Origin of the sequence: Bacillus mojavensis (assembly GCF_012648005.1) — a bacterium.
Lineage (GTDB): Bacteria > Bacillota > Bacilli > Bacillales > Bacillaceae > Bacillus > Bacillus mojavensis.
The window spans coordinates 1,746,808-1,861,035 of record NZ_CP051464.1; the positions used below are offsets into that span (position 1 = coordinate 1,746,808).

128 protein-coding genes and 7 pseudogenes (2 of these 135 cut by a window edge) are annotated in these 114,228 nt (G+C 41.1%); 101 read left to right on the plus strand and 34 right to left on the minus strand.

Features of this window, described 5'->3' with window-relative positions; genetic code table 11:
* The 42 genes and pseudogenes from HC660_RS09050 to HC660_RS21025 form a co-directional block, all read left to right on the plus strand.
* Positions 1-1,179: the 3' portion of a M16 family metallopeptidase gene (locus HC660_RS09050; protein WP_010334290.1), read on the plus strand. Its footprint begins 51 nt before the window's first position; the window shows 1,179 of its 1,230 coding nt (coding positions 52-1,230); the start codon falls outside the window, past its left edge; its stop codon occupies positions 1,177-1,179.
* 77 nt (positions 1,180-1,256) lie between these two features.
* Positions 1,257-1,514 carry a YlmC/YmxH family sporulation protein gene (locus tag HC660_RS09055; RefSeq protein WP_010334291.1) on the plus strand — a complete coding sequence of 86 codons (258 nt, stop codon included), beginning with the start codon at positions 1,257-1,259 and terminating at the stop codon, positions 1,512-1,514.
* 191 nt (positions 1,515-1,705) lie between these two features.
* Positions 1,706-2,599 (plus strand): dipicolinic acid synthetase subunit A, encoded by an 894-nt coding sequence (gene dpaA / locus HC660_RS09060; protein ID WP_029441268.1) that lies wholly within the window; start codon positions 1,706-1,708, stop codon positions 2,597-2,599.
* A 2-nt stretch (positions 2,600-2,601) separates the two neighbouring features.
* Positions 2,602-3,204 (plus strand): dipicolinate synthase subunit B, encoded by a 603-nt coding sequence (gene dpaB, locus HC660_RS09065; RefSeq protein WP_168747861.1) that lies wholly within the window; start codon positions 2,602-2,604, stop codon positions 3,202-3,204.
* 125 nt (positions 3,205-3,329) lie between these two features.
* The gene (gene asd / locus HC660_RS09070; protein ID WP_010334294.1) at positions 3,330-4,370 is read left to right on the plus strand and encodes an aspartate-semialdehyde dehydrogenase; all 1,041 of its coding nucleotides are present in this window, start codon (positions 3,330-3,332) and stop codon (positions 4,368-4,370) included.
* A gap of 91 nt (positions 4,371-4,461) precedes the next feature.
* A complete protein-coding gene (gene dapG / locus HC660_RS09075; protein WP_010334295.1) occupies positions 4,462-5,676 on the plus strand; it encodes an aspartate kinase in 1,215 nt (404 codons plus the stop codon).
* A 30-nt stretch (positions 5,677-5,706) separates the two neighbouring features.
* On the plus strand, positions 5,707-6,579 hold the full coding sequence (dapA, locus tag HC660_RS09080; RefSeq protein WP_010334296.1) for a 4-hydroxy-tetrahydrodipicolinate synthase: 873 nt from the start codon (positions 5,707-5,709) through the stop codon (positions 6,577-6,579).
* 177 nt (positions 6,580-6,756) lie between these two features.
* Positions 6,757-8,424, plus strand: a complete 1,668-nt coding sequence (gene rnjB, locus HC660_RS09085) for a ribonuclease J2 (protein WP_010334297.1) — start codon at positions 6,757-6,759, stop codon at positions 8,422-8,424.
* Positions 8,425-8,539: 115 nt separating this feature from the next.
* Positions 8,540-9,277, plus strand: coding sequence for a translocation-enhancing protein TepA (tepA, locus tag HC660_RS09090; protein ID WP_029441270.1), 738 nt, complete (start codon positions 8,540-8,542; stop codon positions 9,275-9,277).
* A complete protein-coding gene (locus tag HC660_RS09095) occupies positions 9,274-9,486 on the plus strand; it encodes a YlzJ-like family protein (protein WP_029441271.1) in 213 nt (70 codons plus the stop codon). The genes tepA and HC660_RS09095 overlap by 4 nt, the downstream gene beginning before the upstream one ends.
* Before the next feature lie 130 nt (positions 9,487-9,616).
* A complete protein-coding gene (locus tag HC660_RS09100; protein WP_168747863.1) occupies positions 9,617-11,986 on the plus strand; it encodes an FtsK/SpoIIIE family DNA translocase in 2,370 nt (789 codons plus the stop codon).
* 133 nt (positions 11,987-12,119) lie between these two features.
* A complete protein-coding gene (locus HC660_RS09105) occupies positions 12,120-12,845 on the plus strand; it encodes a GntR family transcriptional regulator (RefSeq protein ID WP_010334301.1) in 726 nt (241 codons plus the stop codon).
* Between the two features lie 133 nt (positions 12,846-12,978).
* On the plus strand, positions 12,979-14,187 hold the full coding sequence (gene bcbE / locus HC660_RS09110; RefSeq protein WP_244956499.1) for a bacillibactin exporter BcbE: 1,209 nt from the start codon (positions 12,979-12,981) through the stop codon (positions 14,185-14,187).
* 259 nt (positions 14,188-14,446) lie between these two features.
* Positions 14,447-15,724 (plus strand): EF-P 5-aminopentanol modification-associated protein YfmF, encoded by a 1,278-nt coding sequence (gene yfmF / locus HC660_RS09115; RefSeq protein WP_168747865.1) that lies wholly within the window; start codon positions 14,447-14,449, stop codon positions 15,722-15,724.
* Positions 15,721-17,007 (plus strand): EF-P 5-aminopentanol modification-associated protein YfmH, encoded by a 1,287-nt coding sequence (gene yfmH / locus HC660_RS09120; RefSeq protein WP_168747866.1) that lies wholly within the window; start codon positions 15,721-15,723, stop codon positions 17,005-17,007. The genes yfmF and yfmH overlap by 4 nt, the downstream gene beginning before the upstream one ends.
* 52 nt (positions 17,008-17,059) lie before the next feature.
* Positions 17,060-17,788: an elongation factor P 5-aminopentanone reductase gene (gene ymfI, locus HC660_RS09125; RefSeq protein ID WP_168747868.1), complete on the plus strand. Its 729-nt coding sequence runs from the start codon at positions 17,060-17,062 to the stop codon at positions 17,786-17,788.
* 79 nt (positions 17,789-17,867) lie between these two features.
* Complete coding sequence (locus HC660_RS09130; RefSeq protein WP_029441274.1) at positions 17,868-18,125, plus strand: DUF3243 domain-containing protein; 258 nt, start codon at positions 17,868-17,870, stop codon at positions 18,123-18,125.
* Positions 18,126-18,254: 129 nt separating this feature from the next.
* Positions 18,255-19,046, plus strand: a complete 792-nt coding sequence (locus HC660_RS09135; RefSeq protein WP_168747870.1) for a DUF3388 domain-containing protein — start codon at positions 18,255-18,257, stop codon at positions 19,044-19,046.
* An 18-nt stretch (positions 19,047-19,064) separates the two neighbouring features.
* Positions 19,065-19,979 carry a cell shape determination protein RodZ gene (rodZ, locus tag HC660_RS09140; RefSeq protein WP_168747871.1) on the plus strand — a complete coding sequence of 305 codons (915 nt, stop codon included), beginning with the start codon at positions 19,065-19,067 and terminating at the stop codon, positions 19,977-19,979.
* Positions 19,980-20,028: 49 nt separating this feature from the next.
* Positions 20,029-20,610, plus strand: coding sequence for a CDP-diacylglycerol--glycerol-3-phosphate 3-phosphatidyltransferase (gene pgsA, locus HC660_RS09145; RefSeq protein WP_168747873.1), 582 nt, complete (start codon positions 20,029-20,031; stop codon positions 20,608-20,610).
* Positions 20,611-20,628: 18 nt separating this feature from the next.
* Positions 20,629-21,879: a competence/damage-inducible protein A gene (locus tag HC660_RS09150; protein ID WP_029441276.1), complete on the plus strand. Its 1,251-nt coding sequence runs from the start codon at positions 20,629-20,631 to the stop codon at positions 21,877-21,879.
* A 172-nt stretch (positions 21,880-22,051) separates the two neighbouring features.
* Positions 22,052-23,098 carry a recombinase RecA gene (gene recA / locus HC660_RS09155; RefSeq protein ID WP_010334307.1) on the plus strand — a complete coding sequence of 349 codons (1,047 nt, stop codon included), beginning with the start codon at positions 22,052-22,054 and terminating at the stop codon, positions 23,096-23,098.
* Positions 23,099-23,271: 173 nt separating this feature from the next.
* A complete protein-coding gene (locus tag HC660_RS09160) occupies positions 23,272-24,450 on the plus strand; it encodes a serine hydrolase domain-containing protein (protein WP_168747875.1) in 1,179 nt (392 codons plus the stop codon).
* Between the two features lie 286 nt (positions 24,451-24,736).
* Positions 24,737-26,299 (plus strand): ribonuclease Y, encoded by a 1,563-nt coding sequence (gene rny / locus HC660_RS09165; RefSeq protein ID WP_010334309.1) that lies wholly within the window; start codon positions 24,737-24,739, stop codon positions 26,297-26,299.
* Positions 26,300-26,360: 61 nt separating this feature from the next.
* On the plus strand, positions 26,361-27,155 hold the full coding sequence (gene ymdB, locus HC660_RS09170) for a 2',3'-cyclic-nucleotide 2'-phosphodiesterase (RefSeq protein ID WP_029441277.1): 795 nt from the start codon (positions 26,361-26,363) through the stop codon (positions 27,153-27,155).
* Between the two features lie 199 nt (positions 27,156-27,354).
* Positions 27,355-27,615, plus strand: a complete 261-nt coding sequence (gene spoVS / locus HC660_RS09175) for a stage V sporulation protein SpoVS (protein ID WP_003154135.1) — start codon at positions 27,355-27,357, stop codon at positions 27,613-27,615.
* A 264-nt stretch (positions 27,616-27,879) separates the two neighbouring features.
* Positions 27,880-28,923 carry an L-threonine 3-dehydrogenase gene (gene tdh, locus HC660_RS09180; protein ID WP_168747876.1) on the plus strand — a complete coding sequence of 348 codons (1,044 nt, stop codon included), beginning with the start codon at positions 27,880-27,882 and terminating at the stop codon, positions 28,921-28,923.
* A 13-nt stretch (positions 28,924-28,936) separates the two neighbouring features.
* Positions 28,937-30,115: a glycine C-acetyltransferase gene (locus HC660_RS09185; RefSeq protein WP_168747878.1), complete on the plus strand. Its 1,179-nt coding sequence runs from the start codon at positions 28,937-28,939 to the stop codon at positions 30,113-30,115.
* A 143-nt stretch (positions 30,116-30,258) separates the two neighbouring features.
* Positions 30,259-31,788 (plus strand): tRNA (N6-isopentenyl adenosine(37)-C2)-methylthiotransferase MiaB, encoded by a 1,530-nt coding sequence (gene miaB, locus HC660_RS09190; protein ID WP_168747880.1) that lies wholly within the window; start codon positions 30,259-30,261, stop codon positions 31,786-31,788.
* A 1-nt stretch (position 31,789) separates the two neighbouring features.
* Positions 31,790-32,221, plus strand: coding sequence for a regulatory iron-sulfur-containing complex subunit RicA (gene ricA, locus HC660_RS09195; RefSeq protein ID WP_010334317.1), 432 nt, complete (start codon positions 31,790-31,792; stop codon positions 32,219-32,221).
* 255 nt (positions 32,222-32,476) lie between these two features.
* On the plus strand, positions 32,477-33,022 hold the full coding sequence (cotE, locus tag HC660_RS09200) for an outer spore coat protein CotE (protein ID WP_003231833.1): 546 nt from the start codon (positions 32,477-32,479) through the stop codon (positions 33,020-33,022).
* A 132-nt stretch (positions 33,023-33,154) separates the two neighbouring features.
* Entirely contained in the window at positions 33,155-35,731 is a 2,577-nt protein-coding gene (gene mutS / locus HC660_RS09205; RefSeq protein ID WP_168747882.1) for a DNA mismatch repair protein MutS, read from the plus strand.
* 15 nt (positions 35,732-35,746) lie between these two features.
* Positions 35,747-37,630, plus strand: coding sequence for a DNA mismatch repair endonuclease MutL (mutL, locus tag HC660_RS09210; protein ID WP_168747884.1), 1,884 nt, complete (start codon positions 35,747-35,749; stop codon positions 37,628-37,630).
* Between the two features lie 421 nt (positions 37,631-38,051).
* Positions 38,052-38,501, plus strand: a pseudogene (locus tag HC660_RS09215) (ArpU family phage packaging/lysis transcriptional regulator).
* Positions 38,501-39,043: a tyrosine-type recombinase/integrase gene (locus tag HC660_RS09220; protein WP_168747886.1), complete on the plus strand. Its 543-nt coding sequence runs from the start codon at positions 38,501-38,503 to the stop codon at positions 39,041-39,043. The pseudogene HC660_RS09215 and the gene HC660_RS09220 overlap by 1 nt, the downstream one beginning before the upstream one ends.
* 236 nt (positions 39,044-39,279) lie before the next feature.
* On the plus strand, positions 39,280-39,663 hold the full coding sequence (locus HC660_RS09225) for a hypothetical protein (protein WP_168747888.1): 384 nt from the start codon (positions 39,280-39,282) through the stop codon (positions 39,661-39,663).
* 186 nt (positions 39,664-39,849) lie between these two features.
* Positions 39,850-40,758, plus strand: coding sequence for a DUF2971 domain-containing protein (locus tag HC660_RS09230; protein WP_168747889.1), 909 nt, complete (start codon positions 39,850-39,852; stop codon positions 40,756-40,758).
* 157 nt (positions 40,759-40,915) lie between these two features.
* A complete protein-coding gene (locus HC660_RS09235; RefSeq protein WP_168747891.1) occupies positions 40,916-41,290 on the plus strand; it encodes an HNH endonuclease signature motif containing protein in 375 nt (124 codons plus the stop codon).
* A 381-nt stretch (positions 41,291-41,671) separates the two neighbouring features.
* A complete protein-coding gene (locus HC660_RS09240; RefSeq protein WP_017697674.1) occupies positions 41,672-42,205 on the plus strand; it encodes a phage terminase small subunit P27 family in 534 nt (177 codons plus the stop codon).
* Positions 42,205-43,028, plus strand: a pseudogene (locus HC660_RS09245) (terminase large subunit domain-containing protein); the annotation flags it as partial. The gene HC660_RS09240 and the pseudogene HC660_RS09245, both read left to right, overlap by 1 nt.
* Positions 43,017-43,161: pseudogene (locus HC660_RS09250) on the plus strand (phage holin family protein); the annotation flags it as partial. The pseudogenes HC660_RS09245 and HC660_RS09250, both read left to right, overlap by 12 nt.
* Before the next feature lie 246 nt (positions 43,162-43,407).
* Positions 43,408-43,688 (plus strand): annotated as a pseudogene (locus tag HC660_RS21025) (peptidoglycan-binding domain-containing protein); the annotation flags it as partial.
* Between the two features lie 37 nt (positions 43,689-43,725).
* On the opposite strand, the gene HC660_RS09260 reads toward HC660_RS21025, so the two are convergent.
* Together HC660_RS09260 and HC660_RS09265 are read right to left on the minus strand one after the other, a co-directional pair.
* Positions 43,726-44,025, minus strand: coding sequence for a contact-dependent growth inhibition system immunity protein (locus HC660_RS09260; RefSeq protein WP_168747892.1), 300 nt, complete (start codon positions 44,023-44,025; stop codon positions 43,726-43,728).
* 4 nt (positions 44,026-44,029) lie between these two features.
* Positions 44,030-45,910: a ribonuclease YeeF family protein gene (locus HC660_RS09265; RefSeq protein ID WP_168747893.1), complete on the minus strand. Its 1,881-nt coding sequence runs from the start codon at positions 45,908-45,910 to the stop codon at positions 44,030-44,032.
* 288 nt (positions 45,911-46,198) lie between these two features.
* On the opposite strand from HC660_RS09265, the gene HC660_RS09270 reads away from it, so the two are divergent.
* The gene (locus HC660_RS09270; RefSeq protein WP_168747894.1) at positions 46,199-46,627 is read left to right on the plus strand and encodes a hypothetical protein; all 429 of its coding nucleotides are present in this window, start codon (positions 46,199-46,201) and stop codon (positions 46,625-46,627) included.
* A 207-nt stretch (positions 46,628-46,834) separates the two neighbouring features.
* Here the strand turns inward: HC660_RS09270 and HC660_RS09275 are convergent, their stop codons facing one another.
* Together HC660_RS09275 and HC660_RS09280 are read right to left on the minus strand one after the other, a co-directional pair.
* On the minus strand, positions 46,835-47,281 hold the full coding sequence (locus tag HC660_RS09275; protein WP_168747895.1) for a YrvL family regulatory protein: 447 nt from the start codon (positions 47,279-47,281) through the stop codon (positions 46,835-46,837).
* Positions 47,282-47,536: 255 nt separating this feature from the next.
* Positions 47,537-48,094 carry a hypothetical protein gene (locus HC660_RS09280; protein ID WP_168747896.1) on the minus strand — a complete coding sequence of 186 codons (558 nt, stop codon included), beginning with the start codon at positions 48,092-48,094 and terminating at the stop codon, positions 47,537-47,539.
* A gap of 119 nt (positions 48,095-48,213) precedes the next feature.
* Here HC660_RS09280 and HC660_RS09285 point away from each other — a divergent pair, with 119 nt between their 5' ends.
* Positions 48,214-48,819, plus strand: a complete 606-nt coding sequence (locus HC660_RS09285) for a TetR/AcrR family transcriptional regulator (RefSeq protein ID WP_168747897.1) — start codon at positions 48,214-48,216, stop codon at positions 48,817-48,819.
* A 266-nt stretch (positions 48,820-49,085) separates the two neighbouring features.
* On the opposite strand, the gene ymzB is transcribed toward HC660_RS09285, so the two are convergent.
* Both ymzB and HC660_RS09295 read right to left on the minus strand, forming a co-directional pair.
* Positions 49,086-49,445, minus strand: coding sequence for a protein YmzB (gene ymzB, locus HC660_RS09290; protein ID WP_010334324.1), 360 nt, complete (start codon positions 49,443-49,445; stop codon positions 49,086-49,088).
* A 148-nt stretch (positions 49,446-49,593) separates the two neighbouring features.
* A complete protein-coding gene (locus HC660_RS09295) occupies positions 49,594-50,922 on the minus strand; it encodes a serine protease AprX (protein WP_168747898.1) in 1,329 nt (442 codons plus the stop codon).
* 223 nt (positions 50,923-51,145) lie between these two features.
* Here HC660_RS09295 and HC660_RS21030 point away from each other — a divergent pair, with 223 nt between their 5' ends.
* The 3 genes from HC660_RS21030 to HC660_RS09310 all read left to right on the plus strand — a co-directional run bounded on the left by HC660_RS21030 (position 51,146) and on the right by HC660_RS09310 (position 52,899).
* Positions 51,146-51,379 carry a WYL domain-containing protein gene (locus HC660_RS21030; RefSeq protein WP_168747899.1) on the plus strand — a complete coding sequence of 78 codons (234 nt, stop codon included), beginning with the start codon at positions 51,146-51,148 and terminating at the stop codon, positions 51,377-51,379.
* 285 nt (positions 51,380-51,664) lie between these two features.
* Positions 51,665-52,372: a poly-gamma-glutamate hydrolase family protein gene (locus HC660_RS09305; protein WP_010334326.1), complete on the plus strand. Its 708-nt coding sequence runs from the start codon at positions 51,665-51,667 to the stop codon at positions 52,370-52,372.
* Positions 52,373-52,443: 71 nt separating this feature from the next.
* Positions 52,444-52,899 carry an OsmC family protein gene (locus HC660_RS09310; protein WP_168747900.1) on the plus strand — a complete coding sequence of 152 codons (456 nt, stop codon included), beginning with the start codon at positions 52,444-52,446 and terminating at the stop codon, positions 52,897-52,899.
* Positions 52,900-52,911: 12 nt separating this feature from the next.
* Here the strand turns inward: HC660_RS09310 and erbB are convergent, their stop codons facing one another.
* From erbB to HC660_RS09325, 3 genes are all read right to left on the minus strand, one after another.
* Positions 52,912-53,265 (minus strand): SMR family multidrug efflux transporter EbrB, encoded by a 354-nt coding sequence (gene erbB / locus HC660_RS09315; protein WP_168747902.1) that lies wholly within the window; start codon positions 53,263-53,265, stop codon positions 52,912-52,914.
* A 13-nt stretch (positions 53,266-53,278) separates the two neighbouring features.
* Positions 53,279-53,596 carry a multidrug efflux SMR transporter subunit EbrA gene (gene ebrA / locus HC660_RS09320; protein ID WP_168747904.1) on the minus strand — a complete coding sequence of 106 codons (318 nt, stop codon included), beginning with the start codon at positions 53,594-53,596 and terminating at the stop codon, positions 53,279-53,281.
* 155 nt (positions 53,597-53,751) lie between these two features.
* Entirely contained in the window at positions 53,752-53,994 is a 243-nt protein-coding gene (locus HC660_RS09325) for an inner spore coat protein YmaG (protein WP_010334330.1), read from the minus strand.
* Positions 53,995-54,093: 99 nt separating this feature from the next.
* Here HC660_RS09325 and HC660_RS09330 point away from each other — a divergent pair, with 99 nt between their 5' ends.
* The 10 genes from HC660_RS09330 (at position 54,094) to HC660_RS09375 (ending at position 62,609) form a co-directional block, all read left to right on the plus strand.
* Positions 54,094-54,498 (plus strand): YmaF family protein, encoded by a 405-nt coding sequence (locus HC660_RS09330; RefSeq protein ID WP_029441282.1) that lies wholly within the window; start codon positions 54,094-54,096, stop codon positions 54,496-54,498.
* Between the two features lie 100 nt (positions 54,499-54,598).
* Positions 54,599-55,543, plus strand: a complete 945-nt coding sequence (miaA, locus tag HC660_RS09335) for a tRNA (adenosine(37)-N6)-dimethylallyltransferase MiaA (protein WP_168747906.1) — start codon at positions 54,599-54,601, stop codon at positions 55,541-55,543.
* Between the two features lie 39 nt (positions 55,544-55,582).
* Complete coding sequence (gene hfq / locus HC660_RS09340; protein WP_003221097.1) at positions 55,583-55,804, plus strand: RNA chaperone Hfq; 222 nt, start codon at positions 55,583-55,585, stop codon at positions 55,802-55,804.
* Positions 55,805-55,973: 169 nt separating this feature from the next.
* Positions 55,974-57,524, plus strand: coding sequence for an alpha-amylase (gene amyS, locus HC660_RS09345; RefSeq protein WP_168747907.1), 1,551 nt, complete (start codon positions 55,974-55,976; stop codon positions 57,522-57,524).
* A 137-nt stretch (positions 57,525-57,661) separates the two neighbouring features.
* Positions 57,662-57,934, plus strand: a complete 273-nt coding sequence (locus HC660_RS09350; protein ID WP_168747909.1) for a YmzC family protein — start codon at positions 57,662-57,664, stop codon at positions 57,932-57,934.
* 81 nt (positions 57,935-58,015) lie between these two features.
* Positions 58,016-58,246 (plus strand): hypothetical protein, encoded by a 231-nt coding sequence (locus HC660_RS09355; RefSeq protein ID WP_010334335.1) that lies wholly within the window; start codon positions 58,016-58,018, stop codon positions 58,244-58,246.
* 232 nt (positions 58,247-58,478) lie between these two features.
* Positions 58,479-58,871: a class Ib ribonucleoside-diphosphate reductase assembly flavoprotein NrdI gene (nrdI, locus tag HC660_RS09360; RefSeq protein WP_168747910.1), complete on the plus strand. Its 393-nt coding sequence runs from the start codon at positions 58,479-58,481 to the stop codon at positions 58,869-58,871.
* A complete protein-coding gene (nrdE, locus tag HC660_RS09365; RefSeq protein WP_010334337.1) occupies positions 58,831-60,933 on the plus strand; it encodes a class 1b ribonucleoside-diphosphate reductase subunit alpha in 2,103 nt (700 codons plus the stop codon). Before nrdI ends, nrdE begins: the two co-directional genes overlap by 41 nt.
* Before the next feature lie 17 nt (positions 60,934-60,950).
* Entirely contained in the window at positions 60,951-61,940 is a 990-nt protein-coding gene (gene nrdF / locus HC660_RS09370) for a class 1b ribonucleoside-diphosphate reductase subunit beta (RefSeq protein ID WP_010334338.1), read from the plus strand.
* Between the two features lie 48 nt (positions 61,941-61,988).
* Positions 61,989-62,609 (plus strand): hypothetical protein, encoded by a 621-nt coding sequence (locus tag HC660_RS09375; protein WP_168747911.1) that lies wholly within the window; start codon positions 61,989-61,991, stop codon positions 62,607-62,609.
* 65 nt (positions 62,610-62,674) lie between these two features.
* Here the strand turns inward: HC660_RS09375 and HC660_RS09380 are convergent, their stop codons facing one another.
* On the minus strand, positions 62,675-63,442 hold the full coding sequence (locus HC660_RS09380; protein WP_168747912.1) for an N-acetylmuramoyl-L-alanine amidase: 768 nt from the start codon (positions 63,440-63,442) through the stop codon (positions 62,675-62,677).
* Positions 63,443-64,469: 1,027 nt separating this feature from the next.
* Between HC660_RS09380 and spoVK the strand changes: the two genes are divergently transcribed.
* The 5 genes from spoVK (at position 64,470) to glnA (ending at position 70,026) form a co-directional block, all read left to right on the plus strand.
* A complete protein-coding gene (spoVK, locus tag HC660_RS09385) occupies positions 64,470-65,438 on the plus strand; it encodes a stage V sporulation protein K (RefSeq protein ID WP_032731087.1) in 969 nt (322 codons plus the stop codon).
* 133 nt (positions 65,439-65,571) lie between these two features.
* On the plus strand, positions 65,572-66,834 hold the full coding sequence (gene hflX, locus HC660_RS09390; protein WP_168747913.1) for a GTPase HflX: 1,263 nt from the start codon (positions 65,572-65,574) through the stop codon (positions 66,832-66,834).
* 17 nt (positions 66,835-66,851) lie between these two features.
* Positions 66,852-68,117: a methionine gamma-lyase family protein gene (locus tag HC660_RS09395; RefSeq protein WP_168747914.1), complete on the plus strand. Its 1,266-nt coding sequence runs from the start codon at positions 66,852-66,854 to the stop codon at positions 68,115-68,117.
* Between the two features lie 109 nt (positions 68,118-68,226).
* Entirely contained in the window at positions 68,227-68,634 is a 408-nt protein-coding gene (glnR, locus tag HC660_RS09400) for a transcriptional repressor GlnR (RefSeq protein ID WP_010334345.1), read from the plus strand.
* A 57-nt stretch (positions 68,635-68,691) separates the two neighbouring features.
* A complete protein-coding gene (glnA, locus tag HC660_RS09405; protein ID WP_024121509.1) occupies positions 68,692-70,026 on the plus strand; it encodes a type I glutamate--ammonia ligase in 1,335 nt (444 codons plus the stop codon).
* A gap of 448 nt (positions 70,027-70,474) precedes the next feature.
* Here the strand turns inward: glnA and HC660_RS09410 are convergent, their stop codons facing one another.
* A complete protein-coding gene (locus HC660_RS09410; RefSeq protein ID WP_168747915.1) occupies positions 70,475-70,798 on the minus strand; it encodes a YjcN family protein in 324 nt (107 codons plus the stop codon).
* 442 nt (positions 70,799-71,240) lie between these two features.
* On the opposite strand from HC660_RS09410, the gene HC660_RS09415 reads away from it, so the two are divergent.
* From HC660_RS09415 to HC660_RS09445, 7 genes are all read left to right on the plus strand, one after another.
* Positions 71,241-72,080, plus strand: a complete 840-nt coding sequence (locus HC660_RS09415) for an SMI1/KNR4 family protein (RefSeq protein ID WP_168747916.1) — start codon at positions 71,241-71,243, stop codon at positions 72,078-72,080.
* Positions 72,081-72,632: 552 nt separating this feature from the next.
* Positions 72,633-73,166 (plus strand): GNAT family N-acetyltransferase, encoded by a 534-nt coding sequence (locus tag HC660_RS09420; protein ID WP_168747917.1) that lies wholly within the window; start codon positions 72,633-72,635, stop codon positions 73,164-73,166.
* 207 nt (positions 73,167-73,373) lie between these two features.
* Entirely contained in the window at positions 73,374-73,568 is a 195-nt protein-coding gene (locus HC660_RS09425; protein ID WP_168747918.1) for a hypothetical protein, read from the plus strand.
* 566 nt (positions 73,569-74,134) lie between these two features.
* A complete protein-coding gene (locus tag HC660_RS09430) occupies positions 74,135-75,424 on the plus strand; it encodes a Na+/H+ antiporter NhaC family protein (RefSeq protein ID WP_168747919.1) in 1,290 nt (429 codons plus the stop codon).
* A 357-nt stretch (positions 75,425-75,781) separates the two neighbouring features.
* Positions 75,782-76,075: a YolD-like family protein gene (locus tag HC660_RS09435; RefSeq protein WP_168749430.1), complete on the plus strand. Its 294-nt coding sequence runs from the start codon at positions 75,782-75,784 to the stop codon at positions 76,073-76,075.
* The gene (locus HC660_RS09440) at positions 76,068-77,318 is read left to right on the plus strand and encodes a Y-family DNA polymerase (RefSeq protein ID WP_168747920.1); all 1,251 of its coding nucleotides are present in this window, start codon (positions 76,068-76,070) and stop codon (positions 77,316-77,318) included. Before HC660_RS09435 ends, HC660_RS09440 begins: the two co-directional genes overlap by 8 nt.
* 174 nt (positions 77,319-77,492) lie before the next feature.
* Positions 77,493-78,248: a YqcI/YcgG family protein gene (locus tag HC660_RS09445; protein ID WP_168747921.1), complete on the plus strand. Its 756-nt coding sequence runs from the start codon at positions 77,493-77,495 to the stop codon at positions 78,246-78,248.
* Positions 78,249-78,458: 210 nt separating this feature from the next.
* On the opposite strand, the gene bglS is transcribed toward HC660_RS09445, so the two are convergent.
* From bglS to HC660_RS21370, 3 genes and pseudogenes are all read right to left on the minus strand, one after another.
* On the minus strand, positions 78,459-79,190 hold the full coding sequence (gene bglS, locus HC660_RS09450; RefSeq protein WP_168747922.1) for a beta-glucanase: 732 nt from the start codon (positions 79,188-79,190) through the stop codon (positions 78,459-78,461).
* A gap of 124 nt (positions 79,191-79,314) precedes the next feature.
* A pseudogene (locus tag HC660_RS09455) lies at positions 79,315-79,430 on the minus strand (response regulator aspartate phosphatase); the annotation flags it as partial.
* 270 nt (positions 79,431-79,700) lie between these two features.
* Positions 79,701-79,778: pseudogene (locus HC660_RS21370) on the minus strand (hypothetical protein); the annotation flags it as partial.
* Positions 79,779-80,544: 766 nt separating this feature from the next.
* Here HC660_RS21370 and HC660_RS09460 point away from each other — a divergent pair.
* Both HC660_RS09460 and HC660_RS09465 read left to right on the plus strand, forming a co-directional pair.
* On the plus strand, positions 80,545-80,715 hold the full coding sequence (locus HC660_RS09460; RefSeq protein WP_168747923.1) for a hypothetical protein: 171 nt from the start codon (positions 80,545-80,547) through the stop codon (positions 80,713-80,715).
* Positions 80,716-80,970: 255 nt separating this feature from the next.
* Complete coding sequence (locus HC660_RS09465) at positions 80,971-81,354, plus strand: UPF0715 family protein (protein WP_168749433.1); 384 nt, start codon at positions 80,971-80,973, stop codon at positions 81,352-81,354.
* A gap of 129 nt (positions 81,355-81,483) precedes the next feature.
* On the opposite strand, the gene alr is transcribed toward HC660_RS09465, so the two are convergent.
* Positions 81,484-82,665 carry an alanine racemase gene (alr, locus tag HC660_RS09470; protein ID WP_168747924.1) on the minus strand — a complete coding sequence of 394 codons (1,182 nt, stop codon included), beginning with the start codon at positions 82,663-82,665 and terminating at the stop codon, positions 81,484-81,486.
* Positions 82,666-83,218: 553 nt separating this feature from the next.
* Here alr and HC660_RS09475 point away from each other — a divergent pair.
* Entirely contained in the window at positions 83,219-84,130 is a 912-nt protein-coding gene (locus HC660_RS09475; protein WP_168747925.1) for a VanW family protein, read from the plus strand.
* Between the two features lie 298 nt (positions 84,131-84,428).
* Here the strand turns inward: HC660_RS09475 and HC660_RS09480 are convergent, their stop codons facing one another.
* The 4 genes from HC660_RS09480 to HC660_RS09495 all read right to left on the minus strand — a co-directional run bounded on the left by HC660_RS09480 (position 84,429) and on the right by HC660_RS09495 (position 87,027).
* A complete protein-coding gene (locus HC660_RS09480; RefSeq protein WP_168747926.1) occupies positions 84,429-85,220 on the minus strand; it encodes a DUF817 domain-containing protein in 792 nt (263 codons plus the stop codon).
* Positions 85,221-85,319: 99 nt separating this feature from the next.
* The gene (locus tag HC660_RS09485) at positions 85,320-85,541 is read right to left on the minus strand and encodes a helix-turn-helix domain-containing protein (protein WP_168747927.1); all 222 of its coding nucleotides are present in this window, start codon (positions 85,539-85,541) and stop codon (positions 85,320-85,322) included.
* Positions 85,542-85,551: 10 nt separating this feature from the next.
* On the minus strand, positions 85,552-86,034 hold the full coding sequence (locus tag HC660_RS09490) for a DUF2975 domain-containing protein (protein WP_168747928.1): 483 nt from the start codon (positions 86,032-86,034) through the stop codon (positions 85,552-85,554).
* A 318-nt stretch (positions 86,035-86,352) separates the two neighbouring features.
* Positions 86,353-87,027 (minus strand): SOS response-associated peptidase, encoded by a 675-nt coding sequence (locus HC660_RS09495; RefSeq protein ID WP_168747929.1) that lies wholly within the window; start codon positions 87,025-87,027, stop codon positions 86,353-86,355.
* A 44-nt stretch (positions 87,028-87,071) separates the two neighbouring features.
* On the opposite strand from HC660_RS09495, the gene HC660_RS09500 reads away from it, so the two are divergent.
* Positions 87,072-87,281: a hypothetical protein gene (locus tag HC660_RS09500; protein ID WP_168747930.1), complete on the plus strand. Its 210-nt coding sequence runs from the start codon at positions 87,072-87,074 to the stop codon at positions 87,279-87,281.
* Positions 87,282-87,457: 176 nt separating this feature from the next.
* Here HC660_RS09500 and HC660_RS09505 read toward each other — a convergent pair whose 3' ends face one another.
* The 3 genes from HC660_RS09505 to HC660_RS09515 all read right to left on the minus strand — a co-directional run bounded on the left by HC660_RS09505 (position 87,458) and on the right by HC660_RS09515 (position 89,076).
* Positions 87,458-88,180, minus strand: coding sequence for a YrpD family protein (locus tag HC660_RS09505; RefSeq protein ID WP_168747931.1), 723 nt, complete (start codon positions 88,178-88,180; stop codon positions 87,458-87,460).
* Positions 88,181-88,490: 310 nt separating this feature from the next.
* On the minus strand, positions 88,491-88,694 hold the full coding sequence (gene cotC, locus HC660_RS09510) for a spore coat protein CotC (RefSeq protein WP_168747932.1): 204 nt from the start codon (positions 88,692-88,694) through the stop codon (positions 88,491-88,493).
* Between the two features lie 193 nt (positions 88,695-88,887).
* On the minus strand, positions 88,888-89,076 hold the full coding sequence (locus HC660_RS09515) for a twin-arginine translocase TatAC (RefSeq protein WP_168747933.1): 189 nt from the start codon (positions 89,074-89,076) through the stop codon (positions 88,888-88,890).
* 258 nt (positions 89,077-89,334) lie between these two features.
* Here HC660_RS09515 and HC660_RS09520 point away from each other — a divergent pair, with 258 nt between their 5' ends.
* On the plus strand, positions 89,335-89,736 hold the full coding sequence (locus HC660_RS09520) for a YndA family protein (RefSeq protein ID WP_168749435.1): 402 nt from the start codon (positions 89,335-89,337) through the stop codon (positions 89,734-89,736).
* A gap of 65 nt (positions 89,737-89,801) precedes the next feature.
* Here the strand turns inward: HC660_RS09520 and HC660_RS21040 are convergent.
* Positions 89,802-90,233, minus strand: a pseudogene (locus HC660_RS21040) (SRPBCC family protein).
* Positions 90,234-90,421: 188 nt separating this feature from the next.
* Between HC660_RS21040 and HC660_RS09525 the strand changes: the two are divergent.
* The 7 genes from HC660_RS09525 (at position 90,422) to HC660_RS09555 (ending at position 95,428) form a co-directional block, all read left to right on the plus strand.
* Positions 90,422-90,691, plus strand: a complete 270-nt coding sequence (locus HC660_RS09525; RefSeq protein WP_010334393.1) for a hypothetical protein — start codon at positions 90,422-90,424, stop codon at positions 90,689-90,691.
* A 26-nt stretch (positions 90,692-90,717) separates the two neighbouring features.
* On the plus strand, positions 90,718-90,906 hold the full coding sequence (locus tag HC660_RS09530) for a hypothetical protein (RefSeq protein WP_010334394.1): 189 nt from the start codon (positions 90,718-90,720) through the stop codon (positions 90,904-90,906).
* Positions 90,907-90,972: 66 nt separating this feature from the next.
* Entirely contained in the window at positions 90,973-91,782 is an 810-nt protein-coding gene (locus tag HC660_RS09535; RefSeq protein ID WP_168747934.1) for a hypothetical protein, read from the plus strand.
* Positions 91,779-92,399: a DUF4166 domain-containing protein gene (locus HC660_RS09540; protein ID WP_168747935.1), complete on the plus strand. Its 621-nt coding sequence runs from the start codon at positions 91,779-91,781 to the stop codon at positions 92,397-92,399. The genes HC660_RS09535 and HC660_RS09540 overlap by 4 nt, the downstream gene beginning before the upstream one ends.
* Positions 92,393-94,021, plus strand: a complete 1,629-nt coding sequence (locus HC660_RS09545; protein ID WP_168747936.1) for a YndJ family protein — start codon at positions 92,393-92,395, stop codon at positions 94,019-94,021. The genes HC660_RS09540 and HC660_RS09545 overlap by 7 nt, the downstream gene beginning before the upstream one ends.
* A 109-nt stretch (positions 94,022-94,130) precedes the next feature.
* Positions 94,131-94,442 (plus strand): hypothetical protein, encoded by a 312-nt coding sequence (locus tag HC660_RS09550; protein ID WP_168747937.1) that lies wholly within the window; start codon positions 94,131-94,133, stop codon positions 94,440-94,442.
* Positions 94,443-94,669: 227 nt separating this feature from the next.
* Positions 94,670-95,428, plus strand: coding sequence for a gamma-polyglutamate hydrolase PghL (locus tag HC660_RS09555; RefSeq protein WP_168747938.1), 759 nt, complete (start codon positions 94,670-94,672; stop codon positions 95,426-95,428).
* 22 nt (positions 95,429-95,450) lie between these two features.
* Here the strand turns inward: HC660_RS09555 and HC660_RS09560 are convergent, their stop codons facing one another.
* Genes HC660_RS09560 through HC660_RS09570 form a run of 3 tightly spaced genes read right to left on the minus strand, consistent with a single transcriptional unit; the run spans position 95,451 to position 96,420 of the window.
* On the minus strand, positions 95,451-95,903 hold the full coding sequence (locus HC660_RS09560) for a YndM family protein (protein ID WP_168747939.1): 453 nt from the start codon (positions 95,901-95,903) through the stop codon (positions 95,451-95,453).
* A gap of 8 nt (positions 95,904-95,911) precedes the next feature.
* Positions 95,912-96,211, minus strand: a complete 300-nt coding sequence (locus HC660_RS09565; protein WP_168747940.1) for a spore coat protein — start codon at positions 96,209-96,211, stop codon at positions 95,912-95,914.
* Positions 96,212-96,213: 2 nt separating this feature from the next.
* Positions 96,214-96,420, minus strand: coding sequence for a DUF892 family protein (locus HC660_RS09570; protein WP_411802397.1), 207 nt, complete (start codon positions 96,418-96,420; stop codon positions 96,214-96,216).
* A gap of 292 nt (positions 96,421-96,712) precedes the next feature.
* Here HC660_RS09570 and fosM point away from each other — a divergent pair, with 292 nt between their 5' ends.
* Both fosM and HC660_RS09580 read left to right on the plus strand, forming a co-directional pair.
* Entirely contained in the window at positions 96,713-97,135 is a 423-nt protein-coding gene (gene fosM, locus HC660_RS09575; protein ID WP_168747941.1) for a FosM family fosfomycin resistance protein, read from the plus strand.
* Between the two features lie 81 nt (positions 97,136-97,216).
* Positions 97,217-97,645: a hypothetical protein gene (locus HC660_RS09580; RefSeq protein WP_168747942.1), complete on the plus strand. Its 429-nt coding sequence runs from the start codon at positions 97,217-97,219 to the stop codon at positions 97,643-97,645.
* A 394-nt stretch (positions 97,646-98,039) separates the two neighbouring features.
* On the opposite strand, the gene lexA is transcribed toward HC660_RS09580, so the two are convergent.
* Positions 98,040-98,657, minus strand: coding sequence for a transcriptional repressor LexA (gene lexA, locus HC660_RS09585; protein ID WP_010334405.1), 618 nt, complete (start codon positions 98,655-98,657; stop codon positions 98,040-98,042).
* A 155-nt stretch (positions 98,658-98,812) separates the two neighbouring features.
* On the opposite strand from lexA, the gene yneA reads away from it, so the two are divergent.
* The 6 genes from yneA (at position 98,813) to HC660_RS09615 (ending at position 103,173) form a co-directional block, all read left to right on the plus strand.
* Positions 98,813-99,124, plus strand: coding sequence for a cell division suppressor protein YneA (yneA, locus tag HC660_RS09590; RefSeq protein WP_168747943.1), 312 nt, complete (start codon positions 98,813-98,815; stop codon positions 99,122-99,124).
* A gap of 17 nt (positions 99,125-99,141) precedes the next feature.
* On the plus strand, positions 99,142-99,795 hold the full coding sequence (locus HC660_RS09595) for a YneB family resolvase-like protein (protein WP_010334407.1): 654 nt from the start codon (positions 99,142-99,144) through the stop codon (positions 99,793-99,795).
* 63 nt (positions 99,796-99,858) lie between these two features.
* A complete protein-coding gene (locus HC660_RS09600) occupies positions 99,859-100,092 on the plus strand; it encodes a DUF896 domain-containing protein (protein ID WP_029441406.1) in 234 nt (77 codons plus the stop codon).
* A 174-nt stretch (positions 100,093-100,266) separates the two neighbouring features.
* Positions 100,267-102,270 carry a transketolase gene (tkt, locus tag HC660_RS09605; RefSeq protein WP_168747944.1) on the plus strand — a complete coding sequence of 668 codons (2,004 nt, stop codon included), beginning with the start codon at positions 100,267-100,269 and terminating at the stop codon, positions 102,268-102,270.
* 152 nt (positions 102,271-102,422) lie between these two features.
* Positions 102,423-102,869, plus strand: a complete 447-nt coding sequence (gene sirA, locus HC660_RS09610) for a sporulation inhibitor of replication protein SirA (RefSeq protein WP_029441408.1) — start codon at positions 102,423-102,425, stop codon at positions 102,867-102,869.
* A gap of 85 nt (positions 102,870-102,954) precedes the next feature.
* Entirely contained in the window at positions 102,955-103,173 is a 219-nt protein-coding gene (locus HC660_RS09615; protein ID WP_003221221.1) for a YneF family protein, read from the plus strand.
* 73 nt (positions 103,174-103,246) lie between these two features.
* Here the strand turns inward: HC660_RS09615 and ynzD are convergent, their stop codons facing one another.
* A complete protein-coding gene (ynzD, locus tag HC660_RS09620) occupies positions 103,247-103,420 on the minus strand; it encodes an aspartyl-phosphate phosphatase YnzD (RefSeq protein ID WP_024121579.1) in 174 nt (57 codons plus the stop codon).
* A gap of 220 nt (positions 103,421-103,640) precedes the next feature.
* Here ynzD and HC660_RS09625 point away from each other — a divergent pair, with 220 nt between their 5' ends.
* The 3 genes from HC660_RS09625 (at position 103,641) to HC660_RS09635 (ending at position 105,371) form a co-directional block, all read left to right on the plus strand.
* Entirely contained in the window at positions 103,641-104,348 is a 708-nt protein-coding gene (locus HC660_RS09625) for a cytochrome c biogenesis protein CcdA (protein WP_168747945.1), read from the plus strand.
* Positions 104,349-104,437: 89 nt separating this feature from the next.
* The gene (locus tag HC660_RS09630) at positions 104,438-104,800 is read left to right on the plus strand and encodes a response regulator (protein WP_010334411.1); all 363 of its coding nucleotides are present in this window, start codon (positions 104,438-104,440) and stop codon (positions 104,798-104,800) included.
* Positions 104,801-104,879: 79 nt separating this feature from the next.
* Entirely contained in the window at positions 104,880-105,371 is a 492-nt protein-coding gene (locus HC660_RS09635; protein WP_081720869.1) for a CcdC family protein, read from the plus strand.
* A 30-nt stretch (positions 105,372-105,401) separates the two neighbouring features.
* Here the strand turns inward: HC660_RS09635 and HC660_RS09640 are convergent, their stop codons facing one another.
* From HC660_RS09640 to sspO, 4 genes are all read right to left on the minus strand, one after another.
* Positions 105,402-105,830 carry a DUF2621 domain-containing protein gene (locus HC660_RS09640; RefSeq protein ID WP_168747946.1) on the minus strand — a complete coding sequence of 143 codons (429 nt, stop codon included), beginning with the start codon at positions 105,828-105,830 and terminating at the stop codon, positions 105,402-105,404.
* A gap of 230 nt (positions 105,831-106,060) precedes the next feature.
* Positions 106,061-106,453 carry an outer spore coat protein CotM gene (gene cotM / locus HC660_RS09645; protein ID WP_168749439.1) on the minus strand — a complete coding sequence of 131 codons (393 nt, stop codon included), beginning with the start codon at positions 106,451-106,453 and terminating at the stop codon, positions 106,061-106,063.
* Positions 106,454-106,531: 78 nt separating this feature from the next.
* Positions 106,532-106,678, minus strand: coding sequence for a small acid-soluble spore protein P (locus HC660_RS09650; protein ID WP_003221237.1), 147 nt, complete (start codon positions 106,676-106,678; stop codon positions 106,532-106,534).
* Between the two features lie 31 nt (positions 106,679-106,709).
* The gene (gene sspO, locus HC660_RS09655) at positions 106,710-106,856 is read right to left on the minus strand and encodes a small acid-soluble spore protein SspO (RefSeq protein WP_003244839.1); all 147 of its coding nucleotides are present in this window, start codon (positions 106,854-106,856) and stop codon (positions 106,710-106,712) included.
* A 226-nt stretch (positions 106,857-107,082) separates the two neighbouring features.
* On the opposite strand from sspO, the gene acnA reads away from it, so the two are divergent.
* From acnA to HC660_RS09690, 7 genes are all read left to right on the plus strand, one after another.
* Complete coding sequence (acnA, locus tag HC660_RS09660) at positions 107,083-109,812, plus strand: aconitate hydratase AcnA (RefSeq protein ID WP_168747947.1); 2,730 nt, start codon at positions 107,083-107,085, stop codon at positions 109,810-109,812.
* 73 nt (positions 109,813-109,885) lie between these two features.
* Positions 109,886-110,395 (plus strand): redoxin domain-containing protein, encoded by a 510-nt coding sequence (locus tag HC660_RS09665; protein ID WP_168747948.1) that lies wholly within the window; start codon positions 109,886-109,888, stop codon positions 110,393-110,395.
* Between the two features lie 78 nt (positions 110,396-110,473).
* Positions 110,474-110,599 carry an FbpB family small basic protein gene (locus HC660_RS09670; RefSeq protein ID WP_003244964.1) on the plus strand — a complete coding sequence of 42 codons (126 nt, stop codon included), beginning with the start codon at positions 110,474-110,476 and terminating at the stop codon, positions 110,597-110,599.
* 64 nt (positions 110,600-110,663) lie between these two features.
* The gene (locus HC660_RS09675; RefSeq protein ID WP_010334417.1) at positions 110,664-110,810 is read left to right on the plus strand and encodes an acid-soluble spore protein N; all 147 of its coding nucleotides are present in this window, start codon (positions 110,664-110,666) and stop codon (positions 110,808-110,810) included.
* A 33-nt stretch (positions 110,811-110,843) separates the two neighbouring features.
* A complete protein-coding gene (tlp, locus tag HC660_RS09680; RefSeq protein ID WP_024121587.1) occupies positions 110,844-111,095 on the plus strand; it encodes a small acid-soluble spore protein Tlp in 252 nt (83 codons plus the stop codon).
* 80 nt (positions 111,096-111,175) lie between these two features.
* Positions 111,176-111,604, plus strand: coding sequence for a YbgC/FadM family acyl-CoA thioesterase (locus tag HC660_RS09685; RefSeq protein ID WP_168747949.1), 429 nt, complete (start codon positions 111,176-111,178; stop codon positions 111,602-111,604).
* Positions 111,605-111,607: 3 nt separating this feature from the next.
* Positions 111,608-111,907, plus strand: coding sequence for a hypothetical protein (locus HC660_RS09690; RefSeq protein ID WP_168747950.1), 300 nt, complete (start codon positions 111,608-111,610; stop codon positions 111,905-111,907).
* 32 nt (positions 111,908-111,939) lie between these two features.
* Here the strand turns inward: HC660_RS09690 and HC660_RS09695 are convergent, their stop codons facing one another.
* On the minus strand, positions 111,940-112,227 hold the full coding sequence (locus HC660_RS09695; protein WP_168747951.1) for a HesB/YadR/YfhF family protein: 288 nt from the start codon (positions 112,225-112,227) through the stop codon (positions 111,940-111,942).
* Positions 112,228-112,319: 92 nt separating this feature from the next.
* Positions 112,320-112,901 carry a glycerol-3-phosphate 1-O-acyltransferase PlsY gene (plsY, locus tag HC660_RS09700; protein WP_010334422.1) on the minus strand — a complete coding sequence of 194 codons (582 nt, stop codon included), beginning with the start codon at positions 112,899-112,901 and terminating at the stop codon, positions 112,320-112,322.
* 168 nt (positions 112,902-113,069) lie between these two features.
* Here plsY and HC660_RS09705 point away from each other — a divergent pair, with 168 nt between their 5' ends.
* A complete protein-coding gene (locus HC660_RS09705; protein WP_168747952.1) occupies positions 113,070-113,477 on the plus strand; it encodes a CoA-binding protein in 408 nt (135 codons plus the stop codon).
* Positions 113,478-113,867: 390 nt separating this feature from the next.
* A protein-coding gene (gene parE / locus HC660_RS09710) for a DNA topoisomerase IV subunit B (RefSeq protein ID WP_010334425.1) crosses the window boundary here: on the plus strand, positions 113,868-114,228 show its beginning. Its footprint extends 1,607 nt past the window's final position; only the first 361 of its 1,968 coding nucleotides appear in the window; it begins with the start codon at positions 113,868-113,870; the stop codon falls past the right edge of the window.

Sequence of the window (114,228 nt, forward strand, 5' to 3'; positions counted from 1 at the left end):
AACCCGACAGTCCGTTCTGTTGCGATCGGCGTTTGGATTGGTACAGGCTCGCGGCACGAAACGCCGGAGATAAATGGGATTTCCCACTTTTTGGAGCATATGTTCTTCAAAGGGACGAGCACAAGATCTGCACGTGAGATAGCAGAATCTTTTGATCGTATTGGCGGTCAGGTCAATGCGTTTACCTCAAAGGAATATACCTGCTATTATGCAAAGGTGCTTGATGAGCATGCGAATTACGCACTTGACGTATTAGCAGATATGTTTTTTCATTCAACTTTTGATGAAAACGAGCTGAAAAAAGAAAAAAATGTGGTTTACGAAGAAATAAAAATGTACGAAGACGCGCCCGATGATATTGTCCATGATTTACTGAGCAAAGCCACGTACGGGAATCATTCTTTAGGCTATCCGATTCTAGGCACAGAAGAAACGCTTGATTCCTTTAACGGCGACTCTCTCAGACAATACATGCATGATTATTATACGCCGGACCGTGTCGTTATTTCTGTAGCGGGTAATATTTCAGAAAGCTTTATAAAAGATGTAGAAAAATGGTTCGGATCATACGAGGCAAAAGGCAAAGCGACAGGTCTTCAGAAGCCTGGATTCCATACAGAAAAACTCACAAGAAAAAAAGAAACAGAACAAGCCCATTTATGTCTAGGCTTTAAAGGGCTGGAAGTCGGTCATGAAAAGATTTATGATTTGATCGTCCTTAATAATGTGCTCGGAGGCAGTATGAGCAGCCGCCTGTTCCAAGATGTTCGTGAAGATAAAGGGCTCGCTTATTCTGTTTACAGCTATCACAGCTCATATGAGGACAGCGGCATGCTCACCATTTATGGCGGAACAGGTGCAAATCAGCTTCAGCAGCTGTCAGAAACCATTCAAGAAACCCTTGCGACATTAAAACGCGACGGCATAACGGTGAAAGAGCTGGAAAACAGCAAGGAGCAAATGAAGGGAAGCTTGATGCTGAGCTTAGAAAGCACGAACAGCAAAATGAGCCGAAACGGTAAAAATGAACTGCTGCTCGGAAAACACAAAACATTAGACGAAATTATTAATGAATTAAACGCTGTAAACTTAGAACGCGTCAACGGTCTTGCCAGACAAATGTTTACGAATGACTATTCTCTGGCTCTTATCAGCCCTTCCGGCAACATGCCATCATAAACCGAAATGCCTGCCCCAAAACGGAGCAGGCATTTTTTTATCCTTTTGATCATACATAGTACAAGGGGGTGACAGAGATGCGGCTCAGTGAATTATCCGGGAAGGAAATTGTCGACATCAAAAGAGCTGAACGGCTGGGAGTACTGGGTCAGACCGATTTAGAAATCAATGAACAGGATGGTCAGATCACAGCGCTTCTCATTCCGACAGTCAAATGGTTTGGTTTGAGAAAACACGGTCAAGACATTCGTGTCCCCTGGAATCATATTCAAAAGATCGGATCAGATATGATCATTTTAGATGTCCCTGAGGAGATTTCTCCTCACCAAGAGTAACTATAGAAAAGGCCCAACTCTGCAGGTTATGGGCTCTCATGAAAACATCCAAACATCGGCTGAGTCAGCCGATGTTTTTTTGTGTGAAAAAAGCGTATGTTTTAATTCACCGCTATTTCCTTTTGATCATAAGATGAAGGGGAGCTTAACAACTAGGGATCCAGTATATACAAAGAAGGTGAACGTTTAACATGTTAACCGGATTGAAAATTGCAGTTATCGGCGGTGACGCAAGGCAGCTCGAAATTATTAGAAAGCTCACTGAACAGCAGACTGACATCTATCTCGTCGGTTTTGACCAATTGGATCACGGTTTTACCGGAGCTGTAAAATGCAACATTGATGAAATTCCTTATCAGCAAATAGACAGTATCATTCTTCCTGTGTCTGCAACAACAGGAGAAGGTGTCGTATCAACCGTATTTTCAAATGAAGAAGTTGTTTTAAAACAGGAGCACCTCGACCAAACGCCTGCACACTGTGTCATTTTCTCAGGGATTTCTAACGCCTATTTAGAAAACATTGCAGCTCAAGCAAACAGAAAACTTGTTAAGCTGTTTGAGCGGGATGACATTGCGATATATAATTCTATTCCGACAGTAGAAGGAACGATTATGCTGGCCATTCAGCACACAGATTATACGATACACGGATCTCAGGTGGCCGTTCTCGGGCTAGGGCGTACCGGAATGACGATCGCCCGTACATTTGCCGCGCTTGGGGCGAATGTAAAGGTAGGCGCAAGAAGTTCAGCGCATCTGGCGCGCATCACCGAAATGGGGCTCGTCCCGTTTCACACTGATGAACTCAAAGAGCATGTCAAAGATATAGATATTTGTATTAATACCATACCGAGCATGATTTTGAATCAAACTGTGCTTTCTTGCATGACACCGAAAACCTTAATATTGGATCTGGCTTCACGTCCCGGTGGAACCGATTTTAAATATGCTGAAAAACAAGGGATTAAGGCACTCCTTGCCCCTGGTTTGCCGGGGATTGTCGCTCCTAAAACAGCCGGGCAGATCCTCGCCAATGTCTTGAGCAAGCTTTTGGCTGAATTACATGCTGAGGAGGGGAAATAAGAATGTCGTCACTAAAAGGGAAAAGAATCGGATTTGGACTGACCGGCTCGCATTGCACATATGAAGCGGTGTTTCCGCAAATTGAGGCGCTAGTCAATGAAGGAGCGGAAGTCCGGCCGGTTGTCACATTTACCGTAAAATCCACAGATACACGCTTTGGAGAAGGAGCGGAATGGGTTAAAAAAATTGAAGATCTTACCGGATATGAGGTAATTGATTCAATTGTAAAGGCTGAACCCCTCGGGCCAAAGCTGCCATTGGACTGCATGGTAATAGCTCCTTTAACCGGAAACTCGATGAGCAAGCTGGCCAACGCCATGACAGACAGCCCAGTACTGATGGCTGCAAAAGCAACAATCAGAAACAATCGGCCGGTCGTTCTCGGTATCTCAACAAATGACGCTCTCGGTTTAAATGGCACCAACCTAATGAGGCTCATGTCTACCAAAAATATCTTCTTCATTCCTTTTGGGCAAGATGATCCATACAAAAAACCGAATTCAATGGTTGCCAAAATGGATCTGCTTCCTCAAACTGTTGAAAAGGCCCTGATGCATCAGCAGCTTCAGCCGATTCTCGTTGATCATTATCAGGGAAATGACTAAATATACAGAAAATCTTTCCTAAACAAAAAATTTCGGTCATCACCCGCATATTCTATGGTAAAATAAAACGTAAAATTATAGTCAAATCAATTCAATGAAGCTGATTGGCGGAAGGAGTTTTACAGATGGGAAGAGGTTTACACGTAGCTGTTGTCGGAGCGACAGGAGCTGTAGGACAACAAATGCTTAAAACACTTGAAGACAGAAATTTTGAAATGGATACACTTACATTGCTATCTTCAAAACGCTCTGCGGGTACCCAAGTCACATTTAAAGGCCAAGAGCTGACTGTACAGGAAGCTTCTCCCGAGAGCTTTGAAGGAGTAGATATTGCTTTGTTCAGCGCCGGCGGAAGCGTATCGCAGGCATTGGCACCCGAAGCTGTAAAACGCGGAGCTATTGTTATAGATAATACAAGTGCGTTCCGTATGGACGAAAATACGCCGCTTGTTGTGCCTGAAGTCAACGAGGCAGACTTGCATGAACACAACGGCATTATTGCCAACCCTAACTGCTCAACAATTCAAATGGTGGCTGCGCTGGAACCGATCCGCAAAGCTTACGGCTTAAACAAAGTTATCGTATCAACTTACCAAGCGGTATCAGGAGCGGGAAATGAAGCTGTAAAAGAGCTGCACAGCCAAACAGAGGCGATTTTAAACAACGAAGAAATCAAACCAGAGATTATGCCTGTAAAAGGTGATGAAAAACACTATCAAATCGCTTTCAATGCGATTCCGCAAATTGATAAATTCCAAGATAACGGCTATACGTTTGAGGAAATGAAAATGATAAATGAAACGAAAAAAATCATGCACATGCCTGAGCTTCAAGTAGCGGCTACATGTGTTAGACTTCCGATTGAAACCGGCCATTCAGAGTCCGTTTACATCGAGGTAGACCGAGATGACGCTACTGTGGAAGATATTAAAAATCTATTAAAAGAAGCTCCTGGCATTACACTTCAGGACGACCCGAGCCAGCAGCTTTATCCAATGCCTGCCGATGCAGTCGGCAAAAACGATGTGTTTGTAGGCCGCATCCGCAAAGACTTGGACAGAGCAAACGGTTTTCATTTATGGGTAGTTTCTGATAACCTATTAAAAGGCGCCGCATGGAACTCTGTTCAAATTGCAGAAAGCCTGAAAAAACTAAACCTCGTATAAAAGAGAGAATTTCCCAAGTGCGAATAGAAGAGAGTAAGGCGCAAATCGCCTGCTCTCTTCTGTTACGTCCGAATAATTTGGAGTGAAAACAGTGAAGATAATTGTTCAAAAGTTTGGCGGGACATCTGTAAAGGATGACAAAGGCCGTAAACTGGCTTTAGAGCACATTAAAGAAGCAATCAGTGAAGGATATAAGGTTGTCGTTGTCGTTTCTGCGATGGGCAGGAAGGGTGATCCGTACGCAACTGACTCTCTGTTGGGACTGCTTTACGGCGATCAGTCTGCGATTTCCCCAAGAGAGCAGGATTTGCTTTTATCATGTGGAGAGACGATTTCTTCTGTCGTCTTTACGAGCATGCTGCTGGATAACGGTGTAAAAGCATCTGCGCTGACTGGGGCTCAGGCCGGCTTCTTAACAAATGACCAGCATACAAATGCAAAAATCCTTGAAATGAAGCCTGAGCGTTTGTTCAGTGTGCTTGCGAATCATGACGCGGTAGTCGTCGCAGGATTCCAAGGCGCTACTGAAAAGGGCGATACAACAACGATCGGAAGAGGGGGCAGCGATACGTCTGCAGCCGCACTTGGGGCGGCAATTGACGCTGAATACATCGATATTTTCACAGATGTTGAAGGTGTGATGACTGCAGATCCGAGAGTAGTGGAAAACGCGAAACCGCTTCCTGTGGTAACATATACGGAAATCTGCAATTTGGCGTACCAGGGAGCGAAAGTGATTCATCCGCGAGCTGTGGAAATTGCGATGCAGGCTAAGGTTCCGATCCGCGTCCGCTCAACATATTCTAAAGATAAAGGCACATTGGTGACTTCACATCATTCTTCCAATGTCGGCAGTGATGTTTTTGAACGGCTGATTACGGGAATTGCCCATGTCAAAGATGTCACACAGTTCAAAGTGCCTTCAAAACTCGGTCAGTATAACGTTCAGACTGAAGTTTTTAAAGCGATGGCGAATGCAGGAATCAGCGTTGATTTCTTTAACATTACACCTAGTGAAATTGTTTATACGGTGGCTGGGAACAAGACGGAAACAGCTCAGCGCATCTTAATGGATATGGGCTATGACCCGATGGTGACGAGAGACTGTGCAAAAGTTTCGGCAGTCGGTGCCGGTATCATGGGCGTCCCGGGTGTAACGTCTAAAATTGTGACAGCCCTATCAGAGAAAGAGATTCCTATTCTGCAGTCGGCGGACAGCCACACGACCATCTGGGTGCTTGTCCATGAAAAGGACATGGTTCCTGCTGTAAACGCTTTGCATGAAGTGTTTGAACTTTCTAAGTAAATGTGATTGAATCATGATGAGGTGAAAAAAATGAATTTCGGAAATGTGTCTACAGCTATGATTACACCTTTTGACAATAAAGGGAATGTAGACTTTCAAAAATTGTCTACACTGATTGACTACTTGTTGAAAAACGGAACAGATTCTTTAGTAGTAGCGGGAACGACAGGAGAATCTCCAACCCTTTCAACAGAAGAAAAAATAGCGCTATTTGAATATACGGTCAAAGAAGTGAACGGCCGGGTGCCCGTTATTGCGGGTACTGGAAGCAACAACACGAAAGATTCCATTAAGCTCACAAAAAAAGCTGAGGAAGCGGGCGTAGACGCGGTCATGCTCGTTACACCGTATTATAATAAACCTTCACAAGAAGGCATGTACCAGCATTTTAAAGCTGTTGCTTCTGAAACGTCTCTTCCAGTTATGCTGTACAATGTGCCGGGCCGCACCGTTGCTTCTCTTGCTCCTGAGACGACTATCCGTTTGGCAGCAGATGTTCCGAATGTTGTTGCGATTAAAGAAGCGAGCGGAGACCTCGAAGCGATTACAAAAATTGTTGCGGAAACGCCTGAAGATTTCTCCGTTTATTCTGGAGATGACGCCTTGACGCTTCCTGTTCTGTCAGTAGGAGGAAGAGGTGTCGTTTCAGTCGCAAGCCATATCGTAGGCTCTGATATGCAGCAAATGATTAAAAATTATACAAATGGGCAAACAGCTAACGCGGCACTGATTCACCAGAAACTCCTGCCGATTATGAAGGAACTGTTTAAAGCGCCTAACCCGGCTCCTGTGAAAACAGCTCTTCAGCTGAAAGGCCTTGATGTCGGTTCAGTGCGTCTTCCTCTTATCCCGTTAAACGAAGATGAACGTCTGAGCTTAAGCAGCGCGATCAGCGAACTGTAAGAAAAATTTCATACAGTGAAACAAACGCGGTCATTCTCATTCCACCTGAGTTTGACCGTTTCTTATACATATTGGTTTTCCCTAAACCTTCTGCTTTATCTTGTTTTCTAAAATTACTTTCAGTTATAATAGGAACAAGTGATGATGGACGGGTATGAGACTAGGAGGATATAGATTTTGAAAAAGAAAAATACAGAAAACGTTAGAATTATCGCCCTTGGCGGTGTCGGAGAAATTGGGAAGAACCTTTATGTCATCGAAATTGATTCAGACATATTTGTCGTTGATGCCGGCCTTATGCACCCAGAAAATGAAATGCTTGGTATTGATGTGGTGATTCCTGACATATCATATTTGATTGAACGATCTGACCGCGTCAAGGCTATCTTTTTAACACATGGGCATGATGAGAATATCGGCGGCGTTTTTTACTTGTTAAACAAGCTGTCTGTTCCTGTATACGGAACTAAGCTGACGCTTGCACTGTTAAGAGAAAAATTAAAGCAATACGGACATAACCGAAAAGCTGATTTAAGAGAAATTCACTCAAAATCTGTCATTACATTTGAATCAACAAAGGTATCGTTCTTTAATACGATCCACAGTATCCCTGATTCAGTAGGCGTTAGTTTAAAAACATCACTTGGATCTATTGTATGCACGGGAGACTTCAAATTTGACCAAACACCCGCACTTAATCAATCGTGCGACATTGGCGAGATTGCCAAAATCGGCAACAGCGGCGTACTTGCTCTGCTTTCTGACAGTGCAAATGCAGAACGTCCGGGTTACACCCCTTCGGAAGCTGCTGTCAGCGGAGAGATTTCGGACGCGCTTTACAATTCAGAGAACCGGGTAATCATTGCTGTTTTCGCATCCAATATTAACCGGATTCAGCAAGTCATTCATGCAGCAGCTCAAAATGGCAGAAAGATTGCAGTTGCCGGAAAAAACCTTCAATCGATCCTTCAGCTGGCAAGAAAGCTTGGATATATTGAAGCAGATGATGAACTGTTTATTTCGGTTCAGGACGTCAAAAAATATCCGAAGCGTGAAGTAGCGATTGTAACTGCCGGCAGCCATGGTGAACCGTTGGCAGCTCTGACAAGAATGGGAAACAAAGCCCACAAGCAGCTGAATATCGAAGAAGGGGATACAGTTGTCATTGCATCCACACCGATCCCTGGACAGGAACTCATTTATTCTAAAACAGTAGATTTGCTTGCCAGAGCTGGCGCACAAGTCATTTTTGCCCAAAAGCGTGTGCATGTATCTGGACACGGCTCACAGGAAGAGTTAAAGCTGATGATCAATCTGCTTAAACCAAAATATTTAATTCCTGTAAACGGCGAATACAGAATGCAAAAGGCTCATTCAAAAATCGCTGAAGAAATCGGCATGAAGCGCAGTGATATCTTCTTAATTGAAAAAGGAGACGTTGTCGAGTTCCGCGGCCAAAACGTAAAGATCGGTGATAAAGTGCCATACGGCAATATTTTAATCGACGGTTTAGGTGTAGGCGACATCGGAAATATTGTGCTGAGAGACCGCCGCTTACTTTCACAAGACGGCATACTGATTGTTGTCATTACACTTGATAAACAAAAGAAACATCTTGTATCAGGTCCTGAGATTATCACACGCGGTTTTGTTTATGTAAGAGAGTCTGAAGGCCTTATCGTACAGGCTACTGAGCTTGTACGCTCAATCGTGACTGAAGCAACAGAAACATCAAATGTTGAATGGTCAACGCTTAAGCAGGCAATGCGAGATGCTTTGAACCAATTCCTATATGAAAAAACAAAACGTAAACCGATGATCATCCCAATTATTATGGAAGTCTAATGGAAACGTAAGACCGGAGCTGCTCCGGTCTTTATTTTTTTGCCTGTTATGCCGGGATTGAATCGAAGATCTTTGTTCATAATACAAAGAGAAACTCGGAAAGGGTGAAAGCGAAATGGATCATCGTATGGAAAATACAGAAGAAGAACGTCCTGAAAAAAATGATGCGAAAGACAGCATTATGAATAAAATACAGCAGCTAGGGGAAACGACACTTCCGCAGCTCCCGCAAGATACAAATATCCATTGTCTGACCATTATCGGACAAATAGAAGGCCATGTTCAGCTGCCTCCGCAAAACAAAACAACAAAATATGAACATGTAATCCCGCAAATCGTTGCCATTGAGCAGAATCCAAAAATTGAAGGCTTGCTTATTATATTAAATACAGTCGGCGGAGATGTGGAAGCAGGTCTTGCGATTGCTGAAATGCTCGCATCCTTGTCAAAACCGACCGTCTCCATCGTACTTGGCGGAGGGCATTCCATCGGTGTGCCAATTGCGGTATCTTGTGATTACAGCTATATCGCTGAAACAGCTACCATGACGATTCATCCCGTTCGGCTGACGGGACTGGTGATCGGTGTGCCTCAAACCTTTGAGTACTTGGATAAGATGCAAGAAAGAGTCGTTAAATTTGTAACAAGCCATTCAAATGTAAATGAAGATAAGTTTAAAGAGCTAATGTTTTCAAAAGGAAACTTAACACGCGATATTGGAACAAATGTCGTCGGCAAGGATGCCGTCGAGTATGGCCTGATTGATCACGTCGGCGGAGTCGGCCAAGCGATCAATAAATTAAATGAGCTGATCGAGGAAGCGAGAGAAGAAGAAGGACGGATGATTCAATGATTTTATATACCGTGATGCCGCAGGAAATTGTTTTCGCGGAACAGAACCAACAGCCAAGTGCTCACGAGCAAATCGAGTATAGGGGTGTTCCGCTTCTTGTCGAGATGAAAGGCAATGAAGCAGAGGTTATACAAGTCATGAGTACAAACCCCATGCACTTTCTGCATCCGGATATTTCTCCGGGACAAAAGCTAAAATTAAACGTATAAGATTCCTCCCCTTTTTTAAGGGCAAAATATGCTATAATAGGGGAATCCTACAGAAAAAATGCAGCCAGTTAACGGCTGCTTTCTTCATTATGTATGAACTTACATTTTTTAACGCAGTAAGGTGATGAGTGTGGCAAAGAAAAAAAGAAAATCGAGAAAAAAACAGGCAAAACAGCTCAACATAAAATACGAATTAAACGGATTGCTGTGCATTGCTATCTCAATTATCGCCATTTTGCAGCTTGGTGTAGTGGGACAAACCTTTATCTACTTGTTCCGTTTTTTCGCTGGTGAGTGGTTTATTTTATGCTTGTTAGGCTTATTTGTTTTAGGGGTTTCACTATTTTGGAAGAAAAAAACGCCGAGTCTTTTAACGAGACGAAAGGCGGGGCTGTACTGCATCATTGCAAGCATATTGCTGCTTTCTCATGTGCAGCTGTTTAAAAATTTGACGAACAGAGGGTCTATTGAGTCTGCCAGCGTGATCCGCAATACATGGGAATTATTTTTAATGGACATGAATGGGAGCTCAGCTTCACCTGATTTAGGCGGGGGGATGATCGGGGCGCTTCTGTTTGCGGCTTCACACTTTTTGTTTGCATCTACTGGTTCTCAAATTATGGCGATTGTAATGATTTTGATCGGATTGATTCTGGTCACAGGGCGCTCTCTTCAAGAAACGCTGAAAAAGTGGATGAGCCCGATCGGCCGTTTCATCAAAGAACAATGGTTTGCTTTTATTGATGACATGAAATCAGTCAAAACAAATATGAAATCATCGAAAAAGGCGAAAGCCAATACCAGCAAAAAACAAAAGCCGGCTCGCAGAAAACAGCAAATGGAGCCAGAGCCCACTGTTGAAGAAGAGGAGCAGGAGATGGTATCGCCTCTCATTCATTCAGAGCCGATTATCTCAAGCTTTTCAGACCGGAATGAATCGGAAGAGCCCCCGGCAGCTGCAGAAAAACAAATTGAACCGGTCACAGAACCGCTTCAGGAAAATCAGTCCGAGGCTGACCATAATGAAACGGCAGTTTCTCCGCCAATGACCTTTACAGAACTTGAAAATAAAGATTATCAGATGCCGTCATTAGATTTATTAGCCGATCCGATGCATACCGGCCAGCAGGCTGATAAAAAAAATATTTATGAGAATGCGAGAAAGCTCGAACGCACCTTCCAAAGCTTCGGCGTAAAGGCAAAAGTGACACAGGTTCATCTCGGGCCAGCTGTCACGAAATATGAAGTGTATCCGGATGTTGGGGTAAAGGTCAGTAAAATAGTCAACCTAAGTGATGATTTAGCGCTTGCGTTAGCTGCAAAAGACATCAGGATTGAGGCGCCTATCCCAGGGAAATCTGCCATTGGGATAGAAGTTCCAAACGCGGAAGTGGCTATGGTATCGCTGAAGGAAGTGCTTGAGTCAAAACTTAATGACCGACCTGATGCAAAACTGTTAATCGGACTTGGCCGTAATATTTCGGGCGAAGCCGTGCTTGCTGAATTAAACAAAATGCCTCATTTGCTTGTTGCAGGCGCGACCGGGAGCGGAAAAAGTGTCTGTGTCAACGGCATTATTACAAGTATTTTGATGCGCGCTAAACCGCATGAAGTGAAAATGATGATGATTGACCCAAAAATGGTTGAGCTGAATGTGTACAATGGAATTCCGCATTTGCTTGCTCCGGTGGTAACTGATCCGAAAAAAGCTTCACAAGCTTTGAAAAAAGTTGTCAATGAAATGGAACGGCGGTACGAACTGTTTTCTCATACAGGAACTAGAAATATTGAAGGGTACAATGATTATATTAAACGCTCCAATAATGAGGGAGAGGCAAAACAGCCAGAGCTGCCGTATATCGTGGTTATTGTGGACGAGCTAGCTGATCTTATGATGGTAGCTTCATCTGATGTTGAAGACTCGATTACGAGATTGTCCCAAATGGCGCGGGCTGCCGGCATCCATCTTATTATTGCGACACAGCGCCCGTCAGTTGACGTCATTACAGGGGTCATCAAGGCAAATATTCCGTCACGAATCGCATTTAGTGTCTCTTCACAGACGGATTCAAGGACCATTCTGGATATGGGGGGCGCTGAGAAGCTTCTGGGACGCGGAGATATGCTGTTTTTACCTGTAGGGGCTAATAAACCTGTCCGCGTACAAGGAGCATTTTTGTCAGACGAAGAAGTGGAGCAGGTCGTGGATCATGTCATTACGCAGCAAAAAGCTCAATATCAGGAAGAAATGATTCCTGAGGAAATAACGGAAACACATACTGAGGTTACCGATGACCTTTATGATGAAGCTGTCGAATTAATTGTCGGCATGCAGACTGCATCCGTATCGATGCTGCAAAGACGGTTCAGAATCGGGTATACAAGAGCGGCACGTCTGATAGATGCAATGGAAGAACGCGGTGTAGTTGGCCCGTATGAAGGCAGCAAACCAAGGGAAGTCTTAATATCAAAAGAAAAACATGATGAGCTCTCTTCTTAAAGAAAGAGAGCTCGGTAACAATAATAACATTATGTAAACTGTACACCTTGCTGTTTATTTTTTCGACAAAACATGATATAGTTGTCCCAATTGTTCAATAATTTTTATCGAAGGTGGTTTACGGAGGGGAAACATGTCTACAAAAGCTGATAATCGGCACTTGTATTTAAAAGTAATTGAACGAATTAAAGAGGATATTAAAAATGGAATCTACACTGAGAAAGAAAAGCTCCCTTCTGAATTTGAGCTTTCCAAAAAGCTTGGCGTCAGTCGGGCGACTTTGCGTGAAGCACTACGGATATTGGAAGAGGAGCATGTGATTATCAGAAGGCATGGTGTAGGAACTTTTGTCCATTCTAAGCCGTTATTTCTTTCGGGCATTGAACAGCTGAACAGTGTAACCAAAATGATTGAACAGGCTAATATGATCCCAGGAACAATCTTTCTTTCATCTCAAGTGCTTATGCCGACTGATGATGATATCAAGAGATTTCATCTGACATCAGGCCAGGAAGTTTTTTATCTTGAACGTGTCAGAACGGCAAACGGACAGCCGATTGTGTATTGTATTGACAAAATTCCGATGGATATATTGCCGGATTCTTTTTCTCACCAGCAAGAGTCTATGTTTGACCTGCTTGAGAAAAATTCAGGCTCTGTCATCAGCTATGCCGTAACCGATATCGAGCCGATCGGCTATCATGATACGATTTCTCCAGTGCTGGAATGTGATCCGGAAACAGCTCTTTTACTGTTAAAACAAACGCATTATGATCAGCATGATAAACCGGTGCTTTATTCATTAAATTATTTCAGAGCCGACAAATTCAGATTCCATGTTTTGCGTAAACGATTCTAAAACAGACGCCTGTGATGTGTCTGTTTTTTTATTGCCTGGTTTATGTTTCTTTGTACATACTTTCAATGTGGTTAACGCAAGATATAAAGGATGACAAAGTGAATGGGTGAAAATGTTGAAAGAAAAAATAGGAATGAAAAATATTATTGCTCTGGCTTCCGTACCGCTTGTTATGACATTAGGGAACTCCATGCTGATTCCCGTGCTTCCGATGATGGAGAAAAAGCTGTCGGTCAATTCATTTCAAGTATCATTAATTATCACTGTATATTCGGTGGTAGCGATCATTTGCATTCCGATCGCGGGGTACCTGTCGGATAGATTTGGCAGAAAAAAAGTACTGCTCCCATGCCTTCTTATTGCGGGAATAGGGGGAGCTGTGGCTGCTTTTGCTTCGACATATATAGACAATCCTTATGCTATGATTTTGGCTGGACGGGTTCTTCAAGGCATCGGATCAGCAGGCGCAGCTCCCATCGTCATGCCGTTTATCGGCGATCTGTTTAAGGGAGATGATGAAAAGGTCAGTGCCGGTCTTGGCGATATTGAAACCGCTAACACCTCGGGAAAAGTGCTGAGTCCCATACTGGGCGCTTTACTTGCATCCTGGTACTGGTTCGTCCCGTTTTGGTTTATTCCGTTTTTCTGTTTGATCAGCTTTTTGCTTGTATTGTTTTTGGTGGAGAAGCCTGAAGAAGATGAGGATGCACCTACAATTTCAGAGTTCCTCAAGAATGTGCGGAAAATCTTTAAACAGGATGGACGCTGGCTCTACACGGTTTTTATTATTGGATGCGTCATTATGTTTTTATTATTTGGCGTATTATTTTACTTATCAGACACGCTAGAGAATAAATATACAATTGACGGAGTGGCCAAAGGCGGGCTGCTGGCGATACCTCTTTTATTCCTGTCCAGCAGTTCTTTTATAGCGGGTAAAAAGATCGGCAAAGATAAAGCAAGAATGAAATTTTGCGTCGTTACAGGGATGATTATGTTAAGCCTGTCTTTTATCGGCTTGTGGTGGAACCACAGTTTTTATTTTTTATTTATCTTTTTAAGTTTTGGGGGAATTGGAATCGGAATGGCGCTTCCTGCTTTAGATGCGCTGATAACGGAAGGGATTGAAAGTGAGGAATGCGGAACAATTTCTTCATTTTACAATAGTATGCGCTTTATTGGAGTAGCTCTCGGGCCGCCTGTGTTTGCGGCATTGATGTCTAATGCAAGCTGGCTTATCTTCATTCTCTCTGCGTTTTGCGGGATTATTTCTTTATTTCTGGTGCTATTTAATGTAGATGCTAAAAAAAGTGAAGAAGAAAAAAACTTAGGGACGGTTTGACAAACCGTCTTTTTTTGCTGAGAAAAATCGGCAGAAAACTTGTGTAAGACAGACAAGTAATTGATTCGCATTTCGTAAAAGCATGAAGAGGCAACAAGGATTATGACATCACAAACAGCAGAAGAACAATTAATACGCAAAAGGTTATTGTTTCCTTATAAATCCTACAGTTGCTATAATTACATGAAAGAGTGTTTCTGCGAATGCTGAAATTTGGTCATAATACATACTAATAAGAAATGAACGAAGGAGGTTTCACATGTCATATGTCAATGAAGTCAAAACAAAGCACGGCGGTTTAACCGCACATATTGTAGAAACAGAAAAATTTAAAACCGTCTCGCTTATCTTTAAAATGCTGGCGCCCTTAACAAAGGAGCAAGTTACGAAAAGAGCGCTGTTCCCGCATGTGCTGCTTCGCGGAACAGAAAGTCGTCCGAAAACTGCAGATTTACGTTCTTATCTGGATGAACTGTACGGCACGTCTGTTTCGGCTGATCTCTCGAAAAAAGGTGAACAGCATGTGATTACATTTAGGCTTGAAATTCCGAATGAAAAATATTTAAAAGATCAGACGCCTCTCCTTGAAAAAGGGCTCCAGCTTCTCGCAGAAATCGTCTTTTCACCTGCTTTAGAAGCAGGCGTTTTTCAATCGCAATATGTGGATCAAGAAAAACGAACGCTGAAGCAGAGAATACAAGCGGTTTATGATGATAAAATGCGTTACTCTAATCTAAGGCTTATACAGGAAATGTGTAAAAATGAACCTTACTCGCTGCACGTTAATGGAGAGATCGACGATGTTGATGCCATTACGGCCGATCAATTATATGAAACATACCGAAACGCGATCCAAAAAGACCAGCTTGATCTATATGTCGTCGGCGATGTTGACAGGAAACAAGTGCAAGCTGCTATTGATCAATATTTTCACACAGAGGAACGCGCTCTGGAAACATTTGTGAACAACCATTCTGAACAACCTGAACCTAAAGAAGTCATTGATGAAGAAGACGTCAAACAAGGCAAGCTGAATATTGGCTATCGGACCAATATTACTTTTACGGATCAGGATTATTCGGCTTTACAAGTTTTTAACGGAATGTTCGGCGGCTTTTCTCATTCCAAGCTTTTCATTAATGTTCGGGAAAAAGCCAGTCTCGCTTATTACGCAGCCTCCCGTATCGATAGCTTTAAAGGCTTATTAATGGTGATGTCAGGAATAGAAGTGAAAAACTACAAACAAGCCGTTTCTATTATTGCCGAGCAATTTCAGGCTATGAAAAACGGGGAGTTCAGTGAGCAAGACATCTCTCAGACGAAAGCCATGATTCGGAATCAGGTGCTGGAAACCATTGATACTGCGTATGGTTTATCTGAATTTTTATATCAGCAGGCCGCTGCCCAAGTCGATATTCCGATCGAAGATTTCCTTGCCAATATTGAGCGGGTGACAAAAGAGGATATCATTAAAGTCGGCGAAAAAATTCAGCTTGATACGACTTACTTCTTAAAAGGGACGGAGGGTGCATCTTGATAAAACCAATCGAATTTGAACAGCTTCAGGAGACGCTGTATCATGAAAAAATGTCAAACGGCCTAGATGTATACGTTTTGCCGAAAAAAGGCTTCAACAAGACGTATGCGGTGTTCACAACAAAGTACGGGTCTATCGATAATCAGTTTGTCCCTCTTGGAAAAGACGAGATGGTTCATGTCCCCGACGGGATTGCCCATTTTCTTGAACATAAGCTGTTTGAAAAAGCTGATGGAGATGTTTTTCAAGATTTCAGTAAACAGGGCGCCTCTGCCAATGCGTTTACGTCATTTACAAGAACGGCTTATCTTTTCTCGAGCACGTCAAACGTGGAACGCAATTTGGAAACACTGATTGATTTTGTGCAGGACCCTTATTTTACAGAAAAAACAGTAGAAAAGGAAAAAGGGATTATCGGCCAGGAAATTAACATGTATGATGATAATCCTGACTGGAGGCTGTACTTCGGGGTGATTGAAAACATGTACAAAGATCATCCTGTCAAAATTGATATAGCCGGAACGGTAGAAAGTATATCCCATATCAATAAGGACCTTCTTTATGAATGTTATGAGACGTTTTACCATCCGAGCAACATGCTCCTCTTTATAGTCGGCCCTGTTGATCCTGAAGCGATCATTTCTCAGGTAAGAGAAAATCAGGGAAGAAAACCGTATACAGATCAGCCGGAAATTAAACGGGAAGAAGTAAAAGAGCAAGAAGCTGTTTTCCGGAAAGAAAAAGAAATTAAAATGAATGTTCAGGGACCGAAATGTCTCGTCGGACTGAAATCAAAGCATCCGTATAGATTAGGGAAAGAGCTGCTCAAGCATGAACTTGCAATGAACCTATTGCTAGAATCTTTGTTCGGCAAAAGCTCTGCTCAGTATGAATCCCTTTATGAAAAAGGGTATATTGATGAAACGTTCAGCTTTGATTTTACGGCTGAATATGGGTTCGGTTTTGCGGCCATCGGTGGGGACACGCCTGAACCGGATAAATTGGCTGAAGACATTTCAAGCAATCTGCTTCGTGCCGGTGAAATCATCACCGCTGAGAAGATTGAACTTGCCAGAAAGAAAAAAATCGGGTCATTTTTAAAGGCATTAAACTCACCTGAATACATCGCTAACCAATTCACTCGCTATGCATTTTTGGAGATGAGCCTGTTTGATATCGTAACTGTTCTCGAGCAGATCACCCTTGAGGATGTGCAGCAAATCATACAAGAGGAAATTGCTGAGGACAGACTGACTGTCTGCAAAGTGGTTCCTAAATCTTAACATGCATCCCTCCAATGTGAGGGGTGTTTTTCTGCGGAAAGAAGGAAAGAGGATGAAAAAAACAGCATTAGTCACCGGGGCGAGCGGCGGTATTGGCAAAAGCATAAGTGAATCGCTTGCAGCAGAGGGGTATGATCTGCTTTTGCACTACAATCAGAATGAAGACGCGGCAGCAGAGCTTGCTGAAAAACTGAAACGGGCGTTTGGCATAGATGCTGATATTTTGCAAGGAGATCTCTCCACTCCGACTGGCGCTGATGAACTAACAAAAGCAATTGTTCAGCCGGTTGATGCAATCGTTTTAAACAGTGGCAGAAGCCATTTCGGGCTGATTACTGATGTAGATAATGCTACGGTACAGGAAATGGTTCAGCTGCATGTGGCAAGTCCTTACATGCTGACGAGAAACCTTCTTCCAGGCATGATTCGGAACAAAACGGGAGCGATTGTGGCAGTCAGCTCTATTTGGGGAGAGACTGGGGCATCGTGTGAGGTGCTGTACAGCATGGCAAAGGGAGCACAGCACTCGTTTGTAAAAGGACTGGCTAAGGAGCTGGCTCCAAGCGGTATCAGGGTCAACGCAGTAGCGCCGGGTGCTGTAGATACCAACATGATGAATCAATTCAGTCCGGATGAATTGGAAGAGATCGCTGATGAGATCCCGATCGGCAGGCTTGCACAGCCGAAAGAAATTGCCGAGGCGGTAGCATTTCTCCTGTCTGAAAAAGCTTCCTATATTACTGGACAGATTCTGTCTGTTAACGGGGGCTGGCACTGCTGATGCAAAATAAAATGTGTATAGTTTCTTTTAAGAAGGACAAAATAATTTTGTAACTTCACATGAAATGGAGGAAACTCACATGTCAGTATTAGAAAACTGGGATAGTTGGAAGAATTTCCTTGGTGATCGTTTGAACTATGCGCAAGATAAAGGCATGAGTCAGGACACCATCACTGACCTTGCTACAGAAATCGGCGGTTACCTGGCTAATGAAGTGGATTCTAAGAACGAGCAGGAAAAAGTGCTGGCAGATCTTTGGAGCGTAGCATCTAAAGAAGAACAGCATGCCATTGCCAATATGATGGTTAAGCTTGTTGAAAATAACAGCACTCATTAAGAAGAGAGGAGATTCTTCCTCTCTTTTTTATGTTTTCCTCATCACAGCAACATTCTTCTTTCTAATTAGAGAAAAATGCTTTATGATAAAGGAAGGTAAAAATTTGCCACAATGAAGGGGGTATATCATTTGGCAAAGCTCGAATGGTATTTTGAATATGAAATTCAAGTGAACCGCCCCGGACTGCTCGGGGATATTTCATCTCTTCTCGGGATGCTTTCTATTAACATCGTAACGATAAACGGCGTCGATCTTTCCAGAAGGGGAATGCTGCTCAGGTGCCGCCATATAGATCAAATTAAACGATTAGAATCAATCTTAAAAACGATGGAAACAATTAAAGTAACGAAGCTGAGGGAACCAAGGCTTCGCGACCGTCTCGCCGTGCGACACGGCCGGTACATCCAGAGGGATGCCGATGATAAGAAAACATTCCGCTTTGAACGGGACGAGCTGGGCCTATTAGTCGATTTTATGGCCGAACTGTTCAAAAAAGAAGGCCACAAATTAATCGGAATCCGGGGAATGCCGCGCGTCGGGAAAACGGAGTCAATTGTAGCTTCCAGCGTATGCGCCAGCAAAAGGTGGCTGTTTGTATCATCTACCTTGCTGAAACAAACAATTAGAAGCCAGCTGATTGCCGATGAATACAGCACTGAAAATGTCTTTATCGTTGACGGGATTGTGTCGACAAGAAGAGGGTCTGAACGCCATCTGCAGCTGGTGAGGGAAATCATGAGGCTGCCTGCTACAAAAGTGGTGGAGCATCCGGACATATTCGTTCAAAATACAGAGTATACACTAGATGACTTTGATTATATTATTGAACTGAGAAATGATCCTGATGAGGTTATTACATATGAACATGCTGAAGAACCCCAACTGTTTGATCAATCCGGGTTTTCAAGCTTTGATTTTTAAAATTGGAAGGTGTTTGTTGTGACTGAACTAGGAATCCGGCTGAAAGAAGCCAGAGAGGAAAAAGCAATGTCATTGGATGATCTCCAAGCGGCAACTAAGATTCAAAAAAGGTATTTAACCGCCTTGGAGGAAGGAAATTATGACATTATTCCGGGTAAGTTTTATGTCCGGGCTTTCATCAAACAATATGCGGAAGCCGTCGGGCTTGATGCTGACCAATTGTTTGAAGAGTATAAAAAAGATATCCCGAATACGTATCATGACGATGTGTCTGAAAAAATCTCCGGCATGAATATGCAGAAGGAAATGCCAAAGCCTGCTTCTAAGGCGCTGGAATTGCTGCCTACAATACTTGTGATTCTCGGCGTGATTGTCGTGATTGCCATTGTTTACGCTATAATTCAGTTTGCGAATCATAAAAACGATGATAATAGCAACGCGGCATCAGAAAAATCAATCACGAAAAGTGAAAGCAAGTATGAGATCCCTAAGGATTCGACGCTGAAAGAGAATCAAACCAACAGCTCTGCAAAAGAGACAGACACAAAAAAAGAAACGAAAGACAAAGAAGATAAAAAAGAAGACAGTGAAAGTAACAAACTAGAGATGAAAGCAACTGGCACTGAAGGATCTGTAACAACGTATGAAGTGTCCGGCGCCGATAAAATCGAGCTTGAGCTGAAGGCTTCAGACAGCTCTTGGATTCGAGTGCGCGACGAAAACAGCAGCTCTCTCAAAGAGGGTACACTGAAAAAAGAAGAAACGTATAAAAAAGACATAACTGATCAGAAACAAGTTGAAATCCGCACAGGATATGCACCTAACCTGAAAATAAAAATCAACGGTGAGGTTCTGTCGTATAAACTTGATCCTAAAGAAGTGATGGCACAAACAATAAAGATTGTAAATAAAAAGGAAGAAAAGTCATCTTAATCACCAGATGACTTTTCTTCACGTCCGAGTATGAAACTGGAGGGGCTTTATGTTTAACTTACCGAATAAAATCACACTAGCAAGAATTGCATTAATCCCGATCTTCATGATTATCATGCTGGCGCCGTTTGACTGGGGCAGGCTCGATTTTGGAGACGAATCCATTCCGGTCACACACTTAGCGGGCGCTATTTTGTTTATTATTGCATCGACGACAGATTGGATAGATGGTTATTATGCCCGCAAACTGAACCTTGTTACAAACTTTGGGAAATTTCTCGATCCGCTTGCGGACAAACTTCTCGTATCGGCAGCGTTAATTATCCTTGTGCAATTTGATCTTGCTCCCGCTTGGATGGTCATTGTGATTATCAGCCGGGAGTTTGCCGTAACAGGTTTAAGGCTTGTATTAGCCGGAACGGGAGAAGTAGTAGCTGCGAATATGCTTGGTAAAATTAAAACATGGGCACAAATTATTGCAGTATCTGCATTGCTTCTTCACAATCTTCCGTTTGAGCTTGTGTCATTTCCGTTCGCTGACCTGGCGTTATGGGTAGCCGTATTCTTTACCGTTGTATCAGGGTGGGACTATTTCGCTAAAAACTGGGAAGCGCTAAAAACATCTAACTAAGAAAGAAGGACATACGTGATGGAATTTCCAAAAAAAGCAGAAATTATTGCAGTAGGTTCAGAACTCTTGCTTGGTCAGATTGCCAATACAAATGCTCAATTTATCAGCAAGCAGTTGGCAGAAATCGGAGTAAACGTATTCTACCATACAGCAGTCGGTGATAATCCGGAGCGGCTGAAGCAGGTCATCCGCATTGCTGAAGAGCGCTCTGATTTTATTATTTTTTCAGGAGGGCTCGGACCGACAAAAGATGATTTAACAAAAGAAACGATAGCTAATGTACTGGGACGCCCGCTCGTTTTAAATGATGAGGCGTTTCAATCCATTGAGGATTATTTCAAACGAACAAAACGCACGATGTCACCTAATAACCGAAAACAAGCGCTTGTCATCGAAGGATCTGACGTACTGGCAAATCACTTTGGAATGGCGCCGGGAATGCTTACAGAGCATGATTCACGCTTTTATATGCTTCTTCCCGGACCGCCGAGTGAATTGCGTCCGATGTTTGAAAATGAGGCTAAACCGCTTCTTCTTAAAAAGATGGGCTCAAATGAAAAAATTGTGTCAACGGTTCTTCGCTTCTTCGGTATCGGCGAATCTCAGCTAGAAGCTGATTTAGAAGATATCATTGATGCACAGACGAACCCGACGATTGCTCCATTGGCAGCGGATGGAGAGGTGACGCTGCGCCTGACAGCGAAACATGCTGATGAAAAAGAAACAGAGCGTTTGTTAAAAGAAACAGAAGCCGTTATTTTAGAACGTGTCGGTGAATTCTTCTATGGCTATGACGATACATCGCTTGTGAAAGAGCTATCTAAAGCATGTAAGGAAAAAGGCATCACGCTTTCTGCCGCAGAAAGCTTTACCGGCGGGCTGTTTTCTGAATGGCTGACAGATCTTAGCGGCGCTTCAGCGTTGTTTTCCGGCGGCGTCGTTTGCTATTCAAACGAAGTGAAGCAAAATGTGCTCGGCGTCAAAAAGGAAACACTGGACCGTTTCGGCGCAGTCAGCGAGCAATGCGCATCTGAGCTCGCAAAGGGTGTTCAGCAGCTCACTGGAAGCGATATTGGCATTAGCTTTACCGGTGTTGCCGGCCCTGATACTCAAGAAGGCCATGCACCTGGACATGTGTTTATCGGTATTTCTGCAAATGGAAAAGAAGAGGTTCACGAGTTTCACTTTGCGGGCTCCAGAACAGGAATTAGAAAACGTGCTGCTAAATATGGCTGCCATTTAATTTTAAAACTGTTAGAGCAAAAATAATGTTTTCAGCACACTATCCTCCTCAAAAAACATGATTTCTCCGGCTCATTATGATATTTTGGTAGAAATCAGGCCAAGAAAAAATCCGAATATGCGTTCGCTTTTTTCTTGGCAAATCCCTTCAAACAGGGTATAGTATATGTAGTGGTAACATAAAGGAGGAAAAAATAGAATGAGTGATCGTCAGGCAGCCTTAGATATGGCTCTTAAACAAATAGAAAAGCAGTTCGGCAAAGGTTCCATTATGAAACTGGGAGAAAAGACAGATACAAGAATTTCTACTGTTCCAAGCGGCTCCCTCGCTCTTGATACGGCACTGGGAATAGGCGGGTATCCCCGCGGACGGATTATTGAAGTATACGGTCCTGAAAGCTCAGGTAAAACAACTGTGGCGCTCCATGCCATTGCTGAGGTTCAGCAGCAGGGAGGACAAGCTGCGTTTATCGATGCGGAGCATGCGCTAGACCCGGTATACGCACAAAAACTCGGTGTCAATATCGAAGAGCTTTTACTGTCTCAGCCTGATACAGGCGAGCAGGCGCTTGAAATTGCAGAAGCATTGGTTCGAAGCGGTGCAGTTGACATCGTCGTTGTCGACTCTGTAGCGGCGCTCGTTCCGAAAGCGGAAATTGAAGGCGACATGGGAGATTCACATGTCGGTTTGCAGGCGCGTTTAATGTCTCAAGCGCTCCGTAAGCTTTCAGGGGCCATCAACAAATCGAAGACAATCGCGATTTTCATTAACCAAATTCGTGAAAAAGTCGGCGTTATGTTCGGAAACCCGGAAACGACTCCCGGCGGCCGTGCGCTGAAATTCTACTCTTCCGTTCGTCTTGAAGTACGCCGTGCTGAACAGCTGAAACAAGGCAACGACGTTATGGGGAATAAAACGAGAATCAAAGTCGTGAAAAACAAAGTAGCTCCTCCGTTCCGTACAGCTGAGGTTGATATTATGTATGGAGAAGGTATCTCAAAAGAAGGCGAAATCATTGATCTCGGAACTGAACTTGATATCGTGCAAAAAAGCGGTTCATGGTACTCTTATGAAGAAGAGCGTCTTGGCCAAGGCCGGGAAAATGCCAAACAATTCTTAAAAGAAAACAAAGATATCATGCTGATGATTCAGGAGCAAATTCGTGAACATTACGGCTTAGATAATAACGGAGTAGTACAGCAGCAGGCGGAAGAGACACAGGAAGAACTCGAATTTGAAGAATAAAAATAAAATGAATTTGAAATAATAAAAAAGGCAGAGTGCAAACTCTGCCTTTTTTTCTTTTGTATTTTCTGCAAAATAATGATAAATAAATTGGTTCATTTGACAACTTTTATAGTAGTTCATACGTCTAACAAAACGTGTGCATTTGAAATTAGATTGGGAGGATAAAATGGATGACAAGCCCCACTCGCAGAAGAACTGCGACGCGCAGACGCAGAAAACTAAATAAAAGAGGCAAATTTTTGTTTGGTATGTTGGCCGTAATCATTTGTTTCACGATTTGGAATGCCGTTCATCGAGAGGATGAAGAAGCCGAACCATCTCAAGAAGCTGCAGCGGTTTCTGATACCGGTCAGAAGCAAGCTGATCAGAAGAAAAACAAAGCCAAAAAAACAGAGGAACAAATCAAAACAGTGGACCGCAATCCAAAAATCAGCAGTTATTTAAAAGAGATTGGCTTCAGCGGGACAGCCATGATCGTCAGAAACGGAGAAGTCGAATTAAATAAAGGTTTTGGCTATGCGGACCGCAAGCATCACATAAAAAACAATCCTGCGACAACTTTTTATATCGGATCATCACAAAAAGCGCTAATAGCAACCGCTATTCTGCAGCTTGAGGAAAAAGGAAAACTCCAGACAAGTGATCCGGTCAGCACGTATTTACCCCATTTTCCCAACGGAAAGAATATTACATTAAAGAATCTGCTTACTCATACATCGGGAATAAACGGACATGTTGAAGGGAATGGCGCGATCACTCCTGATGACTTAATAAAAAACATAGAGCAGCAAGGAATCAAACGTCAGCCTGGAATGTGGGATTATAAGGATTCTAACTATTCAGTTCTCGCTTATCTTGTTGCTGAAGTGAGCGGCGAGTCTTATGAACAATACATAACCAATCATATTTTTAAGCCTGCGGGGATGACACATTCGGGTTTTTACAAGTCATACGATAAGCAGCCTTATCCAGCTGTCGGCTACAAGCTGAAAGGCAGCAGGACTATTACACCTTATATGCCCGATTTATCTCAGCTTTATGGAGCAGGCGATATATATATGAGTGCTGCTGATATGTACAAATTTGACAAAGCACTGGTAGATGGCAAGCTTTATTCGCAAGAAAGCTATGAAAAAATGTTTACGCCAGGAAGCAGTTCCACATACGGAATGGGGTTTTATGTTGCTCCCGGGAGCTACTCAAACCACGGAGTCATGCCTGGCTTTAACGTATTGAACAGCTTTAGCAAATCCGGACAAACCGTTGTTGTTTTGTTGTCAAATATTCAAAATAACGCTAAACTTGGACAAGTGAACAATAAAATATACCAGCTTCTAAATCAGGAGTAATTTACGATCTGTTTTTTCAAAAGATAGGCGGATTCATGTTCGGCACGGTAAATGGGGGCGGCTCGGCAAACGTTAAGCTGGCAAGCTTGACAAGTATTTCCGACACAATTACAATGAAGTTGTAACATTTGTTTTTTTAACATGATTGTTAAACCATTTAAACTTGACAAGGGCGATGAAACTTTCATTCCCTGTGAAGGTTCTGTATGTTGAGAAAACTAGACAATGTACATGCCGACACTTATTTTGAGCAACAACCAAGTTCATAGCAAGAGGAGGTGAAAGTATGACCCCAATTATGATGGTTCTCATCTCCATTTTGCTGATTCTACTCGGTTTAGTTGTTGGCTACTATGTTCGTAAAACCATTGCCGAAGCGAAAATTGCAGGCGCACGCGGTGCAGCCGAGCAAATTCTTGAAGATGCAAAGCGTGATGCTGAAGCACTGAAAAAAGAAGCTCTGCTTGAAGCAAAGGATGAAATCCACAAACTTCGAATAGATGCTGAACAAGAAGTTCGTGAAAGACGAAATGAGCTTCAAAAACAAGAAAACCGTTTACTCCAAAAGGAGGAAAACCTTGATCGCAAACATGAGGGAATTGATAAACGGGAAGCGATGTTGGAGAAGAAAGATCATTCTCTGAATGAACGACAACAACATATTGAAGAGATGGAAAGCAAAGTGGATGAGATGATTCGTATGCAGCAGTCAGAGTTGGAACGAATTTCGAGTCTGACTCGTGACGAAGCGAAACAAATCATTCTTGACCGGGTTGAAAACGAGCTTTCACATGACATCGCCATCATGACAAAAGAAACTGAGAACCGTGCGAAAGAAGAGGCTGATAAAAAAGCGAAAAACATTCTTTCACTCGCCTTACAGCGCTGCGCAGCGGACCACGTTGCCGAAACAACGGTATCAGTTGTCAATCTTCCAAATGATGAGATGAAAGGACGTATCATCGGCCGGGAAGGGCGTAACATTCGTACGCTTGAAACGCTGACAGGTATTGACCTGATTATCGATGATACCCCTGAAGCTGTCATTCTGTCCGGATTTGATCCGATCAGACGTGAAACAGCAAGGATTGCTCTTGATAAACTCGTTCAGGATGGCCGTATTCATCCGGCACGGATTGAAGAAATGGTTGAAAAATCTCGCCGCGAGGTCGATGACTACATTCGTGAGATGGGTGAGCAAACGACATTTGAGGTTGGCGTTCACGGCCTCCACCCAGATCTGATCAAGATTCTCGGCCGCTTAAAGTTCCGTACAAGCTACGGTCAAAATGTGCTTAAGCATTCCATGGAAGTCGCATTCTTGGCCGGGCTGATGGCATCGGAGCTTGGAGAAGATGCAAAGCTTGCGAAACGGGCGGGACTCCTTCATGACATCGGAAAAGCAATTGACCATGAAGTAGAAGGAAGCCACGTTGAAATCGGAGTCGAGCTTGCGACTAAATATAAAGAGCACCCAGTCGTAATTAACAGTATTGCATCACACCATGGGGACGAGGAGCCGACTTCCATTATCGCTGTGCTGGTAGCTGCAGCAGATGCGCTTTCCGCAGCAAGACCCGGCGCGAGAAGTGAGACGCTCGAGAACTACATTCGAAGACTTGAAAAGCTCGAAGAAATTTCTGAGTCCTACGAAGGTGTTGAAAAATCATTTGCGATTCAGGCTGGACGTGAAGTGCGTATTATGGTGAAGCCGGATTCAATAAATGATCTTGAAGCCCATCGCCTGGCGCGAGATATCCGCAAACGAATTGAGGACGAGCTCGATTATCCAGGTCATATTAAAGTGACAGTCATTAGAGAAACTCGAGCCGTAGAGTATGCAAAATAAAGTGATGCGCTAAGCATCACTTTATTTTTTTGACGGCTGAGGAATAGAAAGGATTTACAAAATGAGAATTTTATTTATCGGAGATGTTGTCGGGTCACCGGGCCGCGACATGGTAAAAGAGTATGTGCCCAAGCTGAAATCAAAATACAAGCCGCATTTTACCATTATAAATGGCGAAAATGCCGCACATGGAAAAGGCTTAACAGAAAAAATCTATCACAGTTTGATACAGTCTGGCGCAGATGCGATCACGATGGGAAACCATACATGGGACAAAAAAGAAATTTTCGATTTTATCGACGATGTCCCGAACTTAGTCCGTCCCGCAAACTTTCCGGAGGGCACACCGGGGAAAGGGATCACATATGTGAAAGCAAACGGTAAAGAACTTGCCGTTATGAACTTACAAGGCCGTACATTTTTACCGCCGCTCGATGATCCGTTTTTAAAAGCGGATGAATTAATTGCCGAAGCTGCTAAAAGAACACCGTACATTTTTATCGACTTCCATGCGGAAGCGACAAGTGAAAAGCTCGCACTCGGCTGGTATACGGATGGACGGGCATCTGCTGTAGTAGGAACTCACACTCATGTGCAAACAGCGGACAACCGCATTTTGCCAAAGGGCACGGCATATATTACGGATGTAGGAATGACCGGTCCATATGACGGTATACTGGGGATGGACAGAGAAACGATTATCAAGCGTTTTAAAACAAACCTTCCTGTGCGCTTTACTGTCGCTGAAGGAAAAACAACCCTAAGCGGAGTCGTCATCGATATAGATGATCAAACGAAAAAGGCCGTTAAAATCGAACGTATTTTAATCAATGATGATCACATGTTCTTTGAATAATTGATCACATGGTTATTTTATAAAAATATTAAAAAGAAAAGCAGGAATATAGCAACTCCTTAGTGAATATAGTAAAAATGGAAGGTAGCCCGCTATTTTTGAAAAGCATTGTGGGGATGGCTTTTTGGATAGCAACATCTAATAATGATTGTTCTAATGAACACTCACTTATCCATTGTAAAACTAAGGGGGAGCAGAAATGGAAATCTTAAAAGTTTCAGCAAAATCGAGTCCAAATTCAGTGGCAGGTGCGCTTGCAGGTGTGTTAAGAGAGCGCGGGGCCGCCGAGATTCAAGCAATTGGAGCGGGTGCTTTAAATCAAGCTGTTAAAGCTGTGGCAATTGCCAGAGGATTTGTGGCGCCGAGCGGGGTTGATTTGATTTGTATTCCAGCTTTTACTGATATTCAAATCGATGGTGAAGAAAGAACAGCGATTAAATTAATTGTGGAGCCTCGCTAAGAAAAATAAAGTATTCACAACCTGTTTGCATCCTGCAAGCAGGTTGTTTTTCGTTTATTGTGATATTTTCTCTCAATAGTATTTTGATAATATAATTGAACCATATGTCACGTGTAAAAAGCATTCCGGTTTTTTTTTGAAAAAAATTCAGTCCATTTTTCAAGACGGATACTTTTGTCTTTCCTGAGAGGACACAGCTGTTTACGATGATTCCAGATCATGGTACAATCCGGTTATAACAAGACTTTTAAAGGAGGATTGTACATGCAGAGTGGAAAGATGAAAGCTGTAATGAAAAAACACGGTGCTTTCGGCGCTGTGCTGGCTGAAGTTCCCATTCCTGAAATTGATAAGCATGAAGTTCTTATAAAAGTTAAGGCAGCTTCCATTTGCGGCACGGATGTCCATATTTATAATTGGGACCAATGGGCACGGCAGAGAATAAAAACTCCTTGTGTCTTCGGCCATGAGTTCAGCGGGATTGTCGAGGCTGTAGGCGAGAATGTCAGCAGTGTGAAAATCGGGGAGTATGTTTCTGCGGAAACGCACATTGTATGCGGCACATGCGTCCCTTGTTTAACAGGAAAGCCTCATGTGTGTAAAAATACGGCCATTATCGGAGTGGACACGGCAGGCTGTTTTGCGGAGTATGTCAAAGTGCCGGCCGAAAACGTTTGGAAGAACCCCGCGGATATGGACCCGGCGATTGCTTCCATTCAAGAGCCTTTAGGAAATGCCGTTCATACAGTCCTTGAGAGTCAGAACGCCGGAGGAACGACTGCCATTATCGGATGCGGGCCGATCGGACTTATGGCGGTAGCGGTCGCAAAAGCAGCAGGTGCAGCGCAGGTGGTCGCCATTGACAAAAATGAGTACAGATTAGCTCTCGCCAAACAAATGGGTGCCACAACGGCGGTCTGTATCGAAAAAGAAGATCCGCTCAAAATTGTAAGCGCTTTAACAGAGGGGGAAGGCGCTGATCTCGTTTGTGAGATGTCGGGTCACCCTTCAGCTATTGCACAAGGCCTTGCAATGGCTGCAAATGGCGGGAGATTTCATATTCTCAGTCTGCCGGAACATCCCGTTACCATCGATTTGACGAATAACGTCGTGTTTAAAGGCCTTACCATCCAAGGGATCACAGGGAGAAAGATGTTTACAACATGGCGGCAGGTTTCACAATTGCTTGGATCAAATGTACTGGATCTATCGCCTATTATTACCCATCAGTTTCCATTAGAAGAATTTGAGAAAGGGTTTGAACTGATGAGAAGCGGACAGTGCGGGAAGGTTATTTTAATTCCATAAGAGGGGGATCAACATGACAAAAGAATTTGAGTTTCTAAAAGCAGAGCTTGAAAGAATGAAAGAAAACCATACATGGCAAGACGTTAAACAGGTTGAATCAATGCAGGGCCCTTCTGTTACAGTGAATCATAAAAAAGTCATTCAGCTTTCTTCTAATAATTACCTCGGATTTACTTCACACCCAAGACTCATCAAAGCTGCACAAGAGGCTGCTCAGCAATTTGGTGCCGGTACCGGTTCAGTCCGAACAATCGCCGGAACGTTTACCATGCATCAAGAATTGGAGAAAAAGCTGGCAGCCTTTAAAAAAACAGAGGCGGCACTTGTCTTTCAATCAGGCTTTACAACAAACCAAGGTGTGCTTTCCAGCATTCTTTCAAAAGACGATATTGTCATTTCCGATGAATTAAACCATGCCTCTATCATCGATGGAATCAGATTGACAAAGGCGGATAAAAAGGTTTATCAGCATGTGGATATGAGTGATTTAGAGAAGGTGCTGAGAAAATCAATGAATTACCGCATGCGTTTGATTGTCACTGACGGCGTATTTTCAATGGATGGCAATATTGCTCCTCTGCCTGACATTGTGGAGCTCGCTGAGAAATATGACGCTTTTGTGATGGTTGATGACGCCCACGCATCCGGAGTGCTTGGCGAAAGCGGCAGAGGGACGGTAAATCATTTCGGCCTTGATGGAAGGGTTCATATTCAAGTTGGAACGTTAAGCAAGGCAATCGGAGTCTTAGGGGGATACGTTGCCGGTTCAAAGGTGTTAATCGACTACTTGCGTCATAAAGGGCGTCCGTTTTTATTTAGCACGTCGCATCCTCCGGCTGTAACTGCAGCTTGTATGGAAGCAATTGATGTCTTGCTGGAAGAGCCGGAGCATATGGAGCGTCTATGGGAGAATACTCATTATTTTAAATCAAGGCTTATCCAAATGGGCTTTACTCTCACGCAGAGCCAAACGCCGATTTTGCCTATTTTAATAGGTAATGAGGGGGTAGCAAAGCAATTTTCTGATCAGCTCCTGTCTCAAGGTGTTTTTGCACAAAGCATTGTTTTCCCGACTGTTGCAAAAGGAAAAGCCAGAATACGCACGATTATGACAGCCGAGCACACCAAAGAAGAACTGGATCAGGCGCTTGATGCCATCGAAAAGACAGCAAAGGAGCTTCAACTATTGTAGGGAGAAGGGAACACTCTTCTCCCTTTCATTCCTTATTGATTATTATTCTCAATGAGTGTACAATGATAGGTTGCCAGTTGTGCGGAGCTTCAATAACCTTTATACTGGAGGGTGGAAGTTTGGTTTGAAAGGAGAAATATCATATGAATGAAAAGCAAAAATTAGAGAGCGGACAAGTTAATCCATCGGACAAAAAATCCGAGAAGGATTACAGCAAGTACTTTGAAGCTGTCTACATTCCGCCTTCTTTAAAGGATGCGAAAAAACGCGGCAAAGAAGCCGTTACTTATCATAATGACTTTAAAATTTCTGAAGAATTCAAAGGCATGGGTGAAGGAAGAAAATTCTATATCCGGACGTACGGCTGCCAAATGAACGAACATGATACAGAAGTAATGGCAGGGATCTTTATGGCTCTTGGCTATGAAGCGACAAACTCTGTTGACGATGCCAATGTCATTCTGTTAAATACATGTGCAATCCGTGAGAATGCGGAAAACAAGGTGTTCGGTGAGCTTGGACACTTAAAAGCACTCAAAAAAAATAACCCGGATCTTATCTTAGGCGTTTGCGGCTGTATGTCACAAGAGGAATCAGTCGTTAACAGGATTTTGAAAAAACATCCGTTTGTCGATATGATTTTCGGGACGCATAATATCCATCGTCTGCCGGAGCTTTTGTCTGAAGCATACCTTTCAAAAGAAATGGTCATAGAAGTTTGGTCCAAGGAAGGCGACGTCATAGAAAACCTTCCGAAAGTCCGCAACGGAAAAATTAAGGGCTGGGTCAACATTATGTACGGCTGTGACAAGTTCTGTACGTATTGCATCGTACCGTATACACGCGGAAAAGAAAGAAGCCGCCGTCCGGAAGAGATCATTCAGGAAGTAAGAAGACTTGCAAGCGAAGGCTATAAGGAAATTACACTTTTAGGCCAAAACGTAAACGCGTACGGAAAAGACTTTGAAGATATGGACTACGGCCTTGGTGATTTAATGGATGAGCTGCGCAAAATCGATATCCCGAGAATCCGTTTCACAACGAGTCATCCGCGTGACTTTGACGATCATCTCATTGAAGTGCTTGCAAAAGGCGGAAATCTGCTCGATCACATTCATCTGCCGGTCCAATCAGGAAGCTCAGAGGTTTTGAAACTGATGGCACGCAAATATGACAGAGAGCGTTACATGGAGCTCGTCAAAAAAATCAAAGCGGCTATGCCAAACGCTTCTTTAACAACTGACATTATCGTCGGCTTCCCTAACGAAACGGATGAACAGTTTGAAGAAACGCTGTCATTATACCGTGAAGTGGAATTTGACAGCGCCTATACGTTCATTTACTCTCCGCGTGAAGGCACACCTGCGGCAAAAATGAAAGATAACGTTCCGATGAGAGTGAAAAAAGAACGCCTGCAGCGTCTGAACGCATTGGTTAATGAAATTTCCGCTAAAAAAATGAAGGAATATGAAGGCAAGGTTGTCGAAGTATTAGTTGAAGGTGAAAGCAAAAACAACCCTGAGGTTCTTGCCGGCTACACTGAAAAAAGCAAGCTTGTGAATTTCAAAGGTCCAAAGGAAGCGATCGGCAAAATCGTTCGCGTGAAAATCCAGCAAGCGAAAACGTGGTCGCTTGACGGAGAGATGGTAGGAGAAGCAATCGAGGTGAAATAAGATGACGCTCTACTCTAAAAAAGACATTGTGCAGCAAGCACGAAACCTTGCAAAAATGATCTCTGAAACGGAAGAGGTTGATTTTTTCAAACGTGCTGAAGCGCAAATTAATGAGAACGCAAAAGTGTCTGTAATCATTAATCAGATTAAAGCCCTGCAAAAACAAGCCGTTAATCTGAAGCATTACCAAAAACTCGAAGCGCTCAAACAAGTAGAAGAGAAAATTGATGCGCTGCAAGAGGAGCTTGAAGACATTCCTGTCATCCAGGAATTCAGAGACTCCCAGGTTGAGGTGAATGACCTTCTTCAGCTCGTGGCAACCACCATTTCCAACCAGGTCACAAATGAAATTATTGCGTCAACCGGAGGCGATCTTCTAAAAGGAGAAACCGGTTCGAAGATGAAACATTCAAATAACAGCTGTTCTCTTTAAAACACGGTGCCTTTTCAGGCTCGTGTTTTTTTATGTTGAACTATAAAAGAACTAAATAAACTATGTACTAAATATTCAATATGTTTTGCTGCCTTTAGCCAAATAAACTTTATCGCACTTATAAGTAAAGTTTCTAGGCACCCCTGCATACAATGGAACAGAAACTTTGTATTTTTATATTTTATTTATAAAAATGCACACTAGACGAATGCCCAGCATAAGATAACACGAAGAAGAACAAGGAGGCATGCCGGAATGTCTGAATACAGGGAAATTATCACGAAGGCGGTAGTAGCGAAAGGCAGAAAATTCACACAGTGCACCAATACCATCTCCCCTGAGAAAAAACCGAGCAGCATTTTGGGCGGTTGGATTATCAATCACAAATATGACGCAGAAAAAATCGGAAAAACCGTAGAAATTGAAGGGTATTATGATATAAACGTATGGTACTCTTACGCGGACAATACAAAAACAGAGGTTGTCACAGAACGAGTGAAGTACGTGGATGTGATTAAACTCAGATACAGAGATAACAATTACTTAGATGATGAGCATGAAGTGATTGCAAAAGTGCTTCAGCAGCCAAACTGTCTTGAAGTGACCATTTCACCGAATGGCAATAAAATTGTTGTGCAAGCGGAGAGAGAGTTTTTGGCGGAAGTGGTAGGGGAAACAAAGGTTGTTGTAGAAGTAAATCCTGATTGGGAAGAGGATGACGAAGAGGATTGGGAAGACGAACTTGATGAAGAGCTGGAGGACATCAATCCTGAATTTTTAGTTGGAGATCCTGAAGAATAAAAAAGAGACTAGGGGAGTCGGTACCCCAAGTCTCTTTTTTTATATAGACATATCATTCTTTTAACACTTTCTGTTTATGTTATAATGAAGGCTGGCAAATAGAAACGTTGATACATAGTGAGGGATTAAACAATGGCTACTTATACGCCTATGATACAGCAATATTTAAAAATAAAGGCAGAGCACCAGGATGCCTTTTTATTTTTTCGTCTCGGTGATTTTTACGAAATGTTTTTTGAGGACGCTAAAAAAGCGTCACAAGAGCTGGAAATAACGTTAACAAGCAGAGATGGAGGCGCCGCTGAAAAAATACCGATGTGCGGTGTGCCGTATCATTCTGCTTCGGCATACATTGAGCAGCTTATTAAAAAAGGATACAAGGTAGCCATATGCGAACAAACCGAAGATCCAAAGGCTGCAAAGGGCGTCGTCAAACGTGAAGTCGTTCAGCTGATTACGCCCGGAACTGTAATGGACGGAAAAGGCATCCATGAATCAGAAAACAACTTTATTGCATCAGTTTCGGCCTGCTCAAACGGATACGGGCTGGCGCTGTCCGATTTAACAACGGGTGAAAATTTGGCTGTTTTAATTGAACGGCTGGAAGACGTCATATCAGAAATTTATTCAGTCGGTGCGCGGGAAATTGTCGTAGCGGGAAGCCTTGATGAAAAGACGGTTGCTCAGCTGAAGGAGCGGTGCGGCGCTACCATTTCAATTGAAGATGGGCAAACGGATGAGCACGTTCAGATTATTGAGCATTTACAGAACCAGGACATAACGAATACATTTCTCCGTTTATATACGTATCTGAAAAGGACTCAGAAACGGAGCTTAGATCACCTTCAGCCTGTACAAGTGTATGAGCTTGAAGAAGCCATGAAAATCGACTTATACTCCAAGCGAAATTTGGAGCTGACCGAAACGATCCGTTCAAAAAATAAAAAAGGCTCCCTGCTATGGCTGCTTGATGAAACAAAAACAGCGATGGGGGGGCGGCTGCTGAAACAGTGGATTGACCGTCCGCTTATCAGAGTGAATCAAATTGAAGAGCGCCAGGAAATGGTAGAAACATTGATGTCTCATTTCTTTGAACGGGAGGATCTGCGTGAGCGTTTAAAGGAAGTCTATGATTTAGAACGCCTCGCAGGCCGTGTGGCATTCGGAAATGTCAATGCGCGGGATCTCATTCAGCTGAAGGAATCATTAAAGCAAGTGCCCGGCATTAAACAGCTTGTTGCTTCACTGGCTCATAAGAAAGCGAAGGAACGTGCGGAGCGGATTGACCCGTGCGGTGATGTTCTAGCATTACTGGAAGAAGCCCTGTACGAAAACCCTCCATTATCAGTAAAAGAAGGGAACCTGATCAAAGACGGGTACAATCAAAAGCTCGATGAATACCGCGATGCAAGCAGAAACGGGAAAGACTGGATTGCCCGCCTTGAACAGCAGGAACGTGAATATACAGGCATTCGGTCATTAAAGGTCGGTTTCAATAAAGTATTTGGTTATTATATTGAAGTGACAAAGGCGAATTTGCACCTTCTTGAAGAAGGGCGTTATGAGCGGAAGCAGACGCTAACGAATGCAGAACGCTACATTACACCTGAATTAAAAGAAAAAGAAGCGCTCATTTTGGAAGCGGAAAATAACATCTGCGAGCTGGAATACGAGCTGTTCACTGAGCTGCGTGAGAGAGTGAAATTGTATATTCCGCGTTTGCAGCAGCTCGCCAAACAGATGAGTGAGCTTGATGCGCTGCAATGCTTTGCGACAATCAGTGAAAATCGTCATTACACGAAACCAGAGTTTTCTAAAGATGAAGTTGAGGTCATAGAGGGCAGACACCCGGTTGTTGAAAAAGTAATGGATAGCCAGGAATACGTGCCTAACAACTGTGTGATGGGCGACAATAGACAGATGCTGCTCATTACCGGTCCGAACATGTCGGGGAAAAGCACATACATGAGACAAATCGCGCTCATCTCCATTATGGCGCAAATCGGCTGCTTTGTGCCCGCGAAAAAAGCTATGCTTCCGATTTTTGATCAAATTTTCACCCGAATCGGCGCGGCGGATGATTTGATCTCCGGACAAAGTACTTTTATGGTGGAAATGCTTGAAGCCAAAAATGCGATTGTAAATGCAACAAAAAACAGCCTCATTTTGTTTGATGAAATCGGGCGGGGAACGTCCACATATGACGGCATGGCCCTTGCGCAAGCGATTATTGAATATGTTCATGACCATATTGGCGCCAAGACGCTGTTTAGTACGCACTATCATGAGCTGACGGTTCTTGAAGAAAAGCTTCCGCAGCTGAAAAACGTCCATGTTCGTGCTGAGGAATATAATGGAACGGTTGTCTTTCTTCATCAAATTAAAGAAGGGGCAGCTGACAAAAGCTACGGTATCCATGTCGCCCAGCTGGCTGAGCTGCCGGCAGATCTGATTTCACGCGCTCAAGACATTCTAAAAGAACTTGAGCATTCAGGGAACAAACCAGAAGTGCCAGTGCAGAAACATGAGGTGAAAGAAGAGCCGGCACAGCTGTCCTTCTTTGGCGAATCGGATAAACCGGCTGCATCACCAAAGCTTTCTAAAAAAGAAAAGCAAGTACTTGATGTCTTTAAATCTCTGAATATACTTGATATGACACCGCTGGAAGCGATGAATGAAATGTACAAGCTGCAAAAGAAATTACATTAAAACGGGGTGATGAATGTGGCAAAAGTCATCCAGCTGTCAGATGAACTTTCAAATAAAATTGCGGCGGGCGAGGTTGTGGAACGGCCCGCCTCAGTCGTGAAGGAATTGGTGGAAAATGCCATCGATGCTGACAGCACAGTCATTGAAATCGACATTGAGGAAGCCGGTCTTGCATCCATTCGTGTTCTGGATAATGGAGAAGGAATGGAAAATGATGATTGCAAGCGTGCCTTCCGCCGCCACGCAACAAGTAAAATAAAAGATGAAAATGATTTATTCAGAGTGAGAACGCTTGGATTCAGGGGAGAGGCACTGCCGAGTATTGCGTCAGTCTCCCATCTTGAGATTACGACAAGCACGGGAGAAGGAGCGGGGACGAAGCTCATGCTTCAAGGCGGAAACATCATTTCTGAATCGCGTTCCTCAAGCAGGAAGGGAACGGAAATTGTCGTGTCCAATCTGTTTTTTAATACACCAGCCCGCTTGAAATATATGAAAACCGTTCATACAGAGCTTGGGAATATTACGGATGTGGTCAATCGGATTGCGCTGGCACATCCAGAGGTATCGATCCGCCTTCGCCATCATGGAAAAAACCTTCTCCAAACGAACGGAAATGGAGATGTGCGCCATGTCCTTGCCGCGATTTACGGTACGGCTGTCGCTAAAAAAATGCTGCCGCTTCATTTCAGCTCACTGGATTTTGAAGTAAAGGGATATATCGCGCTGCCAGAGATTACGCGGGCATCGAGAAATTACATGTCGTCTGTCATTAATGGCCGTTATATTAAAAATTTCCCGCTTGTCAAGGCTGTGCACGAAGGATATCACACACTTCTGCCAATCGGGCGCCATCCGATCACTTTTATAGAAATCACCATGGACCCGATTTTAGTCGATGTCAACGTGCACCCTTCGAAGCTTGAGGTGCGGATCAGCAAGGAAACAGAGCTGCACGACTTAATTCGTGACGGCATAAAAGATGTATTTAAACAGCAGCAGCTGATACCGAGCGCACAGCTTCCGAAAAAGTCAGCACCTGTGATGAAAAATGAGCAGCAGTTCATAACCTTTGATGAAAAGCCTGCTGAAAGAAAAATACCGGAAAAAGCGCCTGTGCCTTCGTATTCACCAATGAAACTCAGCTCAGTTGTCAAAGAACCAGTTGAGATAGAAGACGAATTGCCTTCAGAGCAGCTTGAAACTCATTCTGTGGCTGAAACGAAACAAAGGATGGAAGAGCCTGCTGTTTCAGAAGAATGGCCTGAAGCATTCGAACAGGAGCCCGCTCAGGAACAGCAGCAGACATCATCTGAACGTGTTCCGATCATGTACCCGATCGGCCAGATGCATGGGACCTATATATTGGCGCAGAACGAAAACGGCTTATATATTATCGACCAGCATGCAGCCCAAGAGCGTATTAAATACGAATACTTCCGTGAAAAGGTCGGGGAGATTGAACCTGAGGTGCAGGACATGATCGTGCCGCTCACGTTCCATTATTCGACGAACGAGGCACTCATTATCGAACAGCATCAACAAGAACTCGAAAGCGTAGGTGTCTTTTTAGAGTCTTTCGGCTCGAACAGTTACATCGTCCGCTGCCACCCAGCTTGGTTTCCAAAAGGAGAAGAAGCCGAGCTGATAGAAGAAATCATTCAGCAGGTGCTCGATTCGAAAAACATTGATATCAAAAAACTGCGCGAAGAAGCGGCGATTATGATGAGCTGCAAAGGCTCCATCAAAGCAAACCGCCACCTCAGAAACGACGAGATCAAAGCGCTTCTGGACGATCTCCGAAGCACATCAGACCCATTTACATGCCCGCACGGCCGTCCGATTATGATTCATCATTCCACGTATGAGATGGAAAAGATGTTTAAGCGTGTGATGTAGCGGGGGTTGGCGAAGGGGAATATACCCTTTGCCCATATTTTTTCTATGCATTTTTCAAGCATTGAGATATTCTTCGAATTGATCAATGCTTTTTTTTATTGTGTTATGTAAGCAACATCAGCAGCCATATTAACTGTAGTATGGTCAAAGTCGTATTTAAGGTCTTCACCACTTTCTAACAGCAGGATTGCATGAGTATGCCTTAGACGCCTGCGGACACTGATCACTGTACAGAGAAATCTGTGCTTTGGTTTGTGTCCGTTTATTATTTGAACGGAGGGACGGCATGAAGAAGAGCAAGAAAAATTCCAATAAAAACGAGCTGGAGCGCTCAGAATGGTTTTGGCGGCAAATGATGGGTCCAAGATAGGCAAACATTATGGCGGGGCTTTAAGACGCAAATAAACGGGAGGGTAAAAATATGAATCAATTAACATTAAACATTCCTCAGATTGACGAAGAAGCGACTAAATTAAAAGCAGAGAAGCTGCTGGATCAATACCGGTTATATCTCTTATAGGTACCAGATGATTTTTTGCCAAAAGTTACACCTACTTACAGCATTGTTCCGCCAAGCATCACAAATGAGTTTCATTCCTCAACAGAAGAGGCAGCATTAAAGCGTCTTGATTTGGAGATTCAGCGTGACAAATTCTTAAAAAGGATTCAAAGGGCTGTTAACCGGTTTTCTCAAAGAGAACGGCAGATCATTGTCATGCTCTATATGAAGCAGGAAGAAATGTACGATTATGAAGTGTATGCAGAAATGGGTCTGAGCCAGCGAAGCTATTATCGTGTGAAAGTAAAAGCTCTCTACCGGCTGGCATTTGCTCTGAGAGAAGAAGTCTACAAGAAAGGGGCAGCTTCTTAATGAATTTTGTTCAGCCTATACGTGACCCGGAATGTATCTTCTACATCAAGAGGTTTTTAAAAGAGCAAAACATGAGGAATTACATGCTATTTGTGACCGGTATCAATTCAGGGCTCCGTATATCAGATATTCTGCAGCTGAGAGTAAGAGACGCTAAACGGCCATACTTTAATCTCATAGAGAAGAAAACGAAAAAGAAAAAGAGAATCGACATGACGCCATCTCTTCAAAGAGAATTTAAGGCCTATGTCGAAGGGAAAGAGGACCATGAGTTTCTCTTTAAAAGCCGTGAAGGGATTAACAAGCCAATATCCCGGTCGATGGCATACAAGATTCTCAGGGCGGCTGCCGAGTATGTTGGTTTAGATGACATCGGCACTCATACATTGAGGAAAACATTTGGCTATCACTTTTACAAACAAACAAAGGACGTTGCTATGCTGCAGGAGATATTTAATCACTCGGATCAACGGACAACCCTACGGTATATCGGAATTAATCAAGACGCAATGAACAACGCCATGAAGAAATTTAAAATATAACCCGGCTCATCCAAAACAACAAGGATAGGCCTTTTTCTTTGCATTTTCCGTCAATTCCTCAAAAATAACAGGTGTGTAATTCATTTTAGAGATATTGGTTAAAAACAGAGAGGACAAGGGGTTGGCTCAGTTCGACGAGTTGCACAGTATAAAACATATGGGTAATTCGTGGATTTTGTGGATAATTCAGAGTATAATAAAAGTTAATAAATATAGAAATATATGGGGGTGAAATTATGGACAGCAATTGGAGAGAGGAATTTGCAGAAAGATATGAGCGTTATTCGACTTGGAAGACTCTTGATTCCAAAGAAAAAGTTAAGAGTTTTTTCATAAAACAGTTCAACGAATTAACAGATGATCTATCCGATAAAAAACATGTTGAAATTATTACTAATTCAGATGACGTAACTTTTAGAGTTGCGAAAAGCACTTTAGATTTAATAACACACATAGACTTTATATCTATTAGAATCAACGGAGAAGCTTTTGGTGAGATAAAATTCGATAACGGGGCTCTTCTTTATACGGAGAAAGTATCATTCACTAATAGACCCAGAATAAATGATGTAGTAGTTGATCACTTGTTTAAAAAGGCTTTCTATGATTTCAAAATGTAATTTTGGCAGACAAACGGCACAAACATGGCAACATAACGGCACACCATTTTTTATTAGGTGAGTTATTATGGTAATAGGAATAAATCGACAGGCGCTTTCCCAATCGGGAGGGCGCTTTAATATTTGTAACTATAGTAGTCTTTTCTCTGATTTTGTTTAATAATAAAAGGAAGAGGAGGAAGGGTTATGAAAATTGAATATCTAAAAAAAATGATCGATAAATACTTGCAACAATTTGGAGAAGGGGGGGAATTATATCATTATACCAGTATACATGGACTCGAAGGGATAATCAGTAAGAGGGAGTTTTGGGTTTCACATTCAGACTTTTTAAATGATAAAACTGAATTGAAATATACCTTACATTTATTTAGTAAGATCTTATCTAAAAAAATGAAAGAAATTAATGTGAGTTCGTCTATTATTCAGGGTTATTTTATAGAATATTTTAAAGGTTTATTTGAACAATACCCGACATATATCTTGTCACTATCAACTAATGGAGATTCAAATTTGCTTTGGTCTAATTATTCTCATAATGAAGGATATAATATAGCTTTCGATTTCAATAATATATTAGAGGATCTCAAACCAGCTAATGAAACTGACGAAAATGTTGTAGGTGTATTTGCTTCAAAGGTTATTTATGATAGGGAAATTCATATTAAAGCAATTTCTAAAATAGTTGATGATTTGATTCCAATTGGTCTAGAAGCATTTGCTGAATTTGAAAAGGTTAAAGGACCTAGATTTTTTCACTCATTTATACCTGGAGAAACCATCAATCAAATATTTTTAACATTACAATTGTTTTCTGCCTTTTTCAAAGATCAATGTTTCCAGCAGGAAGAAGAGTATAGAGTTGTTTTTCTTGTACCCCATAAGATTAATAATTACAAGTGTAGAATATCTAATGGCGTATTCATCCCCTATATCAAAGTTGAATTCTCAGATGAGTGTATAGCGGGATTAACTGTAGGTCCAAAAAATAAAATGGACATTTCAGAGGAAGGGTTAAAAAGTTTTCTTAGTTTGCATAACTTCAATTTAGATCTACTAGGAATTAAACAATCAAAAATTCCATATAGATATTAATCAATATTATGATGTAAGGCAAATATTCAGATATATTTGGGTGTATTATTAAATTAACTGGAAACAGTTCATTAATCTTAAGATGGCCCGGTGATGTAAGAAGATAAAGTCTAATAATAAGCATCCTTAGGGGTGCTTTTTTATTTGGAGGCATAATATGCAAAGACCATTGAAACCATGCAATGAACCCGGCTGTCCTAACCTAACACGAGAGGGATATTGCGAACAGCACAAGCGAACCAAGCCCACCTATGATCAATACCGGGAGTCCGCTACCAAACGAGGGTACAACAGCAAGTGGAGGCAGGCGCGTCTTGGCTACCTGTCAAAGCATCCATTCTGTGTATCGTGCATGATGGAAGGTAGACGGGTCCCGGCAACAGTAGTCGATCATATCAAACCGCATAAAGGAGACAAGAAACTCTTTTGGTACTCAGGCAACTGGCAGCCACTATGTACGCCATGCCACAGCAGGAAGACAGCGAAGGAGGATGGAGGATTTGGGAACAGAACATCAAACATGCATGTGTGATGAATGTGGAACATTGCTCTTGGTCAAAGGATGCTCAAAGGTCAGGAAGCATGACGACGGAATCCGTGAGTATTATATCAAGTGTCCTCGGTGTCGGACTGAGTATACATCCTATTACACGGATGCCGACATAAGACGTATGCAACAGAAGGTGAAGAAACTATTTGCTCTTCGTTCCACTATGAGGAAGGAAACGGCATTTGATCTGTATACAAAGAGATTAAGAGATGAACAAAAGAAACTAGAAGCCGTAATGCTGCAGCTAAAAGAGGAAATGAGCACCCCCCACCCTAAAATCTCTGAGGGACTAACGCCGGAGACCGCGCTCCCCTCCCCATTTTGAAAAATTCCCTAAATGAAAATTCAGAAGGAGGTGAGGGAATGGCTAGACCGAGGCAACCTGTCGACTTGCTACTGGTGAAAGGGAAGAAACACCTGACACAGCAAGAGATTGAGGAGCGTCGAGCACAGGAAATAAAGGCACCAAACGACAAAGTAAAAGCTCCATCATATTTGCCAAAAGACTTAAAAAGAGAGTTTAAAAAGATAGCGGACGAGTTGAAAAACATCGGGATTATGACCAATTTAGATGTTGATGCGCTTGCCCGTTTTTTGTTTGCCCGGAAATTATATTTGCAAGTAACAGAGCAATTACTTGAACGGGGTCCGATGAAAACAGTGATTGTTAGAAAATTTGACGATGATGGGAATGTAATAGGAGAAGAAGAAAAGGTTGTTCCGAATGATGACTATTCTGAACTATTGATAAACCAAGACAAGTTGTTTAAACAATGCCGGCAAGCTTCAAGCGATTTAGGACTGACCATTTCCTCTCGCTGTAAACTCGTCATCCCGAAAAAAGATGATGGGAAACCGAAGTCAAAAGAGGAAGAACGGTTCGGGGGCCGCATGTAATGCAAGAGATTACTGCCGAAATTCTCATAGAACGGGTATGGTCATACGCTGAGAAAATCCGTTCCGGTGAAATCAAGGCAAGCAAAAAGCACAGATGGGCAGTTGAACGCTTTTTTCGAGATGTTGAACGCCTCGCAGATGATGACTGTCCTTATTATTTTGACGCTGAGGCTGTTGTCGATTTTTATGAATGGGCGCGGCAATTCAGACACGTCGAGGGGATTCTTGCCGGACAGCCGATTGAGCTTACAGACTTTCAGCTTTTTATATCGGCTAATATCTACGGTTTTTATAAAAAAGAAAACGGCGCTCGGCGATTTCGAAAAGTTTATATCCAGCTGGCCCGGAAAAATGCGAAATCACAGTTTCTTGCTTTAGTGGCGTCATACGAGATTTTTCCGACGCAAGAAAAACACCGGGTATTTATTGCAGGCTGGTCCAGAGAACAATCTGATGAGGTTTATCAAGCTATACTCGAACAGCTGCACCATGCGCCCATACTGAAAGGGAAATACTCCTCAGCCAATGGACGAGTCAAAAAATACAAGACAAACTCCATCATTCAGCCTTTATCTCGGGAAGCCCGGAAGTTAGGGGACGGGAAAAAACCATCTATTGGGATAGTGGACGAATATTATGCTCATGAAACAAGAGAAATTTATGATGTTCTTGATAGTGGTATGGTCGCCCGCCGCAGCCCGTTAATGGCTGTTATTACGACAGCCGACTTTCATATGGAAAGGCCGTGTTTCAGGGATATCAATATACAAGTAAAATCCTTGATCCAGACATTGACACGGAGAATGATGATTATTTTGTTATGAATGAGGGGCTTTCTATTACGGAGAACCTAGCTCAGATTGGCGTTAAGATTTCAGGATTTATCACGGACCGTTTGCACGTAATTGAAAACGAAGCGAAAAAAAAACGAAAAAGATGAACAGGCTGCTGGATAACCCGGCCGCTTTTTCTATAAACATAAAAGGAGACGATGAAACATGGTAAACATTATTCAAGACTTCATTCCGAAAGGAGTACCCTATGACCTTTGTATATCACGGTTCATAATACTTCGAATACTGAGAAAGGCGCAAATGCTCCGGGAACAGCAACCAGCTGACACTTCACTATGGAACAACATTTAAGATCCGAATAAAATCAAAGTTGGACAAAAGTTAAAGCATGAAGGTTCGAGCGCTTTCAGCACTAAACCAAGCAGTAAAAAAACGTCATATGCGCTGCCTTCTGGAATCTTTAAAGTAACAAGCCCGATGAGAAAAGGAGCTGACGTTACAAAGATTCAAAAAGCGCTTGCTGATCTTTATTTCTACCCGGATAAAGGGGCGAAGAATAACGGCATTGACGGAGTGTATGGTCCGAAAACAGCAAACGCGGTGAAACGGTTTCAGTCAGTAAATGGCCTTACTCCTGACGGCATTTATGGCCTAAGACTAAAGCAAAAATAAAAGCACTTTTGAAGTAATAAAAGATCCCTTGAATTTTCAAGGGACCTTTAAGGATTATAAAGTTCCAATATTCTTTTCTATTTTTTGAATAACTTGTTCGAGCCATTCTAATGGAGATATTCCGTAACTAAGAATGTCCACTCCGTCAGCAGCTTCATCGATAAAATCATTCTTTTCTTCATCCGAATAATCGCTGTTAATAAAATCTTTTAATGCTGCTATATCAGTTTCTTGCTCTTCTTTTGGAATCTCTTCTAAGTATTCGTCCAGTGCTGATTCTGGAGTTTCTATATCTTGATGAAAAATACCTCCTAGAAATTGAAATACAGGTTCAGAAATGTTTGTATCTATCATGGTATCACCTCGTTGGGTAGCCAGTTAATATAAAGCTACCATCTTTGTTCTTTTTCAATATAATTTTAGCATTAGTTAAATCAGTAATTGTATCTTCTCCCTTTGGCATTCCTCTTCCTAAAACTTCATTCCCTTTATAAGAGAGTACTAAAGGCTTTTTCACATCACTATTTAACCATTTTTCTATTTTCACTTTATTATTAGTGAGAGCACTATTAGCAACTCTTTCTGCAGTTGCTCTATCTTTAAATGATGATGAACCGGATATCTTCTTGTTACTCATTTTGCTCTTATCAAGTCTTTGAATTAGTTCTTCGTCCGTCTTCCCAACGTGTCTTTCAATAAGGTGCCCGCCTTTTGCTTCATGAGCAGCTAATCCTCCGCCAGGTGCGAGAGGGGTACTATCACCTTGTTTGACATTCCCTATACCCATGTTGTTAGAAGTTTCAGATTTCCTGAGAACACTCTCTTTTTGATCTTCAACAATCCTTTTTAATAGAGGAGTATTTTTTGCGTTATACGTATTATCGATGTCTTGGGCAATCCCGACAAGTGCAAGATCATTCTTATTTCTAACAATAGAATGAATATAGGCTGTTCCCTTTTTAATCCCATTATTCACATGAGCAGCGGCTGTTCCACCTTCAACCACTTTACCTACTTTAGAAAGTTTGGTAGTGGTTTGTACTGCGGCACCCGCACCTTTTGGTCCAACAATATTGCCGATTGCATAACTGATATAATGTGCTCTTGTGTATGCATCACCATTTATCATTTTATCATTCCATGAATCGGAGATGTTTGTCCAGATTATTTTGGGATAAGAGGGGACGCTTAAGACTGTTGTAATTGTTTTTGTGAGTTTTAGTTCCATAGGAAGCTGTGAATATTCCCAGGCTCCTACAACCAAGTCTTTGATGCCATATATCGTATCGTCAATCGTATCGTTAATCCCATCATTAACACCATCGATGATATCAAATGCTGTCTTACCGACATTGATTACACTTTCACCGACGGTCTCCAGCTGTTGTGCTTGTTCAAGCTGAACCACATACTGGAGCTGTTCAGGGGTGAGATTCTCATATCCGACCTTCTTAGCGATTTCTAAGTATTCATCCGGATCCATGACTCTGTCAGCTAGCTTCTTTTTCAATTCTTTGATTTCTCGTTCTTTCGCTTCATCTTTCTTGATCTTCAGATAGGCTTCAGTCTGTTTCTCGATATCACCTTTTTTCTTATGTATGTCACTTTCACGGTACGCCTTGGCATTGTAATGGATGGGTGTAGCATTCTTGCCTTTGCCTGTGGATTCCTCAAGCTTTTGGAAGTCCTTCTTGATGAATTGCTCGTTTGGCTCTGACTGGGCATATTCAGTAACAAGTGCTTCGTCCACGCTGCCTAATTTATCGACTGTTTTTTTGCGTTTATCCTCTGCATCAGCAAGTTCGTCTTTGAAGACCTCTGTCGAGAACAAATCAAGCGGAAGAATATCGTCGATATCATTTAAGATATCTTTCATCGCTTTCTTCTGTTCAGACATAATGGATTTTGATTTTGTATAGGCGTTAGCCAGCTCATGTTCTAAGAAGGATTCTTCTATATATGCATCAGATAAGCTGGCGTCCTCTAAAGCGCCTGAAATGCTTGTCAAGAAAGCAATTTTCATATCAATTAGATCAATCCAATTGTCAGCCACACCCGCATGATCTTGATAAAATGCTTTGATGTTATCGGCACCTTTGCCGGAAAACTCACTTTCATCTAAATCAGCTACAGCTTTGAAGGCTTTCTTTAGATTGACCATCTGACTTCTTAATTCTTTGTATTCTTTTGCACGTTTATCTGCTTCTGATAGCAGTGATTTGGCTTCAAATACTTTCATGTTCATATCCTTTCATTTAAATAGATCAACAAGATTTTACCATGGGAATATGAAGAAACAGACTGAAAGTGATACAAATGTGTGAAATGATCAATTTGATCTGTGTCATTTTACCTATCTGAATTTCTTGTTTGGGAGACTGCGATGACGCCAGACGGTTCTAGCTGAGAAAGGGCTTTTTCATGAGTGTATTTATGGACCAAAAACAAAAGATAATCTCGAGTAATGCTATGCCTATAGGAACTTTAATCTTGGTTCAAAACTTTATCGGAATCAAACTCAGATGGATTGTCTATAGTTGATGCTGGGGTTACTCAAGAAGACGAGTCTACAGACACAGCACGGACAGAAGTTAACGAAACAGTAAAGGAAATTGCTACTCAAGCGTCATATGAAGAATTAAATGTAAACGATCCACCAGTTGATAAAGTTGTTAAGATAACTGGCACAGTCGAGAGTGTAACGGATGAAGGTGTTTTGGATTCGTTTATAATTTCTCAGGAAGAAGATGGTGGAAAGTGTTTGTATCTAGTGATGAACATGAGTTACTTAACATTAACTAAGTGTGATAAGATTTCAGCTTACGGATCTGGGCAAGAAGGTGAAGACACACCGGTGATTACAGGTGTTCTAGTAGCCGATTGGGTGTTTCTTATTATCAAAGGAGAGATTATGAATAGGATACAAAATATTCGAAGTATAATTAAAGATGATTAAACAATTCATCAAAAAGATTTTATATGTATTTTTACTCGCAAATGAAAGGACCAAGAGTGAGGGCTATGCCCCTTAGCCTATGAGAATATGAACCGCCTCTGGTCTGGTTGCCCGATCCTGCCTCACCCGTAGCCGGGGCTGTGATGCACACTAGACACAGCAAGCATAAAACCGCTTGAAACAATCAATAAGCGGTTTTTTATCAGGTTATGATTTAGGCTGATGATCAAATGCTAGTTCAATCAACGCTATAAATGCTGATATGACAAAGAGTAATGCGTCCGGAATATAAATAGAATCCATAAAGTAATCTACTAAACAAATCGTTATAAAATTAGCGATGAAATAAAGGACAAATGCGAAAAGTGCTGTTTTTCTCATAGAAAGCGAATGGATCATGATCAGAGAAACGACTTTTGTTAGAGGATCTATGACCAGTCCGGCAGCAAAGCATCCCAATATAAAAAACAATAAGGTTTGATTGGAATCGTATGTGATGCCGAGGATGGTAAATAGCCCTTTTATGCCGAAGAAATAACCGCCGAAAATCACAGCGGCTGCAATTGTGATAAGGAGGCCAATGGATACAATCACTGTTATTTTTGAGCTTGGTTTTAAGTCTTTAAATGGCGTGTCATGTTCTTTCTGGCTCACGTATTACACTCCTTTATGTTAATGATTCACAATACAGCGGAACTCACCCGAATATACCGATATTAATAAAAACAGAATATGTACTCCTAGGCAAGTGCCTAATGAAAAAGCGAAAATCCGACAGGTATACTGAGAAAGCGGAGGTTTTTTCATATAAGCTCCTTATCTAGATGACTTGCATAAAGTGTAACATATATTTACAAAAGTGAAATAATCCTTTTTCTATTGAAAAAGGATTATTTAGCGAGACTAATTTTAACTTCTGAGATTTTTCGAAGCTTTCGCTTTTTTCGGCCAGATAAAATAACTGGCGGTGATCAGGCAATCAATGCCGAGAATCACTGTCCATACCTTTAAAATACTGCTCAGCGCTTCGGTTCGAGCAGCATCATCAATAAAATAAATCATTCCGGCGAGCAGCCCGGCACCAATAAGATAAGCGAGCACATGTCTGATCAAGCTTTTCGCATAATGTTTCGCATGATCCATTCCATAGCGCACAAGCGGTTTTGAGCCTTGCTTTGTTACATAATAACGGAATTTTTCATCCGCCCATTGGATCATTTGCTTGCCGAAAGCGATCGATACGCCAATGTACACTGCCGCAATCGCGTGTGCAGTAGTCGCAACGGCTCCGCGGTATAAGTCCGCGGACGTCATTATTAACAAAATCAGGTCAATGACAGGGGTTAAGGCAAAAAGAAGCAGCCCTAATTTATCTTGTTTGAATAGATAGCGTACGACAAGGCCTAACACAATTACAACCCAAAATGCTATTTCGCAGAAGACAATCATCCAAGCGACACTGTTCAATCTGTTCCCCTCTTTCCAATACAGTTGTATTATTTAATATGATTTTACCATCTGCGTTTTTATAAAACAACTGTATTATAAAAATTGCTCTCCGATTTTTTTCTTGGTAAAATAAAGACATGCCAAAACAAATTGACCATGAAAAAAGAAGAAAACACATTGCAGAAGCGACATGGCGGGTGATTTTAGAACGAGGGATGGAGGGGGCCTCAGTCAGAAACATTGCCAAGGAAGCAGGACTGTCGTTAGGTGCGCTTCGCCATTATTTTTCGACTCAGGATGAATTGCTTGTTTTTGCAATGAAACTTGTGAAAGAAAAGGTGACAGCTCGCATTAATGAAATTGCTGCCCATGATTTGCCGCCTAAAGAAAAAGTGTTACACATACTGCTTGAAATTGTCCCGACAAATGCTGAAACGATTAGAGAGATGGAGGTATGGTTTGCTTTTACTGTTTATGCGAGACATAAAGATAATATGTTTGACGCGGGACATGACGAGATTTACAAAGCAATTCGAAATCTGATTGACTACTTGGACCAGATTCATTTACTGCAAAGACATGCTGATAAAGAAATAGAAGGAGAGAGGCTGTACGCCTTAATTGATGGCTTGGCTTTACATGCGATGTTTGACCCTCGCCGTGTGAATAAAGAACGGATCAAACGTGTTATTATGCAGCATTTACAATCTATATGCGTTGATGAATCAGCCAAGAGTGAATAGGTCACTGCAAAAAGTTATTCTGAATGGACAAGTCTCCAAAAAGAATAACTTTTTTATGAGAATCAAGCGTAACTGCAAGAATGAATTGAAGAATGGAACGGCCGCATACCGTTTGGTAAAGTGGGAATGGAAGAGAGAATGAAAGAACTTCATATTGATAGGTATGGTGAAAATGGTTACTTATGCGGTACAAATGATTCCATGCAAACAAGCGCCTTTTGGGCAATTTCAAAGGCGCTGTATTCTTTCGACAAGTGAAAGTTTCTTCATTTGTTTTGTACATCAATAGTATATACCGCACGATCAGTCAGTACCTTCAATCCGCCATTTTCTTGGTGAATGTGGATATCTCCTAATAAAGGAATTTCATAAGCGTTCTGCGGAAGCGGTACGTCTCCAGCTTCAGTAAAGGTTGTTCCTTCGCCTTCCAGGACGAGTTCGTCATTTGCAACGTAGTCGTCAGGGTGGTTTGTGCTGCGTATGCCCACTTTTTGAAGGTGAAGAACAATCTGATCCAAATCTGAAATCTCGTCTTGGTTATTGGTCAGCTCGCCTTTTCTAATATCCAGCGTCTGGCCGATCCGCTCTCTCAACCATTCGGAAAGCTCAGTGTTGTTGAGTGTCATCAGTCATTCCTCCTTTTGATCTATACTGTACTATTCCCAATTGTTTTATGTTTTACACTCTGCTGGATATAGCGGCTTATGTACGCTAAAAAGACACTGCTTATCCTTTTTATAAAGAACCAGCAGTGTCCACGAAGATCATGAAATCTTATTCACCAGGAATAGCTTTCTCGGCATTGATTGCTCCGGCACCGTAAATATTCGGGTCTTCGCCTGTCCATTTATCGGCCCCATTTTTAAGCAGCTCTTTCACTTCATCCGGTGTTAGGTCTGGATTTTGCTGGAGTATTAAGGCGGCGATTCCCGCACAGATTGGCGTTGCCATTGATGTCCCTGACATTGTGAAATACTGGGACCCTACACGGCTTGATTTTTGCAGCTTATCGATATATGAATTCGGTGAGCGAAGGGAAATGATGTTTACGCCCGGCGCTACAATATCGGGCTTTTCTTTCCCGTATACAGTCGGTCCGCGGCTTGAGAAAGAAGCGACTGTATCATCTTCGCTGCTTCCTGTATTGTTATCGTCAAACGCACCGACAGTAATGACTTTTTCGCTTACACCAGGGCTTGAAATAGTCTGCTGATCAGGGCCAGAATTTCCGGCAGCCACACAGACGACAATCCCGGCGTTCCAAGCTTCTTCAACTGCTTTGACTAAAGGATCTTCTAGTTCATTGTCATAACGCAGCGCATCGCCGCCAAGGGACATGCTGATAATATCAATTGGTTCATCAGGATTGTCTTCATTATATTGAATGCACCATTCGACGCCTTCAATAATGTCCGCTAACGTGCCTGAACCTTGTTTGTTCAGCACTTTTACTCCAATTAAATTGGCTTCCGGTGCAGGGCCGCGGTAACGGCCGGAAGACGACGCGCCGCTGCTTGCGACATCACCTGCGCAGTGTGTGCCATGTCCATTATCATCATACGGCTCTGTTTTTTGGTTTACCATATCGGCAAAGCCAATAATTCTTCCCTCTAAGTCAGGGTGCGGGTAGATTCCTGTATCGACTACTGCGACTGTAACGCCTTTACCTGTTAAGGTTTGCCCGTTTCTGACGACTTCCTTTGCATGGCTTGCTTCGGCTGCTGCGTCAAGAAGCGCTTTGACTTCGCGGTTTAAATATACTTTACGGATATCGCTGCATTCAGAAAGAAGAGAATGCAATGCTGAAGGGGTAACCTCTGCGCTGCAGCAATTGATTTTGTTAAAACGTTTTTTTAGCTTGCTGCGTTTTTCTTTTTGCAAAACCTGTCCCGTCATTTGAAAGCCTGCCTCATGGCAGCCTTCCTCGAATTCTATGATGACCGACATTTTTTTTCTGTTATTTAACTTTGTTTCAAAAAACTGATGCAAAAAGCAAGGAGTCCACTTGAAGGGCTTGTAGAGCTGCAAGACGCTTTCCCGCAACGGCCAATCAAGCTTATGAGCGTTTGCTCTCACCATTTGTACCATAGAGTAGCCAAACATCGATTTTCCTCCTATTAAGAAGTTCTCTGTATACTCTATGAGTGGATCGTATGTTTGGTAAGTTTGTTTGTCCTTTAGAGGAGGCGGACAAGAGTTTGTTTTTACGAATCTTTTGAATCTGATACGAAAGAATCATGTGTACTGTTAATCATTGGGTATTGAAAAGGAACATTTGTTCGTATTATCATTTATATATATCAAACAGGAGGGAGTGATAGATCGTATGGATATTTTCTTACGCCGGTCTTTGGAAGATCAAATACCGATCTGCATTATATATATGAAGAAAGACGGCACCATAACAAAAAGAACGATTATCGTCAGGCAGAAAAGCAATACACAAATTAAAGCTTTTTGTTTTACGAACCATCAGATCAGAACGTTTTTATTAGACTCTATCCTCTCCTGTGACTTTGCGCGAACAAGGAAGCAAGAACCCCGGTTCGCAGGACTATAACAGGCTGTCGGCTTCAGCATCCCTGACAGCCTGGTTTTTAGTAAAACCTTCCTTATACCTCTATACATTTAATTACCAAGTGAGGTTGTTCCTACCTTTTTTGTTTTTCCTCTCAATCTTTTTTCACTGATATTTGTATATAACCGCTGATAAATGTGACATTCAATTGATTTTTTGAAACCGGGAACTTTTTCACTGATGATATAGTGTATACAATGGTAAGATAAAACCTATTGACTACACCTCATATAATGAACCTTGCCATTCTTGTGAAAGGAGTTTAACATGAGAAGATTTTTACTAAATGTCATATTCGTCTTAGCCATAGTCTTATTCATAAGATATGTTCATTACTCATTAGAACCTGAACCATCTAACCAGCCGGATACATATTCAAATTTCAGCAGCCTGGCAGAGAATGAGGACCCTGCCGATTATGATATTTCTTATCAAGAGAAAAAAGGGAGCAAAGTTTTAATCATGTCTCCGCACGGCGGAAGAATTGAAGGTGGAGTAAGTGAGCTTGTGCGTTATTTCAACAATGACTACTCGACTTACCTGTTTGAGGGCTTAAAGTCACAGGATAATCAAACGCTGCACATTACAAGCACCAACTTTGATGAGCCATTGGCTAAAGAGAAGATTAAGGAGCACCAGTACGTTGTCGCTTTTCACGGATATAAAGGAGAAAACAAAAATACACTTGTCGGAGGCACAGACCGTAAGCGGGCGAAAATGATTGTCAGAGCTCTTGAAAAAAGAGGGTTTTCCGCCGAATTAGCGTCCTCTCAAAGCGGCCTTGCAGGATTAAGTGCAGATAACATTAATAACCAGGGGGAAACCGGGCTGAGTATCCAGCTGGAAATCAGCCGTGAACAGAGAGAAGCCTTTTTTGATGATTTTTACTATAAAGATAGGAAATACACGAAAACCAGTGAATTCTACTCTTATGTTCGCGCGATAAAACATGTACTTGAAAAAGAATATTCCTAATAAGCAAATCAGAGGACAAAATCAAGGAAGATCAGTAGACTGAAATGGAATCCATTGAAGGAGGCAATCATATGGCAGATCATCATTTTTATTTAAAAGCGAATTGGCCGGGAAAACGTAATGATGTCGGCACAATCGAAAGCGGCAATCTCATCACGTCTATTTCCATTCCTAAAGAAATGGACGGACCGGGGGAAGGGACCAATCCGGATGAAATGCTTCTCGGGGCAGCGGCAACCTGTTATATTATTACACTTGCTGCTATGATGGAAAGAAGCGGACTGGAAAAAGAAGAACTGCAGATGGAATCAGAAGGCATAGTTGATGTGACAAGAGGGATCTTTACATACAAAAAAATCATTCACCGCCCCGCAGTAGTCCTCAGACACGATGCCTCAAAAGAAGACGTAGCGTTAGCCCACAAGCTTTGTGAAAAAGCGGAGTCTTCTTGCATGATCTCACGAGCCATTCAAGGAAACGTCGAATTGCAGCTAGAAGCTTCTGTGAAAATATCGGGGCAATCATAAAGAAGCAGACGGTCAATGACAGGCCGTCTGCTTTTTTTCTTTATTAGGGGCTTTTGACTGATTTAACAGCACAACGCCTGCAATGATGAGTGTTAGCCCACATATACCCTTCAAGCTGACAGTTTCGCCAAAAAGCAAAAAACCGACTACCGCTGTAAGCGCCGTCCCGATACCGGACCAAGTGGCGTATGCGCTTGATAAGTCTATGGTTCTTAAAGAAAAGCTTAAAAACGTGAAGGCGGACAGAAATCCGGCAGCCACTCCGATAATAGGCCAGAATTGTGTAAAGCCTTCGGAGAATTTGAGCATTGTGCTCCCAAATACCTCAGATAATATGGCAAGAGCCAAATAAAGAAATCCTCTCATATACAACACTCCCTTACTGCCAATTAAGCAGCACAACACCTGAAATTAATAGACCAATTCCAATAAGTCCTTTTATATTCAGTTTTTCTTTGAAAAATTTCGCTCCGATCACGGCCGTCAGCACCGTACCCACGCCGCTCCATGTCGCATATGAAAGGCTTAGAGGGATGCGGTTTAAGGTCAGCGACAGCATATAAAAGGCAAGGGAATAACCTATCACGACCAATGCACTCGGCTTCCACTTTTTGAAGCCGTCAGACACTTTCAGCATGGCTGCTCCGATTGATTCTGAGCATATGGCAATTGTGAGGAATAAGTATCCGATCATCATCGTAATCCCCCTCACTCAAAATATGATAAATGTAAGTTAATGAAAAGATCATCAGCTAGAAAAATATTAGTGTAAACCTATGTACGAGTCAAGAGATTCATTTTACCTCAGGTTCGGGGGATAAAAAAGACCCCTTTTATAAGGGGCTGCCGGGTTTAATAGTAATATGGGTACGGAGGATATGGATATCCGCCATAAAAATAAGGGTTAAATAAAGCGCTGCCTACAAGTCCGCCTACCAAACCGCCAAAAAAAGGTCCTCCGTAAAATCCAAATGGCCGTCCAAAGCCATAGCCAAACCCAGGTCTAACCCAAGGTCTTCCAAATCCGTAGCCAAACCCTGGTCTGCCAAAGATTCTTGCATCATTTCCAGCAATGAAATGCTCCACTTCGTTCATTTTTTCTTTCCTCCAATAATAAAGTATAGATGATGCAGTGTATTCAGCCTATCTAAATTTGATTGGGCGTTCAGCTCAAAAAGAAGGAGAGTGAACTGATTGGGCCTGTATCAATCTGACTGGGCCAAGGCGCCGCCTCACGTACATGCTTATCGAGCGAAAACGACCAGCGAAGAGGGGCATTATCATATCATTGAAGGTTTTACTCAGCCGGCAAACGGAACGAATACGGATCGCCATACACACTATTTCACTGGGATTACTTCGTTTGAAAATGGCCATTTCCACCGCTATTACGGGATCTCAGGCCCTGCCATTCCCCGGGCTGACGGCACGCATTATCACGAAATAGAAGAAAACACTTATCTCGCTTATAACGAGCCGATTCAGATCCGTTACGGAGGCGTTGTGTACGATCCCCGAAATCAAACCAGGAAGACGCACCGCCATCATTTGAAAGGCAAGACACGGGAAATCGTCGGAAATGAGCCTCTTGGCTGGTAAAAGAGATGTTTACTACTGCAAAAAAAGGGCAAAATGGATAGGTGATTATATATGATGAATGCTATAATGGGGGGAGATTTGTAAAAGAGAGTGATACATAGTGAAAAATAAGAAACAGCCCGTTGTCATATTAGTCGGACCAACGGCAGTGGGGAAAACCAGTTTAAGCATTCAGCTTGCTAAGGCTTTGAACGCGGAAATTATCAGCGGAGACTCCATGCAGGTTTATAAAGGAATGGACATCGGGACAGCTAAAATCTCTGAACAGGAGACAGAAGGTGTGCCTCATCATCTGATTGACATTCTAGATCCGGCAGATTCGTTTTCCACCGCGGATTATCAAGGCTTGGTCAGAAATAAAATCAGCGAAATTTCAAACAGAGGAAAGCTTCCGATGATTGTCGGCGGTACGGGGCTTTATATTCAATCCGTCCTTTACGATTATACATTTACGGAAGAGGCGAACGATCCGGCGTTTCGGGAAGAAATGCAGAAGGCTGCGGGGCAGAAGGGGGCGGAATTCCTTCACGCTAAGCTGGCTGCGGCTGATCCGGAGGCAGCAAAAGCGATTCATCCGAATAATACAAGAAGAGTGATTCGCGCACTGGAGATTTTACATACATCTGGTAAAACGATGTCGCAGCATTTAAAAGAGCAAAAGCGGGAGCTGCTGTACAATGCTGTATTAATCGGGCTTACAATGGACAGAGACACGCTTTATGAAAGAATTAATCAGCGGGTCGACCTGATGATGGAAGCCGGACTTCTTCCGGAAGTGAAACAGCTCTACGACCGAAAATTGAGAGACTGTCAATCGATACAGGCGATCGGCTACAAGGAGCTGTACGCATATTTTGACGGATTTGTGACACTTTTTGAGGCTGTTGAGCAATTAAAGCAAAACTCCAGACGGTATGCGAAACGCCAGCTGACGTGGTTTCGCAACAAAATGCCGATTGAGTGGTTCGATATGACACCGCCTGTTGATATGGAGCTGAAAAAAAAGGAAATTTTCACACATATAGCAGGAAAACTGCAACTTTAATCGAAACTGTATGATATAGAGAATCAAGGAGGACGAAACATGAAACCGATTAATATTCAGGATCAGTTTTTGAATCAAATCCGCAAAGAAAATACGTATGTCACTGTTTTTTTACTGAACGGCTTTCAATTGCGCGGCCAGGTGAAAGGCTTTGATAACTTTACCGTATTGCTAGAATCGGAAGGTAAGCAGCAGCTTATATATAAACATGCGATCTCGACTTTTGCACCGCAAAAAAACGTCCAGCTTGAATTAGAATAGACCATGCAAAGATATAAAGAAATAGAAGAACCTCGGGCTTTCAGCCCGAGGTTTTTTGTGTCGCAGAAGCTTCTATAGAGATTACAAAAAATATAGGAATTTGGTTATTTGTGTAAATTTCATATTAAGGTACAATGATTTGTGATTATGCTGGAAAGGGGAGAGGAAAATGGTTCACAAACGAAAAAGTGCCGTATCATGCGGCCTGGTGGTTTTGTTAACACTGCTGTTTGTCACGCTGCCGGTATCTAAAACTTGGGCAGCAAGCATAAACGGCACGCTGATGCAGTACTTTGAATGGTACCTGCCTAATGACGGACAACATTGGAAACGTTTGCAAGGAGATGCGGGGCATTTATCTGAAATCGGAATCACTGCTGTATGGATTCCTCCTGCATACAAAGGAACAAGTCAATCTGACAATGGATATGGCCCATATGATTTGTACGATTTAGGAGAATTTCAGCAAAAAGGGACGGTGAGGACAAAATACGGCACAAAGCATGAGCTTCAGTCAGCGATCAGCTCCCTGCATTCGCAAAACATCCAGGTATATGGTGATGTCGTTTTGAATCATAAGGCGGGCGCGGATGCAACAGAAGATGTAAGGGCGGTCGAAGTGAATCCGAACGATAGGAATCAGGAAATATCAGGAGAGTATCAAATAAAAGCATGGACAGACTTTCATTACCCAGGCCGCGGAAGCACGTACAGCGATTTTAAGTGGCATTGGTATCATTTCGACGGAGCAGATTGGGACGAATCCCGAAAGCTGAACCGCATCTATAAATTTCAAGGGGATGGAAAGGCATGGGATTGGGAAGTATCCAGGGAAAACGGCAACTACGATTATTTGATGTATGCAGACGTCGACTATGATCATCCGGATGTTGTCGCAGAAACAAAAAGATGGGGTACCTGGTATGCGAACGAGCTTCAACTCGACGGTTTTCGGCTTGACGCTGTTAAACACATTAAATTTTCGTTTCTGAGTGATTGGGTAAAGGCAGTCAGGCAATCAACAGGAAAGGAAATGTTTACAGTTGCAGAGTATTGGCAAAATAACCTGAACGAACTCGAAAACTATTTGAATAAAACTGATTTTAAGCAATCCGTTTTTGATGTCCCGCTTCATTATCATTTGCAGGCTGCATCCTCACAAGGGGGCGGCTATGATATGAGACATTTGCTGGATGGCACTGTCGTAGCGAAGCATCCTATGCAAGCGGTAACCTTTGTGGAAAATCATGATACACAGCCGGGGCAATCTTTGGAGTCGACTGTACAAACATGGTTTAAGCCGCTCGCGTATGCCTTCATATTAACGAGAGAGGCTGGTTACCCGCAGGTTTTCTATGGAGATATGTATGGAACAAAGGGATCATCATCAAGGGAAATTCCGGTGCTCAAAAATAAAATAGAACCTATCTTAAAAGCACGTAAACATTATGCATACGGGACCCAGCATGATTATTTAGATCATGAGGATGTGATTGGCTGGACGAGGGAAGGTGATCAATCGGCCGCCCAATCAGGATTGGCCGCTTTAATCACAGACGGTTCCGGCGGGTCAAAGAGGATGTACGTCGGGAAGCAAAATGCCGGCGAGACATGGTATGACATCACTGGGAACCGCTCCGCTCCTGTTACGATTGGTTCTGATGGATGGGGAGAGTTTCATGTAAATGGGGGTTCAGTATCTATTTATGTACAGAAGTAAGAAATAGAGGGGCTGAGAAACTAGCACAGCAGCCTCTCTTGTTTATTTTATCTTGCGTGGTCTACTTGATAACGAGAACATAAAAAGGGGTGAAATGTATATAATGTAAAAAATTTGAACGTTAGGGGAGTTAATGAATGTTTTCTGAATTCGAAGCGGAGTTAAGACGAATCAGAATTGCACTTGTCTGGATTGCCGTGTTTTTATTGTTTGGTGCGTGCGGGAGAGATGAAACAGTGATTGAAACAGATAGCGGAGATTCTTATGAAACGCCCCAGCCAAGCTCATTTCCGCTTGAAAATAACCATTTTGGAATCGTAAATGACGGCAATATAGAAATTTATGAGTATAATGAGGCTGATAACAAGGTAAAGCTTAAAAAAGAGTATCCATCTGATGAGCTTGAATAAAATTCACAAGCATGGAATTTTACAAAGCAGACGCAGGCCGCTAAACTGAATACTGACACAGAACATACAGAGGGTGAAATGATGAAGCATAAGATTGTTGTCAATCACTGGGAAGAAATCTGTGAAGACGATTCCTGCTATGAATATGGAACGAGTATTATTGTTAATGGAAAAGAATTAATTAGAGAAGCCTCAATTATAAGCGCATTGAAGGCAGTTTTAGAAGAAATCGGCGCTGACGCAGAAATAGAAGAAACTGTCGAAAGCGAAAAATGCTGTGACAGTATAAGAAAAAAAAATCTAGACTACTAAGCAGTTTTTTTTCGTGTTATGATATACATCGGCTTAAAAACGACACTTCGAGTAGGATGAGAGATGATTCTCGTTCTGCTCTCTTTTTTGGGCCCTGATGAGGGTGCCAGAGAGAAAATATGAATTTTTTATTAAAACGAATCTATATATTGTGTTTTTGCCAGAGGGTAGTATACTATATATAGTGTTAGTGGTTGAGAGATTCATATTTTTTGATAGGTCGTGATAAAACGTGGTACAAATCATATTTGATTCAAAAACAGGGAATGTTCAGCGCTTTGTAAATAAGATAGGCCTTCAGCAGATCCGCAAGGTGGACGAAATTGACCATCTGGACACTCCGTTTGTTTTGGTCACCTACACGACAAACTTCGGCCAAGTACCGGCATCAACACAATCATTTCTCGAAAAATACGCCCATCTCTTATTAGGCGTCGCTGCGAGCGGCAATAAAGTATGGGGCGATAACTTTGCGAAAAGCGCCGATACTATTTCAAGACAATATCAGGTGCCGATTTTGCACAAATTTGAACTCAGCGGCACATCTAAAGACGTTGAATTGTTTACTCAGGAGGTAGAAAGAGTTGTCACAAAATCAAGTGCCAAAATGGATCCAGTTAAATAACGAAATCATGATCCAAAAAGATGGAAAATTTCAGTTTGATAAGGATAAAGAGGCTGTACATAGCTATTTTGTAGATTATATCAATCAAAACACAGTATTCTTTCACGATTTAAAAGAGAAGCTGGATTATTTGATTGAAAATCAATACTATGAAGAAGAGTTTTTAAGCCTTTATTCTTTTGAAGACATTAAAGAAGTGTTTAAGACAGCTTACGCTAAGAAGTTTCGTTTTCCTTCCTTCATGAGTGCGTTTAAATTCTATAATGACTATGCTTTGAAAACGAATGACAAGAAAAAAATCCTCGAGCGTTATGAGGACCGGATCTCAATTGTTGCGCTGTTCTTCGCAAACGGCGACACTGAGAAAGCAAAAGAATATGTGAACCTGATGATTAATCAGGAATATCAGCCGAGCACACCGACATTTTTGAACGCGGGCAGAAAACGCCGCGGAGAACTTGTGAGCTGCTTCTTGCTCGAAGTCAATGATTCTTTAAACGACATTTCAAGAGCGATCGATATTTCCATGCAGCTTTCTAAACTGGGCGGCGGGGTTTCTCTTAACCTGTCCAAACTTCGCGCAAAAGGTGAAGCCATCAAAGATGTTGAGAATGCCACAAAAGGCGTTGTAGGCGTCATGAAGCTTCTTGATAACGCCTTCCGATATGCTGACCAAATGGGACAAAGACAAGGATCAGGCGCGGCGTATTTAAACATTTTCCATCGCGATATCAATGATTTTCTCGATACGAAAAAGATTTCTGCCGACGAGGATGTGCGCGTCAAAACACTTTCTATCGGTGTGGTCATTCCGGACAAGTTCGTTGAGCTTGCGCGTGAGGACAAAGCGGCTTATGTATTCTATCCGCATACCATCTATAAAGAGTACGGACAGCACATGGACGAAATGGACATGAATGAAATGTACGACAAGTTCGTCGACAACCCTCGGGTGAAAAAAGAGAAAATCAACCCGCGGAAATTGCTTGAAAAACTGGCGGTGCTTCGTTCTGAATCAGGCTATCCATACATCATGTTCCAGGATAATGTCAACAAAGTACATGCGAATAACCATATTTCAAAGGTGAAATTTTCTAACCTTTGCTCCGAAGTGCTGCAGGCATCTCAGGTTTCTTCTTACACAGACTACGATGTAGAAGATGAAATCGGTTTGGATATTTCCTGCAACCTTGGATCGCTTAACATTCTCAACGTGATGGAGCACAAATCAATTGAAAAGACTGTTAAGCTTGCGACTGATTCTTTAACTCACGTTTCTGAAACGACTGATATCCGTAATGCGCCTGCTGTAAGACGGGCAAACAAAGCGATGAAATCAATCGGTCTCGGCGCGATGAACCTTCACGGATACCTTGCGCAAAACGGCATCGCATATGAAAGTCCAGAAGCGCGCGACTTTGCGAACACATTCTTTATGATGGTGAACTTCTACTCTATCCAGCGTTCTGCGGAGATCGCAAAAGAGAAGGGCGAGACGTTTGATCAATATGAAGGATCAACCTATGCAACCGGTGAATATTTCGATAAGTACGTTTCAACTGATTTCTCACCGAAATACGAAAAAATCGCAAATCTGTTTGAAGGTATGCATATCCCGACGGCAGAGGACTGGAAGCAATTAAAAGCATTTGTCGCTGAACACGGCATGTATCACAGCTACAGATTATGCATTGCGCCGACAGGCTCGATTTCATACGTTCAGTCAAGCACAGCATCTGTCATGCCCATTATGGAACGGATTGAAGAAAGAACATACGGCAACTCAAAAACGTACTACCCAATGCCTGGGCTTGCATCTAATAACTGGTTCTTCTATAAAGAAGCCTATGATATGGATATGTTCAAAGTCGTAGATATGATCGCGACAATCCAGCAGCACGTTGATCAGGGAATCAGCTTTACATTGTTCCTAAAAGATACAATGACGACTCGTGATTTAAACCGGATTGATTTGTATGCACATCACAGAGGAATTAAAACCATTTACTATGCAAGAACGAAAGATACTGGGCAAGACAGCTGCCTTTCTTGTGTTGTTTGATTAAAGGAGAGTTTATAGTGACGAAAATTTATGACGCAGCAAACTGGTCAAAGCATGAAGACGACTTTACCCAAATGTTCTATAACCAAAATGTGAAACAGTTCTGGCTTCCGGAAGAGATTGCTTTAAACGGCGATCTCCTCACATGGAAGTACCTCGGGAAAAACGAGCAAGACACGTATATGAAGGTACTGGCCGGATTGACTCTTCTTGATACAGAGCAGGGGAATACAGGAATGCCGATCGTGGCTGAACACGTAGACGGCCACCAGCGGAAAGCCGTGCTGAATTTTATGGCGATGATGGAGAACGCCGTTCACGCAAAATCGTACTCTAATATTTTTATGACACTGGCACCGACTGAAACGATTAATGAAGTATTTGAATGGGTCAAACAAAACAAATTTTTGCAGAAAAAAGCGCAAATCATCGTCGGACTCTACAAAGCGATTAAAAAAGATGACGAGATTTCACTATTCAAAGCCATGGTTGCATCTGTGTATTTAGAAAGCTTCCTATTCTACAGCGGTTTCTATTATCCGTTATATTTCTACGGACAAGGAAAACTGATGCAAAGCGGTGAAATCATCAACCTGATCCTTCGTGATGAAGCGATTCACGGTGTTTATGTCGGACTTCTCGCTCAAGAAATCTACAATAAGCAGACAGAAGAGACAAAAGCAGAACTTCGCGAATTTGCCATTGACCTTTTGAATGAGCTTTATGAGAATGAGCTTGAGTATACCGAGGACTTATATGATCAAGTCGGACTCTCACACGATGTCAAGAAGTTCATTCGCTATAATGCGAATAAAGCGCTGATGAACCTTGGATTTGATGCGTACTTTGAAGAGGAAGATATTAATCCGATCGTTTTAAACGGATTAAATACAAAAACAAAGTCACATGACTTCTTCTCCATGAAGGGGAACGGGTACAAAAAGGCGACCGTTGAGCCGATCAAAGACGACGACTTTTTCTTTGATGATGAAAAAGAGCAGATATAATATCTGCTCTTTTCGGCTTGAAGGTTGAAATAGGAGGACGCAGTAATCATGGGAAAAATGGACGAAATCATTTTGGTCGCTCCGCGCGATGAAGTGTTTAAAAAAGAAAAATTGACTTTTCAAGGCGTAAACAGTGAAGATGCCCGAGTAGCAGAAATTATGGCTCAAATTGAGGCGACCTATCGTGAAATGAGAAGGGGAGACGCCGAAGAAGATCCTCATTATAAGCAGCCGATTCCTTATGTCGTCATTAAACGCGAGGATGAAGTTTTCCTCTATGAGCGGCTGGCTGGCGGCGGGGAATCACGTCTTCACAATAAGCTTTCTCTTGGCTTTGGCGGCCATATGAATCATATTGAAGGAGCCGCTTCCTTTGCCGAGGTCTTAAAGCTGAACACAGACCGGGAGCTTGATGAAGAACTGCAAATCGAAGAAGAGGATAAGCAGGCCATTATCACATTAGGTTTGATCAATGATGATGACAACAGTGTCGGTAAAGTGCATATCGGTATTCTATCTGCGCTTCAATTAAAGCCCGGCTCATATGTGGAAGTCAAAGAGAAAGAGCAAATCGCGGGTAAATGGATGAAAATTTCGGAACTAAAACAAACAGACATTTATAACCGACTGGAAACATGGTCGCAATTTGTGGTTGACATTCTTGAATAAAAAAACCCGGTTTCTCATGAAGAGGAACCGGGTTTTTTTATCAGGCATGCTCGTCTGCAATAATATTATGACTCTTGGATGACCACAGCGTCAAACCCGGCATTATCTGCTCTGGCGGCAAGGGCGTCAGCATTATCTTTGGAGGAAAATGCGCCGATCTGCACCTTATATAATCCGCCCTTCAAGAGCACAATGGCGTCAAAGCCCTTAGACTCTGCGCTGCTTGCAAGATTGTCCGCATTTGCTTTGACCTTAAAAGCGCCAATTTGAACCTTATATAATCTTGAGTCGGATGTCTTTTGAAGGCTGAAGGCTTGCTCCAACCCGTTTGCATGTCCTCTTGCCAAGCTTTGAATAAAGCTGCTCGTTTTAAGCTTGTTCGCATCTGTAACCGTATCAATAAAACCGTTTTCCGTAAGCAGGGCAGGCATTGAGGATTCCCTTAATACGTGGAAGTTTGCTGTTTTTTTGCCGCGGTCGGAAAAGTCGACAGCTTGTATGACTTCAGAGTGAATCTCCGATTGATAAGTCGTTGTCGGTGCTCCGACTCCCGGATAAATGTAGCTTTCGAAACCTGTTCCGCCCCCGGCATTAATGTGAATGGATAAAAAGAAATCTGCTCCCCAGTTATTTGCAGCATTTGTCCGGTCGCTTAAGCTGACATATTGGTCGCTTGTCCGGCTCAGCAGCACAGTGACACCCTCATACTCATTCGTCAATATAGTGCGTAAAGCTAACGCAATTTGCAGGGTTAACGTTTTTTCTTGGAGACCATTGCCTGTTGCGCCTGGGTCGGACCCGCCATGACCTGGATCAATAAAAATTTTAACCATTCTCCATCACCTCATTACAGGATATGAAAAAAGACGGCTTCTGCTTGTACGATTATCATTCGGCTGAAAAATGAGGAAATAACCCCTGTTACCCGTAAAATTATTTCTCGGGAAAGCGCACAAATCAACAGGATATGACAGGAAGGTTGCTGAAAGTCTGCTTTTTTTACACAGCTATGGTGCGTTCCTCCATTTCGGGATTCGTTTACTGTTAAAGGCGATATACCAAGTGCCGGACAAAGATTATAAGGAAAGAATGAGTAATTTTATTTCGATGTTAGACATGAAGGTTTCTTAGACACACCGGTCAGACAGCCCTCCTTAGGACTGCGAATGAAAGGGGAAGCTGTAGCTGCTTTTATACATCACGCCAAAAGCCTCTTTCTCGATGAGCCGACAATCGTTTTAGGATATTGTTGCGAAAAGTAGACACAGCAATTTCTTCATCGCGTAAATACTGAGGATAAAAAGACGATTTTCTCACCTCTCATCAATTGATGACATTGAACGTTTATGTAAACGGATCATCCTGATTGATGAGGGAGAAATCAAATTCGACGGACCAAAAGAAAAGCTGTCACAATTGACGAACAGTAAGGGAAGCTTGGCTGTTGAAGTAAACGCCGTTATGCAGACTGGAATTCCCTTTCATGCCAACCTACTGAAGCGAAAGGGGACACGTTATACTTTCATATATCTGATGATTCACAAATTCATCAGCTCATCCCAAGCATATCTGCGCAATATACTGTTTTACAAATAGAGGCATCGAGAATATACTGACGGAGGTTTATACATCGAAGAAATATCACCTTCATGGCTGTGTGTTCTAACAAATTTGCTAAAAATAAAATCTCTTGGTTTGTCCACCCTGTCTCCGTGAATACAATAAGAAATAAAGTATTTCTCGGGAAAGCGCAGGATTCCCCATGGTTCCCGAAAAAAAGCATTTGTTTCGACACATGATAGGCGTTTGTCACATAAGGCATACGTTTGAATATCATATAGAGAGAATTGAGAGGTGAAAATGTTGGAGCGCGCTGTGACTTATAAAAACAACGGACAGATCAACATTATTCTTAACGGACAAAAGCAGGTGCTGACAAATGCTGAGGCAGAAGCGGAGTATCAAGCCGCTTTGCAAAAAAACGAAGCTAAGCACGGCATTTTGAAGGAAATAGAAAAAGAGATGAACACACTGGTTGGAATGGAGGAAATGAAGCGAAACATTAAGGAAATATACGCATGGATTTTTGTCAATCAAAAACGTGCGGAACAAGGCTTAAAGGTGGGAAAGCAAGCGCTGCATATGATGTTTAAAGGGAATCCAGGGACTGGGAAAACGACAGTTGCGCGGCTTATCGGCCGGCTGTTCTTTGAAATGAACGTACTGTCTAAAGGTCACCTGATCGAAGCGGAACGTGCTGACTTGGTCGGGGAATACATTGGGCACACCGCCCAAAAGACGAGGGATTTAATCAAAAAGTCATTAGGCGGCATATTATTTATAGACGAAGCCTATTCCCTTGCAAGAGGCGGCGAAAAGGACTTTGGGAAAGAAGCGATTGACACGCTCGTGAAGCACATGGAAGACAAACAGCATGAATTCATTTTAATTCTTGCCGGATATTCACGGGAAATGGAGCATTTTTTATCATTGAATCCCGGTCTCCAATCCAGATTTCCCATCTCCATCGATTTTCCGGATTATTCCGTCAACCAGCTTATGGAAATTGCAAAACGAATGATCGCAGAACGGGAATACCAGCTCAGTCAGGAAGCTGAATGGAAGTTAAAGGATTACTTAATGACAGTCAAAAGCACAACAAGTCCCATTAAATTCAGCAATGGCCGTTTTGTCAGAAATGTCATTGAAAAATCGATTAGAGCGCAAGCCATGAGACTTCTAATGGGCGACCAATACTTAAAAAGCGATTTGATGACCATTAAAAGCCAAGATCTCTCAATTAAAGAAGACGCCGCTGGCTCGGTATAGACCTCTTGCTGTGAGAGGTCTTTTTTTCTAATGTATTTCTTGCTTTGCGCAGGAATCGTTTTGTGGTATACACATGCAGGGTTTGGTATGATAATACTACTGCCCACAATATGCAATAGAAAGGAACATCCATTTGAACGAACAAGAAACAAGACAGGAAAAGGCCATTTTAGTCGGATGTCAGCTGCCGCATATCACAGATGAGCATTTTGAAAATTCGATGGAAGAGCTTGCATCACTGACAAAAACAGCAGAGGGAACGGTATTGACCAGCGTCACGCAAAAAAGAAACCGGGCCGACGCAGCTACATATATCGGAAAAGGGAAGGTTGAAGAGCTGAAGGCGCTCGTTGAAGAGCTTGAAGCCGATCTCCTTATTTTTAATGATGAACTGTCACCAAGTCAGCTAAAGTCCTTGGCAACTGCGATTGAAGTGAAAATCATCGACCGCACGCAATTGATATTAGATATTTTCGCGAAAAGAGCAAGAACAAGAGAAGGAAAGCTACAAATCGAGCTGGCTCAGCTCCAGTATGCGCTCCCGCGTCTGACGGGACAGGGGATCAACCTTTCCCGTCAAGGCGGAGGGATCGGCGCGAGAGGACCGGGGGAAACAAAACTGGAAACCGACCGCCGCCATATTAGAAATCGCATTCACGAAATTAACACGCAGTTATCCGCCGTCACTCGCCATAGAAGCCGCTACCGTGAAAGAAGAAAGAAAAACGGTGTGCTGCAAATCGCTCTTGTCGGGTATACGAACGCGGGGAAATCAACTTGGTTTAACCGCCTGACAAGCGCTGACAGCTATGAAGAAGACCTTCTGTTCGCCACACTGGACCCTATGACCAGAAAAATGGTACTGCCAAGCGGCTACAGCGTGCTCCTTTCAGATACGGTCGGTTTTATTCAAGATCTTCCGACGACACTGATCGCTGCATTCCGCTCAACGCTTGAAGAAGTAAAAGAAGCGGATGTGATTCTGCATCTGATTGATTCCTCAAATGAGGATTACGCAGGGCACGAAAAAACAGTGCTTCGCTTGCTGGAAGAGCTTGAAGCAGATGATATCCCGGTGCTGACGGCTTACAATAAACGCGATCAAAAGCTGCCTGACTTTATCCCGTCCGTTGGGAAGAATCATATCATGGTCAGTGCGAGATTTGAGGAGGATGCTGAAAAGTTTAAAGAAGCCATCCAGCGTTATTTGCGCCAAGAGCTGCTAACGCCTTTTGAAGCGCAGGTACCGGCAGGTGAAGGCAAGCTTCTCTCCAGAATCAAATCCGAAACGATGGTTGACCGTTTTTATTTTAATGAAGAAAACGAACAGTACGACATATCAGGATATGTACAAGAAGAGCAGAGCATCATCGGTGAATTGAAGAAGTATATGTAAGAAGGGAATACAAGGACATGTTCGAAACTTTAACACACGGAGATTTATTAAAAAAGACAGCAATGGAAGTGGAGTCGGAAATTGCCGCCGTTCATAAACAAATAGAAGAAATCAGTGAACGCAATGAATGGAGAGTGCTTCAAAGCTATAGGAAACACAAGGTGAGCGACACTCATTTTACGCCGTCTACAGGATACGGCTATGATGACATCGGAAGAGATACACTTGAAAGCATTTATGCAGATGTGTTTGGGGGCGAAGCCGGGCTTGTCAGGCCTCAAATTATATCAGGCACACATGCGATTTCCATTGCTTTATTCGGTGTCCTCAGACCGGGGGACGAGCTGCTTTATATCACAGGCAAGCCGTATGATACGTTAGAAGAAATTGTCGGCGTCAGAGGCGGAGAAAATTCTGGATCGCTAAAGGATTTCCAAATCGGCTACAATGCGGTTGACCTGACTGAAGACGGAAAAGTAGATTACGATGCTGTCGCTGCAGCTATCAATCCGAAGACAAAGGTGATCGGCATTCAGCGCTCAAAAGGATATGCCAATCGTCCTTCTTTCCTAATTAGTGAAATTAAAGAAATGATCCGTTTTGTAAAGGAAATCAATGAAAACCTTATTGTTTTTGTGGACAACTGTTATGGAGAATTTGTAGAAGAGCTTGAACCTTGTCATGTAGGCGCTGATCTCATGGCGGGATCTCTTATCAAAAATCCGGGAGGCGGTCTAGCCAAAACAGGCGGGTACCTCGTTGGGAAATCTGAATGGATCGAGGCTTGTTCATATCGAATGACTTCACCGGGCATCGGCCGGGAAGCCGGAGCGTCGCTTTACTCGCTCCAGGAAATGTACCAAGGTTTCTTTTTGGCACCTCATGTTGTATCTCAAAGCTTAAAGGGAGCGGTGTTTACAGCCAGATTTCTTGAAAAACTGGGGTTCACATCTAACCCGAGCTGGAACGCGAAAAGAACAGACTTAATACAATCTGTAGAGTTTTCTGACAGGGAAAAGATGATTGCCTTTTGTCAGGCGATTCAATATGCGTCGCCTATCAATGCTCACGTAACTCCTTATCCGAGCTACATGCCAGGATACGAGGACGATGTGATTATGGCAGCGGGCACATTTATACAAGGAGCAAGCATTGAATTATCAGCTGATGGCCCTATCCGCCCGCCGTATGTAGCGTATGTTCAGGGAGGATTAACCTATGCGCACGTGAAAAACGCCATATGCAGTGCAGTGGATTCTTTAATGGATAAGAAATTAATTTGAATAGTTTCAAATTTTCACTGAATTTCATGTTAAGAATCCTTACATGTTGTTGACACAAAATATAACATCACCTATAATGAAACTAAGTTAAGAAAAGGAGGAAATTGAGATGAGTGATAACATTCGCCGCTCAATGCCTTTATTTCCAATAGGAATTGTCATGCAGTTGACCGAATTATCAGCAAGACAAATTCGGTATTATGAGGAAAATGGACTGATATTTCCAGCTAGAAGCGAAGGAAATAGACGATTATTCTCATTTCACGATGTAGATAAACTGTTAGAAATTAAACACCTGATTGAACAAGGTGTAAACATGGCAGGAATTAAACAAATTCTGGCGAAAGCATCGGCCGAGCCGGAACAGAAACAAAATGAAAAGACAAAGAAACCAATGAAACATGATCTGTCTGATGACGAACTGAGACAGCTCCTGAAAAACGAGCTTATGCAAGCCGGCCGATTCCAAAGAGGAAATACATTCCGTCAAGGCGACATGTCTCGATTCTTTCATTAATCCGTTAGCAACTGTTTTGCTATATACATTTACCTTTTAGAGGAGGAGTTTTACGAAATGGCAAAGTACACAAGAGAAGATATCGTAAAATTAGTAAATGAGGAAAACGTCAAGTACATCCGCCTGCAATTTACCGACATTCTTGGAACAATCAAGAACGTTGAGATTCCTGTAAGCCAGCTTCCAAAAGCACTTGATAATAAGGTCATGTTTGACGGATCTTCTATTGAAGGTTTCGTTCGCATCGAAGAATCAGATATGTACCTGTATCCTGATCTAAATACATTTGTTATCTTCCCATGGACAGCTGAAAAAGGTAAAGTAGCACGTTTCATCTGTGATATTTACAATCCGGATGGCACACCTTTCGAAGGTGACCCGCGAAACAACTTAAAACGGATTCTGAAAGAAATGGAAGACCTGGGCTTCAGTGATTTCAATCTAGGACCTGAGCCTGAATTCTTCTTATTCAAATTAGACGAAAAAGGCGAACCGACTCTTGAATTAAACGACAAAGGCGGATATTTCGACTTAGCGCCAACTGACTTGGGAGAAAACTGCCGCCGCGATATCGTTCTTGAGCTTGAAGAGATGGGCTTTGAAATCGAAGCATCTCACCACGAAGTAGCGCCTGGCCAGCACGAAATCGACTTTAAATATGCTGGTGCAGTCCGTTCTTGTGACGACATCCAAACGTTTAAACTAGTTGTTAAAACAATTGCCCGCAAACACGGTCTGCATGCGACATTTATGCCAAAACCGTTGTTCGGTGTGAACGGTTCAGGTATGCACTGCAATCTATCACTCTTCAAAGATGGCGTTAACTCATTCTATGATGCAAACGCAGATCTTCAGTTAAGTGAAACAGCGAAACACTTCATTGCAGGTATCGTGAAGCATGCAACAAGCTTTACAGCAGTAACAAACCCGACAGTGAACTCTTACAAACGTCTTGTTCCTGGCTATGAAGCACCTTGCTACGTTGCATGGAGCGCGCAAAACAGAAGCCCGCTTATCCGTATCCCGGCTTCCCGCGGCATCAGCACACGTGTTGAAGTGCGCAGCGTAGATCCAGCTGCGAATCCGTACCTTGCTCTTAGCGTATTGCTTGCTGCAGGTTTAGACGGAATCAAAAACAAACTAGAAGCACCAGCTCCAATCGACCGCAACATCTACGTGATGAGCAAAGAAGAGCGCATGGAAAACGGAATCGTCGACCTGCCTGCAACACTAGCTGAAGCGTTAGACGAATTCAAATCAAACGAAGTGATGGTCAAAGCCCTGGGCGAGCACCTATTCGAGCACTTCATCGAAGCAAAAGAAATCGAGTGGGATATGTTCCGCACGCAAGTACATCCTTGGGAGCGCGAACAGTATATGTCTCAGTATTAATCTCTCAATCCCTTGGCACTATTGGTGTCAGGGGATTTTTTTGATTAGTTAACAATTTTAATAACTTAATATAAATCATAGAGTGCCCACAAAACACCCACAAAAAAACAATAAAAATTCCTCCATAATTGTGGAGATATAATCCTCGTAAATATTCATTGAACAAACAGCATGAGTGCTACGGAGGGCATGACCAACCGTTGATTGAAAGTAATAATGCGTCTGGAAGGTTGTATTTAGGTAAAAAGTATAAATTATATGCTGGAGTTAACAAAAGATTTAAAAATGAAACTCAGGACAGAGTATAATGTAACCCCTCAGGTGGGGAGTAGAAATCAGGAATATCTTATTTGTTAAATCCTAGTATAGATTGATTGCTTCTGAATATTTTAATGTAACATAAAAATGGTGGAAAAAGCCCCTCTCTATGAGAGGGGCTTTTAACTAATTAAGGTGCTGTTCCGCAATCGACTTTGTATTTGTCCTCTGTTACTTTCTTTGAATAACAGAGATAAGGAGTTTGACCAGTTTCACTTTTCCAAGCATTAAATAACATCAAAGAATAAAGACTTCCTGATGATTTGTCACTTTCCCTTTTTTGAAGAATTGTGAAATAGCTTTGATAGGGGTATCCCATTTTATAGATTTCGTGTCTAATGGCTCCTTTTTCTGAAGAAATATTGAACAAAACTGGTGAAAGGGGAGGCATTAAAATTAATATGATTAATACTGTTGCTAAAATAGATAGCAATGTTTTGATCCTTTTTTTCATTTTTCCTCCTATGCGGCTATATTGTTAGAAACTCTGTTTTTGGTGAAGAAAAAGTAGATACAGGATAATAATGTTTCCAAGAAACAAAGACTTTCATCAGAAAGCAAAGTGGTATCTAAGACAAAAAAACTTCTACGCTTCATTATGAGAATGAAGGTGACGATTCGTTAAATATAAAGAATTACAAGCAAGAAATTGAAGAAAATAAGGAACTGTCAACGCAACAAAAATCTGAATCAGAAAAGATCAACGGATCGGAAGTCTCTGCATCTGCATCTGCTGTAAAAGGATATAATCGTTGGAAAGCCAAGGAAGCCACATCTCAAAAGTGAAAAATCACCACCGCTTGTTTTATTTTTATCACAACTTTAATGGAACTTTCCAAATTTAATTAGGTATAAGTCTAGAGAATCAAAACATAGCCCATAGGAGGTAAATAACAATGAGTGAGATTTGGAAGAACAGTGATTATGATCCTTTTAGGTTAAAAGACATTAGAGAAGAAGAAATAAAAAAGATCGAAAAAAAGTTGAAATTGAATTTGCCCGAAGTATATAAAAAATTGATCATTCAACAAAATGGTGGATTGATTCATTTTAATGCATTCCCAACAGATCAGGAAACATCTTGGGCAGACGATCATATCGAAGTTGATCATATTAGAGGACTAGGAAAGGATCTGGGGATCTTAGAAAGTGAATATCTAATAAAAGAGTGGGGGCTACCACAAAGATTATTGTTAATACAGGGGGATGGACATAATTGGGTTGCATTGGATTATCGCCAAACTAATCAAAATCCACCTGTTCATTACTTTGACTTTGAATTAAATAATGACTTTAAGATTTCAGATTCATTTGGTGAATTTTTATCTAAACTCTATATACATGAGTACGCAGAGGTTCAGGATGACGAAAATGCAGATTTTGATCAAATTTATAGTATTAATTCAGATGATCCGGATGCTATTCAGAAGGAAGAAGTCGAAAAAATTCTTGCTAATAAGAACCCTATGGAGATTCATAGGATTTCTCTTTTTCCAATCCAAAGTGTCGAATACCTAAAGTGGTTGCTGAACAATATTAAACATAATGCCATAGGGACAGAAGATGACATGGCTTTTGAATTGGCTGACGTATTGATGTCAGTTGTTTCTTCATACTCACACCAAATAAAGTCGAATAATTTAAAAACTATGGTTCAAGAAGCTGCTCAGGAGTTAGGAAAGTCCAGAAATGAAGATACTGAAATTATATTAGATCAACTTAAAGACTTTTTATAAATTATAAACTCGCCATGTAAAAAAGATAGCCACAAAGGGTTTTCTGTAATCATGATCCTTTCCCTTACATGGTACTAGTGATTTTTTCGAGTGAATCCATACGTGAGAAATAGCAGAGACTTTTTGGGTAAGGTTAATAAAGAATGACAAACTTTCTGGTTACTCAAAGATAACTCGGCAAATATTATTAGACATAGATTGATCATTAAAAATGAACTTTTAACTAATACAAAGAAATTAGATGAGATCAGAAAGCCATTTACAGGTAAGGAAATAACTCTCCCTTGAGTAAATAAAGAAACGGTTGCAGGTAACTTTCTGCAATTTTTCATGGAGGAGCTTGAAGAAGCAAAAGAAAACTGGGATGAGGATGAAGATTAGGAAGAGTGAGAAAAATTACAATTGATGGTTAAGCTCTCGCTAAGGGAGCTTATTCAATCATGGGTTTTGACGAAGTAATAAAAATAAGGAGCAATTTTATGTTGGTAAATTTATTAGAGGAAATTCGGAAAACTGAAGCAAAATATGAAGATGAACGGAGGAAAAGTTAAAATGGCAGTTACTTATTGGACAGGGGAAAATCTTACACTACGAGCGGTTCAACCTGAAGATATCGTTATATTTGAATCCTTAGATGATGAAATTCTACGTAATATGGACTCGCTCCATTTTCCTCGTTCAGCTAATAAAATGAGAGAATGGATAGAAGAACAATTGGAAAAAGATGATTTCCGTTTTATTGCAGTTGATAGAGATAATAATATCGTTGGTATGATTGAAACCTTTGATTGTGACAGGAAAAATGGTACCTTCGATTATTATCTGGCTGTATTTGAGCCATATAGAGGTAAAGGATACGCCAAAGAAATGATCTTGATGGTTCTTCGCTTTTTCTTTTTAGAGCTAGCCTATCAAAAAGTAAATATAACTGTATATTTTTTTAATAATCCATCCATGCGTTTGCATGAAAAATTAGGTTTCATGAAAGAGGGACAACTAAGAAATATCATTTTCACTAAAGGAGCTTATTATGATGGTATTTGCTTTGGGATGACAAGAGAAGAATTTGAACTGAATCATGGATAATATCACTTGGTCATCGATAAAGTCCTGTGTTCCCAATAAAATAATCGTATTATCCATAAAGCAATAGCAGATGTTGGCGCACCTCGGCTCTGGTTACAGTGGTAATACCAGAAGGCTGACACCTGTTCTAAATCAAAAAGACTATTTAATGGAATGATATATGTTAAAATTAGAGAAAATCAAATCATAAATGAAGGAGGCTTAAATATGTCTACAGAAATGATTTCCATAGTAGCTATAGTATCTATAGTTATATGGAGTGCGGTATCCCGAGAGCTAGTAAAATCTTCAAAAGAGAAGGGTAAAGGGAAAAACGGACGAAAAATAATAACTTTAATGTCTGCCGGTACCCTATCAACACTACTTCTGACCATCTCACTTTTTCAGAATATTCATTTTTAAAAAATACAGTTTAGCTGATAATGAGAAAAAAATTCAAAAAGAAATGACAGCAAGTGATACATAAATAAACAGCTACACCAATTAGGTGTAGCTGTTTTAATCTATATCGATTTCATCTCATAACTGTTGATTCTACTGTTTCTGTCGTTCTCTTTCCTCCCAGTATACATTATAGACGTATTTCAGTCAGATCAATTTCTTTTCTGATTCTTGTCCAATTTGCAAATAGTTTCATAGCTTCCTTAAACAGACCGAAATAAACAATCAGTGGCTTTTCTTTCATGAAAGCGAGGATGGTCATTCCGAAAAAACTGCCCATCCAAGGGCTTGCTCGTTGTTTAATCTTAGTAGACCTAACCTTATTTGTATAGGATCTTCCAAATAATCTGTGGATGAGGTGTGTTTTTTCCTCTCCTTGAAAAATCCTTCTTTCAATTCTGTTATTAATTTAATAATTATTATACTATTTTCCCGCTTGACTTTTTTACTGTAGCCTTTTAAAGTATGGAATGTTGCTTAGACTGTGTTTAACGGCTTTGATATTGAAATTAGAGGTGGCTACTTAGATGAAACAAAATGGAAATCCTTGGGCGCTATTGCCACTAGTATTATTTGTAGGGCTTTTTGTCGGCTCCGGTGTATTGACTGGAGATTTCTATAAATTGCCAATATTGATTGCGGCTATTATAGCATCTGCTTTTGCGCTTTTATTTAACCAGAAGCAATCGCTCAATCAGAAAATAGAATGGTTTGCTTCCGGTGCGGGACATCCTGATATCATTATTATGGTTATCATCTTTATATTAGCAGGTGCTTTTGCTTCTGCAGCTGAGGCGATGGGAGCGGTACACTCAACCGTCAACCTTGCTTTGAGCATTATTCCGCAGCAGTTTATACTGCCAGGGCTTTTTATCATTGCTTGTTTTATTTCTGTTTCGATGGGAACATCAATGGGGACGATTGCAGCAGTTACTCCAATTAGCGCCGGTTTGAGCGGAGAGCTTGGCTTGCCCACTGCAATCGCTATTGCAGCTGTTGTCGGGGGAGCTATGTTTGGAGATAATCTTTCTTTTATTTCGGACACAACCATCGCGGCAGTACGGTCACAAAAAACACAAATGATGGATAAATTTAAAACGAATTTTTTGATCGTTTTGCCTGCTGCTATCATAACTGTCATTTTATTATTTTTTATACCGACAGGACATGTAGGACATATCGGAGCTGAATCTTACAGCTGGTTTAAAGTACTTCCTTATGTTGCCGTGTTAGTTTTTGCGTTAATTGGTTTTAATGTGGTGGCTGTCATTTTTGGCGGATTGATCTTAACAGGAATTATAGGGTTTGCAAGCGGCAGCTTGACGCTTGAGTCTTATTTTAAATCAATTACGGATGGAATTGCCGGAATGTCTGATCTTATTATCCTTTCCATGTTAATTGGCGGAATGGTCGGCATTATGAAACAAAACGGAGGGATCGACTTTTTACTGGGGGTTATTTCTAAAAGAATCCGTTCGAAAAAAGGTGCTGAAGCCGGTATTGCCGGATTGGTCAGCGTTACGAACCTAGCTACTGCCAATAATACGATTGCTATTATTGCAGCTGGGCCGATTGCCAAAAATATCTCTGATGAATTTAAAATCGACAATAGAAAGTCGGCAAGTATCTTAGATATCTTTTCCTGCGTGATACAAGGCCTAATTCCTTATGGCGCGCAGATGTTATCGGCCGGGAAGTTTGGAAATATTTCACCTGTCAGCATTTTGCATTACTCTTTCTATCCTGTTTTAATCGGGATCTGCGGCATCCTAGCCATTATATTCGGACTACCAAAATTCACAAGAAATCCGAAATAAAGATAAAAAAGGTACCAAACGGTACCTTTTTCTTTTTTAATCTATAATTCGTCAAAACATATAGAAATGTTAAAAAGGAAGATAGAGATTGTAATAAAACAAGCTTTCATAATTTATTATGTTGAGGGCCTAGTGGGTGAATAACCAGCCCCTTCGGCCACACAAAAAATAACAAGGGTGTTGTCGCCCTTGTTATTTTTTTGTGTCTTTAGATAGGAAATAGTATTACCAACATTTACATCGAACTTTTGTTCCTGTTTATATTGAATAGAGAACATTCGTTCTGTTAATATTAGATCAATAAAGGAGTGAGCCTAATTGCTTAGAGATCGAGGGACAATCAAATGGACATCAATGATGCTCCCAGAACACTTAACACAGCTTAAACAAGACTTACTTGATGCATCAAAAATTGAAAAGCCGTCCTTAGACGCTCAACAAATTGAAGAGATGGATATTATCGTCTCTGAAGCGCTAGAATTTAATAAAGAGCTGGTATTGAAGCTTTTTAACAACGGGTTCGTCGAAAATGTTACCGGCAGAGTCCATTACATTAATTTTGAACAACAGAAGCTACACGTTAAAGATCAGAACGACAATACAGTTTATATCTACATGAATAACATCATAGGAGTCACATACAATGATTGATTACTCACAATTTCCACGTAAAAATATACTTTGTGTCGATATGAAATCCTTTTATGCTTCTGTATCGGCTGTCACAATGGGTTTGAACCCCTTAACATGCTATCTTGCTGTTGTAGGGAATACGGAGAGACAGGGAAGTGTAGTATTAGCTGCATCTCCTGCACTTAAAAAAGATTTTGGAATCAAAACAGGATCGAGACTATTTGAGATACCTGAAGATCCAAGAATACACATTGTAAATCCGCAAATGAAGCTTTTCATCAGAGTTTCGACTGAGATTACAAAGCTGTTTTACAGATTTGTTCCTGAAAAATGTGTCCATACGTATTCAATTGATGAATCTTTTTTAGATGCAGGAAAAGAAGATCCTAAAGAAATGGCCAAAGCAATACAAAGCAGCATGTGGAGAGAATTTGGGCTTATGTGTACAGTTGGGATTGGTGACAATATGTTGTTAAGTAAGCTTGCTCTTGACCTGGAGAGTAAGAAAACAAAGAGTGGTATTGCACGTTGGAGATATGAAGATGTGCCAAATAAACTCTGGAAGGTTCGACCTTTGTCTAAAATGTGGGGGATAGGAGGGAGGATGGAAAGAAATCTAAATCGGATGGGAATATCGACTGTAGGTCAGTTAGCCAAATTTCCATTAGAGCTACTTGAGAAGAAATTTGGAATAATGGGGAACCAGTTGTATTATCATGCTCATGGAATCGATTTATCTGAAATAGGAGCTCCACTGATGCAGGGTCAGATTAGTTTCGGTAAGAGTCAGATTTTACTGAGGGATTATACAAGGAGAGAAGAGATTAAGGCTGTTCTGTTAGAGATTTGTGAGGAAGTCGCAAGAAGGGCGCGTACACATAATAAAGTTGGCCGAACAATCAGCCTTGGAATTGGATACAGCAAGGATGAGCTTGGTGGTGGATTCCATCGATCCAAAACAATTGATCTTCCCACAAATATCACGATGGATATTTATAGATGCTGCTTGATGCTTTTTCATACGTTTTACTCGGGTAAGACTGTGCGAAGTATCTCAGTCACACTTTCAAATATTGAGGATGATGTACATCAGCAGTTGAGTTTATTTGAAGTGGATAACGAGAAGAGAAGGAAGCTTGGGTTCGTTATGGATGGAATTAGAAGCAAATACGGATCGAAAGCGATACTAAGAGCAGTTTCTTACACACCTGCAGGAACTGCGCTTCACAGAGCTGGGCTTACTGGTGGACATAAATCATAAATATAAATACTGGATTATTGAGATGAACCGAGCCAAACTCTGGTTCTTCTTTAATTTAAAAGTGGGAGGCCGTACAACCATAGGAGTGTTATAAGAACAGTGGCCCAATTATTAATGGGACAATCACCTATGCAACACTTTTGCAATAGTCTATTGAAGGTAGGAGGCTATTGTATGACAAACTTAATTAGAAGTAGTGAAGACGTTTGCCAAGAATGTCTTTTACCTTGGCAAAGGGATGCACTGAATGCTTTTCGTAACAAAATGAAAGACAAAGAACATCTTTTTCCATGTATTCCAGCTACTCAATCTTTCTCACTTGGGCATCTCAGGTATGGATTTGTAGGCCAACCTCAAAAAGATCAAACATCCCTAGAACTAGCCAATTTACTAAAAGAGTTCACGATAAACTGTAGGGATTACGGGAAGTATACAACGTTGATTATATTCTTTGACACACCTCAAGAACTTATTAATAACAGCAGCGTAGAGGATTTTGAATCATTGTTCTGGGAGCAACTTAACAAGTTACATGACCTAGATGAGAAGGATTGGCCCATTCATATTCCTCAAAATCCATCAGAACATGAATGGGAATACTGTTTTCATGGGGAACAGTATTTTATGTATTGTGCCACCCCTAAGCATGAAGAGAGAAAGAGTAGGCATTTTCCTTATATGATGATGGCCATTACTCCACGTTGGGTTCTTCAAGAATTTAATAAGAACGAAAAATACGCTAAAAAAATTAAAGAACAGGTAAGAAAAAGAATTACTAAATATGATACCATTTCCATTCATCCTGCTTTAAACAGTTACGGAAATGTAGATAATCACGAATGGAAACAGTATTTCCTGAGAGATAATGATACAGAACTATCTAAATGTCCATTCTTAAGAAGCTTAACTGACAAAGAAAATAGAAACTAGTTTTCTTCATTTTGGAAATGAATTTTCAAAAGTTAGAACAAATTATCAAGATGTGCAAAACATTTTATAAAAATTTTTCTGTTTTTACAAATGTATACGTGTTCGAAGGCAATCCGGAAGCTTACAGAAGTGTGTAATCGGCATCCACTTCTCATTACAATCATAAGAGCCTGGCTAGATTGCGGCAGCAGGCTCTTATCACATTTGACATTATTTTTTTGTATAGCGCACCCAGTCGTAATGAGCGTATAGCGGTGTCACACCATTGTAGGAACCGAGCCATTCATCTACACCCGTACCATTCCACAAGTTCATCATGATCTTACCTGGTGTTGTCGGAATTTGGCTTGTCGCAGTATGTTTTAATTGCCCATCGACATACCATTTAATAGAGTTTGGCTGCCAATCGAACGCATACGTATGATAGGCGTTGGCAGCATCAAATCCGAGATTCACGAGCTTCTCATGGTTTCCTACACCATTTGTATAATAGTTAAATTGAACCTTTGTTGTGTCTTTTCCTAAAAATTCGATATCAATCTCATCCCAAGGAGTTCCATCCGTTGGACCTGTGTAAGTGAAGAACGATGAAACAATTCCTACGTTTTTAGCTGGTTTCATCCTGACTTCATAAAGTCCATAGCCATATGTTTGAACAGAGCGGTTTTCCCCGCAGTCAAACTTGTTATAAGATGGACTTGTTAGCGCCAAACGCATTTCCCCTAATGGCGTCATTGATACGTTATTTGCACGCCAAGTACAGTTGAACATATTTCCATTCGAATAACCATTTGCTTTTTGCCAAAATCCAGAGTTGTAGCCATTAAAAGGGTCAAAAAACGATCCACCTGTTTGAGCCGAGGCAGTAGAAGTGAATGCAGACAAACTCATAAACAACCCAGTAACAAGAAGCAACAACACTCGTTTCATACGATTAGACATGTTGGTATCCCCTTTCTTTTGAAAGCGTTTTCTATGTCGATCATACATGATTCTTTTAAAGGGGAACATCGGTCAAAATAATGATAATAACGAATCTATTTACTAGAATCCTGTAAGTTTATGACGGTTCTCCTCGTGAGGAATGCAGCAACATCTTGTGTCGTTCTTCTAATAAACTGTAATTTGCAAGAACTTCTTGATCCTTTCCATTTCATCAAACAGTTTCTTTATCTCTGAGTATAGAGCGTCCATCGTTTTTCAATATAATGATAGATCAGTACTTATTCTACAATAAGGGTCATTCAGTCGGGAACATTGAGGATTAAAAAAATGGTTAAGTAATTGTTGCAACAAACAGTGGCATTTGATTTCATACATAAAAGACCGCATAGGAAGAAATATCTTGTTTAAAACAAGTGAAAAAGGAGCTGAAAAGCTCCTTAAGTTTTAATAACTTTTGTATATATAGCCATGTAAAACCCGATTGAGTAATCATTAGGGGAAAAGTATAGCTGCTAATGCAGGAACCGCGGAAATTAGCATGCCAAATGATAAACCAGAACTCAATAAAATTTTTTTAAGATTCAATTATACCCACTCCATTTACTTTTATATACATGTGTTGTATGTTAAATGGAAGATGTTTTGGAAATGAATTATGGGTCATAAAAGGCTGAAATCTTGATTTTAAAGGAATTGGTGCAGTAGGCGACAGTCGTTAATGTAAATTAGAAACTATCTTGCTCGGTAGGGAAACGGTCGTATTTGTTTTTTGCTACATTCTTTCCGGATCAGGATTCACAATCGCTCATTTAATAGACTGTAGCAAATTACACCATTTCATTTCTTTATCCATTTAGTTGCGGTAAATATGTTTATCACTTTCTTTTATGAAGCTTTTCCAGAGGAATTAACTTTTCGAGGGACAGTGTACTGAGGAACGTTTATTTCCTATGAAGAGATTGTGCCGGGTACAGGAGCGCTGTTCGCGGTCTTTTTTTGTTGGTTATTGTCGGTACTCTAATATTAATATCTGCTGTAATAATTCAACAAAATATTATTCAATAGCTTAAGAAAAAGAAAGACATCCAAGTGTTTGGCATCTGAATAAACAGCAGTTTAATTAAACATAATCTCTTTGTATAATAAAGGAAAAGTGCGGAGGGATTACCATGAAAATCTTAACCTTACTCAAGATAGATTGCTATATAAATTTCTTAATTCAGGATACATACTTTATAGATAAAGGTCGCAATTCAATTTATTGTTTTTATCACTTTGAAGAAACAAAGTAAATATATTTTTAAAGGAGCTCTAGTCTGTCTAAATTTAGGTAACTATTCAGGAGGTAGGTATGTTAATTTTAACAATAGAGATTATCGTAGCGTTAACTGTATTAGGGTTATTTGCGTGGACTTTTAAAAGACAAAAAAATGTTGATGATGATGTGTTTAATTATGCTAGATATATGATTTATTTGCTTTTAGCTGAAGTTGCTATATATGTTGTATTTCAAATTGTTTAAGGGTAAAACAGTTTTAGAGAGGGAAGTAACTTTATGACAACGTTAAATGAAAACATGCTTCTATATATACGGAAAAAACTTTAAATGAAAAACATGAGACACTTCAAGACTATAATCTATTTATGAATATGTAAAAGACATCGAAAATGTGATGAAGACCAAATCTAATTAACTGAATAAAACATGTATTTTAAAGTTGGAGAGATCTAGACAATGTTGAGGAAGCTTACGTTACGTTATGAATGGGGTAATAACATGCAAGTTTTAAGGATCATATTTGTTCATGTCTTGTCAGCGTTATCAGCCGCTGTTGTTTATGTTTTTGGCATTAATCATGATGGCTACATTCCATACTTCTTAATAAGTGTTATTCTCTATATCTTATATTTAATGTTTGCGGCACCTGTTCAATATTTCTTAAATCGCAAGCCAAAAAGGTTTAACCTCAATTATTTACTCATATACATATTCTTTTCCTTCTTAGTATGGTTATTCTTTGCTGTGATAACTGACTCAAAAAATACCTTAGACTTTCTAATGGAATACGAAATTTACTTATTGAGCATCTCATTTGCTGTAATCTTTTGGATCTGGTACTCAATTTTTCTGCAAAACAAGGCAAAGACAGCAGCTAAGTAACGTAAGTATCACAATATCAATCGAAAAATAAATCTAAAATTCCCCATTGATATTGTGATACTCTTTTTTAAATTGCAAGAGATAGGGGATAAGTGTGTAGAAATGAATCCCTCTTATTAAGCAAAAAATCTACACGTACATTACTGGAGTTGATACCTTGAAAATTTCGCCATCTCTTATATAAAAACGGGGGACACGGCGGCTTAATGTAGACACCACTTCATAGTTGATCGTATTAAGCATTTCAGCAACTTCATCAACGGGAATCTCAGCTCCCTTTTGATGACCGTAAATCACAACTTCCTCTCCTTGTTTGCCTTCACTCTCTCCTAAACTAACCATGATCATATCCATTGTCACTCTTCCTACCACCGGCACTCGTTTTCCGCGATGAAGAACAAACCCGCGATTGGAAAGTGCGCGAGAATAACCGTCAGCATAGCCGACCGGGAGTGTAGCAATGACTTCTTCGGGTTCTGCGATGTATGTAGCACCATAACTAATGGTTCGGGGTTCTGTCCGCATGGTTTTCACATAAGCGATGCGCGCCTTTAAACTTAATGCAGGTTCGAGCTTAACGAGGTTTAGTTGTTTGATATAGTCTGAAGGATATAAACCATATAAACCGATACCTAAACGAATCATATCAGCACTATATTCAGGAAAAGCGATAGCTGCAGCCGTGTTGCTCATGTGCACGGTGGGCAGTTCAATGCCGCGGTTCTTTAGAAAGCTGAGAAAATTGATGAATTTTTCATGCTGTAGCTTAGTTAGTGTGGTGTCAGCTTCATCAGCTGTAGAAAAATGTGTAAAGATACCTGACCATCTTAGGAATTTACTTTCTGTTAATGCTTCCACTACTACTAAAAGCTTTTCTTTTGTGCGTACACCTAATCGACCCATTCCAGTATCCACATTTATATGAATACCCAAACGACTAGTACTCTCTTCGTTTTCCAATATTCTGTTAGCTTTTTTAATCCAATCAACCTGAAATGCTGATAATTCTATATTCCAAGCTGCTGACTTTTTCACACAACTAAGGGATGTAAAACCAAGCACAAGGATCGGTGCTGTAATTCCCGCTTTTCGTAAAACGATTCCTTCCTCTACGCTGGCCACAGCGAGCTCACTCGCCCCGTGTTCCAGTGCATGTCGCGCCACTTCTACTGACCCATGACCATAACCGTTCGCTTTCACGACAGCCATAATTTTGCTCTTTTTTGGTATATGATGGCGTATTGCTCGCACATTTTTTTTTATGGCATCAAGATTTACTTCGATCCAAACTTCTCGGCAAAGCTTTGTCATCGACGCTTCCTTCCTTCTTATAGAGTAGTATATAGCGCATTTAGCCGTTCAATAAATTCTTAATATCAATGGTTGGATGCTTTCAATTTGATTTTATTCAACCTTAACTGAAATCATTCAACAGCAAACACTTCATCTAACGAGTAGATGCTAATCGACGGCCGAAGCTGTCAGTACTCTCGTTTTTAATTCTTTTTTTGCGGATTGTTCACTTTTGATTTCTTTACTTCGAGCAACTGATACACAAGGCTTGTAAAGAGATGAGGATCGATACGGTGACCGAGGATCAGATAGTACTGCTAATGACATTTGTTTTGATGTCAGCCAATGGGTAGTGAAGAGATATGGTGGATGCTGAAGCAGACATTGACTAAAATCTCTTAAGCAAAAGAATTGCAATTACAATTGTTCAAGCTTTCTTAGCGAGGGCACTGATTGTTTGCTTTGACTTTTGTGTTCAAACAAAGACCAGGCGCTTGAGAACGCTATGATAAGTTGAAATACATCAAAGGATAAGCTCCTGCTCATACTAATTGTCGGGAGGTGCCGACTTATGATACAAATTTGGATCACCGGCCTTTTATTATTAGCTCAGCCAAGCGAGCCATCTGACAGTTTAACAATCACACAACAAGGACGGACGATTGCTACTGTTCACCGCGAAGATTTTACGATGCCTCTTCCCGGGACCCCAATGATTGATCATAAAAAATACTGTAAGTTCATCAAACGGCTTGATCAACAAATTTACCGGGAGCCCATAAACGCCAAGCTTAACGATCAAGGAATCATCATCCCTGGGAAAATGGGTTACAGACTTTATCAACAGGCGTTTAAGGAGAAATTTTACGCCTATTTCTTTGGTCATGGCCCATCCAATATAGAAGTGCCGGAATTAAACATTTATCCGAAAGTTGACAGCGAGTTGCTTGCTCACATCAGTACGCAGCAGCTAGGCCAGTATGTAACTTATTTTAATTCAAGCAATAAAAGCCGATCACACAATATTTCCCTTTCTGCAAAAGCAATTGACAATCATGTTGTTTTTCCTAATGAGACGTTTTCTTTTAATCAAGTTGTTGGGATGAGAACGCAGGACAAAGGTTACATGCGAGCGCCTATTATTGTGAAGGGTGAGTTGTCTGAAGGTGTAGGTGGGGGAATTTGTCAGGTGTCATCAACTTTATTTAATGCTGTCGATCGTGCGGGGCTGCAAATCGTTCAGCGCTATTCTCATACAAGAAGCGTACCATATGTGCCGTCCGGACGTGATGCCACAGTAAGCTGGGGAGGCCCTGACTTTCGCTTTCATAATCAATATAACCAACCGGTCTTAATTCGGGCCAAACGAAATGAGGGAAGTATGATTGTTACACTTTATTCCTCTGATGTCATCAATAACAAACTGCGAAAAGTTCCCAAAGCGCCATCACAGCTTCCAAAAGAAATAAATGCCGAGCGTTAAATGACATAAGCTATTCATTCACCTTATTCAACCTGACGACTTCCTTTATGGAGGTTGAGTTAGAAAGACATAAGATTAAGTCCAAACGACTGAGCTCTCTAAACGAAAGCTGATGTTGATTAAATCATTACTGTGGTCGAAATCTTACTGAAATAGCCCTCTATTTTTCCGGCAGCTATTTATAAAGAAAAAAGCAACAAATTAAACGTTGCTTTTTACAGTTTATCTTATTCAGAATTTCGTATGCCAATTCCTTACTATGTAGGATCCGACTTTTATAAAAGAAGATTCTTAACAATTATAAAAATGGACTAGTATCTACCCTGGTGGAATTTTTCCCCTTCACTTGTTTTAACGTTGCGACTATAAGAAAGCTGACAATCACTAACAAGAGCCATGAACTCACTTTTCCTAGATGAACAAGACTCCATGCATCGGTTTGGTTTGGGTATTCCCAAGCCCCAAAAAACGTTGCGATATTTTCAGCTATCCATATAAAAAATCCGATGAGCATAAATGAAAGGGCGAGTGGCATACGATAACGAGTTCCATTCACCTCGTATGTGACCCATGATTGCCAAAAGACGATCATGACTAGTCCGGATAACCAAAAGCGGACGTCAATCCAATAATGGTGGATGAAAAAATTCAAATAAATCGCAGCGGCAAGAGGTACCACGGCCCAAAACGGCGGCCACTTAACCAGTTCAACCTTAAGCCTTCTCCATGCCTGGCAAAGATAACTGGCTACACTTGCGTACATGAAGCCGCTATACAAAGGCACTCCAAAAATTTTGGAATATCCCTGCTCTGGATAAGACCAGGAGCCCATATGTACCTTGAAAAGTTCAAGAGCAAGTCCAATCAGGTGGAACATTGTGATTACCTTTAATTCATCCTGAGTTTCAAGTCCAGAATATACCATCCACAATTGCATGAAGAGGCAGATGATGAGCAGCCAGTCATACCGTGGCAGGAAGGGAAGCGGTATGATTTGTGTAATTGCCAAAGAGGCAAAAATAACGACAGGAAACAGACATGATAGGGCCTGCTCCCAGCCAAAAAAAATGAGCTGTTTAAATGCTTTCATGAATTTTTGCCTCCAAAGTTAGCTAAATAGACATAGGGTTATGTGCATAGAATCACCGCCGAGTCATTATCTTTTCCATTCATAATGATTCCTGCTTTATTAATCATGGGTGTCTTCATCACCCTGGTATTCCAATATATCTCCTGGTTGACATTCTAAAGCCTTACAAATCGCCTCTAAAGTTGATAATCGAATGGCCTTTGCCTTTCCATTTTTCAATATAGAAAGATTAGCCATCGTGATTCCAACCTTCTCGGACAGTTCCGTTACGCTCATTTTCCTTTTAGCCAGCATCACATCAATATTGATTATAATTGCCATTGTTTTCACCTCAGACTGTTAAATCATTTTCTGATTTTATATCTATAGCTTCTTGCAAAAGCCTTTGGAGAACAGCAGCAAAGACTGCGATAACCATTGAGGCAAAAATAAGGACCAATCCGATTAGTATAATACCTGGAGCGTCGTCCATCTCCGCGATGAGATAGAAGAGTGGCATGCCTGCCACAAGTAAAAGACTGATTGTGATTGCACTGTATTTTATTTTCTTTAAAGCTCTTACTGATAATTCCGAGAAAGCTTTATTCCGGTCAATATAGCTTAAAAGTGTAAAGGCTTGATACAGAGCGAAATAAAAAGGTATTGCCGCTGCATACAAATCGATATAAACGAGATATTTTAGATAAGAAATATCTGGATACAATTCCGCTGCAAAGTTCGCTATCTCTGGCACCAAAAATATGCACAAAGCAAGAACTGGAATCCCAATCAGAATAACAGCTATCCTTAAAAAGAGTGTTGATCCTCGTTTCATAAAAAGCACCTCACCTAATATTGTCGATTTGAATGTAGCACATTATTTATCGTTTTACAATAAAAAAATATTGAAATAGATGATTTTCTTGTTGTTTTAGAGCTATCTTTTTCACTGTGGGCAAGAAAAAAGCATTTCTCATTACAGAGAAATGCTCAATATCTTTAATCGATTCAATTTAGAAATTTTACGGATAACTGAACCATTGGGGTAAAAATATAACGCATGGCACATAAGGGATTGTTTTTAAATCATGTACACGTTCGTTTTATAAAGCTTAGGCCGAAGGTGATATATAAAGCAATCTAGCAGCGGTGCTCAATGGGGTTCAATAAGCTCAGGTGAATTGTTTTTAGGTGAGTTAACGAATGATGAAACCTGGTATGCTTCCATGTCATCATCATCATATGGCAGCAGTAAGCTTTTGAGATAATCGGGATCTGTATTTTTAGGGTTCAGCCATTCTTTCTCATGTTCGCAACTCAAAATAACCGGCATTCGATCATGGATGTCCTCCATAAGCTCATTAGGTTTTGTCGTAATGATTGTGCAAGTGTAGAGCGGATGACCTTCAGGTGTATTCCATTTTTCGTATAAGCCGGCAAAAGCGAAAAGATTGGATGATTTCAGCTTGATTCTCATAGGAATCTTAGTTTTTGGATCAAGGCGTTTCCATTCATAAAAACTGTCAGCTGGGATGATACAACGTTTACTTACAAGTGGCTTTCGAAAGCTGGGTTTCTCGGCCAATGTTTCAGCACGAGCATTGATCATTTTATAACCGATCTTTTCATCTTTAGCCCAAGGAGGAATGAGACCCCATCTTAATTTTCCAAGGCGGTTGCTTGATCCATCATTAATAATAGTAAGAATGTTTTGTGATGGCGCGATATTATAGCTTGGTTGATATTCGTCTTCAGGCAAGAAGTGATCTATGTTGAATTGCTCAATGATGTCTTCAAATGCTGAGAATAAGGTGAATCTGCCACACATGTTCATCATCCTTTTGGTTTTTGAATATTGTACTGGATTGGTATATGAAAATCAAAAAGGGGATTGTGAAGCAGCAAAATGTTAAAGATTTGGTGTGTGGTTTAGGTGGAAGTGGAAAGAAAAAGCTATTTGGAGGAGAGCGGAATAGCAAATATCTGAAATGCAAAATAAGAACAGATCTACAGTGGATGGCATGTAAAGAATGTAACTATTTCGAAAACCTTTCAGCTAAACAAAAAAAGGTAGATCTTTAAGTAATACAGGAGGAAATGTGGAAAATAGCGACATGGTATGGAATGAGATTAATTATTTTAATCGGTGTGAGTGTATAAGGATTTCTATTTATCAGGCTTCTGAGGACAAATGAAGTGTTCAGGTTTTACAACGAAAAAAAGGCCGCCGTCATTGCCAGCGGCCTTTTGATGCTTCTTTATTTATTAACAGAAATCGTAACGTTATTTCCAGAAGGGAGGACTTTTGCAAAATCCTGTGTATCTACGACAGGTGTCACTGCTTTATTGTCGATTGTAATATTGTTAAAAGTTGTTGAAAAAGTTGCTTTAATGGCAGAGCGCTGGCTTTCAGATGAAACCGCAGCGGTGGCGAGTGTTTTCCATTTCGATAGAGTGCCAATGTTGGTTCCTTGGATTTCCATGATAATACGTCCGGTATAGCCATCATTGTTCGTTCCCCAGAGGGTCATGCGAGTATTCCCGTTCAAGTTTTTGTAGATCGTCATTTGCACTGTGCTTCCGGGACGAAACCCTTTATTGTAAGTGAATTTCTCTTTTCCTTCGATATACGTTTCATCATTTTTAGAACCGACTTTCATGAGCGGTTTCCATACGTTGTATTGTTTGCTGTACTGAAGACCAATATCTGCCTCAGTTCCGTTTTTTGCGCTAAAGCCTGAATAAATATAAGGGGTAGAGACAGAGTCTTGGATGTTCACTGTGTCGGGAAGCTTAATTTTAGCCGTGAAAACAGCGCCTGTGCTGTTCAGGTAGGCACGTCCGCCGATTCCCTTAGGTAGCTGGGAAGCCGCTTTGGCTACTTGAGTGTCTGCTCCTGGAAGACCTGGAACACCTGAAGAAATGGTTCCGAAAAGAATAGCTGTTCCTACTGCACCTGCAATCAATACTTTTTTCAACAAAATTCCCCCTTTTAAAAGTGGTTTCGCAATTATTATACCTTATTTTGGAACTTCTTTTATTAAGATAAATCGACAAAATCGTTAAAATCTCATGTTTATGAATGGGTTATGTTTATAAATTGACACCATAGATCTATAATAAAACTAATTAAACTATGTACTAAATATTCAATTTTTATTAAAAAATCGGCATTAAGGAGCAAATAACATTAGACCTATGATTCATATAGACATTGAAGCTTAGTTTTTTCTGCAAAAAAACCCCCGGCCATTGACCGGGGAAGCAAAATTGAGGAGATTAAATGGAGTATTAGCAGTGTTTCTTACGTTTTTTATACTCTACAACGTAGTCATAGTCTTTTTTGTCGTGATCATAATGTTTTTTGTCATAATCACAGTAATAATCTTTTTTGTCATGGTGATCAGAATATTTTTTGTCATAGTCGTAATACTTCTTGTAATACGTTTTTTTAACCGTATAATACTCTTCTTTATATTTTTTGAAATAACCCATAAATACCCCTCCTTTTATGATCATACGCTTTATTATATGGAAGTTAGATTTTACGGATTGGACAGTTTAAATCACAAACTCAAAAAAGGGCTGTCCAAAAAAAATTGAGGGTAATCAGAGGAAAACTGAGGGATCGCGCAGAAACAAATCAATATAAAAAGCCGATGTTCATCGGCCGCCAAATCATTTTATCTTACATTTGCTTGTCTTCTTTGTTTTCTGAACCACTACTTCTTATGTCTTGAGTCAATCCGCTGGTCGCTTTTTTAAATTCTGATAAGGCTTTTCCAGCGGCCCGGCCAAGCGCAGGCAGCTTATCAGGACCAAACACTAAAAAGCCTACAAATAAAATAACTAACATTTTTGTGACGCTTAATTCCATGATATTTTTCCTCCTCCTGTTTGAAGTACAACCTTATTAACAAATTATAAAAGATGGCGGTTCAAATGAGAATACGTCTGTTTTGAATGTTTTGTAAACAAAGGCGAATGGAGAATGATGTGGTTTCTTCAGGAAAAAATGCTGATGATAAAAACGTATGAAGCTTCCAATGCCTTACACTTACCTGCGATTTTATTTAAAGGGGGTGATACAAATATAACTGTAACTTGCTATTATTATCATAAGGGAGAGATCGTAATGAAGAGATTCAACAAGCTAATAGGATACCTGTCTGTTTTCATGTTCGCTGCGGTTTTTCCATTATCGGCACATGCAGAAAAAGCGGGAACTACTGGAGCCGGAGAGTGGGATAAGCTTGGAACTTACACCTATACTTATTCAAGTCCGACGGTATACTCGAGCGGAGGCGATTTTAGAGTTTGTCTTTCAGGAAGTACACCTTTCTCTGTATCGCTGCACCTATATGAGGATGATCCTGGTGACAACCCTGATGAATATGTGGGCTCTAATTATTTTTCACCCGGAGAATGTCATACCTTTAGCAGTATAGGGAAATTTGTAGATGGAAGCAATAACAAGGCAGAATTCTTTGTTACTGATTACTCTGGTAAATCAAAAACAGTGACGTTTTACGATTGATTTGAGAGATACAGTACAGGGAATATAAGTTTGTCAGAGTAAAAGAGAGAGGGAGCTCTCTCTTTTTATACTGTATGAGGAATGAAATATCTCACTCTTGAACCGCCATGCGAAGGATTCACCATGCCTGTCCAGCAGTCATCCATCTTATCCCGAGCTTTACCAATCATTTCGTTCGGCTTTTTCCATCCACTGAGGATGAGAGTAAATTCTGTTTTTTCCCTATGTCTGTTAATTGAAATGTAGCAATTCATCCAGCGGTATCCCATTCAAAAGAAAGCTCGCCGGGGGCATGAACCGTCCAAACTTTGCAAGGAGATGGTCCAAATGGTGTGTAAGCGAAATTTATATCCTTCCTGCAGCTGAAAATCATTCGGCATAATCCACTTGGCTATGCCGAATGAAGTTGAGACTGTCTCCTAAATGTTTTGAATAGGCCCCTCTAATGTTATATGTTTCGTAATATCCCATAATGTATTCTCTTGATATCCATATATTTCTCCTCATTATTCAATTTAGACTTTCACGCAAATTTTATATCATCTAACGAAATCATATCCATAGTGTGTATAAATGATGCTGAACCTGTTGTCGGCAAGTGTTTCAATAGATAAATTCCACGATTAAAATTGAATTGAGTATCCTTTTATTGTTATATTGATTGATGAAAGGCAGTGGAAGTCTCATGCGAAAATACGAAAATACAGCAAGAGAGTGGAAAGTATATATTATCATCTTTTCATTCTTCATTATTTGTGTGGCTGCAATAGGCTTTTTTGAACAAAGATTTCTTTTAAATCAATTAGCATGGCGGGTATTTGATGCACTGATCAGCGTTGTGTTATTTGCCAATGTGCTGTTTTTCTGGAGAAAAAGGAAGAGCATAGCATATATTTCAGGCATTTTGGCTGTTGTTAATGTAATTTTGCTGATATCTCTGCTTTTTCTAACTTGATGAGATTGTAAATAGGAGGGTTCTGCATGCTCGGTAAAATTAAAGCGGCCATTGATAATAGTCCGGGAAAACCGGCCAAAATTGCAGTTAATGAAAGCGCATTTCAGCAGCTAAAAGAAGAGATGCGTTTTGTTTGCGTTTCCAAACCTAAAACCATTATGGGGATACCTGTGGAGGTTTCAGATGATGTAGAAGGCTTTGAACTCAGATTTTAGTGATAACATATTTTTATCCTATCTATATGAATATAGGAACTTCTTGAAAAGAAGGTGAGAGGGGCTGTGAAACAGAAGCCGATTTATGTAGAAATCGAGATGACATCTGACCTGGACAAGCTTTGGGAATATACGCAAAACCCAGCGCTACATAAGGAATGGGATCTGCGGTTTTCTGACATTACGTATTTGCATAGAGGCGTAAATGAACCGCAGAGGTTTCTTTACGAGACAAGAATTGGCTTTGGATTAAAGGTGTCAGGTGCTGGGGAAACCGCGGGAACGAAGTTGCATTCCTCTCAAAGAGTATCCTCCCTGGCCTTTTCCTCCAACCATCCGTTATCCCTGATTAAAAAAGGCAGCGGGTATTGGAAATACATACAGCATGATAACGGGAAGCTTACCTTTATGACACAGTATCAATATGAAACGGCATATGGCTTTCTGGGAAGATGGATTGACCGGTTATTATTTCGGCCGCTGATGGGCTGGGCAACAGCATGGAGTTTTGATTCATTGAGACTTTGGATTGAACAAAATAAACATCCGAAACAATTGATCCGTTATGCGTTTGTCTATATGCTGACGTGCTTGTTTTTTAGTCTGTTTTGGTTTTACCACGGATTTGCAGATCGTGAAACGAACAACATGGCAAGAGCAGCGATAATAGTTTTGGGCATTTTATGGCTGAGTCCATTAAAGAGAAAATGGATACTTCATGCTGTGCAGGCCTGTATCTTTGCTGTCTACGCTTTTCTGGATGCCGGAATATGTTCTTTATTATTAAGTGTGGTTACTGCGGCAAGCGGCTTGATCAGTCTCCGGCTTCCAAGCGCTCGGCATACGGAACGAAAAAAGAAAGAAGTGAAATGGTGAGTTCAATTTATAAAAAAACAATTATAAATTATCATCTATTACATCCCAAGCTGCAGAAACGTTATCAATTAGACCGGTCACATACATTCAGCGGAAGAGGAACGATGTCAGAAATAAGCGGAGGTTCTTTTTTGGTCAGAATGCTGCTGAAGTGCGGGGTGTTTTTTAGATGTTTCTTTTCAGAGAGAGGAAAGGACATCCCTTTTACAATTAAAAATAGAACATGTCTTACAGAGCAGGAACATACGGGGGTTGAATGGAATCGGACTTTTGTCTTTAAAGATAAGAAGCGTTTCTTTGATGCAGTTATGGTATACGACGAAAGTGAAAAACGAATACTTGATTTTTTCGGCCAACCTCATATTTTGCTGTCCGTTTTAACTTTTGAAGCACTCTCTGACGGGTCTCTCCACATTACATCAGGAAAGCAATGGCTATTAATATGCGGGAAAAGGATTCCTTTGCCAAAATGGCTGAGCGGTAATTCCACTGTATGCGAAACGTTTGATGAAAGCAACAACTGCTTCACTATTCAAGTTCATGTGGAAAATGCAATTCTTGGCACTCTTTTTTATTATAAAGGGACATTTCAGGAAACAGAGGGAGAAGTATGTTAAAACGACACGGCATCATTCGTGCGCTTTGTTTCATCTGGTTTCTTGCATCTGAAGCTCCTGACATATCAGTTGCGGAGGCGCTTGTCTTGTTTTCCATTCTCTTTTTTGTGCCAGAAATTTTTCCTTTTGTTTTTCATCAATCGGTTCACAGGTCTATTCGATCTTTGGAAAAATTATTGATGCACATCTATCCTGCAGCAGCTGTTTTCGCGGTATTAGCCCTTGTGACAGATGTCGGGTATTTTGCACTGATCTGGTGGATATACACTGCTTTGTTGGCTCTGTATGGTATGTTACGGCTTTCGAAAACAAAAATACATAGAATAGAAGAAACATCTATCTTATGTGGACTCGTTTATTTGGGAGGAGGGGGATTTTGGTTTTTTGCCTATGCTGCACATTTACAAATCCTGCACTTCGGTCCTCTCATTATTTTGCTCACAGCTGTTCATTTTCACTATTCTGCTTTTCTTATCCCGATCTTTAATGGTTTACTTGGCAGAGTCCATAGAGAAAAACGGGTTATGTACGGTTGGGGGACATGGATTATTTTACTGTCGCCGCTCCTCATCGCACTCGGAATAACATACTCAAAAACACTTGATATCTTGGCGGTTGGTATCTATATGGCGGCACTTTATCTCAACTCATACTTAATATTTAAGACAGCTTTTCGCAGTAAGACAGGCAAAGTGCTTATCCGAATGTCTTCTCTCGTTTTAATGATAACGATCTGTTTCTCTTTGGTTTACTCGTTCGGTGTATTTCGGCAAGAAGTCACACTGACCATCAGCCAAATGATTTGGATACACGGTGTCGTGAACGCATTCGGTGTCATTTTGCCGGCTCTAGCAGGATGGAGAAAAGAAAATCCTCAGCCCTCGGATGCGAGTGTCAAAGTTTTCAGCCGTATATACGGAAAGAGAACGATCGGAAAGAACTTTTTGCACAACATTCACGCTGAGAATAACATTCAATATAGCGGACTTGTGGATGATATGAGAAGCCTTCGTTCAAACGATTTTTCACCGGAGCATTTGAAACCGTTGATTGTTTCATTTTATGAACAGACGAAAGATTATGAGGTAAAAGCAAAAGTGACGTGGAGCACTTGGTTTCAGCCCTTTGCGAAAATGTATGAATACATCAGCAAAAGAACCGGACAAATACACCTGTCAACGAACCCTGACTGGTATAGGATGCACAGTACAATAAAAGGTGTCCATTCAAAAAAAGACGGAAGAAATAAGGTGCGTGCCTGGATCAGAACAAATGAAAAAAACGAAACCATTTTCACCGCGCTGTATTCTGTATATCGCTCAAAAGGAGAGGGGTACATGAATATTTCTCTGCCGCTTCCTTTCAGTAATATGACAGGCGTTTTAAAGCCTTATCATCACAAAGAGAACCTGATTCTGACCAGCAGGCGGAGAAAAAGCGGTGCTGGGGATGAAGGAATTTATCTTAGAACAAGAATCGGGACATGCCCGCTTCCATTATCTGAAACCTTTCTTATAAAAGCTCCGTGTGCAAGCAGGTTAACAGCTGTTCACGAAATGTGGCTGTTTGGGATTCAATTTCTAACTGTTAATTATGAAATTACATATTGCCCGTCCAAATGAAGAATATAAAACAAAGACAAGCGTTCATCTGACAGTTGCTCGTCCGGCAAACAATGGACCGGCGCATTTTAATTCTGCACCTCATACAGACGGGGAAGGAAGGGTTTTTATGTTGTATATCAGTTTATTTCTGATTGTATGGCTGGCTGCGGGATTTGCAGTGGGGATGAAGCAAGTTTATGTCGATCAGCTGTTTGATAAAGATGTGATCGAAAGGCTTGAAAAAGAAGCAGGTGACAATGATCTTGTTGTCCGTTTTATTAAACACCGTTTCGTTTATATTGCAGCAGTTACTTTAAGCGGGTTTATTGCTGTTTACAGTGAAATAAAAGCCATTCCGCAAAAGCGGAGTATAAGAAAAATTGAAAAAGACATTAATAAGCTGAACAAAGTAAGGAAACGCGGGAATAACAGAAAGTAAAAGGTGCACAAGCCAGCAGGCGGGTGCATTTTTTTATTTAATGGAAAGCCGGTGCGATCTTACTTTTTTGCTAAGGAGTATAAATTCATAAATGTGAAGAACAGCACCCGGGCTAATGGTATATAATATTGTGAATTTAACAAAAATTTAACAAGGAGGACGAGATAATTCGTGCTAAAGCCTCAAAGAATCCAGCATCCTGTGTTTTTGGTTTTGAGGCGGAGTAGATGAAACCGGCCAAAGTATCCCTGCTCCGCCGTTTGCTCCATTCCTTGAAGCATGTTGATTGTAACATAGTCAAACGTTTTCCATCAACTTTAAAAAATGTAAAAATGTTGTTAATTTTTTTATTGTTTGTTCCGGTTTCTTCAGTATGTGCAGAGGATATCTATCAGAATTTCGAGGAATTAAAGAATAACGAAGATCCTTCTGATTACAGCATTGTCACAAAAGAAATCGGCAGCCCTGTGCTTGTTTTAGCTATTCACGGGGGAGGTATTGAAGGCGGCACAAGTGAATTAGCGAGAGAACTCAGCAAAGCGTATTCCATGTATTTGTTTGAAGGTTTGAAGACGTCTGGAAATTCAGTGCTGCATATAACAAGCACACATTTTGATGAACCTCAGGCACTGAAACTTGTAGCAAGTCATGAGTATGTCATTTCATTGCATGGGTATGCAGGAGAGGACCAACAGATACAAATCGGCGGAACAGACCGATCAAGAGCGGCAGAATTGGTTTCAGAACTGCAGAAAGCCGGTTTTCCAGCTGAATTGCTTGGTACGGATCATCCGCATGCAGGCGTAAGTCCAAACAATATAGCGAATAAATCAAAAACCGGTTTGAGCATCCAGTTAGAGATGAGTACAGGTTTTAGAGAATCTTTGTTTGGCATCTTTTCTTTAAAAAGCAGATCCACGACTCAAAATGAGGGGTTTTATGATTTTACGGAAGTGTTGACCCATTTTATGCAAAACAGTTATTAAAATAAGGAGGCTTTGCGCCTCCTTATTTTTCATCCTTCTGATCAGGGGCTTCAGGGAACAATTCATCTGATGCCTCGGTTTGATATTGCAAAGTGTTATCTTTAGCAGTCAGTTCGTTTCTGAATGTTTCATCCAACACATTTTTCAGCAAATACCGGTGAAAAAAATATTCAAAAACAGTCAGGCAGACAGAAGCAATAAGAGCAGCTGCAAACGGTGAGAAACCGTTTCTCGTTTGCGTTTCAAGAAAGACCCAAAGAATAACGAGTGAAAGCCCGAAGTCAGCCAGTGAAGCTGTCACATTGCTGGTTCTCGGCAAGATCAGGATGTCTCCGGAAAGGTATGTTACAAAGCTTAAGAAAAATGTTATAAACAGCACACTTAAGAAGGAAGCATGGTAAACTCTATCCAAAATCACATACAAGAGGGCAAGAGTTAAAGCTGTTTTAGAAGCAAGAGCGATAATATGTTTCATTTGATCACCTATATTTGAGGCAAATCTTTAGCGGTATCTGCAGCCTCAAGATCGACACTTATTTGCTGAGTTAAATCTTTAGAATGATAAAAACCCTTTGCAGCCATATAAAGATAAATTTGTTCATGGGTATTAATCGCGTCATGTAAATATTGCTGCAGCGTTTCTCTGACTTCTGGGGAAGAAGATTCTGTGATGGCAGCTGCAATATTCCTTACGCCTGTCTTTGCCGATATTAAAAAATCCGTTGCGATCGCTTGTTCGGTCATGCTGCCCATTCCGGCTAATTTTTGAAAGAACTCATTCACGCTTATTCACCTCTCACTGACAGCAATTCCTGCAAACGTGCAACCTGCTGTTTTGTTTTTTGAGCATCCTGTTCAAGAATACTCTTTAATTCTTCATCTTGTACAAGTCCCGTCATGGTTGAAGATTTTGTCAAACAAAGATTTTTAAACGTAAGCAATTCGTGCAATTCTAACGTTTCATGAAGGCCGTAGTCATTCATCACGGTCATTCCCTTCTTAAGTAATATGGTTTATTTTGAGCAAATTGCTTTTGTTTACACTGGTATTTTTTGCTGTTGAATTGAAACTTTCTGACTGGAGCACCCGTACATAAGGGTGGGGATGAGCGTCTTAAAATAAAAATCCAGCATTCAATCTTTTGAAACAGGCTGAGTAAAAATTTGAAGAATTATACGCTTTTACTAAAAAAACGTCTTTATCACAATGTCTGTATTGCATTATTGAAAGTCCCATATTTAAGTTTTTTAATCGGCTATCTATAAATACTGAGGAGGAGACACAGTGGAGATCAAAGGGATCAATCACTTGTTATTTTCTGTTTCTGATTTACTGACATCCATCGAGTTTTATCAAAATGTCTTTGATGCTAAATTGTTGGTCAAAGGAAGGAGCACTGCATATTTTGATTTAAACGGCATATGGCTGGCTCTCAACGAAGAGCGTGACATTCCCAGAAATGACATTAAGGCTTCTTATACCCATATCGCTTTTACAATTGAAGAAAGTAAGTTTGAAGAAATGTCCGCAAAATTAAAAAATCTTCAAGTTACTATTTTGCCTGGGAGAGAACGAGATGAACGTGATCGAAAATCAATTTATTTCACCGATCCTGACGGCCATAAATTTGAATTCCATACAGGAACTCTTCAAGGCAGACTTCAATATTATAAGCAAGCTAAAACCCATATGGATTTTTATGATTGAAAAAGTGCGGGAAACTGAGCAACAGAGGATATACATATTTATCTTTTGGGGGTAATATATGGTAAAGGAGGGGGATTGCATTTGAGAAATAAAATCTTGCTGATGACAGCTGTTTTGCTATGTGTTTTTGGAACCGGGACGATTCATGCAGCAACTTTACAATATGAATATAAAACCGATTTCATTCTTAATGATGAAACAAAAGCGCTTTATGTAGAAAACATTGGTGATATACCGGCAATTGACTATTTTTTAGGGTACCAGTTTACGATACGAGGAGTGAATACTTGTTCAGTTGACATTAAGCTTCAGCGAATGGGACTTACAGGTAATTACACTACGTTAAGCGCCAAACAATTCATCGGTAATTGGTTTGATTTTAGCGCTCAAGATAAGGTTTCCATTGAACCGTATCATCGGTATCGAATAGTAGCTGAAGAACATTCCCCAAACTGTGGAAGTGTTCATGTAAAAGGGCGCTATGGTGTAGAATATTTTACTTTTGATTGATGCTCACATTTATTGAAAAGCAGTGAGCTTTTTTTGTGGAATAAATTAACTAAATAAACTATGTACTAAATATTCAATATATTTCTTTTTGATCTCGCTCATGATAAAAGAGCAGAGTATAACTAATCTTTTCACGTCCAAGATCGAAACATTTATAAGATAGGAACGACTACATTTTTAAACAATATTTTTTAAAGAAAAAGTTTCGTTAAGGAAAGAAAATTTCTTGACTTCAACAATTAAATGATGGATAATTATGGTGTAAACATGATGTTCTTTTTCCTCCTATTCAGGTTCGCACCTAAGCCAGGGCGAACCTGCTTTTTTTTAAAACAAAACCCCCACTCCGTAAAGGGAGAGGGGGTTTATTCTTTGTAACTGATAGTTTGATAGTTTAATGGACAGTTCTGAACACACCAATTACTTTTCCTAATATGCTGACATTCTGCAGTATAATCGGAGCCATGGTTGGATTTTCAGGCTGTAGGCGAATGTGTGTATCCTCTTTATAGAAACGTTTTACAGTAGCTTCATCATCTTCTGTCATCGCCACTACGATTTCACCGTTATTCGCCGTGTTTTGCTGTTTTACAATAACATAGTCCTTATCAAGTATACCTGCGTCAATCATACTGTCTCCCATAATCTCCAGCATAAACACATGCTCATCCGGAGGAACCATACGGTCAGGAAGCGGGAAGTATTCTTCAATGTTTTCAACCGCTGTAATAGGTGATCCGGCCGTTACTTTTCCGATTACCGGTACATTAACGACTTGGCTCTTTGGAATCTCTACTTCTTCATCCAGAATTTCTATCGCTCTTGGTTTTGTCGGATCGCGTCTAATCAGTCCTTTTGTTTCCAAACGGGCCAAATGGCCGTGGACAGTTGAACTGGACGCAAGGCCGACAGCCTCTCCGATCTCTCTAACGGAAGGCGGATATCCTTTTGATTTAACCTCTGCTTTAATAAAACGGAGGATATCAAGTTGCCTTTTTGAAAGCTTCGTCATTTTTTGCACCTCTAAACGTCGATTTTAAGTAGATTATAGCATGATTTTCCTGACAGTACAAACATAGGTTCGAAAAAACAATTGACAGAAACGTTTGTTCGTATATACTGAAATTATAAAAATGCGAACAAACATTCTTGTTGGAGGTTGTTATCATGAGTAAAGAATCTATTATTTTTGTCGGCCTGTTCACTGTGATTCTAAGCGTGGTTATCCTTCTGTTGTCATATACAAGCAGCGACCAGGAGCTTAACCAGTATGTTAAAATAAAAGTTCAGCAGGGGGATACGCTGTGGTCGCTTGCCGACCAGGTGGCTGACTCAAAAAAGATAAATAAAAGTGATTTTATTGAATGGGTAGCTGAAAAAAATAATCTTCAGCCGTCTGAACTTCAGCCGGGAGATGAATTGGTGATTCCATTAAAAAAGGAACATCCGGCTGCATACGAACTGGCTACTGTTAAATAGAGAGGAAAGGTAGAAAGGTGAAAGCACTCATTTATGCCCGCGTAAGCACAAATAAAGAACAGCAAGAAACCTCATTAAAGCGGCAGGAGGAGGAGCTTACGGCCATTGCGGCTGAGAACGGCATAGAAGTCGTCAAAGTGATTTCTGAAAAAGCCAGCGGATATGAAATGGACCGGGATGGTGTATTTGATTTGCTTGATCATATCAAGAACTCAAATATTGATGTGATTTTAGTTCAGGATGAAACAAGACTCGGCCGGGGAAACGCGAAAATTGCACTTCTTCATTGTATTTACAGGGAAGGAGTGAAAGTATTTACGACCGCTCACAGAGGTGAACTTGAGTTATCGGAGGCTGACTCTATGGTGCTGGAAATCGTCAGTATTGTGGAGGAATACCAGAGAAAAATTCACAACATGAAAATTAAACGCGGAATGAAACGCGCAGTAAAAAATGGTTTTAAGCCTCAAAAGAACCTGAAAAACCAGCATGAAAACAGCGGAAAAGATAGAATAGAAGTTCCGATCTCGGAGATTGTCCGGTTGAGAGCAAATAAACTGACGTTTGCTGAAATCGCGGCTACGTTGAGAGGTTTTGGCTATGATGTGTCAAAGGCGACAGTCCATCGGCGTTTTCAAGAATACATAGAGAATGAGCAGACAGGCGAGTGAATCAGTTGTAAAACTCCTCGTGTTTTAGTAGTATATACACAAAATGCAATAAAGGAGTTTATCATGATTTCAAACGAAAAAATTGCCAGAATCAATGAACTTGCCGCAAAAGCTAAAGCTGGCGTTATCACAGAAGAAGAAAAAGCCGAGCAGCAAAAGCTCCGTCAAGAATACCTAAAAGGATTTCGTTCTTCTATGAAAAACACATTAAAAAGTGTAAAAATCATTGATCCTGAAGGCAATGACGTAACACCTGAAAAGTTAAAAAGAGAAAAAAAAAATAACAGACTCCATTAATATAAGAGGAATACGGCAATATCGTATTCCTCTTTTGTATATACTACAAACAGCAGGGCTTTCTTCAGGTGACAAAATTCATCAAGTTTCTCTCAAATTTAAGCTGAAACAGTTGAGAAAAAGTCGTCAGACATTTATGATGAAAGGGTACAACATATAAGGAAGGGGATTTTTATGGATACAATTGAAAAGAAATCAGTTGCTACCATTCGCACACTATCAATAGACGCTATTGAAAAAGCAAACTCTGGTCACCCTGGAATGCCTATGGGGGCAGCGCCAATGGCATATACGCTATGGACAAAATTTATGAATGTAAATCCGGCAAACCCTGGGTGGTTTAACCGCGACCGTTTTGTTTTATCTGCGGGACACGGATCAGCACTTTTATACAGCATGCTTCATTTAAGCGGGTATGATCTCAGTATTGAAGATCTTAAGGGATTCCGTCAGTGGGGCAGCAAAACACCGGGACATCCGGAATTCGGACATACAGCCGGTGTTGATGCAACAACAGGGCCGCTTGGACAAGGAATCGCAATGGCGGTCGGAATGGCTATTGCAGAACGCCATTTAGCCGAAACTTACAACCGTGATTCATTCAATGTAGTCGATCACTATACATACAGCATTTGCGGTGACGGTGATTTAATGGAAGGTATTTCTTCTGAAGCCGCTTCACTAGCAGGCCATCTTCAGCTTGGCCGTCTCATCGTATTATACGATTCAAATGACATCTCATTGGATGGAGATCTGGATCGTTCATTCTCTGAAAACGTAAAACAGCGTTTTGAGGCGATGAACTGGGAAGTTCTTTACGTTGAGGATGGAAACAATATTGAAGAATTATCTGCCGCAATTGAAAAAGCACGCCAAAACGACAAGAAACCTACATTAATTGAAGTGAAAACGACAATTGGTTTCGGTTCCCCTAACCGTGCCGGCACTTCCGGTGTTCACGGTGCTCCGCTTGGCAAAGAAGAAAGTAAATTAACAAAAGAAGCTTATGCATGGACGTATGAAGAAGATTTCTACGTTCCGTCAGAAGTATATGAGCATTTCGCAAAAACAGTAAAAGAATCCGGCGAGAAAAAGGAACAGGAATGGAATGACCAATTCGGTAAATATAAAGAAATTTATCCGGAACTCGCTGAACAGCTTGAACTGGCTATCAAAGGAGAACTTCCGAAAGACTGGGATCAAGAGGTGCCTGTTTATGAAAAAGGAAGCAGTCTGGCATCCCGTGCCTCTTCAGGTGAGGTTCTAAACGGTCTTGCGAATAAAATTCCGTTCTTTGTTGGCGGTTCTGCAGACTTAGCAGGATCAAACAAAACGACGATTAAAAATTCCGGTGATTATACAGCGCTTGATTACTCAGGCAAAAATTTCTGGTTTGGTGTTCGTGAATTTGCTATGGGTGCAGCCTTAAACGGTATGGCGCTTCATGGCGGACTCCGTGTATTCGGCGGAACATTCTTTGTCTTCTCTGATTACTTGCGTCCGGCGATTCGCCTTGCAGCCTTAATGGGTCTTCCTGTGACATATGTCTTTACTCACGACAGTATCGCGGTCGGTGAAGATGGGCCGACTCACGAGCCGGTTGAGCAGCTTGCTTCTTTACGCGCAATGCCTAACCTTTCTTTAATTCGCCCTGCAGACGGTAATGAGACAGCAGCGGCATGGAAGCTTGCGGTACAGAGCACAGATCATCCAACAGCACTCGTATTGACACGTCAAAACCTTCCTACAATCGACCAAACAGCTGAAGAGGCATTGGCTGGTGTAGAAAAGGGTGCTTATGTTGTTTCTAAGTCTAAAAACGAAACACCGGACGCTCTTCTTATCGCGACGGGCTCAGAGGTTGGTCTGGCAATTGAAGCACAGGCTGAATTGGCGAAAGAAAATATTGATGTTTCTGTCGTCAGCATGCCTTCAGTAGATCGTTTTGAGAAACAATCTGATGAATACAAAAACTCCGTGCTTCCGTCAGATGTGAGAAAACGTCTTGCGATTGAAATGGGCGCATCATTTGGCTGGGGTAAATACACAGGGCTTGAAGGAGACGTGCTCGGCATTGACAAATTCGGTGCCTCCGCTCCTGGCGAAACGATCATCAATGAATACGGCTTCTCAGTTGCAAACGTTGTGGATCGAGTTAAAGCATTAATCAATAAATAAGGTTTTCAAAGGGGATGAGTCAAATCATCCTCTTTTTCTTGTTTATCCGACAAAAATAGTATTGGCTGATTAACAGTAATAGACAATTCTTTCTTCTCTTCTTTTGTATAATAGAATGCAAATGAAATGCTGCTGGAAAAGGGGATGAGAAGATGGAACGTCACTACTATACGTACCTGATCAAAGAGGAATTTGCCAATCACTATTTCGGGCGGGAATCGGTTATGTTTGAGCTGTTTCAAGACTATCATTGGACAAGCCTGACGAGGCAGCAATATGAAATGACAGAGAAACAAATTCAATATATTACGAAACCTATTCCGATTTTACATATGCATCAGCGGTTAAAAATGAATTTGAATAATACAAACTATACACAGCTGGATTATATTTATAGATTATCTCTGCCAAAAGCAAAGGGACAAGCGTCTTTTATGATGAGGGAACACATGATTGAAATTGTAGCTAACGGAGATTACGAGGCAGAAACGATATTTTTTGAAGTTCTTCGCAAAGTAAGCCCTTGCTTTCTCGCAATGGATTTCAATACGAAGCGGTATGGGTGGTTAAATCCGGTGAAAGAAAGAAATTTTGTCTAAAACCGAAGAAAAAGAGATGTAAATGTTGTATAATAGCTTTTGGTTTAGTACACTTTAAACTAGACAACATGAAGGAGGAAATAAAATGACTTTATGGGTTGGCATCCTAGTGGGCGTTGTTGCACTGCTCATAGGTGTTGCACTCGGGTTTTTTATTGCTCGTAAATATATGATGAGCTACCTTAAAAAGAATCCGCCTATTAATGAACAAATGTTACGCATGATGATGATGCAAATGGGAATGAAACCTTCTCAAAAGAAAATCAATCAAATGATGAAAGCCATGAATAATCAAACGAAATAATACGTAAAGATTATGATATAGAGAAACATGGTTATAAAATAAAAAACCCTTTATCGGGTTTTTTATTTTGCAATCATTCATCACCCGCTACTGCTCGAAGGCGCTGCTTTTGATATTGTATGAGAAGATGGTCAAGCTCCTGACTGAGTTCTATCGTAATATGAGATGTCATTCCGTTCGCCATGACAATTTGCAGCAGCTCTGCTCTTTTCTTTTCAATTTCATTTAATAGATGCTCTCTAATCACAGGGATGTATCCTTTCATACATTAGATCTTCAAAAGTGAATGTTTATATTATATCCATATTTATACTAATTTTCAAATGAGAAGGAGTACAATGTCTCAATGTCAAATTAAATTATATAAGTTTTTTTTGAAAATAGAAATCCTTCGAGTGAAAGTGTTAAAAAAATGAAATGATTTTGTCATAACTTGAAGGAATGTCAAATTATGAAGGGATGATGACATGGGAGATGTGAATTATCTTCTGACATTCGGGGCGGGATTTTTATCATTTATTTCGCCTTGCTGCCTGCCGCTGTATCCGGCTTTCCTGTCATATATTACAGGAGTGAGCATGGATGATGTGAAAACAGAGAAACTGCTGCTGCAAAAAAGAAGCTTGGCTCATACGCTGTTTTTTTTGCTGGGGTTTTCAGTGATTTTTATTGCTTTAGGATATGGTACATCTTTTATTGGAACCTTGTTTAGGGATTATCATGATGCTATTCGGCAAGTGGGCGCTTTGCTCATTATTCTGTTCGGTTTTATCACGCTTGGCGTGTTTCGTCCTGAGGTTATCATGAAAGAGCGCAGAGTCCATTTTAAGCATAAGCCGGGGGGGTTTTTCGGTTCAATTTTAATCGGTATGGCTTTTGCGGCTGGCTGGACGCCTTGCACCGGTCCTATTTTGGGGGCTGTTATCACATTAGCAGGTACGAATCCTGGCTCAGCGGTACCGTATATGATGCTATATGTTCTCGGATTTGCCGTTCCATTTGTATTATTGTCGTTCTTCATTACGAAGCTGAAATGGATTAGGAAGAATCAGCTTTTGATCATGAAAGCGGGCGGCGTACTTATGATTGTAATTGGGATCCTGCTATTTTTTAACTGGATGAGCTTGATCATTATTTTGCTGTCGGATCTTTTTGGTGGTTTTACAGGTTTCTGACTGTTAAATTACTTTTGCACTACTACTAATCCTTTTGTTTTTGGTACAATAAGACTATTACCTGAGGAATTCGATTTTTGGAGGGGAATATGACAAGAGTTTTAGTTGTAGACGACGCCAAGTTCATGAGAGTAAAAATCAGAGAGATCTTGGAAGAGGCAAATTACATAATAGCAGGCGAGGCGGCGGACGGCGAACAAGCGGCTGACCTGTATAAAAAACTTCGGCCGGATTTAGTGACGATGGATATTACGATGCCGGTGAAAAACGGGATTAAGGCGCTTCGTGAGATCATATCCTTTGACCCTAAAGCAAAGATAATCATGTGTACCGCAATGCGCCAGCAAAGAATTGTTACGGAAGCCATTGAACTTGGGGCAAAAGATTTTATTGTCAAACCGTTTGAGGAGTCCAAAGTATTAGAAGCTGTGAATCGCGTTATGGGAAATTGAAAGTCATTTCTTTTCAAAATGGTTTTTTTTATTGTTTTGGAGTATAGTATATAGTGTCAACACTCCGAGAAACAAAGGAATGATAAGTATGATGATAATAGTTTCATCAATTGTTGCTGTTTTAATGGCTGCAGCTGTGATGGTGGTCAGAATTAAGTCTTCCGATAAACCTGTTTCAGCGAAAAAAATCATTCTTCCGCCGATTTTTATGAGTACGGGGGCGTTAATGTTTTTATTTCCGGTTTTTTGGGTAACAGGTGAAGAGTTTTTAGAAGCGATCACTTTAGGCGTGATTTTCTCTATTTTTCTTATAAAAACTTCAAAGTTTGAAATTAAAAATAATGAAATTTACATGAAACGGTCTAAGGCATTTGTCTTTATATTAATCGGCCTTTTGGTGATCAGAATTGTAATGAAATCAATTTTAAGCACATCGGTTGATTACGGCGCACTGAGCGGTATGTTTTGGATTCTGGCTTTCGGTATGATTGTGCCGTGGAGAATTGCCATGTATCTGTCATATCGAAAACTTCAAAGCGAGCTGCAGTCAGCAGACATTCAAATGAATTAAAAAACCTTTCCTCTTCGCGGGAAAGGTTTTTTATTTAAGAAGGGCCTGATAAGGTTCAATATCGATATTCTTGTCTCTTAGATGCTTCTTTAAAAAGGTATGATCTCTTTTCGGAGTAGCCAGGATATAACCTTTGATAATAAGCCGCTGATCAATCGCTGCTACGTTTTCTTTTAATGCCAGCTCTCCGATTTTTCCGGCAATTTTTGCTCTCGCTATATCTCTGAACAGCTCTGGAACAGGTGTAACCAATTCATCGAGAAATTGTTTGTTTTCATTGCTCCATAGATGTCTGCTGTTTTCAATATAGTAATCCTGCCAATCCAGCTCAGATCTGCCGTCCTCTTTTGGTAAACGCTTTAAAAACTTTCGGAACATAAAAAAACCGCCGATTGATAACAAGACAATCATCGTGATCACCCAAAACAGAATAAACCACAAAAACCAGCCTTCCAGCATCAATCATTCCCCCTTATACTAACCATATTGTATATGAAGAAAGAATAGAAGAACAACGTTAAAAAAAATAGAAAAAAATGATAGACGTCTAGTCAAAAGAGATGATAGATCATATTCTATTGTATAGTGAATCTGCTATTTGGCCATGGGAGAGTCACTAGAGGGTATTTGACGATAAATGGACGGAGAAAAGTCACTTTCATAATAGGGGATGAAAGTGACTTTTGATTTTAGCTGAGAGGAAATTGAAGAGAAAAAGAAGAGCCTTCATTCATCTCTTTATTGACGGCAACTGTGAGAATTTGATTTTCGCATTCAGTCTCAATCGACTTGTCATTCAAATAAAAAGGAAGCATCATTTGTTTTTCAAGAGTCTGTTCCGAGGATTTAACCGTTAGGATGAACTCACATCCGGACAAGGTAATTGTTATTTGTGTTGGCTGTAAAGACGATAGGTCTGCTTCAATAATATATTGCTGACTTGTTTCATATAGATCAATAGGTAATGTTTCGTCGTACCAGGCGAACGGATCTTCAAAAAATTGCCGAAGCCATTCCTCCATACCATCGAAATCATTAGCATCGTTTCGTTTTGAATGGGTCATGGAAGCATTCCTCCATATATCAACCTTGCTTTAGCTTATGCAGTTGGTCAGAAATGGGTGAACGCATAAAAAAACAGACACTAAGGTCTGCTTTTACTACATATCATGGCTTGAATTGTGCTTTTGTCTTGTGTGATTTCTGTTTTTTACTTTCTTGCTTCCGCTAAGAGGTTCCGGCTGACCCGGATTGTGTCCTTTAGGGGCGTTTTTATGCATATCTTTACTTGTATTTTTATTGGTCATAAAATGAGAACCTCCTTAAAAGAGTTCAACGTTATTGATTGGTTTTTCTTTTTTTGTTATTTTGGCGTTCTGCTTCAGTCAGTACAAGCTGATCGTTTTCTATATAGCCGGCGCCTTTGCCTTGGCTTTTCGCGTCATTCATCCCATTTATTACGTGATTTGCTTTTCTTTTGACCATCATTATCACCTCAATCATAATATGGCTTCTTTCAATGAGGAATATGAGAGAGCGCAAACAGTAAAATTTCCCGCTTTTTCGCCTGATAAGCCGATCTTATTGTATTTAATAAAAACATTGATATTTACTTATGTATGATTTTGTTTTAATATGAAATTGTGAGAAAATTGTGATGGAATGTAACGTTCATCTGAGAATGAACTGATCTGAAGGGGGATTTTGGAGAATGGCAAACGAGCAAAAAACTGTAGCACAAGACGTTTTCCAAGCGAGAAAAACGTTTACTACAAATGGGAAAACCTATCATTACTACTCTTTGAAAGCATTGGAAGATCTGGGGATCGGAAAGGTATCGAAGCTTCCTTACTCCATCAAAGTTCTTTTAGAATCTGTACTGCGTCAAGTTGACGGATTCGTCATTAAAAAAGAACACGTGGAGAATTTGGCAAAATGGGGAACTGCCGAGTTAAAGGAAATCGATGTTCCGTTTAAACCATCTCGCGTTATTTTACAAGATTTCACTGGGGTACCGGCAGTAGTTGACCTTGCTTCATTACGTAAAGCAATGGCAGCTGTCGGCGGAGATCCTGACAAAATCAACCCTGAGATTCCTGTTGATCTTGTCATCGACCACTCTGTACAAGTTGATAAAGCGGGCACAGAAGATGCTTTGGCTATTAATATGGACTTGGAATTTGAAAGAAATGCAGAGCGTTACAAATTTTTAAGCTGGGCAAAGAAAGCGTTTAATAACTACCAGGCAGTACCGCCAGCAACAGGTATCGTTCACCAGGTAAACCTTGAGTTCTTGGCAAGCGTTGTCCACGCAGTCGAAGAAGACGGAGAACTGATTACGTATCCTGATACGCTGGTAGGAACCGACTCGCATACAACAATGATTAACGGAATCGGTGTTCTCGGCTGGGGTGTCGGCGGAATTGAAGCGGAAGCCGGAATGCTCGGGCAGCCTTCTTATTTCCCTGTTCCTGAGGTAATCGGCGCGAAACTTGTCGGAAAGCTTCCGAACGGAACAACAGCCACTGACTTGGCGTTAAAAGTGACACAAGTACTGCGTGAAAAAGGCGTAGTCGGCAAATTTGTTGAGTTCTTCGGACCGGGAGTTGCTGAACTGCCGCTAGCAGACCGTGCGACAATCGCCAACATGGCTCCGGAATACGGTGCTACATGCGGATTTTTCCCTGTAGATGAAGAAGCTCTTAATTATCTGCGTCTGACAGGCCGCGATGCTGAACATATTGATGTAGTAGAAGCATACTGCAGAAGCAACGGCTTGTTCTACACTCCTGACGTAGAAGACCCGCAATTTACTGATGTCGTTGAAATTGATTTGTCTAAAATTGAAGCCAACCTTTCGGGTCCAAAACGCCCTCAGGATTTGATACCGCTTTCTAATATGCAGGAAACGTTTAAAAAGCACTTAGTCAGCCCTGCGGGTAACCAAGGATTTGGATTAAACGCCGAAGAGGAAGACAAAGAAATTAAATTTAAATTGCTTAACGGCGAAGAAACAGTCATGAAAACAGGTGCAATCGCTATTGCTGCGATTACAAGCTGTACGAATACATCTAACCCATACGTCTTAATCGGTGCCGGCCTTGTGGCGAAAAAAGCGGTTGAATTAGGTCTCAAAGTGCCTAATTACGTGAAAACATCACTTGCACCGGGCTCTAAGGTTGTTACAGGTTATCTTGTGAATTCAGGCCTTCTTCCATACATGAAGGAGCTTGGTTTTAACCTCGTAGGATATGGATGTACAACATGTATCGGAAACTCAGGTCCGCTTTCACCGGAAATTGAAGAAGCAGTTGCGAAAAATGACCTGTTGATTACGTCTGTTCTTTCTGGAAACCGTAACTTTGAAGGACGTATTCATCCGCTTGTGAAAGGTAACTATCTTGCTTCTCCGCCGCTTGTAGTAGCTTATGCGCTGGCTGGAACAGTAAACATTAACCTGAAGACGGATCCGATCGGTGTCGGCAAAGACGGACAAAAAGTGTACTTTAACGATATTTGGCCTTCAATGGACGAAATTAATTCACTTGTTAAACAAACCGTTACACCGGAGCTCTTCCGCAAGGAGTACGAAACAGTATTCGATGACAACAAGCGCTGGAATGAGATTGAGACAACAGATGAAGCGCTTTACAAATGGGATAATGAGTCAACCTATATCCAAAACCCGCCTTTCTTCGAGGAAATGTCAGTTGAACCAGGCAAGGTTGAACCTTTAAAAGGCCTTCGTGTAGTCGGTAAATTCGGCGATTCAGTCACAACCGACCATATCTCTCCTGCAGGGGCAATTGGAAAAGATACACCTGCCGGAAAATACTTGCAATCAAAAGGTGTGTCACCTCGTGACTTTAACTCTTACGGCTCACGCCGCGGAAACCATGAGGTTATGATGAGAGGAACATTTGCAAACATCCGCATCAAAAACCAGATCGCGCCGGGCACAGAAGGCGGATATACAACGTATTGGCCGACTGGTGAAGTGACTTCAATCTATGATGCCTGCATGAGATATAAAGAAGATAAAACAGGCCTTGCTATCTTAGCTGGAAAAGATTATGGTATGGGATCTTCCCGTGACTGGGCTGCAAAAGGAACAAACCTGCTCGGCATTAGAACTGTAATTGCTGAGAGCTTTGAAAGAATCCACAGAAGTAACCTGGTATTCATGGGTGTGCTCCCGCTACAATTTAAACAAGGTGAAAATGCGGATACACTCGGCTTAAGCGGTAAAGAAGCGATCGAGGTGGATGTTGATGAAAGCGTACGCCCTCGTGATATCGTTACAGTAAGAGCAATTGATGAAGACGGAAATGTAAAAACATTTGAAGCACTTGTGCGCTTCGATAGTGAAGTTGAAATTGATTATTACCGCCATGGTGGAATTCTGCAAATGGTTCTTCGCGAGAAAATGAAGCAATCATGACGTATGAAGAAGAGAAGGCGCCCTGCTTTCTCTTCTTTTTATGAGATAAGATAGCTCCGGGGGTGGATGACATATGCTGAAAAAATGGGTCGCAGGAATCCTGTTGATTGGGCTTGCCGGATACATGTGCTGGAACATCTACCAGCAATTTAGCAAAAAAGAAATAGGCATTGAAGAGGGACAGCAAGCGCCTGACTTTACTTTGAAAACGCTATCAGGTGAGAGTAGCTCCTTATCAGATGTCAGAGGCAAAAAAGTTCTGCTTAACTTCTGGGCAACTTGGTGTAAACCGTGCCGACAGGAAATGCCGGCGATGGAGGAACTGCAAAAGGAGCACTCAGATTTAGCGGTTATTGCAGTTAATTTCACTTCAGCTGAGAAAAGCGAAAAACAGGTGCAAGCCTTTGCAGATACGTATCATTTAACCTTCCCCATTTTAATTGATAAAAAAGGTATTAATGCAGACTATAATGTGTTTTCATACCCAACTACCTATATTTTAGATGGAAAAGGCGTGATACAAGACATACATATCGGGACCATGACAAAAAAAGAGATGAAAGAAAAACTGGATATTCATTAGATTCAGTTTTTTTTGTGTGAACATGCTTACAAATTTTCAGAATTGGAAAAAATAAAAGAATACGCGGAGGTGAGAAGAGTGAAGAAGATGAGAAAACGTTCTTTTCATGAGCTCGTCATGGAAAACAAAAAAGAGCTGATGACGAATACGGAATATTTAAATCAGCTTGAGGAAAAACTTGAACAGAGATTCAAGCAAAAATAACCTTTAATTTGTATTCATGTTTACCCCTCCTTTTGAGAATCCTATCTGTTGAGGAGGGATAAACATGGGAAACAACAAGAAAAACGGTCAGCCTCAATATGCTCCGAGCCACTTGGGTACAAAGCCTGTTAAATATAAACGCAATAAAGGGGAAAAAATGCACGATACCTCTGGTCAGCAGCCAGTTATCATGCAGACGAAAGGCGAGTAGCCGGATTGATTTTATTCAAGGAGGTTCATCCCAATGACAAAAAACCAAAATCAATATCAGCAGCCTAATCCTGACGACCGTTCTGACAACGTAGAGAAACTGCAGGATATGGTCCAAAATACAATTGAAAATATAGAAGAAGCAGAAGAATCAATGGAGTTTGCTTCAGGAGAAGATAAGCAGCGCATCAAAGAAAAGAACGCGAGACGGGAAGAGAGCATCGAAGCGTTTCGCAATGAAATTCAAGACGAATCCGAAGCGAGAGAAAACGGATACCGTTCCTAAAAACCAGGGAAACCTGGTTTTTTTCTTTCTGATTTGGATGTGGTAAAATGGGGCTAAACTGATTAAGGGAGCAGAGTATCTTGCATGTATCAAAAACAGAAATAGAAGTGCGTTACGCTGAAACAGATCAAATGGGGATCGTGTATCATGCGAATTATCTTGTTTGGATGGAGGTCGGAAGGACGGCACTCATTAAAGACTTAGGCTTTTTGTACAGTGATATGGAAAAGAAAGGCGTTCTTTCCCCAGTCGTTGATATCAATATTTCCTACAAAAAACCCCTTCATTATGGGGAAACTGCGGTAGTGCACACATGGATTGAGGAATACAACGGCTTTAAAACCATATATGGCTACCACATATATAATCCGGCCGGTGAGCTTTCTATTGAAGCGAAATCATCTCATATTTGTGTGGATAAAGAAAGTTTTAAACCGATTCAGTTTCGTAAGGCTTTCCCCGATTGGCACGCAGCATATGAAAAGGCCAAAAAACTGGGAAGTGAATGACAGATGGCATTTGGCGTGAAACGGGAGGAAGTTAACCGCTGGAAGAAGGCAGTCAAAAGAGGGGAAATCGCATTTTTAACACATTATTGGCTGGATGACCGTTTCCCGGAATCTAAAACCGTGACAAAAGCAGGCTGTGCAGATATTGATAAGCTGGTTCAATGGGGTGCGGCGTACGGTTTGAAGGAAGAATGGATACATAATAAAAGCGAATTTCCCCACTTTGATCTTTTGGGCGAGACGCAAAAATATATCCTAGAACAAGAAAACCTGACCGATCATCTTACACGTTTTCATTTATAAAAAAAGAACGCATATCATATGCGTTCTTTTTCTTATTGATATTCAAATACAGGCTCATCAGCAGACTCTGAATAGCTGACGAGAAGATCATGGTTGTCAAAGAACCAAAGATCACTTGCTTCAATAAAGAAGGTGATGCCTCCGACTTCTGCCGTGACTCCTGCCTCTTGAGGAGCATCTTTTGTCACTCCTAGAGAAAAACCTTTTTGAACGTTGCTGCAGCCGCCATAGCGGACAAAAAAACGAACTTGGTCACCGTTCTGTAAATCAAGCTCTTCTTTATACCAGTTCAGCGCGTCTTCGTTAACTGTCATATTCATAACAGAACCCCTTTTCCCTTTGTTATCATTTGATTTTCTCTATTATAAACGTATTAGGCTACCTCGTGTCAAAATAGAAGTTTTTCAAACATTTATAACCATTTGACTTTAGGTTCTGTTTTATTGATAATTCGTTTGATGTTCGCCCGGTGCCGGTATATTACAAAAACAGTGAGCAGCGTGACGACAATCAATAAATACTTATCATGTACAAAGAGGCTATATATGACAGTATATATCCCTGTTAACATTGATGACAGAGAAACAAATTTAGTTAAGTATAAAAAGATGAAAAAGACCGCAACCATTGTAATGAATAACAGAGGAGCATAAAACAGCAAAACGCCTCCCGAAGTTGCCACGGCTTTGCCGCCTTTAAATTTGGCGAAGACAGGAAACACATGGCCAAGAACCGCTATGACTCCCGCAAGGAGCGGATGAATATCAACATGCATGAGGTAAGGCAATGCAGCTGCCAGTGTCCCTTTCAAAATATCTCCGGCTATGACAATCGAACCAGCTTTTACGCCCAGTGTACGGAACGCGTTGGTAGCGCCCAAGTTTCCGCTGCCATGCTCCCGAATATCAATCCCCTTGGCAAGCTTACCTACGATTAAGCCAGATGGAATACTGCCTATCAAGTAGGCCAAAATAATCAATAAAGCAATTAACATCTACATTTCTCCTTTTTCAATGTCCCTAATTTCTATTTTAACATGAGATGTCATGATCTGATGATAAGTTTTTTTGTAAAGTTTGCTTACAAATCTAATCATTCATACATCATGTTTTGCGTTCTTCCTTATCGGTCTTGTAGAATAAACAAAAAGGAGTGGTCTATCATGCAAAACCCATCCAAAGCGGAAATCAAAGAAATTCTTGATGGAAGTAAGAGAATAGCAGTTGTCGGGCTTTCAGACCGTCCCGAAAGAACATCGTATATGGTATCAAAAGCGATGCAGGATGCGGGATACGAAATCATACCGGTAAATCCGACGGTCGAAGAGGCGCTCGGTGTAAAAGCCGTATCATCGTTACAAGAAATTGACGGTCCGATTGACATCGTAAATGTATTCAGACGTTCAGAACAGCTTCCTGATGTCGCTAAAGAGTTTCTGGAGACAGATGCCCCGGTATTTTGGGCGCAGCAAGGCCTGGTAAACGAAGAGGCTTATCAGATGCTGAAGGAAGAAGGCAGAACGGTCATCATGGATCTGTGCATAAAAGTGGCACACGCTGTAACAAAGTAGATGCAGAGCTGCAAAAATCCTTGTGAATTCAAGGATTTTTGCTTTTTTATGTAAAGATATTGTTTGCGAATTACTGTGAAACAGATACAATAAAGCTTGAACAGCTTTTTTGAATGCCTTGCTAAGCTGGGTTCCGGCCGTACGATTTGCGAAGGTCCGCTGCTTTATATATAATAAACAAACATACGTTCTTATATCGAAAAAACAGCACTTTTGGATGTTATACGGAATGATTCGTTAGCTGTATGTTGAGAATGGGATTACATTGGTTATAATGAAGAGTCCAAGGCAGAAGCGCACCGGGGCAAGGATTTTGAAAAATACTTTTATACAATTGACAGGTAAACAATGAAAAAGAGAATGTTAGTTTTTTGAAAGGGGTTTGTACGTTTGGCTAGAAAACAGCAATTTGATTACAACGAAGATGCCATACAGGTGCTGGAAGGCCTTGAAGCCGTTAGGAAAAGGCCGGGTATGTACATTGGCTCAACCGACGCGAGAGGCTTGCACCACTTGGTTTATGAAATAGTAGATAACTCCGTCGATGAGGTACTTGCCGGCCATGGTGATCACATTATCGTTAAAATACATAAAGACAACAGTATTTCTGTACAGGATAGAGGCCGCGGCATGCCGACTGGAATGCATAAACTCGGCAAACCAACCCCTGAAGTCATTTTAACGGTGCTTCACGCCGGCGGAAAATTCGGTCAAGGCGGTTATAAGACAAGCGGAGGGCTTCACGGCGTCG

What these genes read in the sequence shown, in the direction of transcription:
- HC660_RS09260 (WP_168747892.1), bottom strand. Translation starts at nt 44,025, where the DNA reads ATGATAGATACAAACATTTCTGAACCTGTATTTCAATTTCTAGGAGGT.
- ymfI (WP_168747868.1), top strand. Translation starts at nt 17,060, where the DNA reads ATGAAAAAAACAGCATTAGTCACCGGGGCGAGCGGCGGTATTGGCAAA.
- yneA (WP_168747943.1), top strand. Translation starts at nt 98,813, where the DNA reads ATGAGTAAAGAATCTATTATTTTTGTCGGCCTGTTCACTGTGATTCTA.
- HC660_RS09440 (WP_168747920.1), top strand. Translation starts at nt 76,068, where the DNA reads ATGATTGATTACTCACAATTTCCACGTAAAAATATACTTTGTGTCGAT.
- cotE (WP_003231833.1), top strand. Translation starts at nt 32,477, where the DNA reads ATGTCTGAATACAGGGAAATTATCACGAAGGCGGTAGTAGCGAAAGGC.
- HC660_RS09635 (WP_081720869.1), top strand. Translation starts at nt 104,880, where the DNA reads ATGATAAGTATGATGATAATAGTTTCATCAATTGTTGCTGTTTTAATG.
- HC660_RS09615 (WP_003221221.1), top strand. Translation starts at nt 102,955, where the DNA reads ATGACTTTATGGGTTGGCATCCTAGTGGGCGTTGTTGCACTGCTCATA.
- ebrA (WP_168747904.1), bottom strand. Translation starts at nt 53,596, where the DNA reads ATGATGATCGGATACTTATTCCTCACAATTGCCATATGCTCAGAATCA.
- HC660_RS09305 (WP_010334326.1), top strand. Translation starts at nt 51,665, where the DNA reads ATGAGAAGATTTTTACTAAATGTCATATTCGTCTTAGCCATAGTCTTA.
- HC660_RS09560 (WP_168747939.1), bottom strand. Translation starts at nt 95,903, where the DNA reads ATGAAACATATTATCGCTCTTGCTTCTAAAACAGCTTTAACTCTTGCC.
- HC660_RS09625 (WP_168747945.1), top strand. Translation starts at nt 103,641, where the DNA reads ATGGGAGATGTGAATTATCTTCTGACATTCGGGGCGGGATTTTTATCA.
- plsY (WP_010334422.1), bottom strand. Translation starts at nt 112,901, where the DNA reads ATGTTAATTGCTTTATTGATTATTTTGGCCTACTTGATAGGCAGTATT.
- rny (WP_010334309.1), top strand. Translation starts at nt 24,737, where the DNA reads ATGACCCCAATTATGATGGTTCTCATCTCCATTTTGCTGATTCTACTC.
- HC660_RS09375 (WP_168747911.1), top strand. Translation starts at nt 61,989, where the DNA reads ATGGGAAAAATGGACGAAATCATTTTGGTCGCTCCGCGCGATGAAGTG.
- HC660_RS09105 (WP_010334301.1), top strand. Translation starts at nt 12,120, where the DNA reads ATGTCTACAAAAGCTGATAATCGGCACTTGTATTTAAAAGTAATTGAA.
- dpaB (WP_168747861.1), top strand. Translation starts at nt 2,602, where the DNA reads ATGTCGTCACTAAAAGGGAAAAGAATCGGATTTGGACTGACCGGCTCG.
- HC660_RS09185 (WP_168747878.1), top strand. Translation starts at nt 28,937, where the DNA reads ATGACAAAAGAATTTGAGTTTCTAAAAGCAGAGCTTGAAAGAATGAAA.
- HC660_RS09295 (WP_168747898.1), bottom strand. Translation starts at nt 50,922, where the DNA reads ATGTTTGGCTACTCTATGGTACAAATGGTGAGAGCAAACGCTCATAAG.
- HC660_RS09055 (WP_010334291.1), top strand. Translation starts at nt 1,257, where the DNA reads ATGCGGCTCAGTGAATTATCCGGGAAGGAAATTGTCGACATCAAAAGA.
- tepA (WP_029441270.1), top strand. Translation starts at nt 8,540, where the DNA reads ATGGATCATCGTATGGAAAATACAGAAGAAGAACGTCCTGAAAAAAAT.
- asd (WP_010334294.1), top strand. Translation starts at nt 3,330, where the DNA reads ATGGGAAGAGGTTTACACGTAGCTGTTGTCGGAGCGACAGGAGCTGTA.
- HC660_RS21030 (WP_168747899.1), top strand. Translation starts at nt 51,146, where the DNA reads ATGGATATTTTCTTACGCCGGTCTTTGGAAGATCAAATACCGATCTGC.
- erbB (WP_168747902.1), bottom strand. Translation starts at nt 53,265, where the DNA reads ATGAGAGGATTTCTTTATTTGGCTCTTGCCATATTATCTGAGGTATTT.
- sspO (WP_003244839.1), bottom strand. Translation starts at nt 106,856, where the DNA reads ATGGTCAAAAGAAAAGCAAATCACGTAATAAATGGGATGAATGACGCG.
- alr (WP_168747924.1), bottom strand. Translation starts at nt 82,665, where the DNA reads ATGACAAAGCTTTGCCGAGAAGTTTGGATCGAAGTAAATCTTGATGCC.
- HC660_RS09240 (WP_017697674.1), top strand. Translation starts at nt 41,672, where the DNA reads ATGGCTAGACCGAGGCAACCTGTCGACTTGCTACTGGTGAAAGGGAAG.
- HC660_RS09380 (WP_168747912.1), bottom strand. Translation starts at nt 63,442, where the DNA reads ATGGTTAAAATTTTTATTGATCCAGGTCATGGCGGGTCCGACCCAGGC.
- mutS (WP_168747882.1), top strand. Translation starts at nt 33,155, where the DNA reads ATGGCTACTTATACGCCTATGATACAGCAATATTTAAAAATAAAGGCA.
- yfmF (WP_168747865.1), top strand. Translation starts at nt 14,447, where the DNA reads ATGTCATATGTCAATGAAGTCAAAACAAAGCACGGCGGTTTAACCGCA.
- ymdB (WP_029441277.1), top strand. Translation starts at nt 26,361, where the DNA reads ATGAGAATTTTATTTATCGGAGATGTTGTCGGGTCACCGGGCCGCGAC.
- HC660_RS09095 (WP_029441271.1), top strand. Translation starts at nt 9,274, where the DNA reads ATGATTTTATATACCGTGATGCCGCAGGAAATTGTTTTCGCGGAACAG.
- bglS (WP_168747922.1), bottom strand. Translation starts at nt 79,190, where the DNA reads ATGTCTAATCGTATGAAACGAGTGTTGTTGCTTCTTGTTACTGGGTTG.
- HC660_RS09630 (WP_010334411.1), top strand. Translation starts at nt 104,438, where the DNA reads ATGACAAGAGTTTTAGTTGTAGACGACGCCAAGTTCATGAGAGTAAAA.
- HC660_RS09130 (WP_029441274.1), top strand. Translation starts at nt 17,868, where the DNA reads ATGTCAGTATTAGAAAACTGGGATAGTTGGAAGAATTTCCTTGGTGAT.
- HC660_RS09515 (WP_168747933.1), bottom strand. Translation starts at nt 89,076, where the DNA reads ATGGAATTAAGCGTCACAAAAATGTTAGTTATTTTATTTGTAGGCTTT.
- HC660_RS09490 (WP_168747928.1), bottom strand. Translation starts at nt 86,034, where the DNA reads ATGAAACGAGGATCAACACTCTTTTTAAGGATAGCTGTTATTCTGATT.
- tkt (WP_168747944.1), top strand. Translation starts at nt 100,267, where the DNA reads ATGGATACAATTGAAAAGAAATCAGTTGCTACCATTCGCACACTATCA.
- HC660_RS09415 (WP_168747916.1), top strand. Translation starts at nt 71,241, where the DNA reads ATGAGTGAGATTTGGAAGAACAGTGATTATGATCCTTTTAGGTTAAAA.
- HC660_RS09420 (WP_168747917.1), top strand. Translation starts at nt 72,633, where the DNA reads ATGGCAGTTACTTATTGGACAGGGGAAAATCTTACACTACGAGCGGTT.
- HC660_RS09495 (WP_168747929.1), bottom strand. Translation starts at nt 87,027, where the DNA reads ATGTGTGGCAGATTCACCTTATTCTCAGCATTTGAAGACATCATTGAG.
- cotC (WP_168747932.1), bottom strand. Translation starts at nt 88,694, where the DNA reads ATGGGTTATTTCAAAAAATATAAAGAAGAGTATTATACGGTTAAAAAA.
- HC660_RS09225 (WP_168747888.1), top strand. Translation starts at nt 39,280, where the DNA reads ATGGACAGCAATTGGAGAGAGGAATTTGCAGAAAGATATGAGCGTTAT.
- tdh (WP_168747876.1), top strand. Translation starts at nt 27,880, where the DNA reads ATGCAGAGTGGAAAGATGAAAGCTGTAATGAAAAAACACGGTGCTTTC.
- HC660_RS09430 (WP_168747919.1), top strand. Translation starts at nt 74,135, where the DNA reads ATGAAACAAAATGGAAATCCTTGGGCGCTATTGCCACTAGTATTATTT.
- HC660_RS09545 (WP_168747936.1), top strand. Translation starts at nt 92,393, where the DNA reads ATGTTAAAACGACACGGCATCATTCGTGCGCTTTGTTTCATCTGGTTT.
- dpaA (WP_029441268.1), top strand. Translation starts at nt 1,706, where the DNA reads ATGTTAACCGGATTGAAAATTGCAGTTATCGGCGGTGACGCAAGGCAG.
- miaB (WP_168747880.1), top strand. Translation starts at nt 30,259, where the DNA reads ATGAATGAAAAGCAAAAATTAGAGAGCGGACAAGTTAATCCATCGGAC.
- recA (WP_010334307.1), top strand. Translation starts at nt 22,052, where the DNA reads ATGAGTGATCGTCAGGCAGCCTTAGATATGGCTCTTAAACAAATAGAA.
- HC660_RS09310 (WP_168747900.1), top strand. Translation starts at nt 52,444, where the DNA reads ATGGCAGATCATCATTTTTATTTAAAAGCGAATTGGCCGGGAAAACGT.
- HC660_RS09705 (WP_168747952.1), top strand. Translation starts at nt 113,070, where the DNA reads ATGCAAAACCCATCCAAAGCGGAAATCAAAGAAATTCTTGATGGAAGT.
- HC660_RS09150 (WP_029441276.1), top strand. Translation starts at nt 20,629, where the DNA reads ATGGAATTTCCAAAAAAAGCAGAAATTATTGCAGTAGGTTCAGAACTC.
- HC660_RS09465 (WP_168749433.1), top strand. Translation starts at nt 80,971, where the DNA reads ATGCAAGTTTTAAGGATCATATTTGTTCATGTCTTGTCAGCGTTATCA.
- ymzB (WP_010334324.1), bottom strand. Translation starts at nt 49,445, where the DNA reads ATGACACTCAACAACACTGAGCTTTCCGAATGGTTGAGAGAGCGGATC.
- HC660_RS09350 (WP_168747909.1), top strand. Translation starts at nt 57,662, where the DNA reads ATGTTTTCTGAATTCGAAGCGGAGTTAAGACGAATCAGAATTGCACTT.
- HC660_RS09665 (WP_168747948.1), top strand. Translation starts at nt 109,886, where the DNA reads ATGCTGAAAAAATGGGTCGCAGGAATCCTGTTGATTGGGCTTGCCGGA.
- HC660_RS09425 (WP_168747918.1), top strand. Translation starts at nt 73,374, where the DNA reads ATGTCTACAGAAATGATTTCCATAGTAGCTATAGTATCTATAGTTATA.
- lexA (WP_010334405.1), bottom strand. Translation starts at nt 98,657, where the DNA reads ATGACGAAGCTTTCAAAAAGGCAACTTGATATCCTCCGTTTTATTAAA.
- HC660_RS09690 (WP_168747950.1), top strand. Translation starts at nt 111,608, where the DNA reads ATGGCATTTGGCGTGAAACGGGAGGAAGTTAACCGCTGGAAGAAGGCA.
- HC660_RS09480 (WP_168747926.1), bottom strand. Translation starts at nt 85,220, where the DNA reads ATGAAAGCATTTAAACAGCTCATTTTTTTTGGCTGGGAGCAGGCCCTA.
- HC660_RS09265 (WP_168747893.1), bottom strand. Translation starts at nt 45,910, where the DNA reads ATGAAAGTATTTGAAGCCAAATCACTGCTATCAGAAGCAGATAAACGT.
- HC660_RS09235 (WP_168747891.1), top strand. Translation starts at nt 40,916, where the DNA reads ATGCAAAGACCATTGAAACCATGCAATGAACCCGGCTGTCCTAACCTA.
- HC660_RS09695 (WP_168747951.1), bottom strand. Translation starts at nt 112,227, where the DNA reads ATGAATATGACAGTTAACGAAGACGCGCTGAACTGGTATAAAGAAGAG.
- hfq (WP_003221097.1), top strand. Translation starts at nt 55,583, where the DNA reads ATGAAACCGATTAATATTCAGGATCAGTTTTTGAATCAAATCCGCAAA.
- dapA (WP_010334296.1), top strand. Translation starts at nt 5,707, where the DNA reads ATGAATTTCGGAAATGTGTCTACAGCTATGATTACACCTTTTGACAAT.
- amyS (WP_168747907.1), top strand. Translation starts at nt 55,974, where the DNA reads ATGGTTCACAAACGAAAAAGTGCCGTATCATGCGGCCTGGTGGTTTTG.
- HC660_RS09600 (WP_029441406.1), top strand. Translation starts at nt 99,859, where the DNA reads ATGATTTCAAACGAAAAAATTGCCAGAATCAATGAACTTGCCGCAAAA.
- spoVK (WP_032731087.1), top strand. Translation starts at nt 64,470, where the DNA reads ATGTTGGAGCGCGCTGTGACTTATAAAAACAACGGACAGATCAACATT.
- HC660_RS09640 (WP_168747946.1), bottom strand. Translation starts at nt 105,830, where the DNA reads ATGCTGGAAGGCTGGTTTTTGTGGTTTATTCTGTTTTGGGTGATCACG.
- pgsA (WP_168747873.1), top strand. Translation starts at nt 20,029, where the DNA reads ATGTTTAACTTACCGAATAAAATCACACTAGCAAGAATTGCATTAATC.
- HC660_RS09550 (WP_168747937.1), top strand. Translation starts at nt 94,131, where the DNA reads ATGTTGTATATCAGTTTATTTCTGATTGTATGGCTGGCTGCGGGATTT.
- HC660_RS09525 (WP_010334393.1), top strand. Translation starts at nt 90,422, where the DNA reads ATGCGAAAATACGAAAATACAGCAAGAGAGTGGAAAGTATATATTATC.
- HC660_RS09460 (WP_168747923.1), top strand. Translation starts at nt 80,545, where the DNA reads ATGTTAATTTTAACAATAGAGATTATCGTAGCGTTAACTGTATTAGGG.
- HC660_RS09435 (WP_168749430.1), top strand. Translation starts at nt 75,782, where the DNA reads ATGCTCCCAGAACACTTAACACAGCTTAAACAAGACTTACTTGATGCA.
- acnA (WP_168747947.1), top strand. Translation starts at nt 107,083, where the DNA reads ATGGCAAACGAGCAAAAAACTGTAGCACAAGACGTTTTCCAAGCGAGA.
- HC660_RS09220 (WP_168747886.1), top strand. Translation starts at nt 38,501, where the DNA reads ATGAATTTTGTTCAGCCTATACGTGACCCGGAATGTATCTTCTACATC.
- HC660_RS09500 (WP_168747930.1), top strand. Translation starts at nt 87,072, where the DNA reads ATGAAAATCAAAAAGGGGATTGTGAAGCAGCAAAATGTTAAAGATTTG.
- glnR (WP_010334345.1), top strand. Translation starts at nt 68,227, where the DNA reads ATGAGTGATAACATTCGCCGCTCAATGCCTTTATTTCCAATAGGAATT.
- HC660_RS09410 (WP_168747915.1), bottom strand. Translation starts at nt 70,798, where the DNA reads ATGAAAAAAAGGATCAAAACATTGCTATCTATTTTAGCAACAGTATTA.
- HC660_RS09325 (WP_010334330.1), bottom strand. Translation starts at nt 53,994, where the DNA reads ATGAACGAAGTGGAGCATTTCATTGCTGGAAATGATGCAAGAATCTTT.
- HC660_RS09650 (WP_003221237.1), bottom strand. Translation starts at nt 106,678, where the DNA reads ATGACCAATAAAAATACAAGTAAAGATATGCATAAAAACGCCCCTAAA.
- HC660_RS09530 (WP_010334394.1), top strand. Translation starts at nt 90,718, where the DNA reads ATGCTCGGTAAAATTAAAGCGGCCATTGATAATAGTCCGGGAAAACCG.
- HC660_RS09230 (WP_168747889.1), top strand. Translation starts at nt 39,850, where the DNA reads ATGAAAATTGAATATCTAAAAAAAATGATCGATAAATACTTGCAACAA.
- glnA (WP_024121509.1), top strand. Translation starts at nt 68,692, where the DNA reads ATGGCAAAGTACACAAGAGAAGATATCGTAAAATTAGTAAATGAGGAA.
- HC660_RS09555 (WP_168747938.1), top strand. Translation starts at nt 94,670, where the DNA reads ATGAAACCGGCCAAAGTATCCCTGCTCCGCCGTTTGCTCCATTCCTTG.
- HC660_RS09485 (WP_168747927.1), bottom strand. Translation starts at nt 85,541, where the DNA reads ATGGCAATTATAATCAATATTGATGTGATGCTGGCTAAAAGGAAAATG.
- bcbE (WP_244956499.1), top strand. Translation starts at nt 12,979, where the DNA reads ATGAAAAATATTATTGCTCTGGCTTCCGTACCGCTTGTTATGACATTA.
- HC660_RS09520 (WP_168749435.1), top strand. Translation starts at nt 89,335, where the DNA reads ATGAAGAGATTCAACAAGCTAATAGGATACCTGTCTGTTTTCATGTTC.
- HC660_RS09570 (WP_411802397.1), bottom strand. Translation starts at nt 96,420, where the DNA reads ATGACCGTGATGAATGACTACGGCCTTCATGAAACGTTAGAATTGCAC.
- HC660_RS09285 (WP_168747897.1), top strand. Translation starts at nt 48,214, where the DNA reads ATGCCAAAACAAATTGACCATGAAAAAAGAAGAAAACACATTGCAGAA.
- HC660_RS09475 (WP_168747925.1), top strand. Translation starts at nt 83,219, where the DNA reads ATGATACAAATTTGGATCACCGGCCTTTTATTATTAGCTCAGCCAAGC.
- HC660_RS09675 (WP_010334417.1), top strand. Translation starts at nt 110,664, where the DNA reads ATGGGAAACAACAAGAAAAACGGTCAGCCTCAATATGCTCCGAGCCAC.
- tlp (WP_024121587.1), top strand. Translation starts at nt 110,844, where the DNA reads ATGACAAAAAACCAAAATCAATATCAGCAGCCTAATCCTGACGACCGT.
- ricA (WP_010334317.1), top strand. Translation starts at nt 31,790, where the DNA reads ATGACGCTCTACTCTAAAAAAGACATTGTGCAGCAAGCACGAAACCTT.
- HC660_RS09355 (WP_010334335.1), top strand. Translation starts at nt 58,016, where the DNA reads ATGAAGCATAAGATTGTTGTCAATCACTGGGAAGAAATCTGTGAAGAC.
- sirA (WP_029441408.1), top strand. Translation starts at nt 102,423, where the DNA reads ATGGAACGTCACTACTATACGTACCTGATCAAAGAGGAATTTGCCAAT.
- HC660_RS09160 (WP_168747875.1), top strand. Translation starts at nt 23,272, where the DNA reads ATGACAAGCCCCACTCGCAGAAGAACTGCGACGCGCAGACGCAGAAAA.
- spoVS (WP_003154135.1), top strand. Translation starts at nt 27,355, where the DNA reads ATGGAAATCTTAAAAGTTTCAGCAAAATCGAGTCCAAATTCAGTGGCA.
- HC660_RS09395 (WP_168747914.1), top strand. Translation starts at nt 66,852, where the DNA reads ATGTTCGAAACTTTAACACACGGAGATTTATTAAAAAAGACAGCAATG.
- HC660_RS09445 (WP_168747921.1), top strand. Translation starts at nt 77,493, where the DNA reads ATGACAAACTTAATTAGAAGTAGTGAAGACGTTTGCCAAGAATGTCTT.